Genomic DNA, 115,343 nt, shown 5'->3' on the forward strand with positions numbered 1-115,343 from the left:
GCGTCCAAGATCCTCTGTAATTGTGGCAAAGCCTGTTGATCCTGCCATTTCAAATGAACCCCCAAAGGAATAACATGGGCTTGAAATGAAGACGGTAGTCGCACATAATCTTTTGGTGTCGTCACCAAAGGGATCTTATGTTGATGTTTTAATCTTACTAATTGCTCTAATTCAGCAGCACTATAAAAATGATGGTCTGGGAAAGATTTCTTTTCTACAAGATGCAAGTTATTATCCTGTAACGCATCAAAAAATTTATCTGGACGACCGATCCCTGCAAAAGCAATAACAGGCTTTCCAGAATATGTCTGAATAGATGGGTCCATTTCCAGAAAAGCTTGGAAAAGCGGTAAGTCTTTGGGCACAATTTCGCGAATATTGGTTTGATCTTTACCGATTAAAATACAAACTTTGGCACGGGATAAGCCCTGAGATAAAGATTCTCGTAAAGGTCCTGCAGGCAAAGCTTTGTGATTTCCCAACCCAGTAGCTCCGTCAATGACTAATAATGGCATGTCTTGATATAAAGTCGGATTTTGAAATCCATCATCCATAATTAATAATTCAGCACCCTGTTGAATCGCTGCTTGTGCTGATTCCGCACGATTAGCCGCCACCCATGTTGGGGCAAGCCGTGCCAATAATAATGCCTCATCGCCGACATCTTCTACTGTATGGAGGGTTTGATCGACTAACACGGGATGTGTTGTTTTATTTTTACGTTTGTAGCCTCGCGTCAAAAACGCAATATTATAATATTGTTGAAAATATTTTCCTAATTCCAAAGCGACGGTTGTTTTTCCGGTGCCACCAACGGTCAAATTTCCACAACAAATCACAGGGACAGAGGCTTTCCATTTTGGTTTTGATAAACGCTGCGCTGTAATCCATTGGGTTATCCATGAACAAGGCGTTAATGCCTTCGCCATGAAAGTCGGAGGATTCATTTGCCAAAAAGAAGGTGCTTTCATTACAATTATGCTTTTAAAGAATATAAATGAGAGGCAATATCGTATGCAAGCTGGCTTTGTTGATCCATAATGTGCAATGCGTTTTGTGCATATTTGTCTCGTTTCTGCGGGTCACGTAACATCTCATCAACCCAAGTAACTAAAGATTCAACATTTGGTATAATTGTCACCACTTCTTCTAACAACCTATAAGCCTCCCTGAAATTATGTATTTGATTTCCAGAAGCCATTGCACAATGTAATTTCGCAGGTTCAAATGGGTTATGCCCTCCACCTTTAAAGGTGCTGTCCAGACTATTGCCCATAAACACAATATCACAAAGTCGATAAAATAACCCCAACTCTCCTAATGTATCGCACAACCACAATCCTTTCTTATCTGGCAGCTGATTTAAACTTCGTTGAGGCATCTGTCCAATTTGCTCTATAATCTCTTTACTGCGTTCTGGATGACGCGGCACAACGATTGTGATGAGTTCTGGCCATTTGGTTTTAAGTGCTTCATGCGCCTTAGCAATAACGATTTCTTCCGTAGCATGTGTAGAGGCTGCTAACCAAATCGGTTTATTTTTGAATAATTCTCGAAGACAGTTTAACTCTTGCATATCATAAGAAAGCTCAGGCGCAATTTGCTTAATATCCCCCAAATAGGTTGCTTTTACTCCCAATTTTTCAAAATTATATTGATCTTGTAAAGAACGTGCAGCGATCCAATCAAACTTTGATAGTAAGGCAAATGCTGTTCTTTGAAAACGATGCCATGTTGTAAAAGAGCGATCTGATAAACGTGCATTGATTAATGCAATCGGCACCTGATGTTTATGAAGAGTATCTATAAGATTGGGCCAAAGCTCACTTTCAACAATAATACTTAATGATGGCTGCCAAAATGATACAAACCGTTCAACCCATTTCGGCACATCCAAAGGAATGAATTGATGCTGAACATGCTTTGATAATTCTGGATCACTTGAAAAATGTTGCTGCACAATTTGCGACGAAGTAACCGTTCCCGTCGTAACCAAAAATTTTTGCCGAGGTTCAATTTTATGTAATTCAGTAATAATCGGAAAAATTGAAATCACTTCCCCGACACTGGCAGCATGAAAATGGATAATACCGCCTGATTTACGAGGCAACGATACAACGCCCATACGTTCAGATAAACGCTCTTTAATCTCTTTACCCTTTTTGCAACGGTACCATAAATAGGGTTTTAACAAGGGCTGTAACATTGTTGCTATAACTTTCCAAGCAGTCAATATTACAGTCGAGCGTTGAGAGTGGAATGACATTATCTTTGCGCTTTGCTGCTAATCTCATTTAAAACAGAAGTGATTTCTAAGGCAATCCTATCATAATTATCCCGAGTGACCATCATGGGCTTACCACATATAATTTTACCTTTACCAAACGGCAAAGGAATAAGGAGCTTGTCCCATGTATTTAATCGAAATGAACGACAAGATGCCCCCATAGGGACAATTTTCCGCTTGGATAATAAAGCTAGCTTTAAAATACCTTCATGACACTGACGCCTTGGACCTCTTGGTCCGTCTGGCGTAATAGCAATCACATGCCCCATCTTGGTCAATTTCAATAATTCACGAAAAGCCGCGGCTCCACCTTTATCCTGTCCTCGTTTATTTGATGAGCCTTGCACGGTCTGAATTTGCCACGGATGGATAAGTTGAGAGATCAAGCGCCCCTCACGATTACGACTAATTAACACATAAAATTGTAACTCTGGATTTTGTGATAATCCCCACCACCATAAACGAGAACCCAACGTCAAATATTCATGCCATAAAACGACTAATGCTGGTTCTCCATACCGACAAGTCAATAAAGGATAAGCTTCTGCATCAATATCCAACTGCCAGTGTGTCGTTTTTAACGCCAATTTTAGATAGGCACGTAATACGCCAACAATGCAATTTTGGACAAAATTCTTTTTAAAAAAACCAAAAATCATTAATTTAAATTACTATATATAAAGTGGTATTCATAACATTCTATGTAGCTTACAGAAATAGATTATAAGCTAACTTACTTTATTATACTTCAAAGTTATCCACATCATTAATTTTTTGTCTCATCAGCATTTCTTTATGCTTCATATTTTCTAAGGCTATTTCAACCAGTCTTCTATGTTCAAACTTTAACCTTTCCCACAGATAAGCAGGAATAATTTTCTATTCTTTATAATAAATACGTTTGATTTGACCAACTTCAAAACCAGTCTTCATGGCTATATTATAAAAAGTGTAATGCAAAGTTGTACGTTCTTCTATGTCTATTAAATCTTTAATCATTTTATATGCTTGATTAGAGATCCATTCTGCATTTATTTCTTCTCTCTTTGAACAAGAATTATGTGCAACCATAAAGAACCTCTTGAATTTTTAGTAATGTTTAGAGGATAACAATATACTTTATTTTCTTTCAAAACATAAAACAAAAAAAAAGCGATATAGTTTTTTCTATATCGCTTTTAAATCATATTAAACTTTCCAACGAAGACCAGAAAGTCTTTTTTCACCAAGAACAGATGGCTGATAGGCCTCTGTAAAATCATTCATTGCTTGTTGCCAACTTTTAATATTCGCTGTTTCTGGCAAAGAAACTGTTGTAAACCCTACACGGATCAAGAACTGATATTGATCTGATAAGATATGACCTGTTGCTCTTAATTCACCTGTAAATTTTAATTGTTCTCGAATTTTTCGTGCCTGTGAAAAAGCTCTGCCATCTTTGAATGCTGGGAAATGAAGCACAATTAATTCCAGCCGATCGACATAAGGTTTGAGCACATCAATATCTTGATCGCAAGGAAATGATACGCCCAACGGTTGAGCAATTGTGCTGATGTCAATTTCGGATAAATATTCAAAAGGAACGATAATTGACCCTTGAGGCAAAGGGGATGGGATGTCCCCTTCTAGCACCGTCCAAGAATCAGGCATGATTTCTCCATTTTTAAGCAGTGGCATAAACAATCTCCTTAAACGGTGCTGTGCCAAGACGGCGGTAAGTATCAATAAAATGTTCGTTTTCTTGGCGTTGTTCTAAATAGAAATAGATCAATTTCTCGATGGCTTTAACCGCCTCTTCTGCTTTTACTGCCGCCCCCAGAATAGAACCAATCGCAGCGCCTTCTTTATAAGAAGATCCACCAAGTTTAATTTGATAGAATTCTTCCCCTTTTTTATCAACCCCAAGCACACCAATATTCATAATATGATGATGCGCGCACGAATTAATACAACCATCAACCCCAATATTGATAGGACCAATTTTCTCTTGTAATTCAGCGTCTTCGAACAATGCTGCAATTTGCTTTGCCACAGGAATGGAACGGGCATTTGCAAGCGAGCAATAATCCATACCAGGACAACAAACAATATCCGTAATTAACCCTAAATTCGCCGTAGCTAAACGATGTTTTTTTAGTCCTTGCCATAACGCATAGAGCTTATCTTTTTGCACATGTCCCAGTACCACATTTTGTAAATGCGTTACTCGAACTTCACCAAAGGCATATTCATCCGCCAAATCTGCTAATGCGTGCATTTGTTCAGTTGAAGCATCCCCAGGAGTTTGTCCAACCTCTTTAAGTGCAACCACCGCTGCAATATAATCCTCATGAAAATGAGGATGAGTGTTGTTTTTAACCCAACGGTCAAATTCTTTATCTTGTTGGCGATGTTTGGCTAAAACTTCAGCAGCACCAGGATGATTTTCTAAGACAGGACGACCAAAGCTGCCTTCTATTTGGGCAACGAGTTCATCGGATAAACGATATTGATCCAAATCCATCGTTGCAAATTCTTTTTCCACTTGCTCACGATACACTTCAATTCCAAGATTTTCGACTAGGATCTTAATACGCGCTTTGTATAAATTATTTCGCAATCCATGAAGATTATAAACACGAATAATTGCTTCTATATACGCCAACAAATGCTCTGGGGGCAAATCATCACGAATGATCTTTCCTTTATATGGAATACGCCCCAGGCCGCCACCAACCCATACTTCAAAGACGGGTTTTTGTTCATCATTTAACCGTGTTAAAATACCAATATCATAAAAACACGCCGCCACACGATCAGTCGATGAACCACTGATGGCGATTTTAAACTTGCGCGGTAGAAATGTAAATTCAGGGTGTAACGTTGACCATTGACGCATAATCTCTGCGTAAATACGAGGGTCAAGGATTTCATCCGCTGCTAGCCCTGCAAATTCATCGCTGGTTATATTACGAATACAATTGCCGCTCGTTTGCAACGCATGCATTTCAACGGATGCTAAATGCGTTAAAATATCTGGCACTTCCTCCAGTTTTATCCAATGAAATTGAATATTCTGACGGGTTGTAAAATGACCATATCCACGATCATAATATTGCGAGACATAAGCCAACCCTCGCAACATCGTAGAAGACAAAATCCCATAAGGAATAGCCACACGCAACATATAAGAATGAAGCTGCAAGTAAACGCCATTCATCAACCGCAATGGCTTAAATTCATCTTCAGACAATTCACCGCTTATTCGGCGTTCAATTTGAGATCGGAACTGATTGATACGTTCTTTTAAAAACTGATGGTCAATAGCATCGTAATTATACCGACCAACGGCCAAAGAAGGATTAGGATTATTAAGAGTATTATTCATTGGGCATTGTTTCTTGTACAGATCTAGGATTAAATTCTGGGTGCGTGCTGGGACCAAAAGCCCTTACTTTTTCACGTGTAGTCTGAGGAATTAAATTGGAATTTAATTCAACCGCATAAGGATCAAGAATATGTTGTGACAAAACATCTTTTTGTGCATGCTGTTGAGCTGTTTCCACATCACCTTTAGAAGAAAATATTTGAGCTTCCTCCAGTAGAAGGCTCCAATACCCTTGCGCCGTAAGCCATACAACACGTCCATCAGCAAAACGATTTGCTGTAAGTGCAAACAGAGTTTCCTTCTGTGTATTTTGATCCGTAGAAATCACAATATGATGTCCTTAATCGATTCTGATAAAATAATTATTTAATATTACTATATACTCTTATCTGTACAATATACAAATAAATTAATGAGTATTCATATACTACAAAAAAAAATAGTGAAAGGTAGAATAGACCTTTCACTATAAAAATCACAATAATATAGTCTTGATTACGCCAGAGACTAACGATTCATCAGCACTGGCAAACTTGAATTCTCTAGCATATAACTTGTTACCCCGCCTAAAATAATTTGCTTCCAACGAGGATGAGAATAGGCACCCATACATAGTAAATCAGCATTAAAGTCATTACATGCTGCAATCATACTCTCACCTGTACTTCTATCACCTTTGATTCTACAAAGCTCTACATCAATACCATAAAATTTTATGTAGTTTTCGATATCTTGGATATTACCGCCTCTTTCTGCAAAGTCATCACTATACAAAATAGCGACTTTTTCAGTAGTGTCCATCCATCTTAGGGCTGCATGTAAGGCTGCGGCGGATTCTGCACTGCCATTCCACGCAATACAAACGCGCTTTCCAACACTTACGGGTTTTTCTTTGGGCGCAATTAAAATAGGACGCCCGCTTTCGAATAATAATGCGTGTAGCATTTCAGAAGATGAAATGTGTCCACCAGAATTAGGATGAGTTACCACGGTAATATCTGATAAACGAGACCAGTAAGTTGCCACTTCATTTTCTCTACCTGTTAGCGGGGTGAAACTGGCTGTTTTTCCTGTTTCTGCGACTTGGTTTGTTCCCCAGTTGACAAGTTTGATATTATTTTCGTCAACAAAAGCGTCGAAACTTTGACGAACATATTTTAATCGCTTTGTTCCTTCATGTTCTGCGATACTCATGACTTCTTCAATCATCGTTCCAGAAAGCCCTTCACCTGTCAAAGGAATGACATCTTTTTTATCGGGGCGAATATGTAAAACAGCTAAATGCGCATCATAATTTTGAGATAACAAATAAGCAGTTGCTAGTGTTGCATCTGTTAAAGGTGTTCCTTGAAGAGGCACAAGAATTTTTTTGACGTTAAGCATATTTAGATATTCCTTAATAAAAAATTCAATAATGAAAGGTACTTTGGTCAATGATATTTTTGAGCTAGAGCACCATCAAACATTCATTAATCTGTGGTTCAAATTATGACAGAAATAGGGAATTCTAGCAAAGAGTATTTATATTCATAAAGATGATAACAATTTAACATTCATGTGACTGACATAAAAACAACAAATGTGAAGAAATGTTTATCCTCTCTTCTTTCTATTATAAATTAGGTATTAAAAATTAATTGCGTTTTTTTCTCTTTTTTAACTATAATAACTGCGAATATATACATTTATCAAGTTAGCTAAAAGCTAGGGAATTGTCATGTCAAATGAAAACGCTGTACTTCCATTAGAAGGGAAGTTGATGCAGGGTAAACGTGGATTGATTATGGGAATGGCCAATAATCATTCTATCGCATGGGGAATTGCACAGGCTTGTGCTTTACAAGGCGCAGAGCTTGCTTTTGCATATCAAGGTGAAGCCCTAGAAAAAAGAGTCCGACCTTTGGCTGCCAGCCTAGGTTCCGATTATCTGATCGAATGTGATGTCAGTGACGATAAAGATATTGAAAACACATTTAAAAATATAGAAGAAAAATGGGGCAAATTAGACTTTGTCGTACATGCGATTGGTTGGGCAGATAAACAATATTTGCGCGGTCGTTATATAGATACCCCCCGAGAAGCTTTTTTAACCGCATTAGATATCTCTTGTTTCTCTTTTACCGCAGTAGCGAAAGAAGCTTCTAAACTGATGAAAGATGGCGGTTCATTATTGACCCTTACCTATCTGGGTGCAGAACGTGTGATGCCCCATTACAATGTCATGGGTATTGCCAAAGCTGCTTTGGAAAGCTCTGTACAATATATGGCTGCAGATTTGGGTGTTGATAATATCCGGGTGAATGCAATCTCTGCCGGCCCGATTAAGACACTTGCTGCCAGTGGCATTGGTGATTTCCGTTATATTTTGAAATGGAATCAATTGAACTCACCATTACAACGCAATGTAACGATTGATGAAGTTGGTGGTGCAGGCGTTTACTTCCTTTCTGATCTTTCCCGTGGTGTTACAGGGGAGATTCATCATGTTGATTGTGGATATCATATGGTGGGCATGAAAAACCCCACAGCGCCTGATATTGCGTTGGCATCAGAAGATTAATTTAATTTACTACTAGAAAGAGTGAGCATAGAGCCATGTCGTGCAATAGTTTTGGAACATTATTTCGTGTAACGACATGGGGCGAAAGCCACGGGCCTGCGATTGGGTGTGTTGTGGATGGATGCCCCCCGCAAATCCCTTTGACCGAGGAAATGATCCAACCTTGGTTGGATTTACGCAGACCTGGACAATCTAAATTCACAACCACTCGGAATGAACCTGACCAAGTCAAGATTTTATCAGGTGTTTTCGAAGGGAAAACCACAGGAACACCGATTTCTTTACTGATTGAAAATACCAATCAACGTTCCAAAGATTACTCTAATATTGCCCAATCTTATCGTCCTGGACATGCCGATATTGCCTATGATTTGAAATATGGCATTCGTGATTATCGTGGCGGTGGGCGTTCCTCTGCTCGTGAAACAGCAATGCGTGTGGCAGCTGGGGCAATTGCTCGATTGATCCTAGGGGATCAAATCAAAATCCGTGGGGCTTTGGTTCAAATTGGGGACTTAAAAGTTAATCGTAATCGTTGGTCTTGGGATGAAGTAAAAAATAACGAATTCTTTTGCCCTGATGCAGACATGGTGCCTCAATGGCAAGATTATTTAACCTCTATTCGCAAAGATGGCTCTTCAATTGGGGCTGTGATTGAAATTATCGCCGAAGGGGTTCCAGCTGGGTTGGGTGCGCCTATTTATGGGAAGTTAGATTCTGATATTGCCCAAGCAATGATGAGCATTAATGCCGTTAAAGGGGTTGAGATTGGTGAAGGCTTTAATGCTGCGACTTTACGTGGTGAAGAAAACGCTGATCCGATTTATCTGAATGATGGCAAGCTATCTTTTTCATCCAATCATGCTGGAGGGATTTTAGGTGGGATTTCAACAGGGCAACCAATTAATGTACGCTTTGCCGTGAAACCAACCAGCTCTATCTTAATTCCTCAACCTTCTATTGATTCAGAAGGCAACGCCACAGACGTAATTACCAAAGGAAGACATGATCCTTGCGTTGGTATTCGTGCCGTGCCAGTCGGTGAGGCCATGATGGCATGTATCCTTGCCGATCATTGGTTAAGACATCGCGGACAAATTGGTCAGTTTCGATCTAGTATTTTAGAGTAGGCATTATAAACAAAAAAAGCCTCTGGATCATCAAAAATCCAGAGGCTTTTTATTTTATTTATAATGTAGAATTATCACCAATTATGGCATATCAACACCTATTCCTGTTGCACAACTTTTATTATCTGATGTCGTATTAACACCAAATGACCTTTCTTCGGTTTTGATAGCATAGCTAATAGATGGATGCTGCACTGGATGAGGAGAAAGTAAAGAAAGAGTATTAAAACCATACTTCTTTTTTAATAGTTCAGTGCTCACACATTGTCTTTGATCCAAAGAAAAACGAAAAATCTCAACGGGGAGCTTACTCTTTTTTCTTGCTCTTACATCAAGCGCGGTAATTACAACTCCATCTTTTGTAATAAAAGAACCCCCATCATAGAAAGTAAAAAATTCATTTTCACTATTTAAATGAAGTTGATGATTAAATAATGACTGTGCTTTTTCCATAGTCGTTGGCATTGATCTAGGCAATGCGTCTATTAATTCAATCAATTTATAGTTTAATACAGGATAGTTTTTTGCCTCAACAGGGGCTGAATATTGATAAAGTTGTTGAGAGCACCCTGTTTCTAATAAGCAAAATACCGATACAAATAGTAAGGGAATTTTGATGTTCTTCAACAACTCTATCATAAGGCTCTCCATAATATTTGACGTTCGATAGGATAATACAAAACTATCGCCCATAAACGCCTATACTTGTTGCACAATTTTTATTATCTGATGTTGTTTCAACTCCAAATGATCTTTCTTTAGTTTTGATAGAATAACTAATAAATGGGTGTTTTACTGGATGAGGAGAAAGTAAAGAAAGTATATAAAAGCCATATTTCTTTTTTAACAATTCTGTACTGACACATTGTCTTTGATCCAAAGAAAAATCAATCATTTCAACTGGAAGTTTACTCTTTTTTCTTGCTCTTACATCAAGCGCGGTAATTACAACTCCATCTTTTGTAATAAAAGGACCCCCATCATAGAAAGTAAAAAATTCATTTTCACTATTTAAATGAAGTTGATGATTAAATAATGACTGTACTTTTTCTGTGGTTGTTGGCATAGACTTTGGCAAAGCGTCTATTAATTCAATTAGACTATATTTTAGCACAGGGTAATGTTGTGCTTCTGTTGGGGCGGAATATTGATAAAGCTGTTTAGAACACCCTGTTACTGATAAACAGAAAATTGTTATTATCAATAAACAGATATCTTTAACGTTTTTTTGCTGCAATAAGGTCATCACAATAATCTCCATAATATTGTCTATAGTTTCGATGATCATTAACGTCTATAACGCTGGGTTTCAGGGGTGCAAATATATCCCCTATTTTATATAAAGCACCCTGTTTATTATTATCTTTGATAATTTTTTCAAATCGATTCATTTGATTTAAATCATCTTTTCTGTTATTGACAAGATCTTCTTTATTACGAGTATTTATTAAAGTCTCTTGTCGAATCAAGATATTATTATATGCTGCGCTGGCCTCGCTACCGGGGCCAGATAATGCAGAGCGAATACAAGCCTCTTTAGACGAAAGATCATATTGTATCGCATTTAATGCATGTGCAACTTCGTGCGCCACAGTGGAGACTACATATTGTATCAAAAGTTTCGCAGAATTGTCTGTATAATTACCAGGATTAAATTGCCCATCAAAATAAATATAGCCAGGTTCATCATTTTTTTTCCATTTAGTTGCGCTTCCTTTCCCAGGTTCTCCCCATCTAAATGTCCAACCTCGATCTTTCAACTCTTGAATTTGCCGAGCTAATGTTGGAGAGAGTGAAACATATTTATCAATACTCTCTCCTAATCCCGTTTCTACTTTAACAGGTAGTTTTTGAAAAAACTCTTCAACCGTTTCCTCTTTGGGTGCTTGCTTACGACTTGCAACTAAATTATTGGTTCTGGATAACTGACGTTTTTGCCTTGGTGCCATTATCAACCTCCTTTATTATCATCGGTAAGATTGACATCCATCACCACTTCTTTGGCACTGTTGGCACAAACACCAAATTCTGGACGATATTCGAAATAACTAATCACAGAACACGAATCGTTATATTGTCCTTCATCATTGATGAAATCTGGTTCAATCTTCACATCATCACTATATAATGGAAACAAAATACTATCATATTGTTCGAACTGCTCACTTGCCCAAGCATCATTAAACCTGGCCGTAAAAGCCTTGGCCATTTGCATTGCCTCGGCATTTTCCGTTCCAATAAACATCATGCTCATGGTAATTTGTGATCTTGACCATAGGATTTTATGTTGATCTGTATAACGCGTTTCAGAAGAGGATAATGATTTTTCATCAATCACTTGCAATACAACACAAGGGGGCTTAGGGATTGCAACACGATTACTAAGCCCTTTGATAACTTGCAGTTTTGCGCCTTTAATCGGGATGGCTTTTTGAAGAAATTTACCGACTAAATTATACATTTCTTTGTAAGATAATGTTTTTAGTTTTGGAAACTCTTTGTCTTTTGGAGCTTTAGCGGTAACTTTTGCTGGTTTTTTATCGTTTTTTTCGTCTGTCATTTGTATTTTCCTTTTGAGATAATATGTTAAGACACAAAAAAAGACGCAGTTATTGCGTCTTTGGTTTAAGTATCTTGTAATTTTTAAGAGATTTTAGGCATAAAAAAACGACCTGTAAAAGGGTCGTTCTAAATTATAGATATGAATATATTATTCTATTTATATTATTTCATAATTGTTCAATAGTTTTAAGAATTGATGTGATAGTTAATTACAATCTCACTTTTTTATTCACCAACCAATTGATACAAAACTGTTCTACGCAACTGGCAATCTTCCAACTCTAATGTCGTAGGGATGTCATACGTGCAAACTGGGGTCAGTTCTTTTTTGGGTAAATAACTACGCCCTGGGTCGGCAATAAATACAGTTGCTCCTTGCTTGGCACATTCTTTTAACCATGGCCAGATATGTTGAGTCATTGGAGCTTCATAGCAAACATCCCCACAAAAAATAATATCCCACGTGCAAGGCTGCCCAACCACATCATTCGAGTTCTTATCTAACAATACGTGATTCACTTTGGCATTTAACGCACAAGATTTCTGTGCCAATGGATCAATATCAGCCACTTCAATATACGCTGCACCACTCTTTGCTGCAGCAATCGCTGCAATGCCACAGCCAGCTGCAAAATCCAGAACTCTTTTGTCTTTGACTAATTTAGGATTATCCAAAATATATCGTGCCAATGCTTTTCCACCTGGCCATGCAAATGCCCAAAAAGGAGGCTCTATATTTTGATGATTTAACCAAGCCTCTGTGACTTGCCAAATTGGTGTAATCTCACTGGCTTGATACAACATAATTTCTGGCACAAAATCTGTTTTTTCAAGTGCAGTATGTTGGGTAATTAGATGTTCAAACTGGGAAAAATTCGTCATTAAATGATGTTACCTATCAAAAGAGCCAAAGCAATAAGAATCCCTACATCTCTGTTTGATTTAAAAAGCGTTAAACAAACTTTGGGGTTATGTAAGTCAAATTTCTGAATCTGCCAGACGAAATGTGCAATCGGTAACAATAATACCAGTAACGCAAGGAATGAATTGTGATTTAAAATACTTGTCACAATTAGAAAGAAAACACATAACGCATAGTTAATGGCGACAAATTGTTTGCCTGCTTCCCCAGCCCATCTGGCGGTTGATTTAACCCCAACACGTTGATCGTCTTCGATATCTTGATAGCCGTAGATTGTATCAAACCCAATTTGCCAAAAAATAGTTGCTGCATATAAAGCCGCTTGCGTCCATGACAAATATCCCGTTGCTGCTGCATACCCCAAAGGCGCACCAAAACCAAAAGTAAATCCCAATACCAGTTGTGGCCACCATGTGACTCTTTTTGCACCAGGATACAAAGCAACTAAGATTAAAGAGGAAGCACCTAATATCCAAGATAAAGGATTTAATTGCAATAAAACCACCAACCCTATCATCAGCAAAACAAATAAGAAAAAAAGCGCTTGTTTGACTGAGATAGTACCATTCGCAATCGGGCGTTGTTGAGTACGTGCAACTTGTCGATCAAAATCTCGATCCCAAATATCATTGACGACACAGCCTGCACTACGCATTACGACACTACCAATGGCAAATAAAATAATGAGTTTAATCCGTGTCATTGTGGGAATACCATGAGGCAACACAATCCCCCATACTCCAGGTAAAAACAGCAGCCAACTGCCAATTGGGCGATCAATACGCGACAATAACGCATAAGGTTGCCAAGATTGAGGAAGAAAACGAACCCAAGATAAATTTATATCTGAACGTGAAGAAGACTGATTCACAACATATCCTGATAAAATAATAAGAAATAAGATAAACAAGAATACAAGGTTATCTTCTTATAGTAATATAAAATTGTTTTCATTCTTTTTTATAATTTATCACTTTATTGAGCTTATATGTCGTTTATTCCTCGTATTTATATTGATCCACAAGAATTTGAGGCATTATCAATTGGTAATGACTATGCCATTTCTGCTGCTACAGCACATTATCTTGGAACGGTTTTGCGGTTAAAACCGCTTGAACAAGTTGTTCTTTTTAATGAACGAGATGGTGAGTGGTCATGTCAAATTAATCATATTGCGAAAAATAAGGGCACGATTGAACCTATTCAGCAATTACGCCTGCCCATCACACCGTTAGGCCCAACTTTGATTTTCGCACCGTTAAAACGCGATGCTACTGATTTAGCCATTCGCATGGCGACAGAGCTAGGTGTAAAAACCATTCAACCAGTAAAAACTTTACGCACCAATACCCCCAAAATTAAAGAAGAACGTTTTCGATCCATTACAATTGAAGCCGCCGAACAAAGTAATCGAATAACCATTCCCGAAATAAAACCGATTATTTCTTTGTTTGATTTTTGTTCTGCTTGGCCAAAAGACAGAACCTTATGGGTTGCTGTGGAACGATGTGCTGAGTATCGTATCTCGCCCAATACCACACAAAACTATGGTGGAAATGATGGTATTTTGATCGGCCCAGAAGGTGGCTTTGACCCAAATGAAATAAAAAATTTACTTCTTTATGATTTTGTGCAACCTTTATCTCTTGGTAACTTAATTTTAAAAGCAGAAACTGCTATTGTTGCAGGGCTCAGCCTGTTTGCACAGCATGTTTGTGCTTAGAAAATGATGTTTCCTGTCGTTATCCTTTTGACCAGAATAGATAGTTGTGAATGTCCAGTATTTTAGATCAAGATCAAACACCAATTACCTCAACCACTCAGTTAGCCGAACATTTAGCTGAAGGCTGTAAGCCCATTCATAAATGGCGGATTGGTACTGAACATGAGAAGTTTGGGTTTATTCTTAACCAAGAAGACCCTCGCTATTTATTACCGCCTACTTATGAACCGAATGGTATCCAATCCATTCTGACCTCGATGCATCAAAGCCATCCCGAGTGGAAAGGCGTTTTTGACAAAGAGAACATTATTGGATTTGATACTGATCGGGGTGCTGTTTCTTTGGAGCCAGCAGGGCAGTTTGAACTATCAGGCGCACCCGTCAGCAATCTTCATGAAGCCAAGCAAGAAATGGAAGCCCATTTCCAAGATGTGCATCAAGCTGCTAATCCTTTGAATATTGGTTTTGCTCCTCTTGGCTTTCATCCATTTGCTACACGCGAACAAATGCCTTGGATGCCTAAAGAACGTTATAAAATCATGAAAGCCTATATGCCTAAAGTTGGTACCTTAGGGTTGGATATGATGACTAGAACTTGTACGGTTCAAGTCAATCTTGATTTTTCTTCCGAAGAAGATATGGCACGTAAAATGCGTGTTTCATTGGCTTTACAACCCCTAGCCACCGCTCTTTTTGCGAATTCTCCTTTTTACGAAGGAAAACCCAGCGGATATCAATCTACTCGTGCGCATATTTGGACAGATACCGACAATCATCGTTCTGGAATGCCAGCCTCTTTTTTTGAAACAAATTTCGGTTTTGAACAATATGTAGAATGGCTACTGGACGTACCGATGTATTTCGTCATTCGTGATGGAAAAATGATTGATGTTGCAGGAGAATCTTTTCGCGATTGGTTGAACGGCAAAGCCCCCAAAGGATTTGAAAACGAACAAGTCACTATGGGCGATTTTAAAAATCATATCACCACCGCTTTTCCTGATGTTCGCTTAAAACAATATATCGAAATGCGTGGTGCTGATGCAGGATCACCCGAAATGATGTTGGCAATGTCTGCGTTTTGGACTGGGTTACTATATGACCCAGAAACCTTAATAGCCGCAGAGGACTTAGTTAAAGAATATAGGTGGCAAGATTATATCGAACTTCGTTCTCAAGTTACTAAAAGTGGATTATCTGTCTTATTGGGAAAAGAAAATCTTCGTCATTTTGCGAAACGCGTGCTTGCTTTATCCATGCAAGGATTAAAAAAACGCAATATTCAAAATGCTACGGGACAAGACGAACAAATGTATTTAAATCCCCTACATGAAATCAGTAACGGTGGCCCTACACAAGCAGAATATTGGTTACAACGTTATGCAACTGTTTGGCAAGGCGATGTAAAGCATATTCTAGACGAAGCGAAGATTTAATAATTAGTAGGAAAATAATATAAAATGAATATATTTAAAAAAATCACTTTATTTACTATTATTACCGTTTCTTGCTTTCCATTACAATCTTTTGCAACTGATACTCCTAAAACAGAAATCTCCAGTTTAGAACAAAAAGCAAACCAAGGTTCAGCTGAAGCTCAATATGACCTTGGACAATTATATGAAAAAACAAATAATAAAGGAGTTTCTCAAGACTATTTCAAAGCTGTAGAATTATATACAAAAGCGGCTAATCAAGGACTAGCAAGCGCACAATATAGCCTGGGAAAATTATATGAAGAAAGCCGAGGTGTACCACAAGATTGTGCCAAAGCAGTAGAGTGGTATACAAAAGCAGCTAATCAGGGACTAATAGAAGCCCAATATAGTCTTGGAAAACTGTATGAACAAAATCACTCAAATGTTTCTCAAGATTATGTCAAAGCAGTAGAGTGGTATACAAAAGCAGCTAATCAGAAAATTGTTTTGAATAAAGAAAATATAACTTCTTACTTAATCCCTCAAAATTCATATAACAAACTAAAAAGTTTGTTATCATCATCAGATTTTAAAAAATCGCAAGATATTCTAAAAATTAAAGAATACTTAAAACAAGACTGTTTAAATAAACATCAAAATTCTTGTGATTTTTACAAAGAGCTAAATAATTAATGTTTTTTATTTGAGTGAATCTTAGTTTATCTTTTGTTGTGATGCCCTATGATGAAAAAATACATAGTTACAGTTATTTAAATGATTGGGTTCTTATGTTTTCCATCCTATTGGGCATTTACACATGTTAATTTCAATCCTTCTCACCATGTAGGTGAGGTGATTGGCGAATTAAATGGCGTTAAAGTTATTATAACGGTGGCATGAACACCGTTACAGGGCGCAATCTGGCTCCTGATGGATATAATCTAGGATTAAAATATCAATGTGTAGAATTTGTTAAACGCTATTATTACGAATTCTATCATCACAAATTGCCAGAAGCTCGAGTAGACGCCAAAGATTTCTTTGATATGAAGACTCCTTCTGGTCAAATAAATCGTGCCAGAGGGTTATTGCAATTTGATAATGGCACTGTCCAGCCTCAAATTGGTGATTTATTGATTTTCAAAGGGTATCTTTTGAATCCTTATGGGCGTGTGGCGATTATTTCTAAGGTTACAGACCATAACATCGAAATTATTCAACAAAACCCAGGCCCGTTTACTACAAGTCGTGTGACCTATCGAAACACAACAAATCAAGCTTAGCAATAGAGCATTCAAAATAATCGATTACTTGGTTTTTGAAGAATGCCCCCTATCCCACAATATTATTCCAATAACAAAGAATCTAACTCTAGCCCTTCGATCTCTTGTAAGGACTGCCCAACGATCCCTTGTAAATCACCATACATGCCAATCGTTGATTGCATCACACGATTAATTTGCTCTTCTCGTTTGGCCCATTGTTTTGTGATGACTTTCTTTTCTTTGTTTAAATCTTCTTGCATGGATGTGAATGCTTCAACAATTGCCTCAACACGTTGGCGAAAACGAGTACCAGTCAAATAATCATAAATCATTCCCGCTTTGGTCTCCTGTCCTTTTGCGCTTTGACGTGCGAAATGAATTTGTATCAAGGATTCTCTGAGTAATGTTGCTACAGGAAGAATAACTTTGGGATGAATAACCCATACGCCCTCGATACACTCAAAAGTTTCAACATTCTGAGGCAGCGCATGACTGATAATAATGGCAATATCGGCTTTGGCTGCACGTTGGTCGTCTTTTAATTTCATTAACCATTCATTATTCCAATGCTTGGTTCGTTTAGCCTCCCAAATCATTAATCCACAATCGACCCCATGAGGATTGAGCACATGCTGCAAAACATCCCCACCGAATTCTCCTTTGGGAACGGGCGCAATTTGATCCATATAAAACTGAGATTGAAGTGCTTGTTCCAAAAGCAGCTCTTGGACTTCGCCTTGTAATTGTTGAGAACTTTGTTCTGCCTTTTGTTTCAGCTCTTCAATTTTGCGTTGCATGGAGACAATTTGCTGTTCTTTTTCAGAAAATTTTAACTGAAAATTATCTTCTATTTCCTTACGAGCTTTCTCGTGAATTGCTTGGACATTTTCTTGCACACGTCTTTCAACGGTCAGTTCTAATTCTCTTTTTTGGTCTTCTAACTCACGCTGCTTTTTCAGAAATTCGGCTTGTGATTGTTGAGCTTCTTGTAACTTCTCATTATTTGTTTTTAATAAATTTTCTAACTCTTTAATCTCGGATGCTCTCCGATTTAACTCATCGGCATTTTGTTTTTGTAACTTGAGTCTCGCCTCTTCTATTAATTTTGCTTTTTCATTTTCTAAGGAAGATGCAACTTTATCCTCTATTTCCTTGGCAATATTTTGCTTTGTTTGTTGTAACTCATTTTCTTTAGATCGTAAGACCTGTTCTCGTTCCGAGATCATTTTCATAAATTCTGAGGTCTTGTGTTCGTATTCTTGTTTAGTTGCCATGACTAAAGGAGCTGCCAGTGATTCAGTTAATAAAATATCTGTATGACAATGCGGGCAACTAATTACAGGTTCAGTCATTAAAAATCACTTTCTTTATTCCGAGATGCTTCATTTATTTTTATAAAGTAAATGCTATAAATGGTTTTTCATAATAGATGGTCGTATCATATCACGATCTCTTACAATTTAAACAATCATCATCAAATGAGTATACTATTCAACAAATGAAAACTCTCGGCATCTGAATTTAAAATTCAGTTCATTCAACAACAGATTGCTATTGGATATTATTCCTATATTACCCATATAAAAATAGATTTTACTGATGAGTATTTTGTTCTGTATTAACCCCATATTTTCTAAATATACAAATATCTCATTTCCCTCTATACTTATAACTTTCAAGCAATGACTTGTAATCCTAAGGAAAAAATGATGAAAATTTGTGTATTAGGCGGCACTGGATTTATTGGATCTCATATTGTCAGCACTTTGATTGCAGAAAATCATCAAGTCGTTATTGGATGCCGCGATGCAGAGCGTGCCAAAATGATCTTTCCTGATGCACAATGTTTTAAAATTATTGCAGGCATCTCCTCTTCTCAACAATTTGTTGAAGCATTACAAGGTTGCGATGCTGTGATTAATACCATTGGTGTTCTTGGCAAACCAGGCACAACATTGGCAAATGATGCACACATTCAATTAATAGAAACATTAATCGCTGCTTGTAAACAAACCAATATCGACAGAATTGTCCATATTTCTGCGCTATCCTTAGAAGAAAATATTACCAGTGAATATGCAGATACAAAATTAAAGGGCGAGCAGCTTTTATGCCAATCAAACGTAGAGAGCATCATTCTGCGCGCTTCTTTTGTATATTCCACAGGCAGTTATGGCGGCAGTAGTGCGTTAAGAGGGTTATGCGCTATGCCATTTGCTGCTTTGTTACCCAATGGAGGCAAGCAAAAATTCCAACCGCTTTGGGCGTTTGATTTGGCTAAAATTGCTTTAAAAGCGTGCACATCATCTTTACCTGCTGAGCAAAATTTTCAAATCCTTTCAATTGCTGGTCCTGAAACATTAAATTTTGCAAATATTTTACAAAAAACACGACGGTGGTTAGGGATCAATCCTTGTAAGATCATATCTATGCCATTGATCGGTGCAAAAATAATGGGGAAAATTGGCGATTATTTCCCACTATGGGGATTTTCTACAGCGGTTGTCAGCCAACTAAATACCGATTTTATTATTCCCGACGAGCAAAAGAATAGTTTGGGAATCAATATGCGTTCTATGGATAAAGTGTATCAGACGCATCCCTCTTTTGTACAGGATCGTTGGCACAGCAAATTATTTTTAGCTCGACCTTTACTTGCTTTATTTCTTGCCTTGATTTGGCTAGGATCGGCGATTGCAGGTTTTATGACAACCCCAGAATATCTACGTACCATCCTGCCACAATTTATTGCTGCCAGCCCTTTTTCACTCTATCTGGTTTATCTATTTTCAATCATAGATGTTTATTTTGCAGTTAAAATTTTACTTGGAAAATGGTCAAATAAATTATGGTTGTCTCAACTCGCGTTAGTCATTCTCTATACGGTCGGATTAACTGTTGTTTTACCTGCTTTATGGTTTGATCTATTCGGATCATTGCTGAAAAATATTGCTGTTATTGGATTAATTGGGGTTATGTTATCCATAGCGAATGATCGATAAATGATCGGACTATTAAAAACACTGCATGTATTATGCGCTGTTATGGTGACAGGCATGGGGTTTGGGGTCTTTATTCATACGATTTTATTATTAAAACAAGGGCAACAAACACAAAGTTTGCAACTTCAAATTACGTCTTTAATTGCCAGTTTTATTCTATTTATGCCCGCCCTAGTGATCCTGATAATTTCAGGTTTTTTTCTAAGCCACTTTAGCACTATTTCCATGACTGAACCTTGGATTATTTTTGCAATTATTACAGGTGCCCTTTTAGGAGGACTATGTTTATTGTTTGCCTATTTATGTTTATCACTGCCTTTTCAAGAAAAACCAATTTTTTTAAAAACAGGCTGTTTACTTAGTGGTATAGGCTGGATTGGATTTGCTTTGGCAATGGCAGCAATGATTTTTAAACAGCACATTATTGGATAAACCTATGAGCATCTTTTCACTCTTTGTTTTTATCCATGTATTAAGTGCCACAGTTCTATTTGCATCGGGAATCATCACAGCAATTGTAATGGTTGAGGCCTTTATCCGAAAGCATCCCAAAGACATGGCGCTGGCCTCTCAACGGGTTGTCAAAGCAGACTGGTTCATGACATTACCCAGTGCCATCATACAAGCTGTCACTGGGATCATCTTAGTCCATATAATGCATATCCCATTTTCGACATTATGGGTTGTTTGGAGCATTATCTTATATAGTCTGTCCATTATTTTATGGATTATTGTTGTGCAACTCCAAATCCATATCGCCGAGTTGGCACAAATTGCACATGAACAACAAATTCCATTTCCCCAAAAAGGGTGGAGTTACTTTAAATGGTGGGTTGCTTTGGGGTGGCCAACGTTTTTGTGCTTCTTATTGATTTTTTGGTTAATGGTTACACGACCAATATGATAACATTTTTGTGATTAAGCTGCATTGTCTTATTTTTTTGAACTAATAACGATACACTGCACTCTAAAACATTATACGTTGGAACCTATATAAAATGACAAATGCAATTTCAATTGGTCTAGATTTTGGTAGCGACTCTGTGCGTGCGCTAGCCGTCGATTGTTCATCAGGGACAGAGCTTGCCACAGAAGTCGTTTATTATCCCAGATGGAAACAAGGACAATATTGTGTTCCATTAAAAAATCAATTTCGACAACATCCTTTGGATTTTATTGAATCATTTACCAAAGCCATTCAATCTGTGGTTCAACAACTGGGTGCTGCCGCCGATCATGTAATTTCAATTGGTGTCGATGCAACAGGTTCATCCCCTGCCCCGATCAATGAAAAAGGTCAAGTCTTGGCACTGTTACCTGAATTTGCAGACAATCCCAATGCTATGTTTATTTTATGGAAAGATCATACCGCCATTGAAGAAGCAGAGGCAATTAATAAGCTATGTGAGCAACCACAGCATTCAGAATACTTAAAAGGCTGTGGTGGTGTTTACTCTTCGGAATGGTTCTGGTCAAAAATCCTACATATTTTTAAACAAGATGAAGCCGTAAAAAAAGCTGCTGCTTCATGGATCGAGTGTTCGGATTGGGTTCCTGCGTTGCTTTCTGGCACCACCGCACCTCAAGATATTAAACGTAGCCGTTGTGCTGCGGGGCACAAATGTTTATGGAATGAACATTGGGAGGGGTTACCTTCCTATGAGTTTTTCAAAGATCTTGATCCTTCATTGATTGATGAATTACCCTATCCTTTATTTACAGATACATATACTGCCGAGGTTTCTGTTGGCACCTTAACCGCTGAATGGGCTGAAAAATTAGGACTCTCAGAAAAAGTGGTTATCGCTGGTGGTGGTATTGATTCCCATATTGGTGCAGTGGGCGCTGGTGCTAAACCTTATTCTTTGGTCAAGGTGATTGGGACATCAACTTGTGATATGCTAACAGCAGAAAAAGAGCTAGTTAATGATCGCTTTATCAAAGGCATTTGCGGTCAAGTCAATGGCAGTATCGTTCCAGGTTATATCGGTTTTGAAGCGGGGCAGTCTGCTTTCGGCGATATATTTGCATGGTATCAACGATTACTTTCTTGGCCATTACAACAATTAAAAAAACATATTTCTGATCCTCAAGAGTTAGAACAAGCAGAAAAAACCCTTTTAAATGATCTTGCACAAGAATGGTATAATCACATTGATTTAAATCACTTACCGATTGCTCTGGATTGGTTTAACGGACGCAGAACCCCTTATGCTAATCAACGCATGAAAGGCACAATCACAGGTATGACTTTGGCCAGTGATGCCCCTACTCTTTTCGGAAGCCTTGTCGTTGCCACAGCTTGTGGGGCGCGTGCCATTATGGAATGTTTCATTGAACAAGATATTCCTATTCATACCGTAATGGCCATTGGTGGAATCGCCAAAAAATCACCCGTGATTATGCAAGCCTGTGCTGACGTAATGAACCGTCCCATCGAAATTTCTGAATCCGATCAATGTTGTGCGCTTGGAGGTGCTATTTTTGGCGCTGTCGCCGCGGGACTATATAAAAATGTAACAGAAGCTCAACAACATATGGCCAGCCCTGTTGCTCAAACAATGACACCTGATCTGCAAAGAGCCAAACAGTATGAAGCTATTTACACACAATATCTAAAATGGTCGGAAATTTGTGAGCCACAATATAATAGATGAGAAAACCTCATTAATTTATGAATTGATTATGATTATTTTATAAAACATTATAATGTTGAATTGCAGTCTTTATTAATCTGTCCTATATCTTTTTCAATCTTACATAAAAACAATATAAGGTATTATCTTCATGCACAACTCACTATCTGTTAAAATCTTACTTTGCCATCATAAACAATCACCTTATGTCAAAAATGAGTGCCTCATTCCTATTCATGTAGGTAAAGAAATTAGTAAAACAACTCTGGATTATTGTATCGGAGATAATACGGGGGACAATATTTCTGCCAAAAATAAATCTTGGTGTGAATTAACAGCCTTATATTGGGCATGGAAGAATTTAGATGCTGATTATTATGGATTAATGCACTATCGTCGATATTTGCATTTCATAAAAGATGATAATAATTTTTATATCATTAATGAAATTACAGAAGACGAAATTGAGAGACGTGGATGGGATGTTGAGAATATAATCAATTTTTGTTCCAATTACGATATTATAACTGCTCCAGTGTGGAATATTCATCCTGTCGGTGCAAATCATCATTTAATGACGTCTTATGAATTTTATGCAAAAGAGCACTATAGCAAAGACCTTGACATTGTTATGGAAATCGTAAGAGATAAATATCCAAACTTTTACTTTGCTCTATTAGAAAGTTTAACTTCTAAACAATGCTTTTTTGGCAATATTGCGATCATGAAAAAAGAATACTTTCATGAATATTGTAATTTTATGTTCGATGTATTATTTGAGGCAGAAAAAAGAATCGATATTTCATCATATAATACGTATCAATATAGAATATGGGGTTTTATTGCAGAAAGGTTAACAAATTGTTATGTTACCTATGCTCGAAATAAATACCCAAGATTAAAGCTAACTACTCTTGGAATCACCTTTGGTGTATTTGATAAACCTACCTATGATACAAAGGCTATATTAAAGCATAAGCATAAACAGCCTAAAATCCTCATTGACGAACCTATTAATATTTGTATGTCTTTTGATGATAATTATAGTGCTCATGGTGATACTGTTATTACTTCAATGATTCATAATGCACACCCCTTACAAGCTATCCATATCTATATTTTACATGATGAGAAATTATCTCAACATAACCGAAAAAAGATCCAAAATTCTGAAAATAAAAATGTTCGTATTCATTATATTAGAATTAACAAAAGACTATTAAATAGCCTTCCAATGAATAGAGATTACATATCTTTGAATACTTACTACAGACTAGTTATTCAAAATACTTTGCCAGAAGAAGTAAAAAAGATTATTTATCTCGATTCAGATATTGTCGTATATAGTAATATTGCTGAATTATGGCAAGAACCTTTAGAAGGTATGTGTGTTGGAGGTGTTCTTGACGAGGGAGGTATTTTACAATCAAGACGTTTATCTTTAGATGATAATAATTATTTTAATGCAGGTATTATGATTTTTGACATTGAGAGAATCAGACAGGAATTTCGTGATGTTTTCATAACTTATTTTGAAAACTATTACAAAAATAAAGATATTATTACCTTGCAGGATCAAGATATTTTAAACTTAACTTTTAAAAATAAAACTAAAATTATCCCATTACGTTGGAATATTAATAGTAGAATGTTAGGATATAATGAGCTTGAGTATAAATATTCCATAAAAGATGCTGAAGATGCTTTACAGAACATAGGTATTATCCATTATACAGACCAAAGAAAGCCCTGGAGATACACTTGTAATCATCCGTTCAGATCTTTATACTGGAAGTACCGCCTTAAAGGAAATTATAAAAAACTTTCGACTCAAGAAAAACTCATTCTTTCCGTATCTAAAACATCCATTGCGGTATACCAGCACGACGTTACCTTTCAATTTGGGAAAAAAACATTCAATATAAGTAAGGAAAGAATTGGAAGGTTGTTACAATTTATGAAAATCAAATACTAAGAAGAATCAAACAAATGATTTTTTAAATTGATAACTGTCAATGCATTTACGATAATAAACAGAGGCTCGAATTACTAACATTGATTCTCTTTTAACTTGCATTTACAATCTCAAAGGACAGAGTAAAACAATAGTTGCATTATCCATAGATGAAGAAACCTATATAATTATTGGTGGAGGAGATGAAAAAAGATATTCTGTCGTTGGAAGAAAAATCTATAATTTAACCAATCAAGATAATCTTGGAAAAGAAGGCTTAATTAATATCGTGACAGGCAGTCAATTAGGCCATTTTGAAGCGAAATATTATTTGGCCAAAAAATAGCTATAATTCGCTATTAAATTTTCAATTCTGACATACTCATATCCGCACGTCGCCACCAGCATTGCTCTGGTGGGCGGGTATTTGGAATAAACTCCAGCGGATTTCCTGTAAAACGCACAGTATTCGTTGGTGTTTCCATAATCTCAATTTGTTCACAATATAAGCCTGACTGTTCAACGGTCAAAAAACAATTAAGTTTACTCATCAACAAACACGCCAATAATTCAGTCGTTGGATCACCGGGCGTAATGAGTAATCTTGAAAGACGTTGTGGTTCATGTTGTTTAAACCACTCAACCAACGGATCATTTTCAGCGAGTTGAAAGGCATGATCGACCGAACCGTCAATAAAACGATGCCATGTTGTTTTCGCTTGTTGAAAAGGAACGACAACATTTTGTTTTCCATCTAAAGGCTTGATCTCCACTGGCTTTAAATAAACTCGCACCTCTTCGTTATGCCCATGAGGCGTCGCACAAATCTCGCTTGATCCATGAATCAAACGATGGGCCATTGCAAAACGGCGTGTGAAAACGAACTCTAACACTTACTTATCCTTTTGCTGCACGAAATTTTCCCATCCAGAGCGACGTAATTCACATGCTGGGCATTCACCACATCCATACCCCCATTCATGAGCGTGAGAGCGATCTCCTAAATAACAGCTATGGGTATCTTTATTAATGAGCTCTATCAGTGGCTGACCACCTAATTGTTCAGCCATACGCCATTCTTCTGCTTTATCAACCCACATCAAAGGCGTGTGCAAAACAAAACGATTGCTCATTCCAAGATTAATGGCAACTTGTAATGCCTTGATTGTGTCATCTCGACAATCTGGATAACCAGAATAATCCGTTTCACACATCCCACCAATAATATGACGTAAATGACGACGATCCGCAATAATGGCTGCATAGGTTAAAAAGAGTAAATTACGACCTGGGACAAAGGTTGAAGGTAACCCTTGTTTATCCCATTCGATTGCAGTTTCACGCGTTAAAGCGGTTTCAGAAATGGCTCCAAAATCAGATAGATTTAATACATGATCTTCACCCAAACGATCAGACCATAAAGGATTAATATCCTTAATTTTCTGACGAATTCCATGACGACATTGCATTTCCACATCATGGCGTTGTCCATAATGAAACCCTAATGTTTCAACCTTTTGAAACCTCTGTAACGCCCATGCCAAACAAGTGGTAGAATCTTGCCCACCAGAAAATAAAACCAAAGCACTTTCGGAAAAAGAAACAGTGTGATCGTCGGTCATCATGGAATTCCTATAAGTTTATGCGTTTGTAGCGAAAGATGCCATACAGGATTATTTTGACAAAATTCAATCGCTTTTTGCAAATGCTCCTTTTTATTGTGGTCGTCTTTGGGCTGTAAACGAAAGGTCGTAAAAGCAAACTTGATAAAATCTTGAGGGTCTAATCCTTCCTGAGGATAGATTAATTTCAATTCATCGCCATGTGTTTGCATTAACTCTGCCCCTGCTTTTGGGCTGACACAAATCCAATCAACCCCTTTTGGCACTGGTAACGTACCATTGGTTTCAACTGCTATGTAAAAATCTTTTTGTTTTAAAGCCTGAATAAGTTGTTCATCCAATTGTAACAAAGGTTCTCCGCCAGTAAACACGACAAACCGTTGCTTCTGGTCACGCTGTCCCCAGCATTGCTCTATGGCATTAGCAAGCATTTGTGCATCAACAAAACGCCCTCCACCCTCGCCATCCATGCCAACGAAATCAGTATCACAAAATTGACAAACGGCACTGGCTCTGTCTGCTTCTTGTCCTGACCATAAATTACACCCTGTGAAACGACAAAAAACGGCGGTGCGCCCAATTTGTCCGCCCTCACCTTGAAGGGTTAAAAAAATTTCTTTTATTGCATAACTCATGGGATAGGGTTTCCAAGAAAACAAACAAAATTACAAGTCTTATTTTATAAGATAGGTATTATATATCGTCTTTCATAAGGATTTAGAATGTTTTTTAAATATTCTATAGCTTACTCTTAGAATATTTACCATTAAGCAGAAAATACCATCATCTTGATATAATCCTATTTAACGAAAACAAGTTATTGATTGATTGTCTTGTCAACCGTTTAAAGAGCGGTCTATTGTTACAAGGTTGATCATATTATTTATAAATTTTATTAGCTTATAATGTTAAGCAGTTCACATACCAGTCGTTTCTGTTTTAAAGAATGTTGTTTCATAAATATTAAAGGAGTCTCAAAATGAATAATTTTTCCGCTGAATTCATTGATAAGTTATCAAAAATGATTAATTTGAAAATTCCTCAAGAAGCATTTAAAGGCGTGCAACATAATTTGCAGTTTTTAGAAGATTATAGCAAAATTATTCAAGAATGTGATTTGAATCAGCCTAAAACAGAGGAACCAAATATATGAGCTTAATAAAAGAAATTTCAACGAATATTCGTTCTGGTCACTATTCTGCTCACGATATAGTCACACATTATTTAAATCTTATTAAACAAACGAATTCTTCTATTAAAAGCGTCACTCGTATTTTAGAGGAACGCGCCTTAAAAGCTGCTCATCATATTGATATTTTAATTGCTAATGGTAAAGATCCTGGTCCATTAGCAGGGGTTCCCTTTGGCGTCAAAGACTTATTTGATCTTGAAGGAGAAATTACGACTTCAGGCTCGCAAGTATTTAATCATGAAAAACCCGCATCTAAAGATGCTGCTGTTATCCAGCGTCTATGTGAAGCAGGGGCTATTCCTATTGCAACATTGAATATGGATGAATTTGCTTATGGGTTTATCACAGATAATTCTTACTATGGAATTACGCGAAACCCTCATGATACTTCAAGATTTGCAGGTGGGTCTTCGGGAGGATCAGCTGCTTCTGTAGCGGCTGGAATTTTACCTTTTTCCTTAGGTTCTGATACCAATGGATCTATACGTATTCCTGCCGCTTTATGCGGAGTATGGGGCATTAGGCCTACTTATCATTCGATGCCAATGCAAGGCGTTTATCCATTATCAGAAAGTTGTGATACTGTTGGTCCATTCTGCCAAAATATCACAGACTTAAAGATTATTTGTGATGTAATGGCTGGAACATTTAACTCTTCTGTTAATGCTTTATCATCAAATTTAAAAGTTGCACAGTTGGGTGGATGGTTTGAAAGAGATGTAAACCCTGAGATTTTAAAAGTCATACAAGATATTATGGTTTTATTTCAATCCGACAAAAAAATTGAATTACAATATGTTGAGCAAGCACGCATCGCTTCATATCTAATGACGGCTTCTGAAGGAGGCGCTTTACATTTGCCAATATTAAGAAAATATCCTTTAAAATATGACCCAGACACTAGAGATCGTTTAATAGCAGGTGCTATGTTACCAGCGTCCTCTTACCTACAAGCAAAAAAAATAGAACAATGGTTTAAAATATATATAAATACACTTTTTAAAGAATATGATTTACTGATTGCACCGACTACAGGAGATATCGCACCCAAGATTGATGATCCTGTCGTTACAGTCAAAGGAAAATCTGTTTCTGCATACACAAATATTGGAATATACACACAATCCCTAAGCCTTACTGGATGCCCAATTTTATCTGTTCCAATTGCTAGGGACGGAAATTTGCCTTTTGGTTTACAAATTATGGCAAAACCATTTCAAGAGCATTTATTATTTGAAGTGGGTACTATGCTAGAACAAAAAGGAATAGCAAAAGCTTCTATTCTTCATCAAAAACAACTAAATAATAAATAAGAATGGTAAATCCTTTCAATCATATTGCGAGTTTTTTATAAGAATTTAGAATGTTTTGTTAAATATTCTATGGCTTGCTCTTGGGATATTTCCCCTTGGGCAAGAGATACCATCATCTTCGCAGCTCATACCCATGATTCATCAAAAACAAATCTATTGCCATCAGACTATTTATGTAATTGCCACCAATTCCAACATCTTGAGTCCAAGTGGCAATATTATCCCAAGTTCCATCCATTGAGCCATTATTTGACCAAAAAGCAACCTTATCATTGGGTCTTACACAATAATAATCATTATCTTCAACAGTTTAGGTAACCAACTTCTGGACAACCCAATTGTTCTTGCTTCTTTTGTACGCTCTAATAGATTTCTAACATCTATATGATGCATTATTTACGTCTTCAAAATCATTTGCTCGTAACGATCCTTTTTCTGTTTCAATTCACATACATTAGAACACATCAATCTTAATGTTCGGTATTCACTCTTGACAACGATAATCATAAACCAATTCAATGACCTTGCTATTAAATTGGCTGGCTGGGGTTACTGTTAAGCGTTGCCAAGGAATAAATTCTAAAAACCATATTTTCCAAAAGCCTAATCCATATTCAGGATTTTTATGTAACAACTTTCTAAAACTTTCAACTTCCCCCAATTCAAGATTTGTGGCTTCTTTGATAACCTCATATACAAATCGAGAGCAAAATTGACGACCAGACCGTAAATTAAACCCTGTGTCATATAATATCCCCATTCTCTTTTTTGCAGCGTGCATAATGTTTATTTTTTGCGTGTTACTTAAGGGCTGTTTTAATCGTGCAATCACAAAAGAGCCTTTTTGGGATCGGGCTATGAATTTAGATAAGGGAATAATCCTTGAAAATGGAATTGTACTTTCTGCTACCCAATATTCGTTATGTTTAAAGCCAATAATAATCCCTACATGATTTGTCCATGATAAGGTGGCTTTTGCTACTCTATTAAATATAAAATTATCAATACGAATAAAGACAACATCTCCTATCCGTAATGATGTTTGATCAAAATCCTGTATAGTAGCTTGAGAATTTTTCATAAAAATAGGCCTATATGTTAACTATAAGCCTAAACTTTATCATAGAATCAGTTTTTGAATATCTTTTGTTTACTAGATGCAAACAAGCTGATTAATCACCAAAATCCATTCTAAAGAGTTTATTTTTAACAGAAACACCTGGTTGCAAATCATATAAATCAACCATGGTTGTGCGCCCTTGAGCATCTAAAACACGCCAAGCTTTTAACATCATCGGATTTTGATTAAAAATTAATGTTAAGCTGCCATCCGATGGCGAGGCTGTACGCACAACGGTAATTTGGAACAAGCCATTATTATTCGGTGGCGTGAAATTCGTCATCGTTACATCGCCAGAAAAGCTGAGTTGCGGTTTTAACAACAACCCTAATGGACTTTGATCCAAAGGTATAGTCGTTGTCTGCCCAACTTCGCTATCGTGGAAAACCATTTTGCCATCATTCGCGACTAACAGAAGCTGGCTGGGCTTATTATATTCAAACCGAATACGACCTGGCTTTTTTATCCATACCGTTCCTGTACTACGCTGACCGTCTGGAGCAATTTGTTGGAACTTTGCTTCAAGCGTGGTTAATTGATTAATCCATGTTTGCGCTTGATTGGACAAAGCTTGGTCTTGAGCTGAAAGCTGCATACCACCACCATTATTAGGTGAAGTTGATACAACAACTTGTGCAGCTGCTTGATTACTAGAACCTGTTATTCCAAGGCAAGCCATTCCTAATATCCCAATACAGCCAGTAATAAGACGTATAGACTTCATAAACAGGTTCCTTTCCCTCTATAATAATTTCTTATATAGAGGTTTTTTTAATTAAAGGCTAGCCTCTACAATACGACGAGCCACTTCAGGGGATATATTACCTTTTTCCCCAAGGGCTGTTAATTGATGACGATTTAATTGTTCAACGACTTTATCAACCGCACTGCTATCCACATCATAATCTTTCAAATAGGTTTGAATGCCTAGGCTTTCAAAGAATGCACGGGTTTTCGCAATCGCTTCATCAATGATTTTTTCTTCATCATTGCCCTGCAATTCCCAAACTCTACGACCATATTGAACCAATTTGCCGTGCTTATCTTTGCGCATTTCGTTCATCAAAGAGGGTAACAAAATCGATAATGTTCGACCGTGATCGATACCATATAAAATCGTCAATTCATGGCCGATCATGTGAGTCGCCCAATCTTGAGGAACGCCAGCACCAATCAGACCATTTAATGCCATCGTTGCTGCCCAAATGAAATTTGCACGTGCTTCATAATCTTCTGGATTATTAAGGGTTCTTGGCCCCTCTTCAATCAAAGTCAATAATAATCCTTCGGCAAAACGATCAGGCACTGCTGCATGAATAGGATAGGTTAAATATTGTTCCATAATATGAACAAACGCATCAGCAACGCCATTTGCAACTTGATTTTTAGGTAAGCTGTATGTTTTGGTTGGATCTAAAATAGAAAATAAAGGATATAAAAGATCATTATGAATAGGCAATTTATCATTCGTAGATTTGCGTGAAATAACGCCACCACAATTCATTTCTGATCCTGTTGCTGGCAATGTAGGAACAAATCCAAAAGGCACTACACTGGTAATATTACTGCCTCCATTGGTTACAATTTCCCAAGCATCTCCTTTGTAATGCACTGCCCCAGCAATAAATTTGGTTGCATCCATCACAGATCCACCACCAACACCAAGAAGAAAATCAAAATTTTCCTGACGAATTTTCTCAACAGCTTTCATTGAGGTTTCAAATGTTGGGTTGGGTTCTATTCCTTCAAACACCGCAAATTGACGGTTTCCTAATGCTGCTTCAACTTCGGATAACGTTCTGTTTTTTCGAACGCTGCCACCACCGATAATAATTAAAACTTTGGCTGTTGCAGGGATTAAATCATCTAATTTTTTAATAGTTTCTTGACCAAAAACAATCCGCGTAGGATTACAAAATTCAAAATTTTGAAGTGCCATAATATACCTTCACTAACAATAAAATTAATTTATTAATAAAGAATATATCAAATCATTAACCATTAAATAGATGAAAAATTATCATATCTACTATGAAAATATATAATTAAAAGGAATTAATTATGATTAACAATAGGTTATATGGAAATTTAATAAGGCATAAGAAAGAAAATCACCCTTTCTTATGCACTTTATATATTACAACAACTAGCTATGTGTCGTATTTGTTGAATTGATAGCAGGTTTTACGACTGAAGGCGTAGAAATCACTTTAGCACCACCAGAACGTTGAATTTGGAAGATTTGTAAATCACGCTTTACATGACCGTCAGCTTGTAAAACAAACAATCCATCCACGCCATCAAAACCATCTGCACGCATTAAGTTTTGCGATGTATACCCACCAATTTTGCTCAAAGAATTGGTCAAAGCAGCAGTATCATACGTTAGATCAGCCAATGGCTTTGGTGCAACGCCGTATTTAGCCCTGTATTGCTGTGCAAATGTTGCTCTTTTTTGAGGATCAGGAGATGCATACCATGCACCTTGCAGCTTGCCTAATTTAGACGCAAACGCCCCCCATAATCCAGGGCCCATTATCCTGACTTTGGTAGAGGAAACTTGGGTTTCATCCAAAGCATCAATGACAGATTGTAATTGTAACCCAGTATCCGCTAGCAATAACGCATCAAATGGAGGATTTCCAAGCGCTAAATTTTTAGCATCGTTTTTAGGTGTTGAAGAAGTTGTTTCTGTTGGTGCTAGCTCATCCAACAAATTACCATCGTTACTATCACCTGTTGAGGATGGTTTTACAGCAGCAGGTGACGTTGGATTCATTTTAGCATCTTGAACCCGTGCATCAAAATTAGATAATGTTTTTAATTGTTGGGTAATGTCTTCTTTAGACGCTGTATGATAAACGATAACAGGCTGCGATAATCCTAGATCAGCACAGGCTTTGATCAATGCATTACCCATTGCTTTGCCCATAGGATTTTCAGGCAACAAAGCTGCAAATTTTGTTTTGCCTTCATTCTTTGCTGCACGAACCATCGTTAATACTTGTTGTTCTGGAGTTACACCAAACGCCCAAACATTAGGACCTGCAACTGAAACATCACTGGTATACGCAACGACTGGGACATTGCTGGCTGTGGTAACAGATGCTACTTCGGTTGTGTTCGTGGCTGTTAACGGTCCTAAAATAATTCCATCACCCGCAGCAACAGCTTTACGTGCTGCCTCAGCAGCTCCCCCTGCTTGCTCTGTATCAAAAACATCCAGTTTAGGTGCAGAAGGATCGCTAAGCGCCAATTTGGCTGCTTGCATCATATTATTCCCCAAAGCACCATTACGACCGCTGAGCGGTAATAATAATCCAACTTGCTTTTTAGGATTATTATTTGCAGAAATTACAGGATTTGAACTGCCATTCCCATCAGAAGAACAAGCTGCTATTATTAAAACCGGAACACAAACACTCGCTTTTAATAATTTAGTCACTATACTTGCTTGCCTAGAAATCCCTTTTTTCTGTAAAGGATTTATGTTCTTACTCAATATTTGTGCTCCTTTATATAACCGAACTTTTATACTTTTTAAGATTGCTTTTATTATGAAACAAGAAAAATCTATGCTATCAGATACTTCCTTACCTTTAACAGATCAACAAAATTCTAAAGAATCAGTCAAAGGGTCTGGCGAATTCATTCTTATTTCTACCCCTATTGGCAATCTTAGCGACTTCAGTCTCAGAGCTAAACAAACGTTAGAAGAGGCTGATATTTTACTTTGTGAAGATACTCGCGTTACTGCGAAGCTCCTTACAGCATATGGGATATCTATTCGTATGGAAAGTGTTCATGAACATAATGAGGTACAACGAACAACACAAATTATTTCAATGTTGCAACAAGGCAAAGCAATCGCCCTTGTTTCAGATGCTGGCACGCCTTTATTATCCGATCCTGGCTATCGTTTAACCAAAGCGATTATTGAAGCAAATATTCCATTAACCGCTATTCCAGGTGCTAACGCAGCATTGACGGCATTAACGCTTTCTGGTCTTCCACCCCATCCTTATATGTTTGTGGGGTTCCCACCACCTAAATCACAAGCCAGACAAAATGGATTTACCACTTTAAAAGCCGCAGAACGGGCCGGCCTAAAAGCAACCCTCATATGGCATGAAGCCCCCCATCGTTTAGTCGACATGTTGAAGGACTTAGCCCTTATTTTTGGTAATGATCGTTCTGCCGCCGTCGCTCGGGAACTGACCAAGAAATTTGAAGAAGTGCAACGCAATACACTGCAAGGATTAATAGAACATTTCACCAATACACCTCCTCGGGGTGAAATCACCGTTTTGCTGGGGCCTCCACCCGATCAAGATGAAATTACCGAAGATGATTTAGATCAACAACTACAAACGGCTTTACAAACCCTGTCTGTCAAAGATGCAGCCTCATTGGTTGCTACCGCCATTCATTTGCCAAAGAAAATCGTTTACCAACGTGCGTTGGAATTAAGTAAAAACAAATAAAATAATTCATATTCTTGCTCATCCAATTGAATATATCACGGAGAATCATCATGAACACTTACAAAGACCTTGTTCACAAGGTCATTCAAGAAAATCTTGAAACATTAATGGCCGTTAACCCCGAACAAATACAACAACTTATTACAGAAATCCAACAAGCTAAAACCATTCAACTCTATGGTATGGGCAGAATGCAATTATCCGTTCGTGGTTTTGCAATGCGATTAAAACATATGGGATTTGACAGTTATGTTGTTTACGATACGACAACTCCTTATATTGGCAAAGGTGATCTTTTAATTGTGCATTGCGCAGTTACTAATGTCGAGCTAAACGTTATTCAACTGGCTAAAAAAGCAGGTGCGCGTATCGTTCTGTTAACCGCACATCCAGAAAATGAACATGGACAATATGCTGATTTATGTGTTCGTGTGCCAGGACAGATTTTTGGAACTGAGACAGAAATTCATTCCATTCAACCGATGTCGACTTTACTGGAACAGTCTTTATTTTTATTTACAGATATTGTTACCATGATGCTGATGAAGCAATGCAACGTCTCGCTTGAGAAAATGAAAAACCAACATACAAACTTAGAGGGTCTTTCAAGAGATTTTGCATAGAGTATAATAAATTAAGGGTAATGATATTACCCTTAATTTATTATAAAGCAGTAACAAAAGCAACAAACCCAAACACAATTCCTGGTGCATTGGCTACTGCAACGGGCCAATCTTTGACCTTGGCCCCATACCATACCCAAATTGTGCAATTCACCATTGCAGCAGCAGGCTGCCAAGGTTGCGCAACATGTCCATGTAAATTATCCCAAATCTGTGGAATATAAAAAAAATACATACAACAAGCCGTAAATGTTCCGATCCATCCAATCAGATGAATATATTTTGAAAGCTCTTTATTTTGCATTTTTTACCTTAACTTCAATAGGTTAGTCTAAGAAATTACAAGATATAAATTTTAAATATCATTTATAGTAAAAGTTATTTTATTTGATAAGATAACTTAAGATGTTAAAGATAGTTAATAGTTCCGATATTTTATATATCATGACATGATATGAACCGCTCATTCTATTTTATATATTAGGGAGAAATTTCATGAAACTTCAAAATAAGGTCATTTTAGTCACAGGTGCTGCACAAGGTATTGGACGCAGTATTGCTTTGCGCCTAGCCAAAGAAGGTGCCAATGTAGGACTTGTAGATCTTAAAAAAGAACAATTAGAAAATGTCGCCCAAGAAATCGAACAACTGGGACGTAAAGCTGCAGTCTGCGTCACCGATATCAGCGATCGCAATGCTGTTTTTGCTGCCGTTGCACATACTGAAAAAACACTTGGTGGTTTTGATGTAATGATTAATAACGCTGGAATTGCTGCTGTTAAACCATTGGCAGATGTCACGCCTGAAGATATCGATCGCATCTTTAAAATTAATGTGAATGGTGTTTTATGGGGAATTCAAGCGGCTTCTGAAAAAATTTAAAGAGCGCAAGCAAAAAGGAAAAATTATTAATGCTTCCTCTATTGCTGGGCATGATGGAATGGCGATCCTTGGAATTTATTCAGCAACTAAATTTGCAGTTCGTGCAATAACACAAACAGCAGCAAAAGAATATGCTTCGGCCGGTATAACCGTCAACTCCTATTGCCCTGGGATTGTTGGAACAGATATGTGGGTCGAAATCGATAATCGTTTCTCTGAAATTACAGGTGCACCAAAAGGTGAAACTTATCAAAAAATGATTGATTCAATCGCCCTTGGGCGTGCGCAAACACCTGATGATGTAGCTGCTTTGGTTTCATTTTTATGTAGCGATGATTCAGACTATATTACTGGTCAATCTATTATTACAGACGGTGGTATTGTTTACCGCTAATCAATTATAACTCAGCTAAGATAAAACATAAATCTTGGTGATAATCGATTTCAGTAGGCTGGTTTACAGAATAAATCTTGTTCAGTTTACTAGCCAACTTTTTATGCTACAAACAAAACGAATTGCTCCAAAATATAAAGACTTCTACTAACCCTTACAATTTTAATTTATTGAAGTTCTAATGCAAAAAAAAACAATTTTATTTTACGGCGACAGTAATACCCACGGCACAAAACCCATGTCTAGTTTTGATAAAAGTGATCGTTTTACTTCAGGAGAACGCTGGACAGGCATATTACAAAATAGCTTAAAACAATATCATATCATTGAAGAAGGATTACCAGGGCGTACAACCGTTCATGATGATCCTATCGAAGGAAAACACAAGAATGGCTTAACATATTTACGCCCGTGTTTAGAAAGCCATACACCAATTGATATTTTTGTTCTAATGCTGGGAACGAATGATCTTAAAACACGCTTTTCAGTCACTGCTGCTGATATTTCTTATTCCATTAACCAATTAATTTCAGAGATTAAAACGTACCATCTGAAATCAAATCAAAATTGCCCTAAAATTATTTTACTATGCCCTCCACCTATCAAAGAAAGTAGAGGCGATTTAAGCAATATTTTTGCAGGTGGTGAAGAAAAGTCAAAATTGCTTAACCATTATTATCAAAAGATCGCTCAAAAGCATCATTTGACCTACCTAGATGTTGGTTCGGTCGTCGCGGTCAGCGAAATTGATGGCATTTATTATGATTTGGATGAACAGGTCCAGTTAGCCCATTCTATTCACAATTTAATCGAGAATTTATAATTAAATCCCGCCATAGATACACCATACTCTCCGCTTATTTTAATTAAACAATACATCACCAAGGAGAGCAAGAATGATGATTAAATCAATGGTTAAAGTGGGTTGTTTTTCAACTTTATTACTGTTTTCTATTCCTGCACTTGCAGTGAATCATTATGATTTTAAAACCTGCAAAGAAAAAGCTGCAGATATTCAAGAAAAAATATCTTATGCCAAGCAATCCAGTAATCAGAACAAAATAGACAAGTTTGAACATAAGCTGACCAGAATAAATAACAAATGCACGAACTCCTATCTTCAAGAAAAATACCAAGAAGACGTTGATGATGAACAAGAAGATGTCTTTGAAGCCATTGATGAATTGAAACAAGCTCAACAAAATGGTGACACTCAGAAAATTGCTAAAAAACAAGCAAAATTGGAAAAGAAACAAGCTGAGTTTAAGGCTGCACAAGCAGCTCTAGAGGCTTTCAGGAATAAAATGAAAGCCAACCAATAATTCCTATTTATTTAATTTTTAATCATGGTGGAAACTAACAAGCGAATTCTATTTTCAACATCTTGAGATGTTCCACCTAATCTATGATCTAGCCCCAATACAACAATACCATGCACGGCTTCATACATAGTTCTGGCCAACATAATATTTTTCTTTTGATCGGTCATGTCTTTAGAAAATAACGTGGTGATTTTTAAAATCAATTGACTACGTACTTGTAAATATTCAGAGGGTAATTCACTTTGAGAAAAGCGTAATACAAAAAGCGCTTCCCATTGATTAAAATAATCCTTTGCATAAGTAAAATAAGCCAATGCTAAAGCAGTTAATCGATCAACAACTTGCTCTTCTTTTTCAGCTTGAGCTTTTTCAAACATATATTGACCCATTTCAGTTAATGTGCGCGTATTGACCGCAAGAATAACATCATCTAGCCCTGTAAATAAATATCCCAATGACCCCAATGCGCAACCCGCCCTTTTCGTAACGGCGCGTACTGTACACTTACGCAAACCCTCGGTAACAATAATTGTGTAGGCAATATCAATAATCTTTTTGCGCAACTCGTCTGGATCTTTACCTTTACGGCCCATTTGCTTTCCTCCTTTTCATTTATATCTTTATGTACTCTAACATTAAAAATTAAAAGATATAAATATTTTTGAACCATGTTCAAATAATTCTTGTGTTTTATCTCGAATCGTGTTTAATGAACAATGTTCAATATATAAATAAGGATTCGAAAATGTCAAAACAATCAAATACAACAACCAGCAGCTGGGTATTATTCACATGGGTCAGTTTCACCGTCTCCATCGTCGCCATGGCTTTCGCAGTAATTTACATGCCTATGGATAATTGGCTCAGAGCTTACCTTGGCCTTGCTAGTTTATTTTTGGTTCAATCCTCTATTTCTTTATCAAAAACTCTACGTGACCAAGCCCAATATCAATCAGAACCAACTGAATAAATAGAAATAAGGCAACCAATCATGCCAAAAACATCCAATACCTCTCAACGTTCTTTATGGTTTTTATGTTTGGCACAATCTTGTGGTGTGTTGAACGAAAACATGATTAAAAATGCAATGCTCGTTATGGCTTTATTCGTTATGAACTACCAAAACACAGGGATTGCAGCGATTGCTGGTGGATTATTTATTCTGCCCTATGCTTGTTTTTCAGCTACCGCTGGACAGATTGCAGATAAATTTTCAAAACAACGCGTTATGATTGCTGTAAAAATTATCCAAATCATTTTAGTCCCTGTATCATTCATAGGATTTATAAATCAGCATGTTCCAATATTACTTGGTTGCTTGTTTTTACTTGGAACGGCAGAGGCATTCTATTGTCCATTAAAATATAGTGTTATCCCTGAGATTGTTGTGAAAAAGAAAATCCTTTTTGGTAACAGCCTCATTGAAACCTCTACGTTTATTGCTGTATTGATTGGCATGTTACTTGGTGGCTCCCTTATTCTTTTTCCTGGAGGACTATATTGGGTTTGTGGGACTGCCTTTATTCTCTCAATTCTAAGTTTAATTTCTGTCTTTAAAATTAAAAAAATTGAACCTGCTGATAAAGACATAAAACTAAACCTCAATATCATCCAAGAAACCTACAGAACCATTGTACTTTCTCACAAAAATCGTAGTATCTGGTTATGTATTCTAGGTATCTCTTGGTTTTGGACAATTGGCTCTGTTGTGGGTGCGGGTATCTTCGATATATCCTCTCAAATTATCCTACATAATGGTCATTATCTAACCAATTTATTCATTGCTTGCTTTTCTTTGGGGGTTGCGGGTGGATCTATTTTATGTTCTCGATTACTAAAAGGAACGATATCTGCTCGCTTTATTCCAATCGCAGCACTTGGGATTTCATTCTTTTGTTTAGATTTTGGATTTGCACTTTTTTCAATCCATAGAATGGATTCTTTATCTAGCTTGGTTACCTCTTTTACAGGATATCGCCTTCTTATTGATTTAACCTTAATGGCAATTTGTTGTGGGATTTTTTCCGTTCCGCTTTATGCAATTATTCAAGAAAAATCTCCAAAAACCAGCAAAGCCAGAATTATTGCAGGAAACAACATCGTCAATGCAATCATGATGGTTATTGGTTCCTTTATCTGGGCCAGAGCTAATGCTTATGGTTTATCGTCTTCATCTCTTTTTATTTCACTTTCTATTATTAACTTATTTGTGGCAGTTTACATTATGCGATTTTTTTCCTCAAAAATTCTTCAGTTCATTTTTAAATTATATTTTCAAGTCTTTCATAAAGTTACCGTTGAAGGAATGGAAAACTTTGCAAAAGCTGGTGATAAAGTCGTGATTATATCCAATCATACCTCTTTTGCAGATGCCAGCTTATTATCTTGTTGCCTCCCAGAACAGCCAGCTTTTGCAATCTATACCAAAACAGCACAAAAATGGTGGGCTCGTCCATTTCTTGCGTTCGTCAAAACATTCCAAGTAGACATACAATCACCTTATGCCATCAAAGATATGGTTCATGCCGTGCGTGATGGAAAACAAAAATTAGTCATTTTTCCTGAAGGACGCCTGACAAAAACAGGAAATTTGATGAAAATTTACGAAGGTGCTGGCATTGTTGCTTATAACGCCAATGCAAAGATATTGCCAATTTACATAAATGGATTACAATTTGGATATTTTGGACGCATGAAAGGAAAATTACCATTATCTTTATTTCCCCGAATATCGATTACTATTAAACCCCCGATTAACATCAATGACTATCTTGACCCAACAATGTCTCATCAAGAAAATAGATATCAAATTACAAAAACAATAGAACGAATTATGATCAACACTTCCTTTGCTGCGAAAAGCACTGAAAAAACCATTTTTCAAGCATTAATCGATGCAAAAGATATCTATGGCAAAAAAACTGAAATTATTGAGGATATTAAAAGAGAGCCTTTTACTTACGAACGTATATGTCTAGGTGCCGTTTTATTTGGCAGAAAAATTGAGAAACAAACAGAGGAAAGCGAGTGCGTTGGTTTATTATTACCTACATCTTGTGGGGCGATTATTTCCTTCATGGCGGTCTCTGCGATTGCGCGTGTTCCACACCCAATCAATGTATCCACAGGGACTGAAAATATTTTAAATATTTGTCAAACAACAAAGATTAGAACGATTATTTCAAGCCATCTTTTTATCGAAAAAGCCAACCTAGGCGATTTAGAGGCCAAACTTAAACACGATATCCAAATTATTTATTTAGAAGATATTATCCAAAGCTTTACATTAACTGACAAGGTCAAAGCACAAGTAGATTTGCTTCGTCCAGAGCGTCTTCCTGGTATGAATGTTTCTCACCAATCTCCTGCAGTCATTTTATCAACCTCTGGATCAGAAGGACACCCAAAAGCAGTTGTTTTAAGCCATCATAATATCCTAACTAACTGTCAACAGGTTGCCTCTGTTATTGACTTCAGCTGCGCAGATCACGTTTTTAATGCAATGCCTATTTTTCATTCTCTTGGATTGACTGGTGCAACATTACTTCCTTTATTTTTTGGCGTCAGAACTTTTCATTATCCTAATCCTTTACATTATAAAACGATCCCATCCGTAATTTATGATACAGATGCAACGATTTGTTTTGGGACAGATACTTTTTTGAATGGTTGGGCCAAACATGCACATCCTTACGATTTTTATGCCATGCGATATATCATTACTGGTGGAGAAAAAGTTAAAGACGAAACACATCAATTATATGCTGAAAAATTTGGTGTTCGTATTTTTGAAGGATATGGTGCTACGGAAAGTTCGCCTGTTATTGCATTAAATACCCCTATAAACCATCGTAAAGGAACGGTTGGTCAATTTTTACCAGGCATCGCCCATCGACTTGTTCCTGTCTCGGGGATTCATACAGGTGGAAAATTGTTAGTCAAAGGTCAAAATATTATGATAGGCTATATGACACATACTAATCCTGGTGTCATTCAACCTATGCAAGATGAATGGTATGACACTGGGGATATTGTAGATATTGATACAGATGGATTTGTGACAATTACTGGTCGGGTGAAACGCTTTGCAAAAATTGGTGGAGAAATGATTTCTATGACGACGGTAGAACTTATTGCCAGTAAAATATGGCCAGAAGCCACAAATGCTGTGATCAATTTAACAGACGATAAAAAAGGCGAACAATTATTGTTAATTACAACACAACAAGATGCTGCCCTTGAGCTGTTATTATCCTATAGTAAAGAACATGATATTGCAAAAATCATGATTCCTAAAAATTTGAAAATTGTCAAAGAAATCCCTCTATTTGCAACAGGCAAAATTAATTACCCAGAATTACAAAAGCGATTACAATTATAAAAAAATGGAGCATTTTATACAATGAGTAAGAAGAAAATTGTCGTTTTAGGAGGCGGAATTGCCGGGATTGAATTCCTGGTCAGAATCAATAAAAAAATTGATCATTCCCGATATGAATTATGTTTAATTGACAAAAATGAGTTTCATACATGGAAACCTATGTTACATACGTTTGCTGCGGGCAGCGCCTCTTTGCAGGAGCAGGGAATGTCGTTTCTGATCCAAGCCAAACGACATAATTTTACCTTTCAACCTGGTGAAGTATCATCAATCGATACAGAGGCGAAAGAAATTACTCTGGCACCATATATTGATCAGTATGGTGATGAAATTTTACCAAAACGATGCGTCTCTTACGATTATCTTGTCATTGCATTAGGCAGTAAAGCCAATGATTTTAATACTAAAGGTGTTAATGAACACGCTTATACGATTGATGACGTTGGTTATGCGCTTGAATTCCATCATGATTTAAAAAAATACATTATGCAATCGACCATTTTGCATACAAAACATCATGTTGTTATTGTTGGGGCTGGGGCAACGGGTATTGAACTTGCTGGTGAAATTGCTGAAATGCTACAACAAGCTTCACAATATACAGACCATGATTTTAATAAGCATATTGATTTAACGGTTATCCAATCTGGGGACAGAGTTTTACCAGGCTTCCAAAAAAATATCAGTAAATCTGTTCAAAAAACAATGGATGATATTGGGGTAAAAACGTTACTTTCAACGCGTGTAACAGAAGTCACAAAAGATCATGTTGTTTTAGATTCTGGGGACACCTTACCCGCAGATCAAGTTGTATGGACAACAGGGATCAAAGCAATAGATGTGGAAGGTGATATTGCAAATACAGAGCGTTCCAAGAACGCACAATTCGTGACAGATGAACAATTTCGCTTATTAAATCACGACGATATTTTTGTGATTGGTGATTGTTCTTCCAGACAAAAGAATCCATTGGCTCCGACAGCACAAGTGGCACGCCAACAAGCTATTTACTTAAGTGCTAATTTTGTAAAATTAATTAACAAAGATTCTAATATTCCAGCATTTGTTTATAAAGATTATGGATCTTTAATCAGCGTTGGTCGTTATGGATCTTTTGGAACCTTTGGACACAGCACCCATGTCAAAGGGATGCTGGCCTATTTAGCGCATACATTTTTATACCGCAGTCATCAAATTAATATATTAGGCCCCTTCAAAGGAATAAGTGCAATCTTTGCAGATATTCTTCGTTCGATATCAAGATAAATACGAATAGATATAGAGTGGTTGATAAAAACTGCTCTATATTTCATTCTGAGAATGTTTTATAAATTTCTTAAAATACGCATTTATAATAATTTTTATTAGATATAATTTATTCTAAAATAATATTAGTAAAAAAAACGTTATTTTTAATCTAAGAAAATTCAAGATACTCTTCTGTAAAGTATGCACTATTTTAAATAACGTATATGTTGTTTTAATGGGGCTGCTGATATTAAAAATCAAAGTGAAGAGTTATTTAATGCCTCAAAATATTTCTCCTATTGAACTCGAAAAGCGATGTGCAATAATCGAAGCATGCCTTGAAATGAACCGCCTTGGGATTAATCAGGGCACTTCTGGAAATATCAGTGTCCGCCACGAAGATTATTTATTAATTACCCCCACCAGTGTTCCCTATAAGCAGTTAAAGCCTGAAAGCATTGTCCGTATGGAAACGGATGGTTCTGTCAAAGGATCTTTGAAACCATCCAGCGAATGGCGTTTTCATTTAGATATTCTAAACGCACGTCCCGAGGTTAATGCAGTTGTTCATGCTCATCCAACTTATTCAACTATTATCTCAATTATGGGACTGAATATTCCAGCCATTCATTATATGATCGCCGTTGCGGGAGGGGACAATATTCGCTGTGCACCTTACGAAACTTTTGGTACAGAAGCCTTGTCTCATCAGGCGTTAAAAGCTTTAGAAGGGCGCAAGGCCTGTTTATTAGAACATCATGGCATCATCGCTGTCGGAGCCAATTTATCCAAAGCTTTGTGGTTGGCGGTAGAAGTAGAAACACTTGCAAAGCAATTTCATGGGGCTCTGCAATTAGGCAAGCCCAGAGTTTTATCGCACGATCAAATCGATGCTATTGTTGAAAAAATCAGCAATTATGGTCATGCGGATTAGTCAAATAGTAATATAATGAAAGGAATATCACGATGCCATGCTTTGATGTCAGCTCTATTGGACTATGTGATGTTGATATATTGGGTCGCCCCATTAAAGCCATTCCCCCCGAAGGCAAGCTAGAACTTATTGACCAAATCCGCATGACCGTTGCTGGCACTGCGGGGGCAACAGCGATGGATTGCGGTATTCTAGGCGTGTCTGTGCAGGGTGTATTTACGGTTGGTAAAGATGATATGGGGGATTATATTCGCTCTAAACTCACAGGGTTTGGGGTTGATTGTTCCCTCATCAAACAAACAGACAAAGCACAAACTTCCGCATCAATTTTACCTATACCTGAGAGTGGTGGCAGACCTGCTTTACATGTTATGGGGGCATCCGCTATTTTTAATGTTGATGAATCTGAATATGACAAAGTTTTGGATGCTCGCATTATTCATGTTGGGGGCACAGGTCTATTAAAGTCATTTGATGGGCAACCAACCGTCAATCTATTAAAAAAAGCCAAGGAACTAGGTCGCACGACGACTTATGATCTTATCGGAGCCAGCGCAAAAACATTTGCGTTGGTCGAACCTTGCTTGCCTTATATTGACTATTTTATTCCCAGCATTGAAGAAGCTGGCGAAATGTCTCATTTAACTGATCCAAAAGAAATCGCCCTGTTTTATAAAAAACTTGGTGCCAAAAATATCGTATTAACCATGGGCGGGGACGGTGTTTATGTATCCCCACAATCAGGAGAAGACTTTACGCTTCCTGCTTACGATATCCAAGTGGTTGATACGACAGGATGTGGGGATAGCTTTAGTGCAGGCATGATTGTAGGGTTGATTAAAGGATGGGATTTACCTCAATCTGCTCGTTTTGCTTCTGCGGTTGCCGCAAAGGTTGCGATGGGACTTGGATCGGATGGAAAATTAGTATCTTTTGATGATACGATACATGCAATGAATACATTACCCACCAAATAAATATAGATTAAGTATATAAATTCAGTATTATAAAGGAAGAGTATATTATACAAAATATATTCTTCTTTTTTTGTTACCTCATCTATCCTAGGTATTGTTGAACATGCTGATAAATTACTTTAATCTTGCCAAAAATTATTGTGGGATTACTGCCTTAATAGGAATGCTGTTTCTTTTGCAAACACAAACAGCCCATGGACAATCAAGCCCAACTAAAACAGTCGAACAAGTTTATTCCTTTTATCAACCTCAACAAGATAACAAATCAAATGATATTGGGCTGGATCGAACAGATTCAAAAAGTGAACAATTCTTTTCACCTGATTTTTTCAAAGTCATCAAAGAAGATAATAAATTGACCTCTGAACAAGGCGATGGCAGCATTATGGATTATGATTTTATCTGTAACTGCCAAGATCCAATGGATGGTCTAATTGTTAGAAATATCGGAATTCTTCAGGAAACTGAACATACCGCAAGAGTAAAAGTTTCATTTGATTTTGTTATAAACGGTAGTGACACTTTTCAAAAAGATGATGTTTTTACAACCGATCGCCCTGGTCAACAACATACTTATTTTAATTTAATTAACTTAGACAATCACTGGTTCATTGATGATGTTACTGATGAAAAAAATGTTGGTATCAAAAAGACATGGAAAGAAGAACTACGTAAATATTATCATAGTTCAATTCAATAATATTAAAATGGCATACCATCACTAATATAACAACAAGCAGAAACCTTAAAAATTCTTTTCTTTTATAAGGTCTCATTGCACTGATGGATATGGAATTGTCGGTTTACTATTATTCTATCAATGCCAAATAAAACAGCCTGCTAAAAATAGATCCGTAGGCACTTAACTGCCTTAAGCAAAAATCATCAAGCCTCAATATTTTCAAATGATTTATATTCACAAATGTTATTTCAAAAAGAAGTATGTTTTATATTATATCATTGCAAATGGTATCGATTTAATGAATAAGTGATCATTATATATTTAAAAATAAATAAAGGTGAATTTTATGCCGTTTTTACGTTTTATTTGCTTATTCCCTCTTAAAATTCTCCTTCTTTTACAAAGGCTTATTTTATTTATTTTAAGACCGATTATTGGTCAAATTCATTTTTCATGGTCAGCGCCAAAATGGCTGGTTTCTTGCTGGCAATTTATTGGTCAAAGAAAGAAAAAAATTTCATATGGCGCACCCATATGTCTCGCATTGTTTGGGTGTTTTGCTTATGGGGTATATTGGTATAAAACTCGTCCAATTCCTCCAATCCCTAATCTGGTCAAGATCTATGCGATTGCCCCATCTCTTACAGATTATAAAAAATCACCACCAACTATTTATCCTTTAAGAGTTAATTTTTCAGGTTCCGCAGCGCCTTTGGACAAAGTTGGTAAAAATTTCCCAAACCTCTTTCCAATTTCTCCTGAAATAAAAGGGGTATGGCATTGGGTTAATGACCATTCTTTAACCTTTCAACCCCAAACGGATTGGAAAGCTGGGCAAACTTATCAGATTGATTTTGCCAAACCTCAAGAATTTAATCCAAATGTTATTGTTCGAAATGCCAGAGATATCAATAATAAAATTCCCACTGTTCCCTTTACAACCGTAGCATTTGACGCAACAGTTCAATCCAAAGCGTTTCAACAAGACGATCAAAATCCAATGATTAAAAAGGGTGTTTTCACCATCCATTTTAATATGCTTGTCGATCCGATCAGCTTTGAAAAAAACATTCATTTATCATTAAATTCATATGTTAAAATCGAAAGCTCATCTCTGTTTGGTGGTAATAAAAACAAAACTAGAAAAATCAGCAAGAATATTCCTTTTACTGTTGTTTATGATAAGCAAACCTTAACAGCGACCATCTCTTCTGAAACTCTTCCTATCCCAAATGACGACAGCCAGTTGGAATTAACAATTGATCCAGGAACAACATCACAATTGGGACATGGTACCCTTACGAGCAAAATCGTTACGTCGGTTAATGTTCCCAGTAAATATACTCTGCGTGTAGATGGTTTAAGCTCACATATTGTCACCGATGAAAAAAATAATTCGGATCAAATTTTAGAGGTAGAATTCAACTCTCCAGTCAATGATGAACAAGTTGCTCGAAATATCTCCGCGTGGATCTTACCGCCGTTAAAAGATGAAGATTCTGCGTGGAATCCAAAAACATTGACGCCTCAGACTATCAGCCATTTCACACCCCTTTCATTATCATTGATTCCTGCTGAAAATAGTGCCCAAGCTGTACAAAGTTTTAAATTTAAGACCGATCCTAATCAACAAATTTTGGTGAAAATCAATACAGGCATACAATCTACGGGGGGATATGTTCTCAGCACCCCATCAACGATGATCCTGAGTGCACCAGACTATCCAAGACGATTGAACTTTATGTCTGATGGGGCTTTGTTATCCCTGCATGGCAGCAATAAAGTTTCTATTGTTTCCCAAAATCTGACGGGCGTGCGGATGGTTATCGGACAACTTCGTCCAAATCAACTTCAACATTTGGTCAGTTTCCGCAATAATGAGGACAATTATAACCAAGTAAACTTTACCTATCCCTTTACAGAAGATCACATTATTAATCGTTATGAGCAAAAAGTCAGCTTTGGCAGCAAACCCTCTCATGACATTCGTTATGATGGCTTTGATCTTTCTTCTTATCTTCACAAAGGACTACATGGTGTCTTTATTCTGCATTTATCTGAATATGATAAACAAGCAGAATTAAAAGCAAAACGAGAAACTCTTAAACGAAACCGGCTTAATAACGAAAAAACATTTGCGCTGGGGTCTACGCCTACCGCTAACTCTGATGCAAATAATAACGATGACAGACCTGATGAAGATGAAGACCGTTCCTCTGTGAATGATAGTCGCCTGATTGTCATTACTGATTTAGGAATGATCGTCAAAAAATCTCTTGATGGTAGTCAAGACGTCTTTATCCAATCAATCAGTGATGGAAACCCTGTTGCGAATGCTGATGTTTCCGTAATGGGATTAAATGGAGAAAAACTAATCACAAAAACCACTGATGATTCTGGTATTGTGCATTTTCCTAATTTACAAGGCTATTCAAAAGATAAACGACCTATTCTTTACGTTGTCACCAAAGAAGATGATCTATCTTTTTTACCAATTGATGCGTCTAATAGACAACTTGACTTCTCTCGGTTCAATATCGGTGGGGATATTAACACTATTCACAAAAAAGAGATTTCTGCCTATTTATTTTCTGATCGCGGGATTTACCGAACAGGTGAAGATTTTCATATTGGTATGGTCATCAAAGCTGCTGACTGGAATAATTCTATAACGGGCTTACCATTAAAAATCGTTATTACAGATCCTACAGGGAAAAGTCATGAACGACCTGTAAGGGTTGACGCAGATGGGTTTAATGAGTTTACCGAAACCATTGGCGATAATGATCCCAATGGCACGTGGCAAATAAGCCTGCAAACCATAGATCCAAAAGACAAAGACTGGTCTCAAGAAATTGGGTCGACAACTATCAAGGTCAAAGATTTCCTGCCTGAACAAACCCGAGTTTCAGCTCAATTTTCAGAGAATAATGCCAAAGGATGGGTAAAACCTGAACAATTAAAAGCAATCATTGACGCACAAAATCTGTTTGGTACCCCTGCCAGCAACAGACGTGTAGAAGCCAGCATTAAAGTATCCCCATTTATTCCTCAATTCGAACAATGGAAAGACTATCAATTTAGCGTTGCTGATCGTTTAAAAGAGAGTTTCGAAGATACCCTACAAGAAGGAACCACAAACGATCAAGGCAAAGCTGTGTTTGATCTTAATCTGAAAAAATATGCCAATGCCAGCTATTCTTTGTCATTCCTAGGGCAAGTCTATGAACCAGATTCAGGGCGCAGCGTTGCGGCAACGGCTAAAACCATAGTTTCGCCAAATGACTATATGGTTGGATATCACTCTACGGACGATATCAACAATATCAAGATCAATAGCGCTGTTAAACCCATTCGTTTGATTGCCATTAATCAACAAGCAGACTTAATTCCATTATCTGATTTGAAACTTCGACTTATCGAAAAACGCTATGTATCTGTTCTGGTCAAGCAATCCTCTGGGCTTTATAAATATGAATCTAAACTCAGAGAAAAGACTTTAAGTGAAACACCATTCACAATTGCTAAGAATGGCAGTGATTATCCCATCAATACCAAAATCGCTGGTGACTATAAGCTTGTTATTATCGACAAAGATAATCACGAACTAAATACCATTAACTATTCTATTATTGGGGCTGGTAATTTATCCCGATCTTTGGAACGAAATGCCGAGCTTAATATTCATCTTGATAAAAAATCCTATAAGCCAGGCGAGCAAATTGAAATTGCTATTCGCGCCCCTTATACAGGCAGTGGATTAATCACGATTGAAAAAGATAAAGTCTATGCGCATACATGGTTCCATACGGATACCATCAGTTCTGTACAGCATATTACAGTACCAAAAGATCTAGATGGCAATGGATATATCAATGTCCAATTTATTCGTGATCCTGCTTCTGATGAAATCTTTATGAGTCCACTCAGCTATGGCGTTATGCCTTTCTCTGTTGATCTTGCACAACATCAAAATCCGTTGACCATAACGGCTCCTAAAATCACAAAGGATCGTAAAATAACGTTCAGCGTGACTTCAGAACGACCAACACGTGTGGTTTTATGGGCGGTTGATAAAGGCATTTTACAAGTTTCAAAATATCAACTCCCCAACCCCTTGGGTTATTTCTTCAGCAAGAAAATGCTTGATGTGCAAACCTTACAGATCCTAGACCAAATTCTTCCTGAATTTAGTCAATTACTAAGATCTGTTTCTGCTTCTGGTGGAGATGACGAATCTCCATTTGCACAACATGTTAATCCGTTTAAACGCAAACAAGATAAACCTGTGGTGTTCTGGTCAGGCATTGTTGACATTAATGGTACCAGAGAATTTACCTATGATGCCCCAGACTATTTCAACGGCACATTAAAAGTCATGGCATTATCTGTTTCTGATGGACAAATTGGCGTCACCAGCCAAGAAAGCATTGTCAGAGATGATTTTGTATTAAAACCCAATGCACCCACAACGTTAACCCCAGGCGATGAGAGTGAAGTCAGCGTTTTGGTTGCAAATAATTTAGAAAATCTAAATAATCAAAAAGTTCCTGTTACAGTTCGTTTGAAAACAACCCCTCAGTTTCAAGTTATTGGTGATAATAGCCAAACATTATCTTTGGGCGAAAAACAAACTGTAACGATTAGATTCCGTATCAAAGCTTTGAACCAAAATCTTGGGTCAGGGGACTTGCACTTTTCCATTAACTATAATCAATCTTTAACCAATGCTACCGCACATGTTTTATTACGACCTGCATCTACCTATCGCACTCAAGTCGATATGAACAGCGTCGGGGCTGGGCAAACCAAACTCTTTACAAATTTGCGTCATGTCTATCCTCATAATGCGTTGCATTATGCTTCGTTTTCTAATCTGCCAATGGTCATTATCCAAGGTTTAGGAACCTATCTGATTAATTATGAGCATAGTTGTTCTGAACAGTTAGTCAGCCGTGCTTTTGCATTGCTTACCATCCAGAATAATTCAGCTTTGAAAACTATTTTTGCTCAAACGGATCCAAAGCAAATCAGCGCATTGGACAGCTCGTTGGATCAGACGATTTCTGTATTGCAAGAACGGCAAAATAATGCAGGGGCTTTTGGTTTATGGAGGTCAACACCGAATGCCGATAATTTTGTAACCGCTTATGTTACATTCTTTTTACAAAACGCAGCAGATCAGGGCAAACAAGTTTCCAGCACTGCTTTAGACAAAGCATATGTCTATTTAAAAGATTATGCCATTAATGGGAATACCAGCACTTTATCAGAGATGCGTAATAAAGCGTTTGCCATTTATATATTAACCAAGCATGGCGTTATCATGACCAGCCCGATTGCTGGTCTGGTAAAAGATTTGAACAATCACTATAAAGATGAATGGAAACAAGATTCAACGGCTGCATGGTTAGCCTCTGCAATGAAGCTGATGAAGCAAGATGAAGCTGCACAACAAATGATGGCTGGCCCTTTAAAAAGGCTGCAACGCGATCCTAAACAATCCACTCTGGGTTGGGAGTTTGATGGCTATGACGGTGGCGATCTGGCACAGGATGCAACGACCCTTTATCTTTTGTCTCAACATTTCCAAGAAATCATACCAACACTCTCTAAAAATACTTTTACCAATATTTTGAACACTATTGAACAAGGTTATTACAATACGTTGTCTTCTTCCTTAACGGTGATGGCGTTTGAAGCTTATTCAGCCAATATGAAAGATAATACTCAAAACCTTTTGATCCAAGCTTTGCAAGACTCAACAGAGCAAGGGCAGAAAATACCTTCTGTCTTGAAAACCAGTCAAATCAAGAATGGGATACAAATTCTCAACTGGCAACAAGGACCAACGACTTCTTTATCTTTTGATAATAAAACCGGTAATAAAGCATGGTATAGCGTTATTCAAAGAGGTTTTGATCAAAACCCACCGAAAACAGCTATTCAACATCAAATGGAAATTATTCGTGACTATACGGATCAAAAAAACAATCCTGTATCCAGCGTTAAAATTGGTCAGGAGATCTTGGTTCATCTTAAATTTCGTTCAACGGATAATAAAACACATGCAAATATCGCCATTACGGATTTGCTTCCTGGTGGTTTTGATCTGATGACAGAAAATGAACCTGCGGAAAGTAACGGCTTTTACCCTGACTTTGTCAATAAGCAAGAAGATAAAGTGCTAATTTACACATCGGTAACCAAAGATATCCAGGAATATGTCTATCGGATCAAAGCAACCAATGCTGGGAAATATATCATCCCGCCTGCTTATGGTGAAGGAATGTATAACCCAACCATTCAAGCAAGATCGCTTTCAGGTGGATATCTTTCTGTTACCTCGCCTAAATGATCCGTCTATTGATACATTCTGTCATTCGTTTGATAAAAAAATGGCAAAATTGGATTTGTGCAGGCAGCTTAATAATCCTGGTGATTATTGGCTGTCGCCTATATCCCCATCCCCCTTTACAAGACATATTACCAGTGTCTCGGGTCGTGTATGACCAACAGGGCAAATTATTACGACTGACACTGGCCAAAGATGATCGTTATCGGTTATGGGTGCCGCTAGCCCAAATATCGCCCTCTTTAATCAATGCGGTTTTGCTGCATGAAGATCAATGGTTTTATCACCATTTTGGCACGAACCCCTATGGTATTGCCAGAGGTGCTGTCGTTACTTATCTTTTACATGGTCATCGGCAAGGTGGATCAACTATTACGATGCAGCTTGCACGGTTATTATATCACCTCAATACCAAAACTCCTTGGGGAAAAGCAAAACAGATTTACTATGCCACACAATTAGAACTCTTTTATTCAAAAGATGCAATTTTAGAAGCCTATTTAAACCTTGCCCCTTACGGTGGTAATGTCGAAGGGATACAAACCGCAAGCCTGATTTATTTTAATAAAAACGCATCTGAATTAACAATACCAGAGGCACTTTTATTAGCCATTATTCCTCAAGAACCTAATTTAAAAATAAAATGCAAACAGAAAGATAATTGTTTTATTACCAACCAACATTTATTGAACACGAGATCTAGCCTCTATGAAATATGGAAAGAAACATACTCAACAGATCAAAATCTTTCTGCTTTAATGCAACTACCTTTACCAATTCGACCCACCACAAAATTGCCTTTTGAAGCCCCGCACTTTGTAGAACAAATTTTACATACTTATCCTACACAACATCGGATAAATTCAACATTAGATTTGAATCTACAACATGTTTTAGAGCAGCAAATTTCTAATTTTATCAACGCAAATCATCAATTTGGCATTCGCAATAGTGCTGCTTTATTAGTTGATACGAATGATATGAGCGTCAAAGCTTTGGTTGGATCAGCCAATTATTTCAATCCTGCCATTTCTGGTCAAATCAATGGCACCAATATCAGAAGGTCGCCAGGATCATCATTAAAACCCTTTATTTATGGATTAGGGTTCGATCAAGGGTTTCTGCATCCTCAAACGATTTTATATGATATCCCGATGAGTTTTTCAGGATATATGCCTGAAAATTTCGATGGACATTTTAAGGGGCCCTTAACGGCAACAATTGCGTTAAATTTAAGCCGAAACATTCCCGCTGTTTGGGTTAATTCTAAATTAAAAAATCCTGATTTCTATCATTTTTTATCGTCCGCCAACATTAACCATCTTAAAAGCCAACAATATTATGGTTTATCCTTGGCACTGGGCGGTGAAGAAATCAGTATGCAACAAGAGGCAAATTTATATGCTTTGTTAAGCCGCCAAGGAAAATTACGCCCTTTACGATTTCTTTCGACTGACCCTACGAAAGATGGAAAGCCTTTATTAAGTGATGCAGCTCGTTTTATGGTTTTGGATATATTATCCCAAAATAAACGTCCAGATGAAACCACTTCTGCGATTATGTCGCCTTTTCCAATTGCATGGAAAACAGGAACCTCGTCAGGCTTTCGTGATGCTTGGACAGCAGGATTATTTAGCCATTATGTATTAATTGTTTGGGTTGGAAATTTTGATAATTCCAGCAACAGTAACGCAACAGGTATTAAAACAGCAGCCCCTTTATTTTTCAATATGATTGATGCATTAAGACCTGTGACAACAACGCACGATTTGACTGCTTGGAACCCACCAAAAGAATTAAAGAAAGTGCAAATCTGCCTTGCCAGTGGTGATTTACCCAATCGTTGGTGTCCACAAACAGGATATACATGGTTTATCCCAGGCGTATCCCCCATCAAAGTCAGCACGTTACACCAACCTGTTAAAATTGATACACTGACAGGAAAAATTGCATGCCCCCCTTATGAAGGGAAACAAGTCCATACAGAAATCTATGAATTTTGGCCTTCTGAAATTCAATCGCTTTTTAACAAAGCTGGATTATCTTATCGACATCCTCCTTCTGATCCAGCATGCAAGAAAGAATTTAAAAATACCCGTCCACCCCATATCAAGTCTCCTCATGCATATCAAACCTATATATTGCGCTCAAAATCAAAGGAAAATACTCAGAATTCAATTCTGTTAACCGCCAATGCCGATGGAAATGTTTCACGTTTATATTGGTTTGCAAATAATGTATTTATCGGACAAACAACACCCAATACACCGATCTTTTGGCAGCCAGAATTGGTTGGTAAGTATCATCTATCTGTTACTGACGATCAGGGGCAAAGTGAGAGTATTAATATTACAGTTGATTCGATTCAGTAGCGTTTATATAAAATATATTTTAATTGTATAAATCATTGAAAATGCTTATATAATTTTTAATTGAGACTGATTTAAGCTAGCTGCCAAACTTAAATAGAATAAGGCATTTCTTATTAGGCGTAATAAAAATAAATTACATTTAACAAAGTCTTTTTCTGAAATGCTCATCAATTGATTTAAAGATTCTGTTTCTGTATCTTTTGTAATAATTACCTCAGTATGTTCTAATTTGTTACGGATTTCTTGCAATCGTTTAAATTCTGGTAAAAGATCTTCTTGAGAGATTTCTTTACCGACAATATCATAAGATAAATGATATAACCCCTTCAAAAACCAATTTGTATCGTTAATTAATACAGTATTTATGCCATTTTTGAATTCAAGATTATTATACCAAACATTGTTAATGGAAATATGTTTATTCCTCTTTTTATCTTTTGTATCTAACTGCCAAAATGCAAAAATAAACTCGGCAATTTTATCAAAAATACCATAAGCTTTACTAAATGATGCTTTCATTAAAGCACTTTCTAAACCAGAAACAAATTGACTTTGATGGTCCTTTTCTGAACCATCATAACTTGTTAAAACAAATTCATTCGGGGTAAATAAATCACTATTTTCATTCCAAAAATGTTCTTTTCCTTGCAATTCGATTGATTGAAAAAGCAAATATCGAGATGCAATATATTCTTGTTTTAATAATAAAAACCAATGAAAAAATTCTGGAGTTTGTTCTTCTTGACGACAGAGATAAGGAGGTAATGATAAATAATCATATCCAGCAATATTATCTGTTGTTATTAAATTAATTGGATCAAGATATAAATGTTCTTTTAATGACCATTTTTGATAAGCAATTTCTTCGGTTGAACCTTTAAAAAAATCATCAGAATGAAATTTATAATTTTTAATAACTTCTTGAATTTTCATGGATTGAATATTAGGAAATATAACTTCATCATATTCCTTATGCATTATTTTAATATTATCATCACTTGTTGCCCAAACAGCATCCTTCTGAAAAGCAAGTTCAAAACTTTTCAAAGCCTCATTATATAAAAAGTAAACAGGGGTTAAGTCTGTTTCTATTTCAGGATTTGCAGATAACCAATTCGCAAACTTATATAGCAAATTTCCACGATTATATAAAGCAACTGAAAAATTCGGAATATTTGCAATAGCATAGTTATAAAATTCTATTGCTTCAATAAAACGATTAACATTAGAAGATGCATTTCCTATATTTGTTAAAATCATCACTTTGAAATTAATCGGTGCACTGTCAAAACTTTGATCCCAAACTGCCCGACGTAAATACATAAGGGGTTTCCAAGTTGTATCAATTTTAATAATAGGCGATTTTTCTTTTAAATTCGAAGAATGAAGCACATCTTCGGAAATTGTTAGATCATCATTTTTTTTCGTCAATATAGCTGCAATATTAGATTTACAATACCATAATGCAAAGGCTATTTCTGGAAACTCTTGAATATATTGATCACACAAAATATCCATTTCCTGCAATTTATGATGATCTTGAGCTAGGATATATTGATCAATTTTTTTTGAAAATTCACAATAAAACTGATTAATTTCATCTGTCTTTGTCATTTCGATAAACCTAATTGCATGAATTTAACATATGCAACTATAATATTAAAAGAAAGAAATGATTATAATTTTTAATGGAAAATATTTAAATTTTAAAATGTAATTTACTTGGTGGAGTCAAGGGGAATCGAACCCCTGGCCTTCTGAATGCCATCCAGACGCTCTCCCAACTGAGCTATGACCCCAACGACATCAACATATAAACAGTTCGACTTAAAAAATCAACTATTAATCGTTATTCTATTTTAAAATCTTATCTAAACCAAAGTCAAAATAAGATTTTAAACATTATTGATTATTCAGGCTGCATCGCAAAACCAACACCAAACCTGTTCCAAGCATTAATGACTGCAATAACTACGCTTAATTCTGCTAATTCTTGGTCATTAAAGTGCGCAGAAACTTGCTGATAAATTTCATCTGATGCTTCTTTTTCTGATAATAAGGTTAATGTTTCCGTCCATAATAATGCAGCACGTTCACGATCTGTAAATAAACGGCTTTCTTTCCATACACTAATCGCCATTAATCGATGAATATCTTCACCGGCTTTTAAAGCATCTTTGGTATGCATATTTAAACAAAACGCACAATGATTTAACTGTGACGCTCTTATCTTAACCAACTCTCTCAATAAAATAGGCAAAACAGATTCATGTGTTGCATTTTCAAGATCCATCATTGCTTTCATCATCTGAGGTGCGGCTTTGTAATAATTAATTCTTTTAATACTCATCTTTTCATTCTTTGATTTTAAGATTCAATCTGCCTTTTCATTTTAAATCATAAAATCGATTCTTACATTTTTATTCAAAAGTATAACTTGTTTTTACCTTGTGGTACACTGAGGTACATGGGGATTGTACGACCCTGTAATCATAGGAGTACCTAGTACTGGGGATTGTACTCTCTTTTTTAAATTCAGTGAGTTGTACACAGGGGTGGGGTGATAATATCTGGATAACTCTATTTTACCCAATAAAAACAATTGATTAAAAACTGTACACTCTGTGATAAAAATGGGGTACATTTTTTGAAAGCCGGGTACCACAGTACTAACAGGGAACAATAAACAAACACTATAAATTTAAATTTTCTTTTTATTTTAAAGGGAATGTAAAAATGGAAAAAGTTTTGATAAACTCTAAAAAGGGAAAAAACAAAACTACAAATTGAATGGAAAATTTCTTTAATGTTGTCGACAAGTAAAAAATTATTAACAGTTTTAAATGGTCAATCTGTATGGCCTCCACCGGTTTGGTTAATGCGACAAGCAGGAAGATATTTACCAGAATTTAGACTTTTAAGACAACAAGCAGATTTTTTAACTCGTTGTTTAACCCCCGATATTGCCGTAGAGATTACATTACAACCTATTCGACGTTTTGCTTTTGATGCAGCAATTTTATTTTCAGATATTTTAATTTTACCTTGGGCTTTAGGTCAAAATTTACAATTTATTGAAGGCAAAGGACCTGTTTTACCGCCTATTCAATCAGAACAAGATTTACAAAAACTAGACCCTCAACAAGCTATTGAGAAAACAGAACCTGTTCTTGAAGCTATTCGACAACTTAATAAAATTGTGAATAGTTCAGAGACAATTGGCACAGCAGCAGCACAATCTGTGACGTTAATAGGATTTACAGGATCACCTTTTACAGTAGCATGTTATATGGTTGAAGGGGGGAGCTCTAAAGATTTTTCAACTGTATTTAAAATAATGTATGAAAATCCGTCTTTATTTGGAAAAATTATTGATTTGCTTACGCAAACAACCGCTGATTATTTATGTAGACAAATTGAAGCTGGTGCTGAAGCTGTTAAATTGTTTGATAGTTGGGGCGGATTACTTCCTGTAACTTTATTTGATCAGTATGTTATACAACCCACGCGTCAAATTGTTGATATTGTTAAAAGTAAATATCCTCATATACCTATTATTGGCTTTCCAAGATTGGCAGGAACAAAATTACAATCTTATATTGATGGAACAGGTTTACAAACAATTGGTATTGATCAAACAGCAGATATTTCTTTGTTAAATAAAACGATTGACAGAAAAATAGGTTTCCAAGGTAATCTTGATCCGTTATGTTTGTTACATAATCCCAATATCATGAAACAAGAAATTCATAATTTATGTATTGAATTAAAAAACAGACCTCATATTCTTAATCTAGGACATGGTATTCTTCCAACTACTCCTTTGGATCATGTCTATGAATTGGTCAATACAGTTCGTAATTTAAAATAAAGGGATTAATAGTGAGAGAAAGTATAAAAAAAGCGATTTTACAAGCCCCTAAAGGTATTCATCCTAGTGGAAAATTAAAATTAGTTATATTTGATTGTGATGGGGTTTTGGTTGAAAGTGAACATGTTGTTGGTGAAGTCCTAGGTAAAGAAGCCAGAAAATATGGTTGGAATATCACAGGCCCTGAGGCCAGAGAGTTTTTTGGTGGTGTTCAATTAGTTGACATAGAAAAAAAAATTGAAAAACATGTAACAACGCCTTTACCTCTACATTGGCGGCAACATGCCCATAACCAAATTGTAGAAGCAATGTATAAAGATATTCATCCTATAGATGGCGTTGAAACCATTCTACAAACTTTGAAAAATTTTGATATTCCTTATCGAATTGGTTCTAACTCTTCGCAAGAAGAGATGGTTATTAAATTTAAAACATCTAAATTAACACATTGGTTCGAAGATCACCGTACTCATTCTGGTTGTGATGTGGAACGCCCTAAACCTTTTCCCGATTTATATTTATATGCTGCTGAACAAGAAGGGGTTAATCCAGAAGATTGTATTGTTGTTGAGGATTCCGATACAGGATTAAAGGCAGCTTATGATGCTGGGATGGTTTGTATTTTACTTAGAGACTTAAAGAAACCAGCCCCAGATTATCGTGGGTTAATTCGTGTTGAAACATTAAATGAAGCGTCTGAGTTCATTAAAGAAGTTGTTCAAAGTCAAAAGAAATAAAGGTTTATGATGTTTGCTGTAATTGCTCCTTATTATTTGTGGTTAAAAGCGTTTCATATTATTGCAATGATTGCATGGATGGCTGGGCAATTTTATCTGCCCAGATTATTTGTTTATCATTGTCAAGCCAAAGTTGGTTCAGAAGAAAGCGAACGATTCAAAACGATGGAGCATAAGTTACAGCGTGTCATTATTAATCCAGCAATGATATTTACGCTTCTTTTTGGTATTCTATTAGTATGTGTACCAGGAATAGTTGATTTTCATTCTATTTGGTGGCCTGTTAAATTTATTTCTGTATTGCTTTTACTGGGCTTTCACGGTGCTTGTTCACGTTGGCGTAAACAGTTTTTCAAAGATCAAAATAAGCATTCTGAGAAATTTTATCGCTATATGAACGAGATCCCAACAATTTTAATGATTATTATCGTGATTATGGTTGTCGTTAAACCTTTTTAAGGGGCTATAGTGAATTATTCGGTAACTTATAAAGATGTTGAAGCTGCGGCTGTTCGATTAAAAGATAAAGCAATTAAAACGCCTGTTTTTACATCAAGAACTGCAAATGAATTAACAAAAGCGCAATTTTATTTCAAATGTGAAAATTATCAGCATGTTGGAGCTTTCAAATTTAGAGGAGCTTTTAATGCAATTGCCTGTTTAACAGCAGAACAACGTCGGGCAGGGGTAATTACCTATTCTTCTGGTAATCATGCTCAAGCCATTGCCTACGCCAGTAAACTACATAACAGTAGAGCATTGATTATCATGCCTAAAGATGCGCCAGAAATCAAAATGGCAGCGACCAAAGGGTATGGTGCAGAGATCTATTTATATGATCGTTATACTGAAGATCGAGAAATCATCGCACAACAATTATCCAAAGAACAGGGATTAACATTAATACCACCTTACGATCATCCTGATGTTATTGCAGGACAAGGAACAACAGCTAAAGAATTGATAGAAGAAGTTGGTTCTTTGGATTATTTGTTTGTGCCTTTGGGTGGTGGTGGATTATTATCTGGGTCTCTATTGGCCGCTAAATATTTATTACCGAATATCAAAGTTTTTGGTGTTGAGCCAGAAGCAGGAAATGATGGACAACAATCTTTACGTAAAGGCGAGATTATTCACATCACAGCGCCAAAAACCATTGCCGATGGTGCTGCAACAACTCATTTAGGACAACATACTTTTCCCATTATTCAGAACTTAGTTGATGATATTCTGACTGTTTCAGATCAAGAATTAGTGTCAATGGTGCTATTTTTTGCTGAACGTATGAAAATGATTGTTGAACCTACTGGATGTTTAGCGGCTGCCGCAGCAATGAAGAAAAACGTCCCAATTGAAGGTAAAAAAATTGGAGTTATTCTTAGCGGTGGCAACGTAGACTTAAAACAGTTTGCCAAGTGGGTTGGTTAGTCTAACGTCTTAATAAAAAGAGTGTAAAAAGTATTTTACACTCTTAAAATATTCTATTTTTCAGAACATTCCATCCATTCATAGGATATTTTGGAGTTTTGCATAAAGCTTTGTGGAAGTTGAATATTTTCTTTTGAACAAAACCCTTTTTCTTTTAAAATATTAGTTAATATTTCATCTTTTTTACAAGCATCTTGCTTATTTTGATCTTTGTTCTTCTTGTCATTTTTTTCTTTACAAATATCATTGAAATAGCTTTGTTGACGGAAAACAGGATATAAATCAAAAGGAATAATATTTGGAATAGACATTGTTGCATACACGTCTATTTTTGAAGAGAATGGTGGAGGCAATGGAATATAATGATCTTTTGCAAAATTTTCCATTGTATCCAGTGCTTTAATCATACCATTTAAAGAAACATTAACGGTTTTATCATTATTCAAATAAAGAATAATATTTTTATTTTCTTTTAAACTATTAATGACTGTTAAGCTGGGCATAGGGTCTAAGGTCGTGCTATATGTATTGGTCTGATCTACTCTTTTTAATTCTGTTGTAAAATCACCGATATCGAATTCTATTGTGGCAGGAAAGTCTTTTTCTTTTGGATCCAAAGCAACATTAATAGAGAGCGAATATCCATAAGGTTTGATTTCTACTGTAATTGGTGATGATTGGGCTACAGTGTTCAAAGATACGGAATTATAATATTCTGATAAAAGCCAAGAGTCATATTTATCTTGTTTAATAAAAAGAGGATCGTTCTCTTTTGCTTGGGCAAAAGAAATACAGGACATTGTTATTATTGAAGCTAAATATAACGCATATTTATTCATGAATAGTCTCCTTGATACCATTACTTCTTGTTTATCGTGGAAAAAATTAAAAAGACAAGAGATTTTATAACGAATGATTGAAATAATTATTTTATTTAAGGACTATGTTTGATGGTAAGACAATTTTTTTGATATCAAAATGTTTATAATTATGAATAGTGTAATAAATGAAAAAATTCAATTAATTTTAATTGTTTCATCATTACTGTTGGGTGTATTGAATGCTAAGGCAGAATCTGACGAAGTATATTTTGAAAGAAAGCTACCTGCATCAGATCAAATAAAGATTCTTACTATTAATCCTGTTCGGATGGATCCAAAAGATTTTTCTGATAAAGGTGAGGAAAAAGCATGTAAAAAATGGAAAATAACTAAAGCACAAATTATTCGCTTTTTTAGGTTAAGTATTAATTATTCAATGAGCTCTTATCATCATTATTCTCAGACCCAGTGTGATATTACTGGAAAATTAATATATAATGGAGAAAATTGGGATTTTTATATTAATGGTGGCGCAACAGCTACTTGGTATAGAGGTAAGGAACAAAAATATTTTGGTTGTGAAGACAAACGTTGTGAGCGTTTGTTTATTACCTCTTATGGGTCTATGAATTAATTATAAAAAAACCTCCAGTAAAGGAGGCTTTTTTTATTAATTTCTAACAGTTTTTACCATTTTAGGCTGATCGACTTTAATGAAATAGGTTAAAATCGCAGCAAAGACATATAGGCCTGCATATGTCCATAAAACACCAGAAATACCCCAAATTCCAATTACTGCACCAGCAATAATGGCAGCAACGCTTTGGCTAAGAGAAGCAGAAAGGTTATAAATCGATATAGCCGCCCCTTGGTGATTTGGTTCAAGCGCTGTAAAGACTGCGGTCATTGGTACAAAGGCAGCAACAGTAATTCCCAACATAACTGCGGGGATCATGGCAGCATAATAATTATGACCAAAATAAAGGGGGACGTAATAGAATGCTAGGCAGGAAAATACACCGCAAACACATCCAATCCAGCGCACTTGTCTTAACCAACCAATATGATCGCCCATAATTCCCCACAATACATTGGTAAAAATTGTAATGGTTAAGAATAGCGCCCAAATTTGTTGCCATTCTTCGTTTTTAAACCCTAGTCCAGCAAGATTATGTTTTGGGTCTCCTTCTAAGAACCAAGGCATAATGATTGCTACACCAAACAAAGGAATAGTATTAATGATACGGATTAAGGCAGACATAAAAATATATTTATTGGTAAATAAAATTGTTATGGCACGCGTAAGCTCATGAATTTTTTCAGAACTAGATAAATTGGCTTTTTCTTCAGAAATTTTAACTTTTCTAAGCGCAAATAAAGCAAGTAATCCACCAACTGCGACCCAAATTAATGCTAACCACAAAGTACCATGTTCGCCAATTTTGGAATTAGTATATCCAGGTAATAGTCCGCCAATAGTGCCTAAGCCCACAGAGTAAGCAGCCCAAAACCATCCCATTGCAGTAGAAATTTTATTTTGAGGCAGGTTATGAATTAGCAAAATAATGAAGGAGTAGATAAAGAGAGGATACCCAAACCCACGTAGTCCGTAAAAAATAACCATTAATGGATAATTATGCATGCCTATTCCCAAAGTCATGAATAACACATGGAAAACAACCCAAATGGCAAAGCCTGCTAACATTGCTTTTTGTGGCGTGATGACTTCTGCAATTACCCCAGAGCTCCACGCAGCGATCGCAGCAACAAAGGCGTAAACAGTAAAGACAAAGGTTGCTTGTTCTTGGGAAAAGCCCATATTGGTAATATATTTGGATAAGAAAGCCATTTCAAAGCCATCGCCAGCCATGAAAATAGCGATAGCAATATAACCCCAAATTAAGGGTAAAGGCATAAAGCCGAATAAGAGTTTTTGAGAATTCATAAGATGCTCTTACAAGTTACAAATGTTGATAATATACGATCAAAAGACCCAAAAAAAAGGCAACACAAGCTTTAGTGTTGCCTTTCGAGCATTATGAAAGCTTACTTTTTAAAGTTGTTTTTCCAATTTCTGATTTCTTCAATTGTTTTACGCATCAAAGAAACAAATTCGGCTTTTCCAGCAAGGCTGCCAAATAATGCTTTGTCACTGGTAAATTGAGCAATTGGATCTGCGCCATCAAGCATTGCATGCATTGCTTTTGCATCCAAAATGCCATCTTGATATTCGTATGGGATGGTTCCTTTATGCCATTCTTCTAGGAACACATAGAATAAAGCAGGAAGTACCGCGGTTGCTTTTGGTTCAACACCACGTTCATAACATTCAACCAGGGTTGGGGTAATGAAGCCTGGAAGTTTGGATAATCCATCTGCTGCAACACGTTGGTTAGTATCTTGAATATTAGGGTTGCTGAAGCGATCTAAAACAACATCTCTATAGTCTTCTAGATCCAATGGGCATGGGGTTAAACAAGGAATAACATCTTCAGTGACATAATTCCATGCCAGCTGCTTAATTTCAGGGGTTTGGGTGCCTTCGTGAATATAAGATAAGCCAACCAATGAACCTGCCCAAGCAATACAGCTGTGGCTGGCATTTAAAATACGAATTTTAGCTTCTTCATAAGGTTGAACATCTTCGACCATTTCTGCACCAACTTTTTCAAGAGCAGGGCGACCATCGATAAAATTGTCTTCAATAACCCATTGGATGAATGCTTCGCCCATCACTGGGGCTTTGTCATCAACGCCTGTTTCTTTTTTAACGCGCGGGGCTAAATCTGCAGCAGGACGAGGAACAATGCGATCCACCATATCATTAGGAGAAGTTGTGTTTTTCTTTACCCATTCCGCCAACTCTTGATCTTTACAAAGTTCGAGGAATTGAAGGAACCCGTGACGGAAACGATCCCCGTTATGACGTAAATTGTCACAGCTTAATAAGGTAACAGGATTACCATTTTGTTTAATACGTTCTTTTAAAATTGCACGTAATGCACCATAAATCGTGCAGATTTTTCCTTTTAATTCGTTTTGAATATCGGGGCTATTTGGATCTAAATTGTGGCTGGTATCAAGATAATACCCCCCTTCGGTTACTGTAAATCCGATAATCTTTGTTTCTGTTTTTGCCCCTTGTTCAATAAGATTGGTCATTTTTTCATCCCAATGCAGAACTTTGGCAATCGAAGTGATTTTTTCGTAACTACGAACACCTTGAGGGGTAACGGTTTCTAAAATATACTCATTATCTTGTTGAGCAAGAGCAGTTAACAGAGGCACAACGTCATCACGAATGCCACCAATGGCAATTTTCCATTGATCAGCAGTAACTTCTTTTAATAAACGGTGTAAATACCAAGCTTGATGAGCGCGATGAAATGATCCAGCACCAATGTGCATCCATATATTTGTCATGTTATAAACTCTTTAGTAAAATAAAAACCAATAGCTTACTATATGACATTTTCGTGATATCAAGTAACTTTTTTTATTTAATCACAATTTTGTGACTGATCGAAAAAATAACCTGATTACATTATAATCAGGTTATATAAAATACGGAATTGTAAGGCTAATCTTAAAAGACTATTTTTTATTGGTAAGATGTGTTTTCACTTTGCTTACAAAGTTGTCTTGTGGTGTTTTTTCGCACTCTTGAACTAAAACAGGAACAACTTGTGCAATTCCTTGTACATCTAATGTCGGATCAACAATTTTATCTTTTTTGGTTACACCTTCGGCAAAGGCAACTGCAGTTGGTCTAAAACTTTCATCGAGCATCAAGAAGTCTTTACACGTTAATTGCCCAACAGGCTTAACTTGTTTTATTTGTGATGGTTGTTGCTTGTCTGCTGCGTGAGCAGCTGCTATTGTGGAAATAGAGAAAGCGCATGTTGCTAAAAGCATTAATGATTTTTTCATGATATTATCCTAATTTAAAAAATTATGGTAATTAGAGGGCGGAATTTACTTATACCTTAGTCTGAATTAATAATGGTAATCATTTCTGAAAATAAAAGATGAATAAAAATAATTTTTACTTTATTTTATTAATTAATTATTAATATTTAGTTAATTTTTTATTTAAAAACTAATAAGACTATCTTTTAAGTATTTATAAAATGACTTTATATTTTTTATAATATTCAAATAGCAAATATTAAATTAGGTGTACAGATATGATGAAACTTCGATTTTGGATTTATCTAGGAGTAGGTTTATTTATGTTAACAGCATGTCAACATCCAGAAGAAAAAACAAAAGATCAAATAATAGGTATGCCTAATCCTGCTTCAGTATATTGTATAAAATTAAACGGAAAATTGAGGTCTGTTTCCACCCCACAAGGGGAGTATGCGATTTGTGCATTACCGAGTGGGGAACAAATCGAGGAATGGGCATTATTTCGTAGAGATCATGCGTCTCAATAAAAGTAATCGCTTGGATCGATTTTGATTGTCAAACATCATTTTAGTGCTGCTCGCCTATTTTATTTATAGTATTAAAATTAAGTACTGACGGTAAAACCGCACATCATTCCTGTGTCTTCATGTTCTAATAAATGGCAGTGTGCCATATAAGCTCTTTTTTGAATGGCTAAATGATCAAAACGAACTAAGACTTCGCTGATTTTTCCCTCGACATGCACAATATCTTTCCATCCAGCTCTATGAGGAGCGGGCGGTGCATCATTCTCTGATAAGATACGGAATTGTGTTCCATGAATATGGAATGGATGCACCATCATGTCGCCTTTACCAGAAATAATCCATTTTTCATATTGTCCCTGCTTTACATTAAATAATGGGCGATTCATGTCATAAGCTTTGCCGTTAATCATATTTCCATTATGAAAGTCGAAAGGATGGTCAGCATGATGAGCCATATGATCCATTTTCATATCATGCCCATGATGCATACTCATGTTTGACATTGAGTGTTGAGGGTATTGATCTTGAAATACTTGCATTCCCATTTGATCTAATTGAGGATTCATCGAAAGATGTAGCTTGCGTTGATAGAGATCAGAAAGTTTAGGCAGAGCGGGTACATCGACCAAATGATCTGGAAGTGATGCTTGATTTGTTTCTGATGATGGTCGAAGGGTTAAAACAGAGACGTTTTTATTAAACGGGGGCAGATTCATTCCCATTTGTGAAACGGGCTGTGTAATAATATCAAATGGTTTCCCATCAGAAGTATTGACCATGACTTCAAATCGTTCACCCATCCAAATGGGTAGCTCAGTTACCTTAACAGGCTCTTGTAAGAAACCACCATCACTGGCAATCACATAAAAAGGTCTGCCGTCACTAGTCGCAAGGTTCAGGGTGCGTGCATTACATCCATTCAGAAAACGTAATCTGACCCACCCTCGTGGAACAATTTGACAAGGATAGCTTGCACCATTAGTCAGCATATGATTACCAAACCATCCAAGCGCAGCACTCATAATGTCTAGTTTATATTCAAATTGCCCCAAAGCATTAAACTGTCGATCTTGTAAAATAACAGGAATATCGTCTTTTCCCCATTGCTCAGGGATGGGTAACTTTTTACTTTGCTTATCTTGAATAAGCACCAATCCAGCCAATCCCATCGTAACTTGTTTTCCTGTCTGTCCATGGGTATGAGGGTGAACCCAGCAAGTAGATGCAGGTTGTTGAAGCGTAAGTTCAACGGTTTGGCTTGTTTTAGGTGGGATCAGATCTTGTGGGCCACCGTCAGAAGCACCTGGGATAATTAATCCATGCCAATGTAACGTCGTCGGATCTGGGAGTTGATTATGAATGGCTATTGAGGTTTTTTTACCAACATCTAACACCAGAGCAGGGCCAAGAAAGGCTTGATTCATTCCCCAAGTTTTGGTTTGTTTGCCATGAATAAAATGAGTATTTCCTTCTTGCAAAGTTAGATTGATATTTCCTTGAGTATCTGGATATAAAAGTGGTGGGATTGGTAATGGTGTTCTTTCCTGTGTTGCTAGAGCAGCTTGATAAGGAAATATCCCTGCTCCTGCCATACCAAAGAGAGATGTTAGTTTTAAAAAGTCACGACGTTGCATAGTTTAAATCTTTTTCTTAAGCATATGGATTGTGGTTCTCAAAGTTTATTTGCTCAATCATTCACTATGTTTATGGCGAATATGAGATTGAATTGTTAATCATCTTTTTAGTTTTAGAAGATCAACCGCATATCGTAGTCATTGAAATTGCTTTGTCAGTTGATCGTAATCTAAAATAGGTTTTTTTAAAGCTTTTACGTAGAGTAATAGATCTGCTTTTAGTTCTTTTAAAGAGTCACCTCTGGGTGAAACAATATTATGACTGAAACCTTGTATGCTTCCATCTTCATTGTAATAGACCTCATAGATACCTAATCCATTAATAGAGCTTTTCATAACACGATAATTCCAATGATTGTTTTTCATATTACTCTTTTGATTGGTTAAAAAATTAATGATGGATAATGACTTCTTCACTTTGATTTGCAGGGGTAAACCCTAGAATTTTTCCAAAAAACGATAGCTCCATTTCCAATACTTTGGTTAATGTTGCTTCTTGTCTAAAACCATGTCCTTCTTCTGGAAAAGAATAATAGGCATAAGGAATATGATTTTCTTTTAATGCTTGAATAATTGCTTCTGCTTGAGACGGTGGGACAACTTGATCTTTTAATCCTTGAAAGACGATCAAAGGAGATTGAATCTTGTGAATATGGGTTAAAGGGGAGCGATCATGAAAAATATGTTTTTCTTTGGGATACTCACCGATTAACCCATCTAAATAACGTGCTTCGAATTTATGTGTTTCCTCTGCTAAAGCCGTTAAATCTCCCACGCCATACAAGCACGATCCTGTTGCAAATAATGGAGATTGGATCAAAGCCGTGAGAACCGTGAATCCACCCGCACTGCTGCCCCGAATGACGATCCGTTTAGGGTCAACTTTACTTTGATGAATAAGATATTGGCACGCATCGATGCAATCTTGAACATCAAGAATACCCCATTGTTTTTGTAAGGCTTCACGATAGTTTTTTCCAAAACCCGTAGAGCCTCGATAATTTACATCAACAACAGCAAATCCTCGGCTGGTCCAAAATTGAATACGTGGCGAAAAATCATTGGTTGTTTGCCCTGTTGGCCCACCGTGAGCCAGAACTAATAAAGGGGGTAATTCACTTTCTATTGGGCAGTAGCTTTTATTGGTCGGTGGATAAAAGAACGCATGTGCCTCTTGATGATCTTGCGTTGGGAAAGTCATCAATTGTCCATAGGAAATATCTTCTGGGCTTAGCTGAACAGTGCTAGAAGACCGTAAAACATGGTGTTTCCCATTAGCATCTTGCATCATGATTTGAGCAGGATGATAGGGTGAATGATTAATCCATGCAAAACTATTTTTTTCTTTTAAAGGCACAGGGCATGCTTCTGGATGGTTAAGATCAATTTTTGATGGTTGCCCATCGCGAATTAAAATTGTTTCTGCATTCCCATTTGTTATTGCCTGAGCAATAAATTCGTTTTGTTGAATCGGATACCAACTCTGTTGCCCAAACACCCATGCGGGCAATCCGATCTCGGCATCCATTGGGGCAATAGCACAAATTTTTGAATCATTGATGCTTACTTGATAGAGATTCCAATAACCACTGCGATCACTACAGACAACAAGCGTATGATCTGATGTCCACTCAGCCTGAATTAATGATTCTTGGATTTCTGTTCCTGCGATGATCTTGGTATGATTTAAAGAAAGCGTTTGGTCAATGTCTGCGATATATAAACGCGTTGCTTCCCAAGGCATATTGGGGTGATCCCATTCAATCCATGCTAACTGATTTTGATCTGGGGATAAACGAGGGGAACTGTAAAAATCAGATCCTTTGACTAAAATGGTTAATTGTTGTGGGTTGGATAAAGATAAAGCAACAATATAATTTACTACATTATTTTGCGTATGATGTTCAGCAACACAGATGACAAATTGACCCGTTATTCGAAAATCAGCAAAACGATAATTATTATCTTGGAAGATGAGAAGAGGTTCTTGTTCTTTATCGATAAACCAGACAGCCCCTGTTTTTTGATCACTAAAGACAATTTGTTGGTGATGGACGTGATAGGCTCCACCTCCATATTCATGGACATGCGTTCCCACAGAAAAGGGGTGAGGTGTCATATCTCTTATATTGGTTGTTGTTGGATTTTGTTTAACTAAAACGGTTCTGCCTTGCTCTTCTGGACGTCGTTCTAACCAATAAATATCATCATGGTCTGTTGTTAGTTCGGAAAAAATAACATTTTTTCCATTAACGATTTGGGGTGTAAAGGAAGATACCCAGCTGCCGCATAATTGTGGTGTTTTTAAATCCGTCATCAATATAACCTTTACAAATTATCTGTTACCATCGGAATTATACTATATCATAAAAACAATTTGTAAGCGTTTATCTGGGAGTTTTATAAGATGTCATCTTTTAGAGAGTTTAATCTGAAATTGACGTCAGGTAAAATGGTTCAGTTTAGACCTGTGTCTGGTCAAGGAAGCTGCTCAATTGGCATCAAAGGAATATCAAAAGGAAACTATGATATTTTATTAGAAGAAGATGTTCTGGTAAACTGGGATGCTTTTAATGATTTATTTACCCCAGCGGCAGAAGATCAGCCTGAAGAATATCCCTATGGTAATTTTCCAAGGTTTTTTTACTATGCTGGAAATGACATTGGCTTTGTAGAATGGTCAAAGAAAAGAAAGATAGAAGAGTTTAACTGGTGTCCATATGATGATGTTGTGTTAGATCTTGCCAATGCACAGATTTCTAATTTATCGATAGATTCAGCAGGCAATAAAATAGAGTTGCGCAATGCGCATCAAATTCGTTCTTTATCTCTGTCTGGGAATATCGAGACGATTCATATTGTAAATCCTGAAGCAATCAAATCAATAGATATTAGCAGTGGGGCAAATATAATTTTTAATTGTGAATATTTATTGCCTTTTATCAATTTAAAGTCATTAAATTTAAATGGCAATGTAAGTAATCTTCATGCGTTAAAAGAATTAACACAGATTGAATTTCTTGGGTTACGTTATATGCCTGATCTCTCAGGAATGCCTTCTTTAACATCTTGGACTAAATTAAGAAGGTTCATCGCGTATGTTGTGGAAGAAAAGCAAGGGAAGCTTCTTAGGGCTGAGCTGAAACAATTAATTAAAGAAGAGAAGTTACCTGATACAGAAAATAATTTTTTCTCAGTCAGTAAACTAAAAAGTAAATTATGGTTTATGGGAGAGGGGAATAATTTTTTTGCTAGCTGGTCAGATAAAAATGAAAAGAAAGCATCCAAAGCCTATAAACTTGCTGTGAAAGAAGTATCAAACGCGAAAGCTGAAAACCAAGTCAAAGAAGCGGTTTTAAAATTTATTAAGATAATAAATATATTACTTAATATTGAGACCACCGAACGAGAAGATATATGGTTTGCCGTTCAACAACTGGTCAAGGAATGTCATTTTGATATTTCAGAGGATCTTGCTATGGAATGGTTTGATGGGGCCAGAGATTTTTAATACAATCTTTTTGTGTCTGCTATCTTTGTAGTTTTTAGTTTCATAAAGATAAATAATAAGGTAAAGAAAATTATTTGTATAACTCTATAACACATGATGGGTATAGAACACTGGTAGAACAATTTATGGATTTTATCCGTGATTATAGTTATTACGGATATTTGGTCGTTGGTCTGGTGATTATGTTGGAAAGTATGGGGCTTTTGCTCCCTGCTGAAACAATGCTGATTGCCGCTTCTATATATGCAGCCTCTCCCAATAGTGGATTAAATATTCATTTAATCGCATTATCGGCAATTGTTGGTGCAATTATGGGGGATAATTTTGGTTATTTAATAGGACATAAAATTGGATATCATGTCCTAAAAAAATACGGTTCCAAAATTAAGTTAACACCAGAACGATTATTATTAGGTCAATATTTGTTTAGACATCATGGGGGTAAAGTTGTCTTTATCGGACGTTTTATGGTGCTGTTGCGTCTTTTTACTGCTTTATTAGCAGGTGCGAACAAAATGCCTTGGAAAGGTTTTATGTTTTATAATGCCTTAGGCGGTATTGCATGGGCTGGTGGATATAGCTATGTAACTTATTTCCTTGGTAAGCAAATTTTACAACTCGAAGGAACAATTGGTATTGTCTTAGGCGTTATTGGTGGTGTAATTTTGCTATCTTTTATTTGGTTTATTCATAAAAATGAAAAGAAACTCATTGAACACGCTCAAAAAGAAGCTGAGCGTGAAGCTGCTGAGTTAGATCATAGTATCAATAATTAGACCCTTTTAAAGATCCAAAAAATCGGCTGTCTGCCTGCTTGATATGCTTTTTGTTCGTATCGCGTAGATGGCCAATCTGATGGACGTTCAGTCGTTTCCAAGATTTTCTCAAAATAAGACTGATTTCCCATGACCTCTAATACCCATTCTTGATAAGTAGGATCATCACTGGCAACGTGCCAATGCGCTCCAGAACACAAAATCCGATGTAACAAAGGAATACGATCAGGATGGACAAAACGACGCTTTGCATGACGTGCTTTTGGCCAAGGATCAGGAAACATTAAAAAAAGTTTATCAATCGATTGATCTGGAAATTCACGAATTAAAATACGCGCATCTTCATTCCAAAGTCGCAGCATATCTGGAATAGGTGCTGTTTTTTCATCGTCAGTTTCATCTAATAGATTTGATAAAAGTGAACAAACCCCATTTTCAAAAACTTCACAGGCAATATAGCCAACATCAGGATTGGCTTGATGTCGAGCAATACTATGCTCCCCACCACCAAAACCAACCTCCATCCAAACCTCTTTTGGCGTTTGACCAAAAGCAGAGGCAGGCTCTTTTAAAGCAGTTTGTGGAAATTTAATTCTAGGAAGATAATCATCATATAAACGTTGTTGACGATCGCGCAGGGGATGACCACGACGGCGACCATATAAACGTTCAGTTGCGGGCTTTTCATTTTCCAATGAAAAGAGAAGCTCCTTCTCAGAGGAGCTTTTCTTTGTAGTATTCATAACAAACAGTCTTTACAAATTAACGATTAAACGCATTACGTAAAGTATCAACTAGGTCAGTTTGTTCCCAAGTAAAGTTGTCTTTCTTGAGGTCGGGCGTGCGACCGAAATGACCATAAGCTGCAGTTTCTCTATAAATTGGACGGTTTAAACGTAAATGTTTACGGATCCCTTTGGGGGACAAATCCATCACTTCACGAAGAACTTTTTCCAATTTTTCTTCATTAATATCTTTACCACTATTATGTAAATCAACATAAACAGATAAAGGATGAGAAACACCAATAGCATAAGAAATCTGTAAAGTACAGCTATCTGCAAGGCCTGCGGCCACGATATTCTTAGCTAAATAACGACAAGCATATGCTGCGGAACGATCAACTTTGGTTGGATCTTTACCAGAGAATGCTCCACCACCATGCGGTGCAGCCCCACCATAAGTATCAACAATGATTTTGCGTCCTGTTAATCCACAATCCCCATCTGGGCCACCAATAATGAATAAGCCTGTTGGGTTAACATAGAATTCATTTTCAGGACACATCCAACCTTCTGGAAGCGTATTTGTAATGAGCTCATGTAGTGTATTGCGAATATCACTTTGTTTCATGGCTTCTTCATGTTGAGTAGACAACACAATAGAGGTTGCCCCAACAGGTTTACCATTAACATATTTCAAAGTGACTTGACTTTTTGCGTCAGGAAGAAAGCCTTTGCCTTTTGGATCATTGGATTTACGAAGATCATTCAGATTTTGTAAAATCTTATGCGCATAGTAAATCGGTGCAGGCATTAAACTGTCTGTTTCTGTGGTAGCATACCCAAACATGATGCCTTGGTCACCAGCACCTTCATCTTTGCCTTCACCACTATCCACACCCATTGCAATATGAGCAGACTGAGCATGAAGGAGGTTCAAAGCACTGGCATTTTTCCATGAAAAGCCCTCTTGATCGTAACCGATTTCTTTAACGGTTTCACGAGCCTTTTCAATAAGCAATTCTTTGATAATGCTTTCTGGGCCACGAACTTCACCAGCCAAAATAATTTGGTTTGTGGTGACAAGAGTTTCACAAGCTACGCGAGCTTCTGGATCTGCTGCAAGATATGTGTCCAACACGGCATCGCTGATACGATCAGCAACTTTGTCTGGATGTCCTTCAGATACTGATTCAGAAGCGAACAGAAAATCGCTATTGTTTCGCATAATTTTTCTGCTATCCCATCTAATTTAAATGTAAAAAACGAATTTCATAACAGACCCTTTTGTAACGTCTACGTCAAGAGTAAAAGTAAAAAAAACTTTATCTATTGCACAGGATCAAGCCCAAGGACATGAGTCATGCCGTATAAACCTGCGGGTTTTCCTGCACTCCATAACGCAGAGCGAACGGCACCTTTGGCAAAAATTCGACGATCAAATGCTTTGTGTGTCAAACTGATTTCTTCTACATCTGATAAGAAAATAGCACTATGTTCACCTACAATTTGCCCACCACGGAGTGCAGCAAATCCAATTGCACCCTCTTTGCGAGCCCCTGTAACACCGTCTCGACCAGATTCTTTTACATCTTTTAATTGTACATTTCTTGCTTTTGCAATGGACTCTCCAATTGCCAAGGCTGTGCCGGAAGGCGCATCTACTTTTTGGCGATGATGTGTTTCGACAATTTCAGCATCGTAGTGAGTGGCAGGTAATGCTTTTGCCAATTCACCTGCAAGGCGCAACATTAATGTGACCCCAGGTGAAAAATTTGCAGCTTGGATGACGGGAACTGTGCTGGCTGCTTCTTGAATTAATCGTTGAGTTTCTTCACTGATTCCTGTCGTTCCTAAAACCCAAGCAACGTGACTATTTTTAAAAGCTTTGGCGTGGGTTCCAGTAATAGCAGCATTGGTAAAATCAATAATGACATCACTCACTTGGATCAGCGCATCGATATTATCAAAGACTGGAACGGTATCAGACAAATTGTTAATATCTTTTGATAAAGCTGTTCCACCTGATAAAACTGCGTTTTCTTGCTGTTGAACTTCTTCGACCAATAAACGCCCAACGCGCCCAGTAATACCAGCAATACCAATTCGTAAAGGAGATGATGTCATTTTTAAACTTTCATATTAAGAAATAGAATCAAGATTTTCCTTCAAAGAAATCTCTTACTTTACTAAAGAATCCTGAGGTTTCAGGACTGCCTTGTTCGTGTCCATCTTGAGATTCTTTTTCGAATTCTTCAAGAAGTTCTTTTTGACGTTTGGTGAGATTTTGAGGCGTTTCAACTTTGACCTCAATATACATATCCCCACGAGAAGAAGATCTTAATATAGAAAATCCCTTACCACGAAGACGGAATTGCTTGCCTGATTGCGTTCCTGTTGGGATTTTAACTTTGGTTCTGCCACCATCGATAATTGGAACTTCGATTTCTGCACCCAAAGCGGCTTGGGTCATTCTTACTGGAATACGACAAAAGATCGTGCCGCCGTCACGTTGGAAAATATCATGAGGCAAGACGCTGACATGAACATATAAATCGCCAGGAGGCGTTCCATTACTGCCTGCTTCACCTTCACCAGCGATACGGATTCGGGTTCCATCTTCAATTCCTGCAGGAATATCGATTTCAAGTTCTTTTTCTTGGCTTTCTAAGCCAGTACCTTGACATTTTTTACATGGATTGCTGATGACCTGACCTGACCCATGGCAAGTATGACATGGACGTTCGACAAGGAAGAAGCCATTTTGAGAGCGAATTTTTCCTGATCCATGACAAGTAGGACAAGTTTGGCTACCTTTTGCTTTGTCTTCAGAGCCAGAACCATTACAACTTGTACAAGATTTTTTACTTTGGAATTTAACGGTCTTTTTTACGCCAGAAAAGGCTTCAGTGAGTTCAATTTCTGTTTGAATTTGGATGTCGGCTCCAGTGCGTCTTTGTCCTTGACCACCACGGCGCATTCCCATCATATCGCCAAACATATCGAAAATATCACCAAACCCGCCAGCTCCAAATCCTCCGGCGCCTGGGCCGCCATTTTGGAAAGCGTCATGACCATACTGGTCATATGCAGCTTTTTTCTGTTCGTCTTTCAGAACATCATAAGCTTCATTAACTTCTTTGAATTTTGCTTCTGCCTCTGGATCGCCTTGGTTGCGATCGGGATGATATTTCATCGCCTTTTTGCGATAGGCTTGCTTTATTTCCACCTGAGTCGCGGTGCGGCTGATTTTCAGCACTTCATAATAATCTCGTTTAGACATTGATTTTCTCAATATTACTTTTTTTGGTGTATAATAAATCAGCCCGCCTTCGAAGAGAAGCGCGGGCCTCAAAGTAATCTAAGGCATACTAAAGTGAATATACCTTATTTATTTAGATACCTGCGAAAAGATCAGGTAGATTTCTTATCATTTTGGTTAACATCTTCAAAATCGGCATCAACAACATCTTCTGCAGGTTTTTCAGAAGAATCTTGAGCATCAGCTGCTGCATCAGCACCACCGGTTGCTTTGTAAATGGTTTCACCAATTTTCATCAATAATTGAGACAGTTTTTCTGTTGCTGCTTTAAGTTCAGCGACGTCACTGCTTTCTTTTTTAGCTTTAACATCAGCAACTGCAGTTTCGATTTCTGTTTTTGTTGCATCGTCAAGCTTGTCGCCATGCTCTTGCAGATTTTTCTCTACTTGAGCGACCAATGAATCAGCTTGGTTTCTTGTTTCAACCATTTCTTTTTTGGCTTTATCTGCATCAGCATTTGCTTCTGCATCTTTAACCATGTTTTCAATATCCGCATCAGATAGACCACCAGATGCTTGGATTTTGATTTGTTGTTCTTTGCCTGTTGCTTTATCTTTTGCAGATACAGATACGATACCGTTAGCGTCAATATCAAAAGTAACTTCAATCTGAGGAACGCCACGAGGTGCAGGTGCGATGCCTGTTAGGTCAAAGTTACCTAACAATTTATTGTCTGCAGCCATTTCACGTTCACCTTGGCAGACGCGAATGGTAACAGCGTTTTGATTATCTTCAGCAGTAGAGAAGGTTTGGCTTTTCTTGGTCGGAATGGTTGTATTTCTGTCGATTAAACGGGTAAATACACCACCCAACGTTTCAATACCCAAAGATAATGGGGTAACGTCTAACAATAGAACGTCTTTAACATCACCTTTTAATACCGCACCCTGAATTGCTGCACCGATAGCAACCACCTCATCAGGGTTCACATTACGAGCAGGCTCTTTACCAAAGAATTCTTTAACGGTTTCGATTACCTTAGGCATACGGGTCATACCACCGACCAAAATCACTTCATCAATACCACCAGCAGAAAGCGCAGCATCTTTTAATGCAGCTTTACAAGGTTCAAGAGTTCTTTTGATAAGATCTTCAACAAGACTCTCTAGTTTTGCACGGCTTAATTTAAGAACCAAATGTTTTGGTCCAGAAGCATCAGCAGTGATAAAAGGCAAGTTGATTTCGGTTTCTTTAGAAGAAGAAAGTTCGATTTTTGCTTTTTCAGCAGCTTCTTTTAAGCGTTGTAAAGCAAGTTTATCCCCACGGAGATCAATACCTTGTTCTTTTTTGAATTCATCAGCGAGGAATTCGATGATACGAGAATCGAAATCTTCACCACCAAGGAATGTATCACCGTTGGTTGATTTAACTTCGATCACACCATCGGAGATTTCCAAAACAGAAATATCAAAAGTACCACCACCCAAGTCATATACAGCAATGGTTCCACTGTTTTTCTTTTCCAAACCATAAGCCAAAGCAGCAGCTGTGGGTTCGTTAATAATACGAAGGACTTCTAACCCTGCAATTTTACCCGCATCTTTGGTCGCTTGACGTTGTGCATCATTAAAGTAAGCAGGAACAGTAATAACAGCTTGTGTTACTTTTTCACCAAGATAAGATTCTGCTGTTTCTTTCATTTTACCAAGGATGAATGCGGAAACTTGAGAAGGTGCATATTTTTTACCGCGAGCTTCGACCCATGCGTCGCCATTATCACCTTTAACAATTTCGTAGGGAACCAAACCTTTATCGCGTGCAACCATTTTATCATCAAAACGACGACCAATTAATCTTTTTACAGCATATAAAGTGTTGCTTGGGTTAGTAACTGCTTGTCTTTTAGCAGATTGACCCACCAACATTTCGTCGCCTTCAGTGAAAGCAACCATAGAAGGGGTTGTACGTGCACCTTCGCTGTTTTCGATAACTTTTGTTTCATTCCCTTCACGGATAGAAATACAAGAGTTTGTTGTACCTAAGTCGATACCAATAACTTTACTCATAAATAAGCTCCTTTTAGCAACTTTCAATAAGACCCGAAGCGTCTTGTAAAAGTCCTCTATTTTAAAAATTTTATCACTCTTATGATCTCCCAATCTTGGCTAAGCCATAGGAGTGATACAAGATATAAATATGTATCCTTGAGGTTTGTTTCAAGGAATTTTATCTAACACTATATTATACACAAAAAATTCATTAAGTCAGCAACTTAATAAAAAATTAATAACAGTTTTTATTCTTTTTTCTCGCCAGCCTTGGCAACAATGACCATCGCTGGTTTCAATAGGCGATTATTTAAAGTCCAGGTTGGTGTCCAGCTTTGAATAACAGTTCCAGAAGGATGTTCATCAGAGGGTTGCTCTGCCATGGCTTGATGTTTATTTGCATCAAATGGAGCGCCGGTTGGATCTTCGTATTTAATGCCATTTTTATCTAAGATTTGTAAAAAAGAACGCTCTGTACTTTCAAAACCTTCACGCATTTTGGTTAAAATAGGATCTTCACCTTCTGTTTTAGGAGGAAGGCTATCCAGACCACGACGTAAATTTTCTGCAGCTTCTACAACGTCACGTGCAAATTTTTGTACGCTGTATAAACGGGTATCATCAAGTTCTTTTTTATGACGATTACGTAAATTTTGGTTTTCAGCTTCAGAGCGTAGCCAATTATCTTTGGCTTCTTGAAGTTCAGCCTTTAGCTTTTCGACAGAATCTGGCTCATTAGCTGCATCTTCTGCAGTCTCTTGAGTTTGATTAAATATGGTTTCATGTCCAGAGGACACCTCTTCTTGTCCAGAGCCAATATTGGCCTCTGCGTCGTTTGGTTTATGTTCTTGTTGTGTCATAATATTTCATGTACTTTGTTGTTAAAATTCACGATCAGAACAAGCTCTTATTTTTCATAACAAGCTTGAAGATAATTTATAAACTAAAACTATCTTGTTATTATTTTAATAAAATTTATAAAAGATAACAAGGAATTCAAGTAAGTTTTCGATTAAGTTAGATAAGTTAAATGGTTTTGTTTTTAATTAATGTGATAATTAAGACTAAATGCACGGGTTTTTGCCATGATTTATTTTTATATATAACCTTAATTTTTTCGAAGATGGAGTAATAGATATGGAAGCTGGAAAATATGTGATTGCATTGGTTGATGATGATCGCAATATTTTAACCTCTGTTTTTATGATGTTAGAGGCAGATGGTTTTGCTGTGCAAACATATACGGACGGTGAAAGTGCGTTGCAAGGATTATTGTCACGTCCAGTGGATTTAGCTGTTTTAGATATTAAAATGCCTCGTATGGATGGGATTGAACTTTTACAAAGACTTCGTAGCCGTTCACAGATGCCAGTTATTATGCTTTCTTCTAAAGATGAAGAAATCGATCAATTAATGGGTCTACGTTTGGGTGCAGATGATTACATTACCAAACCATTTTCACAACGTTTGTTACTTGAACGCATTAGAGCTTTATTAAGACGTAACGACGTTAATAAAACGGAGGTCGAAGGTGGTGCTGTAGCCAGTGGTGTGGTTGTGCGTGGATCTTTGACATTGGATGATTTGCGTCATCAATGCCGTTGGAATAACGAAGATATCCAATTAACAGTAACAGAGTTCTTGTTAACCAAAGCGCTTGCAATGCGTCCTGGGTTGGTAAAGTCTAGAGACCAATTGATTGATGCGGCTTATGGTGAAAATATCTATGTTGATGATCGAACCATAGATAGTCATATTAAACGTATTCGTAAAAAATTTCGTCAAGTCGATCCCGAGTTCAATAAAATTGAAACATTATATGGAATTGGGTATCGATATAAGGAAGATTAATGGCTCTTTTTTCCTACTTTCAAAATGGTAAAACAGTATCGACAGATAAAATAAATTACAAAGCAAGATTCTCATCACCATTGATGAGACGTATTTTACTTGTCAATGCGTTGCCGCTTGTCGTTTTGGTTGCAACGTTATTATACCTCAATCAATTTCAAAATAGCTTGCTGGAAACAGAAGTCACGGCTTTACGAGAGCAAGCAAAAATCTATGCTGGTGCATTAGGACAAAGTGCTACACGTAAAATAAAAGATCAACTTGTTTTAGAAGATGCTTTTGGAGTTATGTTTGCTAAAAAACCGATGGATATTCACTTTTTATCTGTTGATCTGGCCCGTCCGTTGTTATTGAGTTTGACTGAACCAAGTCCGAGTGTCAGAGCCAGAGTCTATGGTCCAGACGGTCAATTAGTGGTTGATAGTCGCGATGCATTAAGTAAAGAAAAACAAGTTAAAAATACAAAAGAGAATGCATCATCTGTTTTGATACACTCGTCCAAAGGAAAGAGCGATTTTTCAAAGATAAACACGGAAAATGAAAAAATTATCAATACGCGCTATGATACGGTTTTAGAAAAGGTCTACACACATCTTTTAAATCTGATGCCATACTCTGGCGAGCGCAAAATTAAAAATCTAACTGTAAATGCGGATCCAGAGGCAATTCCAAATGCTGTAAAGAAATATTTACAGTTTACCAATGACCCAAACAGTCAAGAAATGCCACCTTATATCCGTCGGACAGTTGATCATCGTTTATTGATTACAATTTCTGAACCTATTGTTCATCAAGGAAAAACCGTTGGAATTATTCAATTAACCAGAGAAGCTACGAATGTAGATAGGGCACTATTTGCAGTACGTTCTTCAATTTTAATCTTGTTCTTACTTGCTTTGATTATTACGGTTTTATTGTCTTGGTATTTATCACTAACAATTGCCAGACCGTTGTTAGCATTGGCAATAGCGACGCATAAAATGCGTGACTCAGTGGGTAAAACAGGAATGGTTCCCGAGGGATTATTAAGTCGCAAAGATGAAATTGGTGATTTGGCTAGGGCATTACAAGACAGCGCCAAAGCATTATGGACCAGAATGGGCGCGATTGAACGTTTCGCAGCCGATGTCAGCCATGAGCTGAAAAACCCATTATCTTCGATTCGTTCTGCGATAGAATTATTGCCAAGAATTGCTGATATGGAGCATAGAAAACGTTTATTTGCTGTCGTTCGAGATGACGTGAATCGGCTTGATCGTTTGATTACCGATATTGCAAGCTCCAGCCGTATTGAAACAGAAATGTCGCGTGTGACCCCTGAGGCGGTTGAGGTGATGCCAATTTTCAAGTTATTATCAGAACTCTATGAGGCCACTCATAAGGTGAATGACCCCCATATTGTTGTAGAAGTAGATCAAGAAGACCATCAGCACAATTTTAAAGTATTGGCTGTAGAGGATCGTTTGGTGCAAGTTTTACGCAATCTAATTGGAAATGCGATATCGTTTTCTCCGCCGAATGGTCAAATTACTTTATCTGTCAAAGCGTTAAAAGATAAAGTTGAATTGAGTGTCAGCGATCAGGGTTCCGGAGTTCCTGAAAATAAACTCAACAGTATATTTGAGCGTTTTTATACAGAACGCCCCGAAGGAGAAAATTTCGGTCAACATTCAGGTTTAGGGTTATCAATTTGTCGACAAATTATTGTTGCTTTAAGAGGGACGATACAAGCGCAAAATATACATGATGAGCAACGAAAGGTGATTGGTGCTCGTTTTGTGATATCGTTGCCAAGGGTTATGTGATAAATATGCATCATTTTTAGAGATCAAAATGATGCATAAAAGATACATGTTTTTCGATTCGTTAATGAATTTTTTTAATTAAATACATGTATCAAAAATACCTTAAAAAAGTGATTTTTCAGTATTTTATCAGGTGTACCAATGGATGTGTTCGATATTTGATTTACTATCGATACAAAATCAAGTTGTTTTTTTATCACATGTCTTGTTGTTGAGGGGCTTAAGGGTATTTTTTGATTGATTACCACGCTAGTAGATTTTATTACCAATATATAGTTATTGTTTGCTAAGATTCAGTAAGGTTTTTCACATCATGAAAAAGTCATTAAGTCGTCTTGCTATTATCGCCGCTGTGTTTGCTCCTGTTGCAGGTTATGCACAAAATTATTCAAATACCAATCTAGGTCCAGCTGTTAATCAAGCACAAAATGCTGCTTCTGTTCCAATGGTCAGAGAGGAAATTTGGGCTTCTGGTTGGAGTGGGAAAGTTCAATATCGTGACGTTCCGATGTATAAGACACCAAAAGCACCAAAGCCACATTGTGGTGTTTTTCAAACATGTCCTGGTGTCACTAAAATTGGTCTTGGCAAAGGTGATTTCATTGTTCGTCTTGGTGCATTAGCAACTATTCCAAATAATACAAGTAGCCGTACTTCAGTGGGTGGACGTATTACAGCATCCAATGGTGTAATGGCGGAATTAAGTGCGAATTACTTTGTTACTGATAACTTAGCTTTTGAATTGATTGCATCAAGCACACGTCATAGCATTTGGGCTAAGGGCACTGCTGCTGGAAATGTTCATGTTGGTAAAGCATGGGTTATTCCTCCTACAATTACGGCACAATGGCATTTTCGTCCACACAAAGCATTTAATCCATATGTTGGTGTTGGTTTAACGGTTGCTTTTTGGCATAATGTTAAGCCAGGTGGCGGCATTGCACAAAAAATTGGGTTGGAAACGACTGTTGGTCCAGCGTTCAATGTTGGGTTTGATTATCAAGTGGTTGGAAATTGGTTCTTTAACATGGACGCAAAACAAATCTTGTTAAATCAACGCGTTCATATTAATGATAGTCCTAACAGAATTGATGCCCGTACTTCTTTAAATCCAACAGTGGTTAGTGCAGGTATTGGATATCGCTTTTAACTAATTGCGGAGTTCGGAATGAAACAGGTTGTTTCCTTTGACCGTCTTGCGCGGTATGAAGGAAACTTACCGCGTTACACAAGCTATCCCACAGCTGTACAATTTACAGATAATGTGGGTTTTAGTCATTATAAAGAATGGTTGCAGGCTCTTCCAACAGGGGAGCCTGTTTCGTTGTATTTACACGTACCCTTTTGTGATGAGTTATGCAAATTTTGTGCCTGTAATACACAAGTTGTTAATCAAGAATCGATACGCAGTGCTTATGGGGATTTGTTGTGTGAAGAGCTGAAAAGATTGGCTGGGTTTCTTCAAACGCGTCGTTCAGTTAGTTTTATTCACTTTGGTGGCGGAACCCCAACAACACTACCTATGAATGCAATGAAAAGAGTAATGCAAACGATTTACTCTTTGTTCGACATTCAAGAAGATGCTGATATTTCAATAGAGCTTGATCCTCGACATGTTTCCGTTGAATATTTTTCTATGCTACATCCTTTAGGATTTACCAGAGTAAGTTTTGGCGTACAGGATTTAGATCCAAAGGTACAAAAGGCATGTGGGCGTATCCAAAGTAAAGAGTTAACAGCACATTGTATCGATGTAGTACGTCAGAATCATATTCAATCTGTGAATGTTGATTTAATTTATGGGCTTCCTAACCAAACAGTTGAAAGTTTACGCGAAACGATTCACTCTGTCGTAGAGTTAAAACCAGATCGTTTAGCAGTTTTTGGATATGCCCATGTTCCTTGGAAATTTAAACGTCAAACGTTGCTTGAAGGTGATGTTTTACCAGATAGCATGGAACGTTTTCAACAAAGACAAGTGATAGACGAAATATTACAAGAGGCTGGATATCAGGTTATTGGGTTGGATCATTACGCTTTGCCTCATGATTCTATGAGCACAACTGCTCAAAAAGGAACATTGCATCGTAATTTCCAAGGATATACAATTGATAATGCCCCTGCCTTGCTTGGGGTTGGCGCGTCCTCTGTGTCAATTGTTCCTCAAGGAATTGTTCAAAATCATGCTTCGGTTGCAATGTATCAAAAGGCTATGTCTCAAGAGGGATTACCTATTGCTCGTGGGGTAGAGCGTGATGAGGAAGATTTGTTGCGTTGGACAGTGATTGAAAGATTAATGTGTGATTTGTATATTGATTTAAATTCTGTAACACGTCAGTATAATAAACCGAACAGTTTTTTTGATGAGGCTCTGGCTAAACTAAAGACTTTTGAAGAAGATGGTTTAGTTAGGGTAGAAGATTATAAAATTACAGTCACAGAAGAGGGGCGTTGTTTTTTGAGAAACATAGTGGTTGTATTTGATACATACTATCGTGTTGCGCCGCAACGTCATGCCCAAGCAATATAACGGGGTATCTATATGAGCGTCCAAGATCAAGATGTTTGTCAAATTTTACATCAATCTATTCATCAGGCTTCGGAATATGGGTATCCTTATCGACATTGGTTATTAGAAAATGTTTTACCAGATTTTGTCTGTGATTCATTAATTGAATGGATGCCGGATGCTAGGGCAATTTCGGGTGATATTCAGGGGCGGCGTGAGAACCACAATCAAAATCGTGTTTTTGTAGATCCTCAAAAACAACAAGAAGATCCAAGATGTGCTACATTGGCTCAGGCATTTGAAGCGCAAGAGACGCGGGATCTTTTTTCTACAATGACGGGTGCTGATCTTTCTGATACATGGTTAAGATTAGAGCTGTGTTTGGATAAAGAAGGGTTTTGGCTTGAGCATCATACGGATATTGGCGCAAAGAAACTGACATTTCTAATTTCTTTATCTTTGGGAGAGGATGCTGAGAGTTGGGGTACTGATATTATGAATGCTCAAGGGGATTCTTTGGCAAGAAGCTCTGGAAAGTTCAATTCAGCATTTCTATTTATTCCTGGTAAAGATACGTGGCATGGCTATAAAAAACGCCCAATGAATGGTATTCGTCGTACTTTAATTATGAATTATGTCTCTCAAAACTGGCGAGCTAAGCATGAGCTTGCATTTAATTATGAATAATAATTAATTTAATATTTTTATTACTCTTTTTTGTATTTTGTATTAAAAACTATAACTTAGTTCTAAAATTGGGTTGTATGGCGGAAAAATAGGATAAAGAAGCATGAATGACATCGTACGTGAGCAAATGGAGTTTGATGTTTTAATTATAGGGGGTGGTCCTGCTGGGTTATCTGCCGCTATTCGATTAAAGCAATTGGCACCTTCTGTTGAGATTTGCTTGATCGAAAAAGCGTCTGAAATTGGTGCTCATATTGTTTCTGGTGCGGTATTAGAACCAACGGCATTAAATGAACTATTTCCAGACTGGAAACAAAGGGGCGCACCACTAGATACGCCTGTTAATCATGAACGTATGTTCTATTTGCCTGATGAAAAAAAATATACCGCTATACCAATGATTAAATCATTGATGCCTCAAATGAATAATGATGGGAATTACATCATAAGTTTGGGTAATTTCTGCCGTTGGTTAGCCACTCAAGCAGAAGAATTAGGCGTTGAAATTTTCCCTGGCTTTTCTGGTAGTGAATTGATTATTGAAGATGGTCAAGTTGTCGGTGTTGTGACTGGTGATATGGGGCTAGAGAAAGATGGTGCCCAAGGGTCAAATCATGAACCAGGTATGGAATTAAGAGCCAAATATACGTTATTTGCTGAAGGATGCCGTGGATCTTTATCTAAAAAATTGATGGATCAATTTAAATTAAGGCAAGGGGTTGACCCACAAACGTATGGTCTTGGGATTAAAGAGTTATGGGAAATTCCTGCACATAAACATAAACCCGGATATATACAACATAGTTTTGGATGGCCATTAGATAATCATACTTATGGTGGTTCTTGGTTGTATCATTTTGGCGATAATTTAGTGTCTTTTGGATTTGTCGTTGGTCTGGACTATTCTAATCCTTGGTTATCCCCATTTGAAGAAACGCAGCGTTCTAAATTACACCCTGTAATTAAATATCATTTAGAAGGAGGAAGAAGGATTAGCTATTCTGCACGCGCATTATCAGAAGGTGGGTTGCAATCTATTCCAAAACTTTCTTTTCCTGGTGGGCTATTAATTGGTGACGCTGCGGGCTTTTTAAATATGCCTAAAATTAAAGGCACACACACAGCTATGAAATCAGGGATGGTTGCAGCGGAAGCAATTGTAGAAGCATTAACAACACAAGAAATAGAACCAATTTCTTATCAGTTCCGTATGCGTCAATCTTGGGTTTGGCAAGAGCTGCATCAAGCACGTAATATTCGTCCTGCTTTTGCGAAATTTGGTGCCAAGATTGCAACGTTATATACCGGGTTCGATTCAATGGTGCGTGGAAAAGTGCCTTGGACATTTCGCCATCGTTTGGCTGATAATGAAAAATTAGAAGCAGCTTCTTTATTTGAAAAAGTTCAATATCCAAAACCAGATAATGAATTAACGTTCAGTCGTGAGTCCTCTGTATTCTTATCCAATATCGATCATAGAGACGATCAGCCCGTTCATTTGAAGTTAAAAAATACGTCTATTTGGAAAACGGTCAATTGGAATATCTTTAAATCTCCTGAAACAAGATATTGCCCAGCAGGGGTATATGAAGCAATTGATACCGAGACAGAGCCAAAGCTGCAAATTAATTCTCAGAATTGTATTCATTGTAAAACTTGTGATATTAAAGACCCCACACAAAATATAGATTGGGAAACGCCAGAAGGTGGCAGTGGTCCGAATTATCCAGGTGGAATGTAAGATTTTAATTTTAGTTAATAATATCGTAACGAAAGGGTGTTATGAAAATATTAGTTCCGGTGAAACGGGTTGTTGATTCTAATATTAAACCGTTGGTAAAGTCCGATAATTCTGGTGTCGAGGTTGGTGGTGTGAAAATGTCCATGAACCCTTTTGATGAAACCGCAGTCGAGGAAGCTGTTCGTCTTAAAGAGCAAAAGATAGCTTCTGAAGTAGTGGTAATTTCCATTGGTGAACCTAAATGCCAAGATACATTGCGCACTGCAATGGCAATGGGTGCAGATAGAGGGATTTTAGTAACCTCAGACGATGCTTTGGAATCTCTAAGTGTTGCGAAAATTTTACAGTATTTTGTTACCAAAGAACAACCTGATGTTGTTTTAATGGGTAAACAAGCATCTGACGATGATATGAATGCAACGGGTCAAATTTTGGCAGCAAAATTGGGCTGGGCGCAGGGAACATTCGTCAGTAAATTAGAGCTTTCTGATGGTAAAGCCCAAATTACGCGTGAAATAGATGATGGGCAAGAAATCCTAGAGCTTACTTTACCAGCTGTGATTACAACGGATTTACGTTTAAATGAACCTCGTTTTGCTTCATTGCCAAATATTATGAAAGCAAAAAAGAAACAAATCGAAACGGTTGCGCTTGCTGATCTTGGGGTGGATACCGCTGTTCGTTTACAAGTCAAATCTGTTGCAGAATCTTCTTCTGTTCGTGAAGGTATTATTGTCGGTTCTGTTGAAGAACTTATGGATAAACTTCAAAATGAAGCAAAGGTAATTTAAGAATGGCTGTTTTAGTTTTATTAAGTTATGAAAAAGGCGATCAAATTCGCAAGATCAGCCGTTCAGCAATTTCTGCTGCAGGGAAATTAGGCACAGAAGTTCATGCGTTGTTGGTTGGGGATCATTTAGATGGGTTATCTCAAAAAGCATCTCAGTTACAAGGTATCCAAAAATTACTTGTTGCAGAACATGCTGCTTATGCCCATATGCAAGCAGAGCCAGTAGCTGATTTAATTGCTTCATTGGCTGATTCTTATGAATTTATCGTTGCTCCTGCAAATGCAGAGGGTAAAGATATTCTGCCTCGTTTAGCTGGACTGTTGGATGTTCAACCAATTTCTGATGTTGTTGAAATTATTGATGCCTCTACTTTTGTGCGTCCAATCTACGCAGGTAGTATTCTTGCAACGGTGACTTCGAAAGATGCAAAGAAACTTTTATCTGTTCGTGGTACTACGTTTGAAGCAGTTGCAGAAACAGGTGGTAATGCAACAATTGAAAAAATTGAGAACTTACCTGCTTCAGACAAACAACTATCTGTTTTTAAAGAGTTAAAATTATCACAATCCGATAGACCAGAGCTTGAATCAGCTCGTGTGGTTATCTCTGGCGGACGTGGTATGCAAAGCGGTGAAAATTTTGTGCTTCTTGAAAAAATTGCAGATCAATTAGATGCTGCAATTGGTGCATCAAGAGCAGCTGTTGACGCTGGATTTGTTCCCAATGACTATCAAGTTGGGCAAACAGGTAAAATTGTTGCTCCAGAGCTTTATGTTGCTGTGGCTCTTTCTGGTGCTATTCAACATTTGGCTGGAATGAAAGACAGTAAAATTGTTGTGGCGATTAATAAAGATCCAGAAGCTCCAATCTTTAAGGTTTCAGATTATGGGATTATTGGTGATCTTTTTGAAATTTTACCACAATTAGAAGCTGCTTTAAAAGCAAGATAATGAATTTTACATGCTGTTTACATATATAAACAGCATGTAAGCAATAATTTTATTAAGATATAAATAATAGGTTCGTAAAGGAGAGACATGATGAAATGGGAACTGGAACAACCAAAAGATAAATTCTATGTGCCAGTGATTACCATCAAGTGGCTTTTAATTTTACATGGGATATTAATCGCGGTGCTTGCTCTCATGACGTACGGTGCTTGGTATTTATAATACAAAAATGAAAGTGACATATTTCTTGTTTTACAGATTTTTCCTTTTCTCTTCTTTTATTACGATATTATTATATAGCAATTATCAAGTTGCTTATGCGACTAATGGTACGAAAATCATCCACGTTATTGCAGCAGAGAATATGTATGGAGATATTGCTCAACAACTAGGCGGGAAGTATGTGCAAGTTGATTCTATTTTAAAAAAACCAGACCAAGATCCACATTTATTTGAGCTCACCCCGAGTATTGGTGAAAAAATTGCTGAAGCTGAGGTAATTATTGTTAACGGACTAGGCTATGATTCTTGGATGAATCGTTTATTAACAAAATATCATTTTAATCATCAAGATATTTTATCTGTACAGTCTTTGTTGGGTCGTAAAGACGGTGATAATCCGCATTTGTGGTATGATTTTGAGGCAATAGAAATATTATCTCAACGGTTGCAGCAAGTTTATGCTCAGTTGGATCCACAAGAGAAATTATTCTTTCAAAAACAATTTACTTTGCTTGATACTGATTTGAAAAAAATTCAGCAGCGTATTCAAACCCTACGTCAACAATACCCACATACGAAGGTGGCTGCAACGGAACCTGTATTTGGATTGATGGCTCAAAAACTAGGGTTTGAAATGTTGGAAGAGCCTTATCAATGGGTTGTTATGAATGGTGGTGAACCGACTCCCAAGCAAATTGCCCAGTTTGTTCAAGACTTAAAAACGCATCAAATCCAAATCTTATTTTATAATGAACAAGTTTCTACTCCAGCAACGCAGCAATTAAAGAAAATTGCTTTAGAATCGGGTGTAGCAGTGGTTGGTGTTTCAGAAACGATGCCAGCTCATTTAAGCTATCAGCAATGGATGAACCAGGTGCTGGATAGAGTCGAGACTGCTTTAAAAAGTCAGCATCAATGAATGTTATTGAATGTCAAAACCTTGATGTTCGATTGGGCTCACGTATCATTTTATCTCGACTTAATCTAGAGATAAAAGAAAATCAGTTTATTGGTATCTTCGGGCCGAATGGTTCTGGTAAAACGACGTTTATGAAGGCACTCTTGGGGATTATTCCTTGTGCTGAAAGTAAAATAAAGATTTTAGGAAATTCGCCTTATAAAGCTCGAAAACAAATAGGGTATATCCCCCAATATCGTGATATGGAATCCTTTCAATTAACGGGGAGAGAGTTTATCGCCACCAGTATTCGTGGCCATAAATGGGGACTTCCTTTTTTAACAAAGCAAGATTTATATCATATAGATGCAGTTTTAGATCATGTGCATGCCAAAGAGCTGGCTGGTGTTCCCTTGTCTGAAATGTCTGGGGGACAAAGACAGCGATTACTATTGGCGCAAGCGTTGCTTGGTAATCCACAGCTCATTATTATGGATGAGCCCTTTAGTAATCTAGATCCTAAATGGGTTAAAATTATTTTGTCTTTGCTTAAAGAGTTACAAGAGCGAATAGGATTAACAATTTTACTTTCGACGCATGATTTAAATCCTTTGATGAAAATTATGGATCAGGTTATCTGTATTGGAAATCAAAAAGCAATTTTAGGTGATGTGAATCAAGTGATGACCTCAGACGTATTGACTCAGTTATATGGGTTTCCGATTGAGGTGGTTAAAACAGATCGGCATCTTTTTGTTACAACGGCTTGTTAATTTATTAATTTGAAAGTTGATTCGAGGATGTTTTCCCTTGAATTTATGCAAACTGCATTTATTGCATCAGGTATTGTTGCAGTTATTTGTGGACTAATTGGATATTTTTTGCTGATCCGCAGAGAAACCTTTGCAGGACATGCGTTGTCGCATGTTGGTTTTGCAGGGGCAACAGGGGCAAGCTTGATTGGTGTTTCTCCATTCCTTGGGTTATTAATTTTCAGCCTTTGTGCCGGTGGATTAATAGGCGCAATAGGGCCAAAGTTAAAAGATAGAGATATTGCCATTGGGTTGGTATTATCGACCTCGATGGGTCTTGGCTTATTATTTTTGCATTTTTATACCCGTTATGCCTCGCAAGTGACAGGATTGCTTTTTGGGAATGTTTTTGCGGTTGATACGCAAACTTTATATGGACTGATTATTCTTAGTATTGTTTGTTGTATTGCGATGTTGTTTTTTATGCGTCCCTTGTTGTTTGCCTCTTTGCAACCAGATTTGGCAGAGGCAAAAGGATTATCTTTACGACGTGTTTCTATTCTTTTCTTGGGGTTGGTTGCATGCGTGACGGCTGCGTGTGTTCAAGTTACTGGGGTTTTGTTGACCTTTTCGCTCATGGTGGGACCTGCTGCGGTTGCACGTCAGTTAAGTAAGACCGTTTGGAAAGGTATATTTTTATCGATATTTTTAGCACTCGCAGAAACATGGGGAGGTATTACTATTGCTTGGATTACTGATTGCCCCGTTTCTTTTTGGATTAGTTTATTAAGTTTTGTGACTTATATATTGTCATTATTAGTCAGTAAAAATTTATCTTTTTATAAGAAAGCTAGAAAAGTGAATTAAGCGTTATGTTTGATGTTAAATATGATGTGAACAATAATTATTAGTCTAGCATTGAGTATTTATTTCGTTTTATTTTATTTGAAATATTATGAAAGAAAACTAGTGATAGCTTTGGCAGAGTTACATTTATACTTTGTTATGAACAGATATGTATATTGATGTGTTGTTCAAATTTCCATAATTAGCTTCATTGATTATTAGCAAAATATAATATTGTTCAAACAAAATATTATTAAACCTAAAATCTAAAATCTAATGTTTCCATGATGAAAGCTCCACTTTTTGTGCCAGCATTTCTAATAGATTTAGAGCCAATAAATCCTGCAAAATCGTTGGTTAAAACCAAATGAGGTGCAATAGCATAAGCAAATGTAAATTGAGGTAAAGCACCAACAAATCCGCCAGAGAAATTATCTCTAAGAGGGTAATTAGTGCCAATACCATAAATTGTATCATTTGTACTTGCACGCCACATAACAGGAGCATGAAGTTTAAGTAAAGATTTAGGTGTTGGATTATAAGTAATTAATGGACCAGTACTAATAACGTTAGATAGATTCATATAAAGAGTCATGTCTTGATAATTAGCAGTTGGGAAATATGGTGAAGCAAAATTATGGATTGCCCCTTTTGATTTTTTATAATTGCCGCCTGAATAGTAATCGCTTTGTAATCCAATAGTAGGTTTTCCCTTTATATTTGAAAAACTATAGGAGAATAAAGTATTAAATGCGAAGGCATTGACAGGACGTGAATCTCCCCCTTTCTCAGGTCTAAATTCACCACCTTGATAAATACCAATAATTTCAAGATTAAGATCAGCTATATTTCCGCCTATTCTTCCTCCGATATTATCTCTGCGGCTTGATCCTTTTTGCCAACCTCCTATAGTAGGGGTAGGGATTGATGCAGGCGTTCCACTATATAAATATCCCATAAAGAAACTATCGACATAGAGCTGGCTCTTTTTACCAAAGGCTTGAAACGTTGGAAGGGCAAGGCTGGCATACCCACCGTAAAAGCGAGCATTCCAACTGGGACCATATCCAAAAATTTTTCTGTCTGTTAAATCAGTTTGCCAAAAATCAAACAGATCTATACGAAAACGATCCCATATGGCGTATCCTCTGACGCCGTCCCAGCTTTGCCTTACGTTTGTAATTTCACGAGGAGATGTAATGGATAAGGGGGCATCGACAAAAAATTGTCTACCACCCATAACACCCATTTTAGCACCCAGTAAGTTTGCTTTTAACTCAAGAAAACCTTGCTGAAGGTCTAATCTTTTACGTTGAAAGCCAGTTTGATAACCAAATGTATTACTTCCCCCCGCAACGGCATTAATAAGTTCTGCATAGGCACGTACATGTTTTCCAATATGCAAGTCTGCCCCATATAAGCTGCGTAAAAGGAGTTTGTTTGAATTTTTCTTTGTTGTGTATCCTAGATAAGGTTGAGAATCATAGACATGTCGTAAACGTTCATTTCCGTTTAAGCTTAGCCAAATAGTACCAGAATCATTTAAAGGGATATATTTTAATCGATTGAACCAGTCTTTGTTTTTATTTGGATCATTACATAACCCACTCCAATCCTCTGCCCAGCGTGCTTGTGCATATGGAGAATTTTCCCCAAAAGCATACCATGAATAATTTCCAACAGCACCAAATCCAGCGGCAGTTCCTTTGTTAAAAGCACCGCCCCAATCTGGGTGTCGGCTTTTCCCATATTTTCCTGCTGCGGTAATAATATTTTGACAACGTTTATTTAATGTTATTTTGTCATCAGACAAAGAATTGGTGGAGGGTTTGATCGCTATTGCGGGTTTCCCTAAAAAACTGCAACAAAATGATACGGTCATTACTGTAATTGTTTTATAAATAAGTCTTTTGGAATGCTTCATGATATAACATTTCGTTATTAACTGTAATAGTTTTCAGACTTATTTTATTCTTTTAGATAACAATTCCTATTGGTATGAAGTGTATAAAATTCAATTCTATTGGGTAAAGTAAGATATACTTTTGGATAGTCATTACTGCCTGTTTTGATAGTAGATTATAGATTAAAATCAGGTTATAATTTGAATTTTACCTTATTATAACGATGTCCTATGGATGATTCCCAATTAATACGATATAGCCGGCATATATTGCTCCCTCAAATTGATTTAAGAGGGCAGGATGCTATTTTAAATAGCAAAATATTGGTGATTGGTTGTGGGGGGCTTGGATGTGCTGTAGCCCCTTTATTAGCAGCAGCTGGTGTTGGATATTTAACCTGTGTTGATGATGACAAAGTCGATTTATCAAATTTACAACGGCAAACACATTATGTATATGAAGATATAGGGCAATTCAAAGTCGAAGTAATAAAGAATTTTATACATAAACAAAATCAAGAGGTACAGGTTAATATAAAGACACAGAGGTTATCACTGAACGATTTAATCATATTATGTAAACATCATGATCTTGTCGTTGATTGCAGTGATAATTTACAAACACGTCGAGATATTAATCAAGCGGCTTTTATCAGTAAGGTTCCTTTAATATTTGGGTCAGCTCTTCGTTTTGAAGGGCAGTTAAGTGTTTTTGATAGTCGTAACCTAAATTCTCCATGTTATGCTTGTTTATTTGGTGGTACTGATAATGGGCAAGATAGCTGTTCTTTCTCAGGGGTTTTTGCACCTTTAGTCAGCATTATCGGTTCTATGCAGGCTTCTGAGGCTTTAAAAGTTATTTTAAATGTTGGTGATGTATTTATGGGGAAATTGTTGCATTATAATGCGTTAAGTGCACAGTTTGATCAAATTTACTTTGATCGAAACCCTCATTGTAAAATATGCAGTCATTAATTTATATTTTATTAAATCCATATTTTAGTGCAAATACAGCAGCTTGAACACGGCTATGAATATTTAATTTACGTAAAATATTTTGCACATGTAGCTTGATAGTGCTTTCTGATAAATTGAAAAAACGTGCAATTTCTTTATTACTGCCACCTTTAGTTAGCCAAGCAAGGATTTCTTTCTCTCTTGAGGTAAGGCTTTCGTACAATTTATAGGGTTCATTATCCTGCTGTTTGGGATTTTTAAGTTGACGGATTAGTTTGGTTGTCATTTCAGGGGATAGAATATTATCTCCATCAAGTGTTTTACGAATACTTTGAAGTAAAAAATCAATATCAATGTTTTTTAGTAAATACCCACTTGCTCCTATTTCCATGCATTCAAGCAAATTTTCATTATCTTCGGAAACCGTTAAAATTAAAACATGTAGTTTTGGATCTGCACTCAATAATTGTTGTAATGTTTCTTTGCCTGCCATAACAGGCATATCAAGATCCAGTAAGACAACGTCAGGGTGTAAGGTATTTGCAAGCTTAACGCCTTGCAACCCATCTTGAGCTTCGCCTACAATTTCAAAATCTTTTTCAGTTTCAAGCAAAAATCTTAGACCAGAACGAAAAAGAGCATGGTCGTCAATTAATAAGATTTTAATTTTAGAATTTTCCATAATACTCCTAGTTATTATTGGGGAATAATGAGTTCAATAGTCGTGCCATGATGTAATACAGAGTTAATATGAATGATTCCGGGAATTTTTTCAGCTCTTTCTTTCATAATAGATATACCAACATGGCTTATTTTTTTTTCTTGTATAATTTTTGTATCAAAACCTACACCATTATCCTGAATTTTCATTAAGAAATCTTTATCATTTTTAAAAAAGATTTGCACAAGGCTGCAAGATGAATGTTTACGAATATTGGATAATGCTTCTTGCAATATAAACACAACTTGCAGTTGTTGCTGCTGTGTTAAAAAGAATTGTTGATTAAGGCTATGAACCTCAATGGGAATGTTTGTTTGTGATTTAAAACGGTCTAAAACATTTTGAATTACTTTGGAAAAATTATCAGTATTATTAATCTTTGTTCTGAAATTCAACAAAAGCTCTCTGACATCTTCATAACATTCTTGGATACCTTTTTGTATAAAGTTAAGGTTTTGTTTGATACGGCTATAATTTTGTTGATCGATTGCTTTTTCTAATATTTGTGTTTGTAAATTTAGAAAGGATAAGGATTGTGCAATACTATCATGTAACCCTTGAGCAATCATATTTCTTTCCTCCAGAACCGCAAGTTGTTTTTCTTTTATGGTAAGATGTTGATTTTCAATAGAAATTGCTAATTGTTTAATAAGTGTTTTTATAAGGTAATGGTTTCGTTTTTCTGTTGCAGAATCATTTTGAGGATTTGTAAAATATAAACCTATCATACCTATTTCATTATTGTTATGCCAAATAGGGAAAATTACAAAATATTCAAAAGTTTTTTGAATACAGTTTGGAATTGAAAGGTGAAATTTATTTTGTTGCTTGGTGTGAATATAAATAGGATTTGGGTTTTTGGGTAATACATTGACATCAAAAAAACAACGCGCAGAAAAATAACATTTTTTAATAATATCTGACTGTTTTGGTAACCCTTGACCATATAAAAAATCAAAAGAATCTTTATTGCTGTTTAAAAGACCAATAAACCCAGCATCAGCATTACCTAATTGAATAATTTTATCTAAAAAGCTTTCTAAAAGTGTTTCTTGCATCAAGGATTCATGTAAGAAAGTCGTCATATCATATAAAATAGCAAGTTCATGGTTTTTTTCTTCTAAAGAAATAGTTTTCTGAGATACTTTTTGTTCAAGATTATTATATAAATCTTGTAAGTTATCAGCCATTTTATTAAATCCAGCAGATACAATATTAAATTCATCTTTGTTTGTAATTGTAATACGTTGAGATAAATTGCCTAGACTGATTTGTTGAATAGCAGTTTGTAAGTGTGTTAGAGGATTAATAACAAATCTGTATAAAAGGTAAATGGCTGAAAAAGCGGTAAAAATAACCATTATAATTAGTACAGTTTGTATAAACCGAAGCCAAATAATATTTTGTGTATTTTGATTTTCAATAATTTTTACAAGATAATTAATATTTCCTACAAACTGATTGATAGTCAGAAGATCTTTTGTTGATATTATATGACTGAATGTTGGCGATTGGTTCAGAATTGGTAAGATATTGCTTGTATAAGATTGTTGAATGATTTGTATTTGTGTATCAATCTTCGTGTTGTTTGGAAAAATAAAATTATTTTTGTCCGATTTTAATAAATTATTTAAAATAAAGACAAATTGATTACGCTCGGATTGTAGATCTTGTTGATGGCCAGGTTGACTTGATAAAAGAAGCATATGATACATTTTCATCCGCAAACTGCCGGCATAATTAATATTTTTACCTGCATTCTCTAACTGCCAAAGTAATGCCAAGGCATATCCTGTAAAGAAGATAGCACTTGTCACCCAGAGGATAACTGAAACAAGTAGTTTAACAGAGAGGCTGTGTCGTCTTGATGTTTTTGTCATTGAATTATTCAGGATATTGCTGACTTTAGAGGGTGAGGTAATAAGAGTTTTTTCAATAGATAGAGACTAGAACTAGTCCAAAAGAACTAGATATTATCTAGTCAAGTAGATAGTTCATTTTGCCCCTTAGATGAATTGGTTAATCGTTTTAAATATATTAGCATCATAGATAATTTACAGCCAATTATTATGTATTAAAAATTTATATAATATTTTGTTGAGAAAATTATAGAAAGAATTCATTTGTAATAGGAAGCTATGAATGTCTAATTTATTAACAAATTGGGAGCCAGAAAATGAAGAATTCTGGCAAAAGCATGGAAAAAAAGTAGCGACACGAAATCTATGGATTTCAGTACCAGCACTTTTATTTGCTTTTGTTGTTTGGTCTTTATGGAGTGTGGTTGTTATTTATTTGCCTAAACTAGGTTTTGATTATGATCAAAATCAGTTGATGTTACTAACAGCTTTACCTGCTTTATCTGGTGCAACATTAAGAATATTTTATGCATTTATGGTGCCTATTTTCGGTGGTAGAAAATGGACATTTTTTTCAACAGCAGTAATGTTAATTCCTCTAGTTTGGTTTGGAATGGCTGTTCAAGATCCCCAAACCAGCTTTTTCACAATGACAATCATTGCACTTTTATGTGGGCTTGGAGGCGGAAATTTTAGCTCCTCTATGGCAAATATAGGATATTTTTTTCCAAAATCTGAAAAAGGATATGCCACAGGTGTTAATGCAGGTTTAGGAAATCTTGGTGTTTCTGTGGTTCAATTTGTTGCGCCTTTAATTATTGGTATAGGTATTTTTGGTGCATTAGGTGGGGATCCTAAAGTAATTGTACAAAATGGACAGGAAACCTCTATTTGGCTTCAAAATATTGGGTTTGTATGGGTTCCTATTATTTTGGTTATCTTATTTTTTATTTGGTTTGGGATGAATGATCTTTCTTCTGCAAAAGCATCATTTTCTGAACAATCTACTATTTTTAAACGCAAAGATAACTGGATTCTATGTTGGCTATATTTAGGAATGTTTGGTTCATTTATTGGATATTCCTCTGTTTTTCCTATTTTATTGAAACATTCTTTTCCAGATATTGATCCTTTGAAATACGCATTCTTAGGGCCCTTGCTCGGTTCTATTTTTAGAGTGGTTGGTGGTATGATTTCAGATAAAATTAGAGCCAGTATTGTTACTCAAATTGCTTATGCTGGGGTTATTGTTTTTACACTTGCCGTTTTATATTTTATTCCAGAACACGGACAAACAGAAAATTTTATGGCTTTTTTTATTAGTTTTATGCTGGTTTTTGTCTTTGTTGGTATTGGGAACGGATCCGTTTTTGCTCAAACGCCCATTATTTTTGGAATCTTTCATCGTAAATTAGCCGCTACAACAGGCATCAGTGCCGAAGAATCTGCAAAAACTGCTGTCAAAGAAACAGGTGCGGTGCTTGGGTTTATGGGGGCTATTGGTGCTTATGGTGGGTTTGTTATCCCAAAACTTTGTGGAACAGCAGTCGCATATACAGGCACATTTAATCTCGCTTTTTGTTGTTTTATTGCCTTTTATAGCTCTTGTTTGTTGATGAATTGGTGGTTTTATCTTCGTAAAAATGCAGAAAGCGCATGTTAATCGGTATTATATCTTTAAGGATTGAGAAAAAATCATGAGTCACTTATTAGATCGTTTATCGTTCTTTAAAAGAACTAAGAGTACTTTTGCCAATGGTCATGGTGCTGTTGTTCAAGAAGATAGAAAATGGGAAAACGCATATCGGCAACGTTGGCAGCATGATAAAATTGTAAGATCTACTCATGGTGTGAATTGCACTGGATCTTGCAGCTGGCAAATTTACGTCAAAAGCGGATTAATCACGTGGGAAACGCAGCAAGTTAATTATCCACGTACACGCCCTGATTTGCCTAATCATGAACCCAGAGGCTGCCCACGTGGTGCATCTTATAGTTGGTATGTTTACTCTGCTCAACGGGTAAAATATCCGATGTTAAGGGGGGTATTGGCAAAATTATGGCGTGAAGTACGTAAGAGCAAAGATCCAATTGCGGCTTGGGAATATATCAGTCAAACTCCGGAAATTGCGAAAACTTATAAATCTCGGCGTGGTTTGGGTGGTTTTGTTCGCTCAAATTGGGACGAGGTCAATGAAATTATCGCTGCTGCTAATAATTTTACTGTAAAAGAATTTGGACCTGATCGTGTTGTTGGGTTCTCTCCAATTCCTGCGATGTCAATGATAAGCTACGCTTCTGGTTCAAGATATTTATCATTAATTGGTGGTGTACCTTTATCTTTTTATGATTGGTATTGTGATTTACCCCCTGCCAGTCCCCAAGTTTGGGGCGAGCAAACAGACGTTCCAGAATCTGCGGATTGGTATAATTCTACCTATTTAATGGTTTGGGGATCAAATGTTCCTATGACCAGAACACCTGATGCACATTTTTATACAGAAGTGCGTTATAAAGGAACCAAGACTGTTGCTGTTTCTTCTGATTATGGTGAAATGGTTAAATTTGGTGATATTTGGTTGGCACCAAAACAAGGAACAGATGCTGCCCTTGCCATGGCAATGGGGCATGTGATTTTTAAAGAATTTCATCTAGATAATCCTTCTGATTATTTTACACGTTATTGTCGTCAATATACCGATATGCCGATGTTGGTTATGTTGGATAATAAGGGTGAACATTATCTACCAAATTATTTCCTAAGAGCCAGTTATTTAGATGGTAATCTTAATGAACAAACAAACCCAGAATGGAAGACCCTCGTTATTGACGGTAAAACTGGGAATATTGTTGTACCTAAAGGGTCTATTGGATTTAGATGGGGTGATAATGGCAAATGGAATTTACAAGAGCAAGATAGTCAAGGACAATCTATCGAGGCACAGCTTTCTCTTTTAAATACACAGGATCAAGTTGTTGAGGTTGCTTTTGACTATTTTGCTGGTGAAGGTGAAAATGAGCAATTTACACGCAAAGTGCCAGTTAAAAAAATTAAGTTAGCTGATGGATCAGAAGCACTGGTAACAACTGTATTTGATTTAATGGCTGCAAATTACAGTATTGATCGTGGGTTAGGCGACGGAGCAAAGGATTATTTTGACAATGTTCCTTATACGCCTGCATGGCAACAAAAACATACTGGGGTAAAGCCAGAGCTTGTGATTCAAGTGGCTCGTGAATTTGCACAAAATGCAGACCAAACCCAAGGTAAAAGTATGGTTATCGTGGGTGCTGCTCTGAACCATTGGTATCATATGGATATGACTTATCGTGGTATTATTAATATACTGATGATGTGTGGTTGTATTGGACAAAGCGGTGGTGGTTGGTGCCATTATGTAGGGCAAGAAAAGTTAAGACCACAAACAGGTTGGACACCACTTGCTTTTGGTTTGGATTGGTATCGTCCAGTACGTCAAATGAATGGAACTTCATTTTTCTATAATCATACCAGTCAGTGGCGCCATGAAAAATTAAATCTGCATGAAATTACATCATCAACAGCGTTAAATCAGTTTGAAAATTTATCACTCATTGATTGTAATGCCAAAGCTGAACGTTTGGGATGGTTGCCTTCTGCACCGCAATTAACGACTAATCCTTTGCAAGTCACACAACAAGCAATTGCTGCATCAAAAGATCCTGTTGCTTATGCTGTGGATGGGTTAAAAGATGGTTCATTGGATATGTCTTGTAATGATCCAGATAATCCAAAGAATTTTCCAAGAAATATGTTTGTATGGCGTTCAAATATTTTGGGTTCATCTGGCAAAGGGCATGAATATTTCCTAAAATATTTGCTGGGCACACAAAATGCTGTGTTAAGTGAGGAAGAAGACTGCATCAAACCCCAAGAAATTACAGTAAGACCTGCTGCTGAGGGTAAATTGGATTTGATGGTTGTTTTAGATTTCCGTATGTCAACGACTTGTTTATATGCTGATGTTATTTTACCAACAGCAACATGGTATGAAAAAGATGATTTAAATACATCAGACATGCATCCTTTTATTCACCCATTAAGTGAGGCTGTACAACCTTTGTGGCAAAGTAAAAGTGATTGGGAAATCTTTAAGGGTATTTCTAAAAAGTTTTCTGAATTAGCAGAAGATTATTTGGGTGTACAAAAAGATTTAGTTTTAACCCCATTGATGCATGATACGCCTCAAGAACTGGGTCAACCTTTTGACGTGAAAGATTGGAAAAAAGGAGAATGTGATCCCGTTCCAGGGAAAACAATGCCTGCCATGACTGTGGTCGAAAGAGATTACGGGGCAATTTATCAGCAATATACGTCGATTGGACCATTACTTGAAAAAATTGGGAATGGTGGTAAAGGGATTAACTGGGATACTAAACATGAAGTGGATGTACTTCGTGGATTAAATAAAGTTGTTCAAGATGGTGTTGCCAAAGGTCAACCTAAGTTAGAAACAGCAATTGATGCTGCGGAAATGATTTTGACATTAGCACCAGAAACCAATGGTCATATTGCGGTTAAAGCATGGGATGCACTATCTCAAATAACTGGTTTAGATCATACACCTTTAGCATTACCCAGAGAGCACGATACAATTCGTTTTAGAGATATTCAAGCGCAACCTCGTAAGATTATTTCCTCACCTACTTGGTCTGGTTTGGAAAGTGAAACCGTCAGTTATAATGCTGGTTATACCAATGTTCATGAACTGATTCCTTGGAGAACAATTACAGGTCGACAACAATTCTATCAAGATCATCAATGGATGCGTGCTTTTGGTGAGAGTTTGTGCGTTTACAAGCCTGCAATAGATTTAAAAACAACAAAACAAGTGCTTGGTAAACATGATAATGGGAATACTGAGATTGTCCTTAATTTCATTACACCACATCAAAAATGGGGTATTCATAGTACTTATTCTGACAATATTAGGATGTTGACTTTATCTCGTGGTGGTCCCCATGTTTGGATTTCCGAAATCGATGCTCAAAAGGCAGGTATTGTTGATAATGATTGGATCGAGGCGTTCAATCTGAATGGAACTTTAACAGCCAGAGCAGTGGTCAGCCAACGTGTGCCAGAAGGCATGACGTTAATGTATCACGCTCAGGAAAAGATTATTAATGTTCCAGGTGCTGAAGTTTCTAAAAAACGCGGTGGTATTCACAACTCTGTAACAAGAACTGTTTTAAAACCAACGCATATGATCGGTGGTTATGCTCAGCTTTCTTATGGGTTTAATTATTATGGAACGGTTGGTTCTAATCGTGATGAATTCGTGGTTATTCGTAAAATGAAAAATGTTGATTGGTTACAAGAAACCGACAATTTAGCTCAGCAAAATATCAAAGCGTAATAAGAGGTCAAGATTATGAAAATTAGAGCACAAATTGGCATGGTGTTAAATCTGGACAAATGTATTGGGTGTCATACTTGTTCAGTCACTTGTAAAAATGTTTGGACCAGCCGTGATGGTGTTGAATATGCATGGTTTAACAATGTTGAAACAAAGCCTGGTGTTGGTTATCCAAAAGAGTGGGAAAATCAAGACAAATATAATGGTGGATGGGTTTTAAAAAATAATAAGTTAAAACCTCGCCAAGGGGGTAAGTTAAAAATTATGGCAAATATTTTTGCCAATCCAGACTTGCCTCAAATTGATGATTATTATGAGCCATTTACGTATGATTATGAACATCTACAAAATGCTCCTGATATGAAAACGCCACCAACTGCGCGTCCCGTTTCTGTCTTAACTGGCAAAAAAATGGATAAAATTAAATGGGGTCCTAATTGGGAAGATGATCTGGGGGGTGAGTTCTCTAAAAGATCAAAAGATGCCTTATTTGAAGGTATTCAAAAAGAAATGATGTCTACATTTGAGAATACATTTATGATGTATTTACCAAGGTTATGTGAACATTGTTTAAATCCAGCTTGTGTTGCCAGTTGTCCTTCTGGATCTATTTATAAACGTGAAGATGATGGCATTGTTTTGATTGACCAAGATAAATGTCGTGGTTGGCGGATGTGTGTTTCTGGATGCCCTTATAAAAAGATTTATTATAACTGGGTATCTGGAAAATCTGAAAAATGTATTTTCTGTTATCCACGAATTGAAGGTGGGCAACCAACGGTTTGTTCTGAAACTTGTGTTGGACGTATTCGGTATCTCGGTGTTTTGTTATATGATGCTGATAAAATTGAAGATGCTGCTTCTGCTGAAGATCCAAAAGATTTATATCAGTCTCAATTAGATTTGTTTTTGGATCCCAATGATCCAGAAGTTATTGCTGAGGCATTAAAACAAGGAATTCCACAAAGTTGGTTGGATGCTGCTAAGAAATCACCTGTATATAAAATGGCAGTGGATTGGAAAGTTGCGTTCCCATTACATCCAGAATATCGTACATTACCAATGGTTTGGTATATTCCTCCCTTGTCACCAATTCAATCAGCAGTAGAACAAGGCGTGATTGGGGATAAAGGTATTATTCCTGGAATCAAGGAATTACGTATTCCAGTTCGTTATCTTGCTAATTTATTAACGGCAGGAAAAGAGGAGCCTATTGTTGAAGCATTAGAAACAATGATTGCAATGCGTCGTTACATGCGCAGCAAATCCGTCGATGCTCAACCAGATTTATCAACTATAGAAAATCTTCATGTTTCTGAGGAACAGATTAATGAAATGTATCAAATAATGGCAATTGCTAATTATGAAGATCGTTTCGTTATTCCTTCATCTCATAAAGAAATGGTTGAAGATGCTTTCCAAGATAAAGCATCTTGCGGTTTTTCATTCGGCAATGGCTGTTCTGATGGTGCTAGTAAAGAAAGCTTATTCGGTAAAAAACAGTCACCTATTGTTTTTACAGATATGATTAATGATCGAAACCGTAATAAAGAAAAGGAAAGTAATAGTTAATGCAAATTTTTAAAATCCTTTCAGTGCTTCTTTGTTATCCGGAACAAGAGTTGGTAGATGCTGTTCCTGAATTAAAAGATTGTTTGAATAAGTTAAAAATAGACTCTACTTTTCTATCTCCCTTGTTGACAGAGTTGAGTGAGAAAGAGTTGCTTATTTTGCAAGAAGAATATGTAAATCTTTTTGATCGCGGGCGGAATCACTCTTTACATATGTTTGAACATATTCATGGCGAAGACCGCATTCGTGGGCAGGCTTTGGTTGATTTGATGAATGAGTATCAAAATAATGGGTTTGAGCTTTCTGTAGTTGATGAGCTGCCGGATTATTTACCATTATTCCTTGAGTATTTATCCGTTTGTGAAGAAAAGCAAGCAATTCAACTTTTAACCGCTGCGATTGATGTGATTGGTCATATTGGTAAAAAATTACAAGATACAAATTCTGCTTATGTGGGTATTTTTTCTTTATTGGAACAATATTCAACGGCAAAGCCAGTTCCCTTGGTAACGCCACCTATTCGCGATATGGATGAGGCATTAGAAAAATTTGGACCTAATATAGAGGGGATTGAACCCTTGCTGCAACCAAACACTTGTAAAATTTGCCCGACCTACGATCAAAATAAAGGGGGAAGTCATGGATTACCTAGATAAATTTATTTTTGGGATTTATCCGTATATTGTATTAACAATTTTTATTGTTGGTTGCCTTGTTCGATTTGAACGTGAACAATATTCGTGGAAAAGTGATTCCAGTCAATTACTATATCGTGGGCAGTTGCGCGTTGGTAGCATTCTGTTTCATCTTGGAATTTTGGGTTTATTCTTTGGTCATTTGGGTGGGTTATTAACCCCAGTGATTGTGTGGGATACACTTGGGGTCAGTCATTCCTTAAAACAATTGGTGGCTATGACCGCGGGTGGTATTATGGGCAGTATGTGTTTCGTTGGATTAGTTATTTTAATCCACAGACGCTTTACTGTAGATCGTTTAACACAAAATAGCACCTGGCGTGATAGACTTTTGCTTTTATGGTTATTGGTGACATTATGTCTTGGTTTATCAACAATTTTTGTCTCAGCGCAACATTTAGATGGGCACGAAATGGTTAACTTAATGACATGGGCACAACATGTAGTGACTGTTCGTGGTGATGCTGCAAGTTACATAATGAATGCTTCTATTATTTTTAAAATTCATTTATTTATGGGGATGACTTTATTTGCTATTTTCCCGTTTACGCGTTTAGTGCATATTTTCAGTGGATTTGGAATGGTGACATATATTACACGTAAATGGCAATTGGTAAGACCTCGTTCATAAAAGAAAAGATTGGTAATGAAAAAAAATTATTTTGTTCGTAAGGTAATTCAAAATATTGTAATTGCAATGATTTTTCTTTTTGGTGGATTATATTATGCCAAAGCGAATGACATTGTTGTTTCAGCGGCAATAAGTCTAAGCAATGCTTTTAAAGAGATTGCTAACGCTTATGAAGCTGAACATCCTACGGATAAAATATTATTTAATTTTGGTGCTTCTGGTAGTTTGCTTCAACAACTTAACCAAGGAGCACCAGTTGATGTTTTTGCTTCTGCAGATGAAAAAACGATGGATCAAGCCAGCGAGAAAGGGTTGATTATAAAGAAAAGTAGAAAAGATTTTATCTATAATAACCTTGTATTAATTGCACCAATTCATAGTGTTTTGCATGTGCAGAATGTAGATGATTTATTACAACCAGCCATCCAAAAAATTGCAATGGGACAACCTCAAATAGTTCCAGCAGGTAGATATACTCAGCAATTATTAGAACAAAATCATGTATGGGATAAAGTTCAGAATAAATTGATTATTGGGCAAAATGTAAGACAAGTTTTGGATTATGTAGGGCGTGATGAAGTGAATGTTGGATTTGTATATCATAGTGATGCAGCCATTGCACAAGATAAGGTAAAAATCCTCTTGGAATTTTCATTAAATCGTTCAATTTGTTATCCTATTGCTTTAGTTAAGCAAAGAAAACCAAATCAAAATGCTCAAAGATTTATTGACTTTGTTTTATCCTCTACAGGGCAAAATATTTTAGAAAAATATGGTTTTGCCAATCTTTCTCCTTAATAAAACAATATGATGAATTTTTCGTGGGATGCACTGTTTTTATCATTAAAAGTTGCAGGGTGCTCAGTTATTATTAATCTTGTAATTACGGTACCAATTGGTTTTCTATTCGCACGTAAAAAATTTATTGGTAAAGAATTTTTAGATACGATTTTAACGCTACCCATGGTACTGCCTCCTACTGTTTTGGGATATTATTTGTTGGTTCTGTTGGGGCGACATGGTTGGATTGGACAATGTTTAGAGAAGTATTTTAATATTAATCTAATTTTTACATGGCAAGCGGCAGTAGTTGCTGCAACAATTGTTACGTTTCCTTTGGTTTTTAAACCTACCAGAACAGCTTTTGAGAGTGTAAATGTCTGTTATGAACAAGCTGCTAGTGTTTTAGGAATTTCTAATTTTTCTATATTTTTTCGTATTATTTTACCACTAGCTTGGCGTGGTATTTTTGCTGGTTTGTTATTATCATTTGCCAGAGCATTGGGAGAGTTTGGTGCAACGTTAATGGTTGCAGGCAGCATTCCTGGTAAAACAGAAACCTTGTCGATTGCTATTTATCAAGCGGTTCAAGAGGGTGATAATGATACCGCAAGTATAGCAGTAATTATTTTATCGATTGTTTGTATTGCTGTTTTAGTTATTGCAAAAAAATTAACTGGTTATAAAATTTTTCATTAGTGGCAAAAGATGAATTTTATTTGGAATGTTCAAAAAACATTATTGGCAGGTCAACGTTCTTTTCAATTACATCTTGAATATGCTTCATCATGCAAATCTGTTGCAATATTTGGTCCATCAGGGGCCGGAAAAACAACGTTAATTAAGATGATTGCAGGATTATTGCAACCTGATATTGGATTGATTAAGATTGGTAGTTGTGTTTTTTTTGATAAAAAACAAAAAATTAATTTAAAACCACAGCAAAGAAACCTAGCTTATTTTTTTCAATCTTATAGTTTGTTTCCTCATTTAACCGTACAGCAAAATATATCATTTCCGTTGAAAAAAGGGATCTTTAATTCAACTAAAAAATATAATAATTTAGAAATATCTCTGTTATTAGAGCGTTTTGAATTAGTGAACCTTGCCCATCAATATCCTCATGAATTATCTGGTGGCCAGCAACAAAGAGTCGCATTAGCAAGAGCCTTAATAACAAAACCTAAGCTCCTATTATTAGATGAACCATTTTCAATGTTGGATTATCAGCTGGGGAAACGTTTACGTAGCGAGGTAAAAGCTATTCAACAACAAATAAATTGCTTGTTATTAATAATTTCACATGACCAAGAAGATGTTGATTTCTTTGCTGAAGATGTTTTGATTTTAGAGAATGGAAAATTAAAAAAATAATATATAGGTTACAGTAAAAAGATATAAAATTTGTATATATTTGCTCCAATAATATATCTTAATGATAGTATAATTTTCAAAATAATTATTATTTCAAGAACGGTCTGTAGAATGCTTATAGATGATTTCGGTAGAACAATAGATTACTTAAGAATATCTGTTACAGACCGCTGTAATTTAAGGTGTAATTATTGTATTCCAAAAGGCTTTAAAGGTTTTAAAGATTCTGATCATTGGATATCCAATGAAGAGATTTTAAGAGTTGTTTATAATTTTTCAGTATTAGGAACACATCATTTTCGCCTGACAGGTGGTGAGCCTTTATTAAGAAAAAATATCGTTGAATTGGTTCGTGATATGAAAGCAATGGATCAAGTCACGGACTTGTCCATAACAACGAATGCAACTTTATTAGAAGACAAGGCTGAAGCTTTATTTGAAGCAGGTTTAGATCGGTTGAATATCAGTCTTGATTCCTTAAATTCTAAACATATGGAGGCAATAACAGGAAGCAATTGCCTTGAAAATATTTTAGCGGGATTGTCTGCGGCTAAGAGAGCTGGTTTTCAAAAAGTTCGCATTAATATGGTTGTTATGCCAGATCGTAACGTTGATGAAATTGAAGAAATGTTAAGGTTCTGTATTCAACATCAATATATCTTATGTTTGATAGAAGTCATGCCTATGGGTGAAAGTGGGCGGGGTACGGCTTCGGTATATTTACAAGAAACAGTAAAAAGGCTTGAAAAAAATTTTAAATTACAACCAACAACTAAGAAAATTGGAAATGGACCAGCCAGATATTGGGAAACTAAAAGTGGGTTTGTTAATCTTGGTTTGATTACGCCATTATCTCAGCATTTTTGCGAGACTTGTAATCGTGTTCGGTTAACTGTTGATGGCACTTTATTGATGTGTTTAGGGCAAGATAATAGTTTTGAATTGAAACCTTTGCTAAGAAATCTATGTAGCGATGAGGCGTTACAAAATGCTATTATGCAAGCAATTAAGTTAAAACCAAAAGCACATGATTTCTTAGAGCAGCCAAAAAAAGTTAATCGTATTATGTCAATGACGGGTGGTTAATTATATTTTAGGTAAGAATGCTTTAACAATTTTTTCGTTTGTTTCAATTCTTGGTCCACCAATCACTTCGATACACATTGGAACAGAAGCAAAAACACCATGGATTTTGACATTACCATTTTCGTCTTTAACACCTTCTAAGGTTTCTTTGATTGCATTTGGACGACCTGGAAGGTTTAAGATGAGGCTTTTTTTACGAATAACACCGACTTGTCTGGATAAAATTGCTGTTGGTACATAATATAAACTTACTTGACGCATTTGCTCGCCAAATCCTGGCATAACTTTATCTGCAACAGCCAAGGTAGCATCGGGCGTAACATCACGAATATAAGGACCTGTGCCTCCTGTTGTTAAAACTAGAGGGCATTTTTCTTTGTCCACTAACTCAATGAGTGTTTTCTCAATCAAATCTTGCTCATCTGGAATTAAATGTTCGATATATTCTTTGTCATTTAAGACAGCAAGGTTCAACCAACCTTTCAGCGCAGGGAGACCTTTATCTTCATAGATTCCTTTGCTGGCTCTGTCACTAATAGAAATAAGCCCAATTTTAATTTTTTTCATAATAGATTCTCAGGATGTTTTTTAAGCGTTGAAATTGTAAGAAAGAGGATAGACTTTGATATAATCGTTTTCATGAATCAGAGTATTTTCTGGTATTTCTGCCAAGGCATTGGCTTGTGTAAACGCAGAGAGCATTGCAGAGCCTTGATGTGAAAGCAGTTGGACATAAAGTCCAGTAGCACTGGGTTGGAGCTGGACTCTAAGGAACTCTTTGCGGTTTTGTGTTTTCTTAGTGGAAAATGTTGCTTTGGCCATGATTGCTTTTGGCATACAATGTTCTAATGCAATTCCTGATAATCTTTTAAGAGCAGGAACAACAAGCTGTTGGAACGTTACAAAGGTGCTGACTGGATTGCCAGGCAGCATAAAAACTGTTGCTTTATCAATCTCTCCCCATGCAAACGGTTTTCCAGGTTTAATGGCAAGTTTCCATAAGGTTAGTTTTCCTAATTCGGTTATGGCTGCATGAACATGATCTTCCTCACCAACAGAAACCCCACCAGAAGTGATAATAATATCTGCTTTTTGACTGGCATTTTTTAACGCTTGTTCAGTTGCTTCTTTATTATCAGGTAGTGTTCCTGCATCGACAATAAGATGAGGGGTTTGTTTTAACCATGAAAGAAGTAAATAACGATTAGCATCATAGATTTGACCAGACTTTAATGTTTCTCCTGGATTAATAAGCTCGTTTCCTGTTGAAAATACATAAATTGTTAATGGTTTAAAGACAGGGACTTCAGCATATCCTTGGCTGGCTAATAAAGCGGTGACAGCAGGTGTAATATATTGACCTGTAGCTAGAAATATATCCCCTTTTTTTAATTCTTCGGCTTGATAACGAATATTTTGCCCTTTTTTAACTGAAGAAGTAAGCATCAAGATTGAATCGTTAACTTTTGTATTTTCCTGTTGAATAACTGCACTTGTCCCTTCTGGGATTGGCGCACCAGTAAAGATTCGGGCTGCTTCTCCTGTTTTTAAGGTCATTGATTGTGCGGTATCGCCTGCGGCAATACGATGGATGATTTTCCATTCTTGGCATACATCAATATCACCGCCAAGAGCATAACCATCCATTGCGCTATTGCTAAAAAAAGGAGTGTCATATTGGACTGTTAAATTTGCAGCTAATATAAGACGGTCTGCTTCGGTTAAAGGAATAGTTTGTTTTGTTAAAGAAGGAGTGTTTTGTGTTAATAAATTATGGAGTGCCTGATAATAATCGAGCATGATAGGTTCCTATTGGTTTTGATGAAGTGTTTCCATATCATTCATGTTTGTAAATGCATGTTCATCTTCGAAAATAGTTTTAACGGCATTATGTTTAAAAATCCAAGATTTTAAACTACATTGTTGTTGATTGAGATGCGCTGCTAATTGATTGTTAATTGTTGGCTTATATAGGAAAATACTAGGATGGATTTGGGACGCTGTTGCAGCATAAGCAATCTCATATTCTGTTTGAGCATATAAGTTATTTACTAACAATGACACTAGATGAATGGGTAGGAAAGGGGTATCACAAGGAACAATAAGAACAGCATCCGTGCTTTTTGGAATAAAAGCAGTTGTGCTAAGAATACCAGCAAGAGGTCCTTTATTTTTAAAATCTGCGTGATCTGAAATAACAGGAAAACCCAACTCTAGATAGGTTGCAATATCTTCGTTGGCACTGATAAGAATATGATCTAATTGAGGATGTAATCGTTCAATAACATGTTGAATTAGAGGGCGGTCATTTAAAGGAATAAGCCCTTTATTTTTTCTTCCCATACGTCGCCCCTCTCCACCAGCTAAAATCACCCCAGTTATGATGGGTTTTTGTTTTATCATGAGAGAGCCCAACGTTTTTTTTGTTCTATATCTGATTGTTTGGCTTCAACCCAACGAGAATTACCATTTTGAAAAAATTCTTTTTTCCAGAAAGGAGCCTCTGTTTTTAAATAATCCATAATGAATTGAGAGGCTTCAAAAGCTGCTTTACGATGTGAGGCAGAAACCATTACAAGAACAATATTTTCCCCTATATTTAATCGTCCAACACGATGAATAACAATGGCGCTACGAATACCCCAATGTTCTTGTGCGCGTTGTAAGATACGTTCAATTTCTTGTTCTGTAACCTCTGGGAAATGCTCAAGATAAAGGTAATCTAATGGATCTTTTTCATCGTATCCACGAACAATACCCTTGAAACTGACTAAAGCGCCACAATTATTTTCTTGAATCTTTTGATCTAAATTCGGTAATTCTTCATCAAATGAAGCTTCTTGAATTTTTACCCAAAACATTTTATCCTCCTGTAACAGGTGGAAGAATAGCGATTTCATCTCCTGAAGAAATTGGGGTTGTTTCATAAATAACTTTTTTATTAATGACCAGCCTAAAAATGTTTTCTTCTGACAAACTCTCTGCCCAAAATGAACTGCGAGCACGTAAAAAGGTTAGTAACTCTTGGGAGTTACCTTTTGACCATTTAATTTCTTCTTCTTCTAAGTTAAGAATTTCTTTTAAAAATCCAAAATAACGAATTTTAATCATGGTTTCCTTTGTTCCATATGTTTATGATGGTTAAAGTAATTTATAATAGGAAAAACACATGACCAAATTATCTCATTTTGATGCTTCAGGGCAAGCTCATATGGTTGATATTGCCAATAAGGATGAAACAAAACGTACCGCAATTGCTACTGGATCAATTACTATGTCAGCAGAGGCATTCCAGTTGTTGGAATTTAATGCCAGTCGCAAAGGTGATGTGTTGGGAATTGCAAGAATTGCTGCTATTCAAGGTACGAAAATAACAGCGAATTTAATTCCTTTATGTCATCCTTTGGCGTTGACGCATGTGCATGTTGATTTTGTTAAAGATGAAGAAAATCATTGCCTTTCAATTATTGTGACAACCGAAACTGTTGGTAAAACAGGGGTTGAAATGGAAGCTTTGAGTGGTGTATCTGCAGGCTTATTAACTGTCTATGATATGTTAAAAGCAATAGAAAAAAATATGGTCATTAGTAATATTCATTTAATTCAAAAAAAGGGTGGAAAAAGTGGAGAGTTTAATTTTTAATCACTTATTATTCACAAGGCTCAGCTGGTAAAGAGAATTTTGGATTATTAATAAATTGCTTATCAGTTAATGAGTTTAAAAATTGTATCAAATCATACATATCTTTCTCTGATAAATGAGGTAATTTTATCGTATCAGAATGATGTGCTAAAATAGCCTCTTTAAGTGTCTCAATCGATCCATCATGGAAATAGGGAGCTGTCAATTTTATGTTTCGTAAAGTAGGCGTACGCATTGCTTTGGTTGTTCCTTTATTTATTTGATAAAATCTTTGATCAGTAAATAAAGGGGGTGTGTGACAAGTTGCGCATTGCCCCTTGCCAAAGAATATGTGTTCACCTTGTTGCATTTCTTTGGTATAGCCTTGTTTCGTGTCCCATATACTATGATCTGTAATTAAGGTGCGTTGAAAGCTTGCGATGGCTTGTGTTATAGTGTCTATTGTAATCTTATTTCCCTTGACGTCCGGAAAAGCAGAGTTAAATAAGCGAACATAGCAAGCATTGGACGCAATACGCTTTTCAATTTCCTTTTCCCCATGATGCATTCCCATTTCTACGGGAGTGGTTCCTGTAATCGGCATTAATGCTTGTTTATCCAGTGCGAAAACATGTTGATCTGTCCAAGTGAATGTTTTTAGTTGTCCAACATTGCCAAGTGTGGGAACGTTATAAATTCCTTGGTCATTATTAACGCCAGGATGCGTTGGATTTCCGTCTGTAAAAGCCTGTTTTTGTCTGTGGCAAGTCGCACAAGACATGCTGCCATCTTTGGATAAATCCGCATCATAAAAAAGATAACGACCTAACTTTACTTGATTAGCAATAATAGAATGATCGATTTTATCTGTTTCTGCGTTTACAGTGTAAACACATACAGAGAGAATACTAATTGCTAATGTTAAAATTACTGCCGTTATTTTCATTGCTATAAATCGCTATTTAGAAACAGGAACAATAATAAATTTGATGGTATCTTTACCATTTGCTGTGAATTCTATGGTGTGTTGACCAGGAGATAGTGGGAAATCTAAAACTTTTTCCATCCCTAAACATTTTGAACCATGTTGGTGTTTAGACGATTCAATGGTTTTTCCATCTTTTACCATCTCGACCCATGGACGACTATCGGTAATAATACGATAGGTTGCTTGAGTTGGAACATTGAATTGCACCATACCTGCAAAACTGACACTGCCACCGCGCTCTTCTGGATTAACAACGAACTTAACAGTGCGGGTTGGGAAAAGAGAGGCTTGTACTGCTTGGTTAATCGTGACGGTAGAATGAGATAATTCTTCATTTGTTTTAGCAGCAGAAATGCTGGAAGGCTCTTTCCAAGAACTCATTTCTTTAGGAGGTGCTTCACAATGTGTTGGATCCGTGTGCATTGTATGTGATTCATGTGCATAGGATTGAACAGGAACAATTGTTAATCCCATGACAAAGCATAAAGTGAGTAATTTTGAATTAAAAGAATACATAACAAAAACCTTTATTGTTTAACAGTTATAATATTCGTTTTTTCTAAATAGAAAATAGTTCTTTATGACTAGTCCATTTAGTTAATTGACACATTTAGATATTGATTTAATTTCACTTTACATAAAAAGTTTTCATATCCTGTTAGTTTTAAATTATGCAAAAAATTACTTATCTATCCTTGGTTTGTATAAGCTTCTTAGCATTGGAATCTTTTTCTAATGCTTACGGAAAGGAGATTGATGCTTCTAATGAGGGCACACCTTTGGAAACCACCAAGAGCGTCGTCAAACAAACAGCATCAGAAAAAATGCCTAGTGAGATTACGAATAGGGTTCCATCTTCTGAAGAAATTACAGTTTATGGGCAACATAACAAAATGTTGGTTGGAAGTTCAGTTGTTTCTTCAAAAGTTATAAATGATTTAAATTTAAATACATTAGACGAGGCAGCAAGTATTTTGCCAGGCGTGAATGTTGCCACCACAGGGAATTCTCGTAATGAGCGGATGTTGTATGTGCGTGGTTTCAGTCGGTTACAGGTTCCTTTGCTTCTTGATGGGATCAGAGTTTACTTACCATATGATAATAGATTAGATTTTGGTCGTTTTGTAACACCAGATATTGCAGAGATTCAAATTAGTAAAGGATATGCTTCGGTTATTGATGGTCCTGATGGAATGGGAGGTATGATTAATTTGGTAACTCGCAAGCCTAAAAAAGCAATTGATGCTGAGGTTCGAAGTAATGTAAATTTGGATCATGATGGTGGTTATGGTGGATATAATGTTTTTGGGTTTATAGGAACAAAACAAGAAAAATGGTATGCTCAATTTAGCTTTGATGAAAATAATATAGACCATATAGATTTATCGTCTAAATTTAAACCAACGCCTTCTCAAAATAAGGGGAAACGGCTGCTATCAGATTCATTGGATTGGCGAATTAATACAAAAATTGGAATTACGCCTAATGATACTGATGAATATGTTCTAAGTTACACACGCCAAGAAGGTGAGAAAAACGCACCATTAAGTACAGTTGATGTTCCAGCTATACAAAGAGTATGGAGTTGGCCAACATGGAATATTGGTTCTTTGTCCTTTATGTCAAATACACAATTGACGGACGATCTTGTTTTAAAATTTCGGATTTATCGCAATACATTTGATAATTTATTGCGCAGTTTTGACAATATATCACAAACTACTCAATCTATGAAAAAGTCTTTTAATAGTTATTATTATGATGAGGCTTATGGTGGTGATGTTCGTTTGGCATGGAATGTCAGTCAAAGAGATACAATGAATTTTGCCTTTTATGGACGTTTAGATCAACATAATGAACATACTCAAAATTTTCCAAGTGGATATAATCAGCCCAACCAAAAATCTATAGAAGAAAGCTATAGTATTGCTGTTGATAATAATTTTGATATTCTTTCCAATTTACAATTAACCGTAGGTGGAAGTTATGATTGGCGTGTCCTAGATCAGGCACAGGGATTTTCATCAGATACAAATCAAATTATTTCTTACCCAACCAAAAATAAAGGTGCATTTAATCAACAAGCTCGCTTAGCATGGACAGTTAATCCCAAGACCAATGCTTATGTCAGTGTTTCAAATCGTGCACGTTTTCCTTCTTTATTTGAACGATTTAGCACACGTTTTGGCGGGGCAGTTTCAAACCCAGGGTTAAAGCCAGAACGAGCACAAAACTATGAAATTGGTGCTTCTCATAATTGGGATTACGTCAAAGTTGCAGGGGCAGTGTTTTATTCGCATATAGAGGATGCAATTATTTCTGTTCCTATGATTTATGAAGGTGTGTCAGTCAATCAAAATCGGAATGTAAGTCATGGAAATTATGTAGGGTTTGAGCTATCTACAGAAATTGATGTTTTATCGAACCTCTTAATTGGAGGGAACTATACTTATATTCATCGTGATCTCTCTGATCCTAATAATGCTAATTTCCGCCCAACAGACGTGCCAAAACACAAAGCATTTATTTATGCTTTATGGAAACCCATTCCAAAATTGCAAATTATGCCTAGTTTAGATATTGCGTCTAATCGTTGGACAACCGATAGTTATGGTTTACAATATTATAAAACTGGACATTATGTTAATTTGTCAACCAGTGTGATGTATAAATTGACTGAGCAGATTGAAATTAGTGCTGGTGCTAAAAACTTATTGGATCAAAATTATCA

General features: G+C 36.6%; 109 protein-coding genes and 1 tRNA gene (3 of these 110 cut by a window edge). 60 read left to right on the top strand and 50 right to left on the bottom strand.

The window, feature by feature from the left end; translation table 11 throughout:
- A protein-coding gene (locus PQG52_RS05435; protein WP_271828350.1) for an MBL fold metallo-hydrolase crosses the window boundary here: on the top strand, positions 1–73 show its 3' end. Its footprint begins 977 nt before the window's first position; 73 of the gene's 1,050 nt are visible here — the last part of the coding sequence; its start codon lies off the left edge, out of view; the stop codon is at positions 71–73.
- On the opposite strand, the gene lpxK is transcribed toward PQG52_RS05435, so the two are convergent.
- The 8 genes from lpxK to PQG52_RS05475 form a co-directional block, all read right to left on the bottom strand.
- On the bottom strand, positions 1–971 hold the 5' portion of the coding sequence (gene lpxK, locus PQG52_RS05440; protein ID WP_271828351.1) for a tetraacyldisaccharide 4'-kinase. The gene continues 22 nt to the left of window position 1, outside the view; the window shows 971 of its 993 coding nt (coding positions 1–971); the start codon lies at positions 969–971; its stop codon lies off the left edge, out of view. The genes PQG52_RS05435 and lpxK overlap by 95 nt on opposite strands.
- Positions 972–976: 5 nt before the next feature.
- Entirely contained in the window at positions 977–2,266 is a 1,290-nt protein-coding gene (locus tag PQG52_RS05445) for a 3-deoxy-D-manno-octulosonic acid transferase (protein ID WP_271828352.1), read from the bottom strand.
- Positions 2,266–2,946, bottom strand: a complete 681-nt coding sequence (locus tag PQG52_RS05450) for a lysophospholipid acyltransferase family protein (protein WP_271828353.1) — start codon at positions 2,944–2,946, stop codon at positions 2,266–2,268. The genes PQG52_RS05445 and PQG52_RS05450 overlap by 1 nt, the downstream gene beginning before the upstream one ends.
- Before the next feature lie 220 nt (positions 2,947–3,166).
- Entirely contained in the window at positions 3,167–3,358 is a 192-nt protein-coding gene (locus PQG52_RS05455) for a hypothetical protein (protein ID WP_271828354.1), read from the bottom strand.
- A gap of 117 nt (positions 3,359–3,475) precedes the next feature.
- Positions 3,476–3,964, bottom strand: coding sequence for a DUF934 domain-containing protein (locus PQG52_RS05460; RefSeq protein WP_271828355.1), 489 nt, complete (start codon positions 3,962–3,964; stop codon positions 3,476–3,478).
- Positions 3,951–5,654 carry a nitrite/sulfite reductase gene (locus PQG52_RS05465; protein WP_271828356.1) on the bottom strand — a complete coding sequence of 568 codons (1,704 nt, stop codon included), beginning with the start codon at positions 5,652–5,654 and terminating at the stop codon, positions 3,951–3,953. Before PQG52_RS05465 ends, PQG52_RS05460 begins: the two co-directional genes overlap by 14 nt.
- Positions 5,647–5,982 (bottom strand): DUF2849 domain-containing protein, encoded by a 336-nt coding sequence (locus PQG52_RS05470; protein ID WP_271789707.1) that lies wholly within the window; start codon positions 5,980–5,982, stop codon positions 5,647–5,649. The genes PQG52_RS05465 and PQG52_RS05470 overlap by 8 nt, the downstream gene beginning before the upstream one ends.
- Before the next feature lie 179 nt (positions 5,983–6,161).
- Complete coding sequence (locus PQG52_RS05475; protein ID WP_271828357.1) at positions 6,162–7,037, bottom strand: universal stress protein; 876 nt, start codon at positions 7,035–7,037, stop codon at positions 6,162–6,164.
- Between the two features lie 334 nt (positions 7,038–7,371).
- Between PQG52_RS05475 and fabI the strand changes: the two genes are divergently transcribed.
- Together fabI and aroC are read left to right on the top strand one after the other, a co-directional pair.
- Positions 7,372–8,214: an enoyl-ACP reductase FabI gene (gene fabI / locus PQG52_RS05480; RefSeq protein ID WP_271828359.1), complete on the top strand. Its 843-nt coding sequence runs from the start codon at positions 7,372–7,374 to the stop codon at positions 8,212–8,214.
- A gap of 35 nt (positions 8,215–8,249) precedes the next feature.
- Positions 8,250–9,344, top strand: a complete 1,095-nt coding sequence (aroC, locus tag PQG52_RS05485) for a chorismate synthase (protein ID WP_271828360.1) — start codon at positions 8,250–8,252, stop codon at positions 9,342–9,344.
- Positions 9,345–9,425: 81 nt separating this feature from the next.
- Here aroC and PQG52_RS05490 read toward each other — a convergent pair whose 3' ends face one another.
- The 6 genes from PQG52_RS05490 to ubiA form a co-directional block, all read right to left on the bottom strand.
- The gene (locus PQG52_RS05490; RefSeq protein ID WP_271828361.1) at positions 9,426–10,037 is read right to left on the bottom strand and encodes a hypothetical protein; all 612 of its coding nucleotides are present in this window, start codon (positions 10,035–10,037) and stop codon (positions 9,426–9,428) included.
- Positions 10,027–10,590, bottom strand: coding sequence for a hypothetical protein (locus tag PQG52_RS05495; protein ID WP_271828362.1), 564 nt, complete (start codon positions 10,588–10,590; stop codon positions 10,027–10,029). The genes PQG52_RS05490 and PQG52_RS05495 overlap by 11 nt, the downstream gene beginning before the upstream one ends.
- The gene (locus PQG52_RS05500; RefSeq protein ID WP_271828363.1) at positions 10,562–11,293 is read right to left on the bottom strand and encodes a hypothetical protein; all 732 of its coding nucleotides are present in this window, start codon (positions 11,291–11,293) and stop codon (positions 10,562–10,564) included. Before PQG52_RS05500 ends, PQG52_RS05495 begins: the two co-directional genes overlap by 29 nt.
- Before the next feature lie 2 nt (positions 11,294–11,295).
- A complete protein-coding gene (locus tag PQG52_RS05505; protein ID WP_271828364.1) occupies positions 11,296–11,904 on the bottom strand; it encodes a phage neck terminator protein in 609 nt (202 codons plus the stop codon).
- 227 nt (positions 11,905–12,131) lie between these two features.
- On the bottom strand, positions 12,132–12,788 hold the full coding sequence (locus PQG52_RS05510) for a class I SAM-dependent methyltransferase (RefSeq protein ID WP_271828365.1): 657 nt from the start codon (positions 12,786–12,788) through the stop codon (positions 12,132–12,134).
- Positions 12,788–13,699 (bottom strand): 4-hydroxybenzoate octaprenyltransferase, encoded by a 912-nt coding sequence (gene ubiA / locus PQG52_RS05515; RefSeq protein WP_271789718.1) that lies wholly within the window; start codon positions 13,697–13,699, stop codon positions 12,788–12,790. The genes PQG52_RS05510 and ubiA overlap by 1 nt, the downstream gene beginning before the upstream one ends.
- 117 nt (positions 13,700–13,816) lie before the next feature.
- On the opposite strand from ubiA, the gene PQG52_RS05520 reads away from it, so the two are divergent.
- From PQG52_RS05520 to PQG52_RS05535, 4 genes are all read left to right on the top strand, one after another.
- Positions 13,817–14,551 (top strand): RsmE family RNA methyltransferase, encoded by a 735-nt coding sequence (locus tag PQG52_RS05520; RefSeq protein WP_271828366.1) that lies wholly within the window; start codon positions 13,817–13,819, stop codon positions 14,549–14,551.
- A gap of 50 nt (positions 14,552–14,601) precedes the next feature.
- Complete coding sequence (locus tag PQG52_RS05525) at positions 14,602–15,987, top strand: glutamate--cysteine ligase (protein WP_271828367.1); 1,386 nt, start codon at positions 14,602–14,604, stop codon at positions 15,985–15,987.
- A gap of 24 nt (positions 15,988–16,011) precedes the next feature.
- Positions 16,012–16,662 carry a tetratricopeptide repeat protein gene (locus PQG52_RS05530; protein WP_271828368.1) on the top strand — a complete coding sequence of 217 codons (651 nt, stop codon included), beginning with the start codon at positions 16,012–16,014 and terminating at the stop codon, positions 16,660–16,662.
- A gap of 203 nt (positions 16,663–16,865) precedes the next feature.
- Entirely contained in the window at positions 16,866–17,252 is a 387-nt protein-coding gene (locus tag PQG52_RS05535) for a CHAP domain-containing protein (RefSeq protein WP_271828370.1), read from the top strand.
- A 62-nt stretch (positions 17,253–17,314) separates the two neighbouring features.
- Here the strand turns inward: PQG52_RS05535 and PQG52_RS05540 are convergent, their stop codons facing one another.
- The gene (locus tag PQG52_RS05540; RefSeq protein WP_271828371.1) at positions 17,315–18,586 is read right to left on the bottom strand and encodes a DUF2130 domain-containing protein; all 1,272 of its coding nucleotides are present in this window, start codon (positions 18,584–18,586) and stop codon (positions 17,315–17,317) included.
- A 354-nt stretch (positions 18,587–18,940) separates the two neighbouring features.
- On the opposite strand from PQG52_RS05540, the gene PQG52_RS05545 reads away from it, so the two are divergent.
- From PQG52_RS05545 to PQG52_RS05565, 5 genes are all read left to right on the top strand, one after another.
- Positions 18,941–20,236 (top strand): SDR family oxidoreductase, encoded by a 1,296-nt coding sequence (locus PQG52_RS05545; protein WP_271828373.1) that lies wholly within the window; start codon positions 18,941–18,943, stop codon positions 20,234–20,236.
- Positions 20,237–20,668, top strand: coding sequence for a DUF2269 family protein (locus PQG52_RS05550; protein WP_271828375.1), 432 nt, complete (start codon positions 20,237–20,239; stop codon positions 20,666–20,668).
- Between the two features lie 4 nt (positions 20,669–20,672).
- On the top strand, positions 20,673–21,140 hold the full coding sequence (locus PQG52_RS05555; RefSeq protein ID WP_271828377.1) for a DUF2269 family protein: 468 nt from the start codon (positions 20,673–20,675) through the stop codon (positions 21,138–21,140).
- Between the two features lie 94 nt (positions 21,141–21,234).
- Positions 21,235–22,893: a ribulokinase gene (locus tag PQG52_RS05560; protein WP_271828378.1), complete on the top strand. Its 1,659-nt coding sequence runs from the start codon at positions 21,235–21,237 to the stop codon at positions 22,891–22,893.
- Positions 22,894–23,023: 130 nt separating this feature from the next.
- Entirely contained in the window at positions 23,024–24,847 is a 1,824-nt protein-coding gene (locus PQG52_RS05565; RefSeq protein WP_271828380.1) for a DUF4422 domain-containing protein, read from the top strand.
- Between the two features lie 338 nt (positions 24,848–25,185).
- On the opposite strand, the gene PQG52_RS05570 is transcribed toward PQG52_RS05565, so the two are convergent.
- Genes PQG52_RS05570 through queE form a run of 3 tightly spaced genes read right to left on the bottom strand, consistent with a single transcriptional unit; the run spans position 25,186 to position 27,083 of the window.
- The gene (locus tag PQG52_RS05570; RefSeq protein WP_271828381.1) at positions 25,186–25,719 is read right to left on the bottom strand and encodes a 6-pyruvoyl trahydropterin synthase family protein; all 534 of its coding nucleotides are present in this window, start codon (positions 25,717–25,719) and stop codon (positions 25,186–25,188) included.
- Entirely contained in the window at positions 25,720–26,448 is a 729-nt protein-coding gene (gene queC, locus PQG52_RS05575) for a 7-cyano-7-deazaguanine synthase QueC (RefSeq protein ID WP_271828620.1), read from the bottom strand.
- Entirely contained in the window at positions 26,448–27,083 is a 636-nt protein-coding gene (gene queE / locus PQG52_RS05580; RefSeq protein ID WP_271828382.1) for a 7-carboxy-7-deazaguanine synthase, read from the bottom strand. The genes queC and queE overlap by 1 nt, the downstream gene beginning before the upstream one ends.
- Before the next feature lie 344 nt (positions 27,084–27,427).
- Between queE and PQG52_RS05585 the strand changes: the two genes are divergently transcribed.
- Both PQG52_RS05585 and PQG52_RS05590 read left to right on the top strand, forming a co-directional pair.
- Complete coding sequence (locus PQG52_RS05585) at positions 27,428–27,601, top strand: DUF4089 domain-containing protein (RefSeq protein ID WP_271828384.1); 174 nt, start codon at positions 27,428–27,430, stop codon at positions 27,599–27,601.
- Complete coding sequence (locus tag PQG52_RS05590; protein ID WP_271828385.1) at positions 27,598–28,953, top strand: AtzE family amidohydrolase; 1,356 nt, start codon at positions 27,598–27,600, stop codon at positions 28,951–28,953. Before PQG52_RS05585 ends, PQG52_RS05590 begins: the two co-directional genes overlap by 4 nt.
- A 484-nt stretch (positions 28,954–29,437) precedes the next feature.
- On the opposite strand, the gene PQG52_RS05595 is transcribed toward PQG52_RS05590, so the two are convergent.
- The 4 genes from PQG52_RS05595 to PQG52_RS05610 all read right to left on the bottom strand — a co-directional run bounded on the left by PQG52_RS05595 (position 29,438) and on the right by PQG52_RS05610 (position 33,575).
- On the bottom strand, positions 29,438–30,034 hold the full coding sequence (locus PQG52_RS05595; protein ID WP_271828386.1) for a YebB family permuted papain-like enzyme: 597 nt from the start codon (positions 30,032–30,034) through the stop codon (positions 29,438–29,440).
- 91 nt (positions 30,035–30,125) lie between these two features.
- Complete coding sequence (locus PQG52_RS05600) at positions 30,126–30,797, bottom strand: LolA family protein (protein WP_271828388.1); 672 nt, start codon at positions 30,795–30,797, stop codon at positions 30,126–30,128.
- A 51-nt stretch (positions 30,798–30,848) separates the two neighbouring features.
- Complete coding sequence (locus PQG52_RS05605) at positions 30,849–32,012, bottom strand: iron-containing alcohol dehydrogenase (RefSeq protein ID WP_271828390.1); 1,164 nt, start codon at positions 32,010–32,012, stop codon at positions 30,849–30,851.
- A gap of 207 nt (positions 32,013–32,219) precedes the next feature.
- Complete coding sequence (locus PQG52_RS05610; RefSeq protein ID WP_271828392.1) at positions 32,220–33,575, bottom strand: penicillin-binding protein activator; 1,356 nt, start codon at positions 33,573–33,575, stop codon at positions 32,220–32,222.
- A gap of 55 nt (positions 33,576–33,630) precedes the next feature.
- Between PQG52_RS05610 and rsmI the strand changes: the two genes are divergently transcribed.
- Together rsmI and PQG52_RS05620 are read left to right on the top strand one after the other, a co-directional pair.
- Entirely contained in the window at positions 33,631–34,557 is a 927-nt protein-coding gene (gene rsmI / locus PQG52_RS05615; RefSeq protein ID WP_271828393.1) for a 16S rRNA (cytidine(1402)-2'-O)-methyltransferase, read from the top strand.
- Positions 34,558–34,607: 50 nt separating this feature from the next.
- Complete coding sequence (locus tag PQG52_RS05620; protein ID WP_271828394.1) at positions 34,608–35,180, top strand: SIS domain-containing protein; 573 nt, start codon at positions 34,608–34,610, stop codon at positions 35,178–35,180.
- 40 nt (positions 35,181–35,220) lie between these two features.
- Here the strand turns inward: PQG52_RS05620 and PQG52_RS05625 are convergent, their stop codons facing one another.
- The gene (locus PQG52_RS05625) at positions 35,221–35,484 is read right to left on the bottom strand and encodes a hypothetical protein (RefSeq protein WP_271789740.1); all 264 of its coding nucleotides are present in this window, start codon (positions 35,482–35,484) and stop codon (positions 35,221–35,223) included.
- Between the two features lie 191 nt (positions 35,485–35,675).
- Here PQG52_RS05625 and PQG52_RS11460 point away from each other — a divergent pair, with 191 nt between their 5' ends.
- The 4 genes from PQG52_RS11460 (at position 35,676) to PQG52_RS05640 (ending at position 37,778) form a co-directional block, all read left to right on the top strand.
- Positions 35,676–36,062, top strand: coding sequence for an SDR family NAD(P)-dependent oxidoreductase (locus PQG52_RS11460; protein ID WP_408869538.1), 387 nt, complete (start codon positions 35,676–35,678; stop codon positions 36,060–36,062).
- On the top strand, positions 36,019–36,456 hold the full coding sequence (locus PQG52_RS11465; protein ID WP_408869539.1) for an SDR family oxidoreductase: 438 nt from the start codon (positions 36,019–36,021) through the stop codon (positions 36,454–36,456). The genes PQG52_RS11460 and PQG52_RS11465 overlap by 44 nt, the downstream gene beginning before the upstream one ends.
- 181 nt (positions 36,457–36,637) lie before the next feature.
- Positions 36,638–37,279 (top strand): SGNH/GDSL hydrolase family protein, encoded by a 642-nt coding sequence (locus PQG52_RS05635; protein WP_271828395.1) that lies wholly within the window; start codon positions 36,638–36,640, stop codon positions 37,277–37,279.
- Positions 37,280–37,352: 73 nt separating this feature from the next.
- On the top strand, positions 37,353–37,778 hold the full coding sequence (locus PQG52_RS05640) for a DUF1090 domain-containing protein (RefSeq protein ID WP_271828396.1): 426 nt from the start codon (positions 37,353–37,355) through the stop codon (positions 37,776–37,778).
- 11 nt (positions 37,779–37,789) lie between these two features.
- Here the strand turns inward: PQG52_RS05640 and PQG52_RS05645 are convergent, their stop codons facing one another.
- Positions 37,790–38,371, bottom strand: a complete 582-nt coding sequence (locus PQG52_RS05645) for a TetR/AcrR family transcriptional regulator (RefSeq protein WP_271828397.1) — start codon at positions 38,369–38,371, stop codon at positions 37,790–37,792.
- A 152-nt stretch (positions 38,372–38,523) separates the two neighbouring features.
- On the opposite strand from PQG52_RS05645, the gene PQG52_RS05650 reads away from it, so the two are divergent.
- The 8 genes from PQG52_RS05650 (at position 38,524) to pbpC (ending at position 54,727) form a co-directional block, all read left to right on the top strand.
- Positions 38,524–38,748: a YiaA/YiaB family inner membrane protein gene (locus tag PQG52_RS05650; protein ID WP_271828399.1), complete on the top strand. Its 225-nt coding sequence runs from the start codon at positions 38,524–38,526 to the stop codon at positions 38,746–38,748.
- 21 nt (positions 38,749–38,769) lie between these two features.
- Complete coding sequence (locus tag PQG52_RS05655; RefSeq protein ID WP_271828400.1) at positions 38,770–42,159, top strand: MFS transporter; 3,390 nt, start codon at positions 38,770–38,772, stop codon at positions 42,157–42,159.
- Between the two features lie 21 nt (positions 42,160–42,180).
- Positions 42,181–43,425 carry an NAD(P)/FAD-dependent oxidoreductase gene (locus PQG52_RS05660; protein ID WP_271828402.1) on the top strand — a complete coding sequence of 415 codons (1,245 nt, stop codon included), beginning with the start codon at positions 42,181–42,183 and terminating at the stop codon, positions 43,423–43,425.
- 259 nt (positions 43,426–43,684) lie between these two features.
- Positions 43,685–44,341, top strand: a complete 657-nt coding sequence (locus PQG52_RS05665; RefSeq protein WP_271828403.1) for a class II aldolase/adducin family protein — start codon at positions 43,685–43,687, stop codon at positions 44,339–44,341.
- A 32-nt stretch (positions 44,342–44,373) separates the two neighbouring features.
- Positions 44,374–45,318, top strand: a complete 945-nt coding sequence (locus PQG52_RS05670; RefSeq protein ID WP_271828405.1) for a carbohydrate kinase family protein — start codon at positions 44,374–44,376, stop codon at positions 45,316–45,318.
- 103 nt (positions 45,319–45,421) lie between these two features.
- Positions 45,422–46,018, top strand: coding sequence for a DUF3828 domain-containing protein (locus PQG52_RS05675; RefSeq protein ID WP_271828406.1), 597 nt, complete (start codon positions 45,422–45,424; stop codon positions 46,016–46,018).
- A gap of 328 nt (positions 46,019–46,346) precedes the next feature.
- Positions 46,347–52,358, top strand: coding sequence for an alpha-2-macroglobulin (locus PQG52_RS05680; protein ID WP_271828408.1), 6,012 nt, complete (start codon positions 46,347–46,349; stop codon positions 52,356–52,358).
- 8 nt (positions 52,359–52,366) lie between these two features.
- Entirely contained in the window at positions 52,367–54,727 is a 2,361-nt protein-coding gene (gene pbpC / locus PQG52_RS05685; RefSeq protein ID WP_271828410.1) for a penicillin-binding protein 1C, read from the top strand.
- A 45-nt stretch (positions 54,728–54,772) separates the two neighbouring features.
- Here pbpC and PQG52_RS05690 read toward each other — a convergent pair whose 3' ends face one another.
- The 3 genes from PQG52_RS05690 to PQG52_RS05700 all read right to left on the bottom strand — a co-directional run bounded on the left by PQG52_RS05690 (position 54,773) and on the right by PQG52_RS05700 (position 57,077).
- Positions 54,773–56,341, bottom strand: coding sequence for an LA2681 family HEPN domain-containing protein (locus tag PQG52_RS05690; RefSeq protein ID WP_271828411.1), 1,569 nt, complete (start codon positions 56,339–56,341; stop codon positions 54,773–54,775).
- A gap of 109 nt (positions 56,342–56,450) precedes the next feature.
- Positions 56,451–56,526 (bottom strand) — tRNA-Ala (locus tag PQG52_RS05695).
- A gap of 110 nt (positions 56,527–56,636) precedes the next feature.
- Positions 56,637–57,077, bottom strand: a complete 441-nt coding sequence (locus tag PQG52_RS05700) for a carboxymuconolactone decarboxylase family protein (RefSeq protein ID WP_271828412.1) — start codon at positions 57,075–57,077, stop codon at positions 56,637–56,639.
- A 456-nt stretch (positions 57,078–57,533) separates the two neighbouring features.
- On the opposite strand from PQG52_RS05700, the gene hemE reads away from it, so the two are divergent.
- The 4 genes from hemE to PQG52_RS05720 are packed head-to-tail and all read left to right on the top strand — an operon-like array spanning position 57,534 to position 60,763.
- Entirely contained in the window at positions 57,534–58,598 is a 1,065-nt protein-coding gene (gene hemE, locus PQG52_RS05705) for a uroporphyrinogen decarboxylase (protein ID WP_271828413.1), read from the top strand.
- An 11-nt stretch (positions 58,599–58,609) separates the two neighbouring features.
- Positions 58,610–59,335, top strand: a complete 726-nt coding sequence (locus PQG52_RS05710; protein ID WP_271828414.1) for an HAD family hydrolase — start codon at positions 58,610–58,612, stop codon at positions 59,333–59,335.
- Positions 59,336–59,341: 6 nt separating this feature from the next.
- Entirely contained in the window at positions 59,342–59,794 is a 453-nt protein-coding gene (hemJ, locus tag PQG52_RS05715; protein ID WP_271828415.1) for a protoporphyrinogen oxidase HemJ, read from the top strand.
- A gap of 9 nt (positions 59,795–59,803) precedes the next feature.
- Entirely contained in the window at positions 59,804–60,763 is a 960-nt protein-coding gene (locus PQG52_RS05720) for a threo-3-hydroxy-L-aspartate ammonia-lyase (RefSeq protein WP_271828416.1), read from the top strand.
- 53 nt (positions 60,764–60,816) lie between these two features.
- Here PQG52_RS05720 and PQG52_RS05725 read toward each other — a convergent pair whose 3' ends face one another.
- A complete protein-coding gene (locus tag PQG52_RS05725) occupies positions 60,817–61,602 on the bottom strand; it encodes a hypothetical protein (RefSeq protein WP_271828417.1) in 786 nt (261 codons plus the stop codon).
- 151 nt (positions 61,603–61,753) lie between these two features.
- Between PQG52_RS05725 and PQG52_RS05730 the strand changes: the two genes are divergently transcribed.
- The gene (locus tag PQG52_RS05730; protein ID WP_271828418.1) at positions 61,754–62,218 is read left to right on the top strand and encodes a hypothetical protein; all 465 of its coding nucleotides are present in this window, start codon (positions 61,754–61,756) and stop codon (positions 62,216–62,218) included.
- Positions 62,219–62,254: 36 nt separating this feature from the next.
- Here PQG52_RS05730 and PQG52_RS05735 read toward each other — a convergent pair whose 3' ends face one another.
- From PQG52_RS05735 to hdeA, 3 genes are all read right to left on the bottom strand, one after another.
- Positions 62,255–63,529, bottom strand: coding sequence for an MFS transporter (locus tag PQG52_RS05735; RefSeq protein ID WP_271828419.1), 1,275 nt, complete (start codon positions 63,527–63,529; stop codon positions 62,255–62,257).
- A 101-nt stretch (positions 63,530–63,630) separates the two neighbouring features.
- The gene (gene dalD / locus PQG52_RS05740) at positions 63,631–65,007 is read right to left on the bottom strand and encodes a D-arabinitol 4-dehydrogenase (protein WP_271828420.1); all 1,377 of its coding nucleotides are present in this window, start codon (positions 65,005–65,007) and stop codon (positions 63,631–63,633) included.
- A gap of 171 nt (positions 65,008–65,178) precedes the next feature.
- Positions 65,179–65,514: an acid-activated periplasmic chaperone HdeA gene (gene hdeA, locus PQG52_RS05745; RefSeq protein WP_271828422.1), complete on the bottom strand. Its 336-nt coding sequence runs from the start codon at positions 65,512–65,514 to the stop codon at positions 65,179–65,181.
- Positions 65,515–65,771: 257 nt separating this feature from the next.
- Between hdeA and PQG52_RS05750 the strand changes: the two genes are divergently transcribed.
- Positions 65,772–66,023, top strand: a complete 252-nt coding sequence (locus PQG52_RS05750) for a putative hemolysin (RefSeq protein WP_271828424.1) — start codon at positions 65,772–65,774, stop codon at positions 66,021–66,023.
- Positions 66,024–66,100: 77 nt separating this feature from the next.
- Here the strand turns inward: PQG52_RS05750 and cueO are convergent, their stop codons facing one another.
- The 3 genes from cueO to PQG52_RS05765 form a co-directional block, all read right to left on the bottom strand.
- Positions 66,101–67,657, bottom strand: coding sequence for a multicopper oxidase CueO (gene cueO / locus PQG52_RS05755; protein WP_271828426.1), 1,557 nt, complete (start codon positions 67,655–67,657; stop codon positions 66,101–66,103).
- Positions 67,658–67,795: 138 nt separating this feature from the next.
- Positions 67,796–68,023, bottom strand: coding sequence for a hypothetical protein (locus PQG52_RS05760; protein ID WP_271828427.1), 228 nt, complete (start codon positions 68,021–68,023; stop codon positions 67,796–67,798).
- Positions 68,024–68,048: 25 nt separating this feature from the next.
- The gene (locus tag PQG52_RS05765) at positions 68,049–69,974 is read right to left on the bottom strand and encodes a S9 family peptidase (protein ID WP_271828428.1); all 1,926 of its coding nucleotides are present in this window, start codon (positions 69,972–69,974) and stop codon (positions 68,049–68,051) included.
- A gap of 90 nt (positions 69,975–70,064) precedes the next feature.
- Between PQG52_RS05765 and PQG52_RS05770 the strand changes: the two genes are divergently transcribed.
- Positions 70,065–71,168: a leucine-rich repeat domain-containing protein gene (locus tag PQG52_RS05770; protein WP_271828429.1), complete on the top strand. Its 1,104-nt coding sequence runs from the start codon at positions 70,065–70,067 to the stop codon at positions 71,166–71,168.
- A gap of 125 nt (positions 71,169–71,293) precedes the next feature.
- Complete coding sequence (locus PQG52_RS05775) at positions 71,294–71,944, top strand: DedA family protein (RefSeq protein ID WP_271828431.1); 651 nt, start codon at positions 71,294–71,296, stop codon at positions 71,942–71,944.
- Here PQG52_RS05775 and trmB read toward each other — a convergent pair.
- The 6 genes from trmB to grpE form a co-directional block, all read right to left on the bottom strand.
- Positions 71,941–72,687, bottom strand: coding sequence for a tRNA (guanine(46)-N(7))-methyltransferase TrmB (gene trmB / locus PQG52_RS05780; protein ID WP_271828432.1), 747 nt, complete (start codon positions 72,685–72,687; stop codon positions 71,941–71,943). The two genes, PQG52_RS05775 and trmB, sit on opposite strands and share 4 nt — an antisense overlap.
- Positions 72,688–72,706: 19 nt before the next feature.
- On the bottom strand, positions 72,707–73,894 hold the full coding sequence (metK, locus tag PQG52_RS05785) for a methionine adenosyltransferase (protein WP_271828433.1): 1,188 nt from the start codon (positions 73,892–73,894) through the stop codon (positions 72,707–72,709).
- 101 nt (positions 73,895–73,995) lie between these two features.
- Complete coding sequence (dapB, locus tag PQG52_RS05790; protein ID WP_271828434.1) at positions 73,996–74,793, bottom strand: 4-hydroxy-tetrahydrodipicolinate reductase; 798 nt, start codon at positions 74,791–74,793, stop codon at positions 73,996–73,998.
- 28 nt (positions 74,794–74,821) lie between these two features.
- Positions 74,822–75,949, bottom strand: a complete 1,128-nt coding sequence (gene dnaJ / locus PQG52_RS05795) for a molecular chaperone DnaJ (protein ID WP_271828436.1) — start codon at positions 75,947–75,949, stop codon at positions 74,822–74,824.
- Positions 75,950–76,080: 131 nt separating this feature from the next.
- Positions 76,081–77,994: a molecular chaperone DnaK gene (gene dnaK / locus PQG52_RS05800; protein WP_271828437.1), complete on the bottom strand. Its 1,914-nt coding sequence runs from the start codon at positions 77,992–77,994 to the stop codon at positions 76,081–76,083.
- Positions 77,995–78,224: 230 nt separating this feature from the next.
- Positions 78,225–78,836 (bottom strand): nucleotide exchange factor GrpE, encoded by a 612-nt coding sequence (gene grpE / locus PQG52_RS05805; RefSeq protein ID WP_271828438.1) that lies wholly within the window; start codon positions 78,834–78,836, stop codon positions 78,225–78,227.
- Positions 78,837–79,113: 277 nt separating this feature from the next.
- Here grpE and PQG52_RS05810 point away from each other — a divergent pair, with 277 nt between their 5' ends.
- The 12 genes from PQG52_RS05810 (at position 79,114) to PQG52_RS05865 (ending at position 91,049) form a co-directional block, all read left to right on the top strand.
- Entirely contained in the window at positions 79,114–79,827 is a 714-nt protein-coding gene (locus PQG52_RS05810; RefSeq protein WP_271789777.1) for a response regulator transcription factor, read from the top strand.
- A complete protein-coding gene (locus tag PQG52_RS05815) occupies positions 79,827–81,632 on the top strand; it encodes a stimulus-sensing domain-containing protein (protein WP_271828440.1) in 1,806 nt (601 codons plus the stop codon). The genes PQG52_RS05810 and PQG52_RS05815 overlap by 1 nt, the downstream gene beginning before the upstream one ends.
- 313 nt (positions 81,633–81,945) lie before the next feature.
- Positions 81,946–82,782 (top strand): OmpW/AlkL family protein, encoded by an 837-nt coding sequence (locus tag PQG52_RS05820; RefSeq protein WP_271789779.1) that lies wholly within the window; start codon positions 81,946–81,948, stop codon positions 82,780–82,782.
- Between the two features lie 18 nt (positions 82,783–82,800).
- Complete coding sequence (gene hemN / locus PQG52_RS05825) at positions 82,801–84,162, top strand: oxygen-independent coproporphyrinogen III oxidase (RefSeq protein ID WP_271789780.1); 1,362 nt, start codon at positions 82,801–82,803, stop codon at positions 84,160–84,162.
- A 12-nt stretch (positions 84,163–84,174) separates the two neighbouring features.
- On the top strand, positions 84,175–84,828 hold the full coding sequence (locus PQG52_RS05830; protein ID WP_271828441.1) for a 2OG-Fe(II) oxygenase: 654 nt from the start codon (positions 84,175–84,177) through the stop codon (positions 84,826–84,828).
- Positions 84,829–84,931: 103 nt separating this feature from the next.
- A complete protein-coding gene (locus tag PQG52_RS05835; protein ID WP_271828442.1) occupies positions 84,932–86,569 on the top strand; it encodes an electron transfer flavoprotein-ubiquinone oxidoreductase in 1,638 nt (545 codons plus the stop codon).
- 41 nt (positions 86,570–86,610) lie between these two features.
- The gene (locus tag PQG52_RS05840) at positions 86,611–87,360 is read left to right on the top strand and encodes an electron transfer flavoprotein subunit beta/FixA family protein (RefSeq protein ID WP_271828443.1); all 750 of its coding nucleotides are present in this window, start codon (positions 86,611–86,613) and stop codon (positions 87,358–87,360) included.
- Positions 87,361–87,362: 2 nt separating this feature from the next.
- Positions 87,363–88,310: an electron transfer flavoprotein subunit alpha/FixB family protein gene (locus tag PQG52_RS05845; protein WP_271828444.1), complete on the top strand. Its 948-nt coding sequence runs from the start codon at positions 87,363–87,365 to the stop codon at positions 88,308–88,310.
- An 87-nt stretch (positions 88,311–88,397) separates the two neighbouring features.
- Positions 88,398–88,532, top strand: coding sequence for a hypothetical protein (locus PQG52_RS05850; protein ID WP_271828445.1), 135 nt, complete (start codon positions 88,398–88,400; stop codon positions 88,530–88,532).
- A 25-nt stretch (positions 88,533–88,557) separates the two neighbouring features.
- Positions 88,558–89,451 carry a metal ABC transporter solute-binding protein, Zn/Mn family gene (locus PQG52_RS05855; protein WP_271828447.1) on the top strand — a complete coding sequence of 298 codons (894 nt, stop codon included), beginning with the start codon at positions 88,558–88,560 and terminating at the stop codon, positions 89,449–89,451.
- Complete coding sequence (locus PQG52_RS05860) at positions 89,448–90,203, top strand: metal ABC transporter ATP-binding protein (RefSeq protein WP_271828448.1); 756 nt, start codon at positions 89,448–89,450, stop codon at positions 90,201–90,203. The genes PQG52_RS05855 and PQG52_RS05860 overlap by 4 nt, the downstream gene beginning before the upstream one ends.
- Before the next feature lie 27 nt (positions 90,204–90,230).
- The gene (locus PQG52_RS05865; RefSeq protein WP_271828449.1) at positions 90,231–91,049 is read left to right on the top strand and encodes a metal ABC transporter permease; all 819 of its coding nucleotides are present in this window, start codon (positions 90,231–90,233) and stop codon (positions 91,047–91,049) included.
- A 238-nt stretch (positions 91,050–91,287) separates the two neighbouring features.
- Here PQG52_RS05865 and PQG52_RS05870 read toward each other — a convergent pair whose 3' ends face one another.
- Positions 91,288–92,952, bottom strand: coding sequence for an alginate export family protein (locus PQG52_RS05870; RefSeq protein WP_271828450.1), 1,665 nt, complete (start codon positions 92,950–92,952; stop codon positions 91,288–91,290).
- A gap of 210 nt (positions 92,953–93,162) precedes the next feature.
- Between PQG52_RS05870 and PQG52_RS05875 the strand changes: the two genes are divergently transcribed.
- The gene (locus tag PQG52_RS05875; protein WP_271828452.1) at positions 93,163–93,906 is read left to right on the top strand and encodes a HesA/MoeB/ThiF family protein; all 744 of its coding nucleotides are present in this window, start codon (positions 93,163–93,165) and stop codon (positions 93,904–93,906) included.
- 1 nt (position 93,907) lies between these two features.
- Here PQG52_RS05875 and PQG52_RS05880 read toward each other — a convergent pair whose 3' ends face one another.
- A complete protein-coding gene (locus tag PQG52_RS05880; RefSeq protein ID WP_271789791.1) occupies positions 93,908–94,570 on the bottom strand; it encodes a response regulator in 663 nt (220 codons plus the stop codon).
- A 14-nt stretch (positions 94,571–94,584) separates the two neighbouring features.
- Entirely contained in the window at positions 94,585–96,489 is a 1,905-nt protein-coding gene (locus tag PQG52_RS05885; RefSeq protein ID WP_271828453.1) for a histidine kinase, read from the bottom strand.
- A gap of 262 nt (positions 96,490–96,751) precedes the next feature.
- Here PQG52_RS05885 and PQG52_RS05890 point away from each other — a divergent pair, with 262 nt between their 5' ends.
- The 9 genes from PQG52_RS05890 to moaA all read left to right on the top strand — a co-directional run bounded on the left by PQG52_RS05890 (position 96,752) and on the right by moaA (position 108,002).
- The gene (locus tag PQG52_RS05890; RefSeq protein ID WP_271828456.1) at positions 96,752–98,131 is read left to right on the top strand and encodes a NarK family nitrate/nitrite MFS transporter; all 1,380 of its coding nucleotides are present in this window, start codon (positions 96,752–96,754) and stop codon (positions 98,129–98,131) included.
- A 34-nt stretch (positions 98,132–98,165) separates the two neighbouring features.
- Entirely contained in the window at positions 98,166–101,864 is a 3,699-nt protein-coding gene (locus PQG52_RS05895; RefSeq protein WP_271828457.1) for a nitrate reductase subunit alpha, read from the top strand.
- Between the two features lie 15 nt (positions 101,865–101,879).
- Complete coding sequence (gene narH / locus PQG52_RS05900; protein WP_271789795.1) at positions 101,880–103,436, top strand: nitrate reductase subunit beta; 1,557 nt, start codon at positions 101,880–101,882, stop codon at positions 103,434–103,436.
- Positions 103,436–104,092 carry a nitrate reductase molybdenum cofactor assembly chaperone gene (gene narJ, locus PQG52_RS05905; protein ID WP_271828458.1) on the top strand — a complete coding sequence of 219 codons (657 nt, stop codon included), beginning with the start codon at positions 103,436–103,438 and terminating at the stop codon, positions 104,090–104,092. Before narH ends, narJ begins: the two co-directional genes overlap by 1 nt.
- Positions 104,076–104,762, top strand: a complete 687-nt coding sequence (gene narI / locus PQG52_RS05910; protein WP_271828459.1) for a respiratory nitrate reductase subunit gamma — start codon at positions 104,076–104,078, stop codon at positions 104,760–104,762. The genes narJ and narI overlap by 17 nt, the downstream gene beginning before the upstream one ends.
- A gap of 15 nt (positions 104,763–104,777) precedes the next feature.
- The gene (modA, locus tag PQG52_RS05915) at positions 104,778–105,560 is read left to right on the top strand and encodes a molybdate ABC transporter substrate-binding protein (protein ID WP_271828460.1); all 783 of its coding nucleotides are present in this window, start codon (positions 104,778–104,780) and stop codon (positions 105,558–105,560) included.
- A 9-nt stretch (positions 105,561–105,569) separates the two neighbouring features.
- Positions 105,570–106,241: a molybdate ABC transporter permease subunit gene (gene modB / locus PQG52_RS05920; protein WP_271828461.1), complete on the top strand. Its 672-nt coding sequence runs from the start codon at positions 105,570–105,572 to the stop codon at positions 106,239–106,241.
- 9 nt (positions 106,242–106,250) lie between these two features.
- Positions 106,251–106,916: an ATP-binding cassette domain-containing protein gene (locus tag PQG52_RS05925; RefSeq protein ID WP_271828462.1), complete on the top strand. Its 666-nt coding sequence runs from the start codon at positions 106,251–106,253 to the stop codon at positions 106,914–106,916.
- Between the two features lie 111 nt (positions 106,917–107,027).
- Complete coding sequence (gene moaA / locus PQG52_RS05930; RefSeq protein ID WP_271828463.1) at positions 107,028–108,002, top strand: GTP 3',8-cyclase MoaA; 975 nt, start codon at positions 107,028–107,030, stop codon at positions 108,000–108,002.
- Here the strand turns inward: moaA and mog are convergent, their stop codons facing one another.
- From mog to PQG52_RS05955, 5 genes are read right to left on the bottom strand one after another with little or no spacing between them, the layout of a single operon-like run.
- Positions 108,003–108,569 (bottom strand): molybdopterin adenylyltransferase, encoded by a 567-nt coding sequence (mog, locus tag PQG52_RS05935; RefSeq protein WP_271789802.1) that lies wholly within the window; start codon positions 108,567–108,569, stop codon positions 108,003–108,005.
- Between the two features lie 21 nt (positions 108,570–108,590).
- The gene (locus tag PQG52_RS05940) at positions 108,591–109,802 is read right to left on the bottom strand and encodes a molybdopterin molybdotransferase MoeA (RefSeq protein WP_271828464.1); all 1,212 of its coding nucleotides are present in this window, start codon (positions 109,800–109,802) and stop codon (positions 108,591–108,593) included.
- A gap of 9 nt (positions 109,803–109,811) precedes the next feature.
- Positions 109,812–110,405 (bottom strand): molybdenum cofactor guanylyltransferase MobA, encoded by a 594-nt coding sequence (gene mobA, locus PQG52_RS05945; RefSeq protein ID WP_271828465.1) that lies wholly within the window; start codon positions 110,403–110,405, stop codon positions 109,812–109,814.
- Positions 110,402–110,863: a molybdenum cofactor biosynthesis protein MoaE gene (locus tag PQG52_RS05950; RefSeq protein ID WP_271828466.1), complete on the bottom strand. Its 462-nt coding sequence runs from the start codon at positions 110,861–110,863 to the stop codon at positions 110,402–110,404. Before PQG52_RS05950 ends, mobA begins: the two co-directional genes overlap by 4 nt.
- A gap of 1 nt (position 110,864) precedes the next feature.
- Positions 110,865–111,113 (bottom strand): MoaD/ThiS family protein, encoded by a 249-nt coding sequence (locus PQG52_RS05955; RefSeq protein ID WP_271828467.1) that lies wholly within the window; start codon positions 111,111–111,113, stop codon positions 110,865–110,867.
- Positions 111,114–111,171: 58 nt separating this feature from the next.
- On the opposite strand from PQG52_RS05955, the gene moaC reads away from it, so the two are divergent.
- A complete protein-coding gene (moaC, locus tag PQG52_RS05960; RefSeq protein ID WP_271789807.1) occupies positions 111,172–111,645 on the top strand; it encodes a cyclic pyranopterin monophosphate synthase MoaC in 474 nt (157 codons plus the stop codon).
- A gap of 7 nt (positions 111,646–111,652) precedes the next feature.
- On the opposite strand, the gene PQG52_RS05965 is transcribed toward moaC, so the two are convergent.
- Complete coding sequence (locus PQG52_RS05965; protein WP_271828468.1) at positions 111,653–112,570, bottom strand: cytochrome-c peroxidase; 918 nt, start codon at positions 112,568–112,570, stop codon at positions 111,653–111,655.
- Between the two features lie 12 nt (positions 112,571–112,582).
- Complete coding sequence (locus tag PQG52_RS05970) at positions 112,583–113,128, bottom strand: hypothetical protein (protein WP_271828469.1); 546 nt, start codon at positions 113,126–113,128, stop codon at positions 112,583–112,585.
- A 155-nt stretch (positions 113,129–113,283) separates the two neighbouring features.
- Here PQG52_RS05970 and PQG52_RS05975 point away from each other — a divergent pair, with 155 nt between their 5' ends.
- Positions 113,284–115,343: the 5' portion of a TonB-dependent receptor plug domain-containing protein gene (locus tag PQG52_RS05975; protein ID WP_271828470.1), read on the top strand. Its footprint extends 64 nt past the window's final position; only the first 2,060 of its 2,124 coding nucleotides appear in the window; it begins with the start codon at positions 113,284–113,286; the stop codon falls past the right edge of the window.

The organism is Commensalibacter communis, from assembly GCF_947179105.1.
In the GTDB taxonomy this organism is placed as follows: Bacteria; Pseudomonadota; Alphaproteobacteria; order Acetobacterales; family Acetobacteraceae; genus Commensalibacter; species Commensalibacter communis.

What these genes read in the sequence shown, in the direction of transcription:
- fabI (WP_271828359.1), top strand. Translation starts at nt 7,372, where the DNA reads ATGTCAAATGAAAACGCTGTACTTCCATTAGAAGGGAAGTTGATGCAG.
- queE (WP_271828382.1), bottom strand. Translation starts at nt 27,083, where the DNA reads ATGAGTTATGCAATAAAAGAAATTTTTTTAACCCTTCAAGGTGAGGGC.
- PQG52_RS05870 (WP_271828450.1), bottom strand. Translation starts at nt 92,952, where the DNA reads ATGAAGCATTCCAAAAGACTTATTTATAAAACAATTACAGTAATGACC.
- hemJ (WP_271828415.1), top strand. Translation starts at nt 59,342, where the DNA reads ATGATGTTTGCTGTAATTGCTCCTTATTATTTGTGGTTAAAAGCGTTT.
- PQG52_RS05500 (WP_271828363.1), bottom strand. Translation starts at nt 11,293, where the DNA reads ATGGCACCAAGGCAAAAACGTCAGTTATCCAGAACCAATAATTTAGTT.
- PQG52_RS05680 (WP_271828408.1), top strand. Translation starts at nt 46,347, where the DNA reads ATGCCGTTTTTACGTTTTATTTGCTTATTCCCTCTTAAAATTCTCCTT.
- PQG52_RS05625 (WP_271789740.1), bottom strand. Translation starts at nt 35,484, where the DNA reads ATGCAAAATAAAGAGCTTTCAAAATATATTCATCTGATTGGATGGATC.
- PQG52_RS05555 (WP_271828377.1), top strand. Translation starts at nt 20,673, where the DNA reads ATGAGCATCTTTTCACTCTTTGTTTTTATCCATGTATTAAGTGCCACA.
- PQG52_RS05635 (WP_271828395.1), top strand. Translation starts at nt 36,638, where the DNA reads ATGCAAAAAAAAACAATTTTATTTTACGGCGACAGTAATACCCACGGC.
- PQG52_RS05450 (WP_271828353.1), bottom strand. Translation starts at nt 2,946, where the DNA reads ATGATTTTTGGTTTTTTTAAAAAGAATTTTGTCCAAAATTGCATTGTT.
- narH (WP_271789795.1), top strand. Translation starts at nt 101,880, where the DNA reads ATGAAAATTAGAGCACAAATTGGCATGGTGTTAAATCTGGACAAATGT.
- hemE (WP_271828413.1), top strand. Translation starts at nt 57,534, where the DNA reads ATGTTGTCGACAAGTAAAAAATTATTAACAGTTTTAAATGGTCAATCT.
- dapB (WP_271828434.1), bottom strand. Translation starts at nt 74,793, where the DNA reads ATGACATCATCTCCTTTACGAATTGGTATTGCTGGTATTACTGGGCGC.
- PQG52_RS05775 (WP_271828431.1), top strand. Translation starts at nt 71,294, where the DNA reads ATGGATTTTATCCGTGATTATAGTTATTACGGATATTTGGTCGTTGGT.
- PQG52_RS05810 (WP_271789777.1), top strand. Translation starts at nt 79,114, where the DNA reads ATGGAAGCTGGAAAATATGTGATTGCATTGGTTGATGATGATCGCAAT.
- PQG52_RS05535 (WP_271828370.1), top strand. Translation starts at nt 16,866, where the DNA reads ATGAACACCGTTACAGGGCGCAATCTGGCTCCTGATGGATATAATCTA.
- PQG52_RS05950 (WP_271828466.1), bottom strand. Translation starts at nt 110,863, where the DNA reads ATGTTTTGGGTAAAAATTCAAGAAGCTTCATTTGATGAAGAATTACCG.
- PQG52_RS05895 (WP_271828457.1), top strand. Translation starts at nt 98,166, where the DNA reads ATGAGTCACTTATTAGATCGTTTATCGTTCTTTAAAAGAACTAAGAGT.
- PQG52_RS05565 (WP_271828380.1), top strand. Translation starts at nt 23,024, where the DNA reads ATGCACAACTCACTATCTGTTAAAATCTTACTTTGCCATCATAAACAA.
- PQG52_RS05970 (WP_271828469.1), bottom strand. Translation starts at nt 113,128, where the DNA reads ATGTATTCTTTTAATTCAAAATTACTCACTTTATGCTTTGTCATGGGA.
- PQG52_RS05645 (WP_271828397.1), bottom strand. Translation starts at nt 38,371, where the DNA reads ATGGGCCGTAAAGGTAAAGATCCAGACGAGTTGCGCAAAAAGATTATT.
- PQG52_RS05965 (WP_271828468.1), bottom strand. Translation starts at nt 112,570, where the DNA reads ATGAAAATAACGGCAGTAATTTTAACATTAGCAATTAGTATTCTCTCT.
- PQG52_RS05955 (WP_271828467.1), bottom strand. Translation starts at nt 111,113, where the DNA reads ATGATTAAAATTCGTTATTTTGGATTTTTAAAAGAAATTCTTAACTTA.
- PQG52_RS05475 (WP_271828357.1), bottom strand. Translation starts at nt 7,037, where the DNA reads ATGCTTAACGTCAAAAAAATTCTTGTGCCTCTTCAAGGAACACCTTTA.
- PQG52_RS05640 (WP_271828396.1), top strand. Translation starts at nt 37,353, where the DNA reads ATGATGATTAAATCAATGGTTAAAGTGGGTTGTTTTTCAACTTTATTA.
- PQG52_RS05845 (WP_271828444.1), top strand. Translation starts at nt 87,363, where the DNA reads ATGGCTGTTTTAGTTTTATTAAGTTATGAAAAAGGCGATCAAATTCGC.
- grpE (WP_271828438.1), bottom strand. Translation starts at nt 78,836, where the DNA reads ATGACACAACAAGAACATAAACCAAACGACGCAGAGGCCAATATTGGC.
- PQG52_RS05815 (WP_271828440.1), top strand. Translation starts at nt 79,827, where the DNA reads ATGGCTCTTTTTTCCTACTTTCAAAATGGTAAAACAGTATCGACAGAT.
- PQG52_RS11460 (WP_408869538.1), top strand. Translation starts at nt 35,676, where the DNA reads ATGAAACTTCAAAATAAGGTCATTTTAGTCACAGGTGCTGCACAAGGT.
- PQG52_RS05650 (WP_271828399.1), top strand. Translation starts at nt 38,524, where the DNA reads ATGTCAAAACAATCAAATACAACAACCAGCAGCTGGGTATTATTCACA.
- PQG52_RS05730 (WP_271828418.1), top strand. Translation starts at nt 61,754, where the DNA reads ATGAATAGTGTAATAAATGAAAAAATTCAATTAATTTTAATTGTTTCA.
- PQG52_RS05505 (WP_271828364.1), bottom strand. Translation starts at nt 11,904, where the DNA reads ATGACAGACGAAAAAAACGATAAAAAACCAGCAAAAGTTACCGCTAAA.
- PQG52_RS05445 (WP_271828352.1), bottom strand. Translation starts at nt 2,266, where the DNA reads ATGTCATTCCACTCTCAACGCTCGACTGTAATATTGACTGCTTGGAAA.
- PQG52_RS05835 (WP_271828442.1), top strand. Translation starts at nt 84,932, where the DNA reads ATGAATGACATCGTACGTGAGCAAATGGAGTTTGATGTTTTAATTATA.
- aroC (WP_271828360.1), top strand. Translation starts at nt 8,250, where the DNA reads ATGTCGTGCAATAGTTTTGGAACATTATTTCGTGTAACGACATGGGGC.
- PQG52_RS05860 (WP_271828448.1), top strand. Translation starts at nt 89,448, where the DNA reads ATGAATGTTATTGAATGTCAAAACCTTGATGTTCGATTGGGCTCACGT.
- modA (WP_271828460.1), top strand. Translation starts at nt 104,778, where the DNA reads ATGAAAAAAAATTATTTTGTTCGTAAGGTAATTCAAAATATTGTAATT.
- PQG52_RS05520 (WP_271828366.1), top strand. Translation starts at nt 13,817, where the DNA reads ATGTCGTTTATTCCTCGTATTTATATTGATCCACAAGAATTTGAGGCA.
- PQG52_RS05750 (WP_271828424.1), top strand. Translation starts at nt 65,772, where the DNA reads ATGATGAAACTTCGATTTTGGATTTATCTAGGAGTAGGTTTATTTATG.
- PQG52_RS05660 (WP_271828402.1), top strand. Translation starts at nt 42,181, where the DNA reads ATGAGTAAGAAGAAAATTGTCGTTTTAGGAGGCGGAATTGCCGGGATT.
- PQG52_RS05885 (WP_271828453.1), bottom strand. Translation starts at nt 96,489, where the DNA reads ATGACAAAAACATCAAGACGACACAGCCTCTCTGTTAAACTACTTGTT.
- narJ (WP_271828458.1), top strand. Translation starts at nt 103,436, where the DNA reads ATGCAAATTTTTAAAATCCTTTCAGTGCTTCTTTGTTATCCGGAACAA.
- PQG52_RS05670 (WP_271828405.1), top strand. Translation starts at nt 44,374, where the DNA reads ATGCCATGCTTTGATGTCAGCTCTATTGGACTATGTGATGTTGATATA.
- PQG52_RS05690 (WP_271828411.1), bottom strand. Translation starts at nt 56,341, where the DNA reads ATGACAAAGACAGATGAAATTAATCAGTTTTATTGTGAATTTTCAAAA.
- PQG52_RS11465 (WP_408869539.1), top strand. Translation starts at nt 36,019, where the DNA reads ATGGTGTTTTATGGGGAATTCAAGCGGCTTCTGAAAAAATTTAAAGAG.
- PQG52_RS05620 (WP_271828394.1), top strand. Translation starts at nt 34,608, where the DNA reads ATGAACACTTACAAAGACCTTGTTCACAAGGTCATTCAAGAAAATCTT.
- PQG52_RS05585 (WP_271828384.1), top strand. Translation starts at nt 27,428, where the DNA reads ATGAATAATTTTTCCGCTGAATTCATTGATAAGTTATCAAAAATGATT.
- PQG52_RS05765 (WP_271828428.1), bottom strand. Translation starts at nt 69,974, where the DNA reads ATGACGGATTTAAAAACACCACAATTATGCGGCAGCTGGGTATCTTCC.
- PQG52_RS05600 (WP_271828388.1), bottom strand. Translation starts at nt 30,797, where the DNA reads ATGAAGTCTATACGTCTTATTACTGGCTGTATTGGGATATTAGGAATG.
- mog (WP_271789802.1), bottom strand. Translation starts at nt 108,569, where the DNA reads ATGAAAAAAATTAAAATTGGGCTTATTTCTATTAGTGACAGAGCCAGC.
- PQG52_RS05460 (WP_271828355.1), bottom strand. Translation starts at nt 3,964, where the DNA reads ATGCCACTGCTTAAAAATGGAGAAATCATGCCTGATTCTTGGACGGTG.
- PQG52_RS05490 (WP_271828361.1), bottom strand. Translation starts at nt 10,037, where the DNA reads ATGGGCGATAGTTTTGTATTATCCTATCGAACGTCAAATATTATGGAG.
- PQG52_RS05830 (WP_271828441.1), top strand. Translation starts at nt 84,175, where the DNA reads ATGAGCGTCCAAGATCAAGATGTTTGTCAAATTTTACATCAATCTATT.
- PQG52_RS05700 (WP_271828412.1), bottom strand. Translation starts at nt 57,077, where the DNA reads ATGAGTATTAAAAGAATTAATTATTACAAAGCCGCACCTCAGATGATG.
- moaC (WP_271789807.1), top strand. Translation starts at nt 111,172, where the DNA reads ATGACCAAATTATCTCATTTTGATGCTTCAGGGCAAGCTCATATGGTT.
- PQG52_RS05665 (WP_271828403.1), top strand. Translation starts at nt 43,685, where the DNA reads ATGCCTCAAAATATTTCTCCTATTGAACTCGAAAAGCGATGTGCAATA.
- PQG52_RS05605 (WP_271828390.1), bottom strand. Translation starts at nt 32,012, where the DNA reads ATGGCACTTCAAAATTTTGAATTTTGTAATCCTACGCGGATTGTTTTT.
- modB (WP_271828461.1), top strand. Translation starts at nt 105,570, where the DNA reads ATGATGAATTTTTCGTGGGATGCACTGTTTTTATCATTAAAAGTTGCA.
- PQG52_RS05510 (WP_271828365.1), bottom strand. Translation starts at nt 12,788, where the DNA reads ATGACGAATTTTTCCCAGTTTGAACATCTAATTACCCAACATACTGCA.
- PQG52_RS05455 (WP_271828354.1), bottom strand. Translation starts at nt 3,358, where the DNA reads ATGGTTGCACATAATTCTTGTTCAAAGAGAGAAGAAATAAATGCAGAA.
- PQG52_RS05655 (WP_271828400.1), top strand. Translation starts at nt 38,770, where the DNA reads ATGCCAAAAACATCCAATACCTCTCAACGTTCTTTATGGTTTTTATGT.
- PQG52_RS05525 (WP_271828367.1), top strand. Translation starts at nt 14,602, where the DNA reads ATGTCCAGTATTTTAGATCAAGATCAAACACCAATTACCTCAACCACT.
- PQG52_RS05850 (WP_271828445.1), top strand. Translation starts at nt 88,398, where the DNA reads ATGATGAAATGGGAACTGGAACAACCAAAAGATAAATTCTATGTGCCA.
- moaA (WP_271828463.1), top strand. Translation starts at nt 107,028, where the DNA reads ATGCTTATAGATGATTTCGGTAGAACAATAGATTACTTAAGAATATCT.
- PQG52_RS05770 (WP_271828429.1), top strand. Translation starts at nt 70,065, where the DNA reads ATGTCATCTTTTAGAGAGTTTAATCTGAAATTGACGTCAGGTAAAATG.
- PQG52_RS05595 (WP_271828386.1), bottom strand. Translation starts at nt 30,034, where the DNA reads ATGAAAAATTCTCAAGCTACTATACAGGATTTTGATCAAACATCATTA.
- PQG52_RS05880 (WP_271789791.1), bottom strand. Translation starts at nt 94,570, where the DNA reads ATGGAAAATTCTAAAATTAAAATCTTATTAATTGACGACCATGCTCTT.
- PQG52_RS05530 (WP_271828368.1), top strand. Translation starts at nt 16,012, where the DNA reads ATGAATATATTTAAAAAAATCACTTTATTTACTATTATTACCGTTTCT.
- PQG52_RS05465 (WP_271828356.1), bottom strand. Translation starts at nt 5,654, where the DNA reads ATGAATAATACTCTTAATAATCCTAATCCTTCTTTGGCCGTTGGTCGG.
- PQG52_RS05940 (WP_271828464.1), bottom strand. Translation starts at nt 109,802, where the DNA reads ATGCTCGATTATTATCAGGCACTCCATAATTTATTAACACAAAACACT.
- dnaJ (WP_271828436.1), bottom strand. Translation starts at nt 75,949, where the DNA reads ATGTCTAAACGAGATTATTATGAAGTGCTGAAAATCAGCCGCACCGCG.
- rsmI (WP_271828393.1), top strand. Translation starts at nt 33,631, where the DNA reads ATGAAACAAGAAAAATCTATGCTATCAGATACTTCCTTACCTTTAACA.
- PQG52_RS05875 (WP_271828452.1), top strand. Translation starts at nt 93,163, where the DNA reads ATGGATGATTCCCAATTAATACGATATAGCCGGCATATATTGCTCCCT.
- metK (WP_271828433.1), bottom strand. Translation starts at nt 73,894, where the DNA reads ATGCGAAACAATAGCGATTTTCTGTTCGCTTCTGAATCAGTATCTGAA.
- PQG52_RS05495 (WP_271828362.1), bottom strand. Translation starts at nt 10,590, where the DNA reads ATGACCTTATTGCAGCAAAAAAACGTTAAAGATATCTGTTTATTGATA.
- hemN (WP_271789780.1), top strand. Translation starts at nt 82,801, where the DNA reads ATGAAACAGGTTGTTTCCTTTGACCGTCTTGCGCGGTATGAAGGAAAC.
- PQG52_RS05925 (WP_271828462.1), top strand. Translation starts at nt 106,251, where the DNA reads ATGAATTTTATTTGGAATGTTCAAAAAACATTATTGGCAGGTCAACGT.
- cueO (WP_271828426.1), bottom strand. Translation starts at nt 67,657, where the DNA reads ATGCAACGTCGTGACTTTTTAAAACTAACATCTCTCTTTGGTATGGCA.
- PQG52_RS05590 (WP_271828385.1), top strand. Translation starts at nt 27,598, where the DNA reads ATGAGCTTAATAAAAGAAATTTCAACGAATATTCGTTCTGGTCACTAT.
- mobA (WP_271828465.1), bottom strand. Translation starts at nt 110,405, where the DNA reads ATGATAAAACAAAAACCCATCATAACTGGGGTGATTTTAGCTGGTGGA.
- narI (WP_271828459.1), top strand. Translation starts at nt 104,076, where the DNA reads ATGGATTACCTAGATAAATTTATTTTTGGGATTTATCCGTATATTGTA.
- PQG52_RS05725 (WP_271828417.1), bottom strand. Translation starts at nt 61,602, where the DNA reads ATGAATAAATATGCGTTATATTTAGCTTCAATAATAACAATGTCCTGT.
- PQG52_RS05675 (WP_271828406.1), top strand. Translation starts at nt 45,422, where the DNA reads ATGCTGATAAATTACTTTAATCTTGCCAAAAATTATTGTGGGATTACT.
- PQG52_RS05545 (WP_271828373.1), top strand. Translation starts at nt 18,941, where the DNA reads ATGATGAAAATTTGTGTATTAGGCGGCACTGGATTTATTGGATCTCAT.
- PQG52_RS05890 (WP_271828456.1), top strand. Translation starts at nt 96,752, where the DNA reads ATGTCTAATTTATTAACAAATTGGGAGCCAGAAAATGAAGAATTCTGG.
- dalD (WP_271828420.1), bottom strand. Translation starts at nt 65,007, where the DNA reads ATGACAAATATATGGATGCACATTGGTGCTGGATCATTTCATCGCGCT.
- trmB (WP_271828432.1), bottom strand. Translation starts at nt 72,687, where the DNA reads ATGAATACTACAAAGAAAAGCTCCTCTGAGAAGGAGCTTCTCTTTTCA.
- dnaK (WP_271828437.1), bottom strand. Translation starts at nt 77,994, where the DNA reads ATGAGTAAAGTTATTGGTATCGACTTAGGTACAACAAACTCTTGTATT.
- PQG52_RS05840 (WP_271828443.1), top strand. Translation starts at nt 86,611, where the DNA reads ATGAAAATATTAGTTCCGGTGAAACGGGTTGTTGATTCTAATATTAAA.
- PQG52_RS05820 (WP_271789779.1), top strand. Translation starts at nt 81,946, where the DNA reads ATGAAAAAGTCATTAAGTCGTCTTGCTATTATCGCCGCTGTGTTTGCT.
- queC (WP_271828620.1), bottom strand. Translation starts at nt 26,448, where the DNA reads ATGACCGACGATCACACTGTTTCTTTTTCCGAAAGTGCTTTGGTTTTA.
- hdeA (WP_271828422.1), bottom strand. Translation starts at nt 65,514, where the DNA reads ATGAAAAAATCATTAATGCTTTTAGCAACATGCGCTTTCTCTATTTCC.
- PQG52_RS05735 (WP_271828419.1), bottom strand. Translation starts at nt 63,529, where the DNA reads ATGAATTCTCAAAAACTCTTATTCGGCTTTATGCCTTTACCCTTAATT.
- PQG52_RS05560 (WP_271828378.1), top strand. Translation starts at nt 21,235, where the DNA reads ATGACAAATGCAATTTCAATTGGTCTAGATTTTGGTAGCGACTCTGTG.
- PQG52_RS05865 (WP_271828449.1), top strand. Translation starts at nt 90,231, where the DNA reads ATGTTTTCCCTTGAATTTATGCAAACTGCATTTATTGCATCAGGTATT.
- PQG52_RS05540 (WP_271828371.1), bottom strand. Translation starts at nt 18,586, where the DNA reads ATGACTGAACCTGTAATTAGTTGCCCGCATTGTCATACAGATATTTTA.
- PQG52_RS05760 (WP_271828427.1), bottom strand. Translation starts at nt 68,023, where the DNA reads ATGAAAAACAATCATTGGAATTATCGTGTTATGAAAAGCTCTATTAAT.
- PQG52_RS05550 (WP_271828375.1), top strand. Translation starts at nt 20,237, where the DNA reads ATGATCGGACTATTAAAAACACTGCATGTATTATGCGCTGTTATGGTG.